91 protein-coding genes (2 of these 91 only partly in view) are annotated in these 115,343 nt (G+C 64.9%); 33 read left to right on the plus strand and 58 right to left on the minus strand.

Annotated features, from left to right (window positions below; all coding sequences use genetic code 11):
- The 3 genes from secD to HCU76_RS13295 all read right to left on the minus strand — a co-directional run.
- Positions 1-1,499: the 5' portion of a protein translocase subunit SecD gene (gene secD / locus HCU76_RS13285; protein ID WP_218509563.1), read on the minus strand. It extends 376 nt beyond the left edge of the window; only the first 1,499 of its 1,875 coding nucleotides appear in the window; its start codon is at positions 1,497-1,499; its stop codon lies off the left edge, out of view.
- Positions 1,500-1,565: 66 nt separating this feature from the next.
- Positions 1,566-1,913: a preprotein translocase subunit YajC gene (yajC, locus tag HCU76_RS13290; RefSeq protein ID WP_213959386.1), complete on the minus strand. Its 348-nt coding sequence runs from the start codon at positions 1,911-1,913 to the stop codon at positions 1,566-1,568.
- 398 nt (positions 1,914-2,311) lie between these two features.
- Positions 2,312-5,917 carry an indolepyruvate ferredoxin oxidoreductase family protein gene (locus tag HCU76_RS13295; RefSeq protein ID WP_213959385.1) on the minus strand — a complete coding sequence of 1,202 codons (3,606 nt, stop codon included), beginning with the start codon at positions 5,915-5,917 and terminating at the stop codon, positions 2,312-2,314.
- A gap of 174 nt (positions 5,918-6,091) precedes the next feature.
- On the opposite strand from HCU76_RS13295, the gene HCU76_RS13300 reads away from it, so the two are divergent.
- Positions 6,092-6,577: an Lrp/AsnC family transcriptional regulator gene (locus tag HCU76_RS13300; protein ID WP_218509564.1), complete on the plus strand. Its 486-nt coding sequence runs from the start codon at positions 6,092-6,094 to the stop codon at positions 6,575-6,577.
- Between the two features lie 9 nt (positions 6,578-6,586).
- On the opposite strand, the gene HCU76_RS13305 is transcribed toward HCU76_RS13300, so the two are convergent.
- A complete protein-coding gene (locus HCU76_RS13305) occupies positions 6,587-8,440 on the minus strand; it encodes a CotH kinase family protein (protein WP_218509565.1) in 1,854 nt (617 codons plus the stop codon).
- A 226-nt stretch (positions 8,441-8,666) separates the two neighbouring features.
- Here HCU76_RS13305 and HCU76_RS13310 point away from each other — a divergent pair, with 226 nt between their 5' ends.
- Together HCU76_RS13310 and HCU76_RS13315 are read left to right on the plus strand one after the other, a co-directional pair.
- Positions 8,667-9,425 (plus strand): basic amino acid ABC transporter substrate-binding protein, encoded by a 759-nt coding sequence (locus HCU76_RS13310; RefSeq protein ID WP_213959382.1) that lies wholly within the window; start codon positions 8,667-8,669, stop codon positions 9,423-9,425.
- 5 nt (positions 9,426-9,430) lie between these two features.
- Positions 9,431-10,198, plus strand: coding sequence for an amino acid ABC transporter permease (locus HCU76_RS13315; RefSeq protein ID WP_213959381.1), 768 nt, complete (start codon positions 9,431-9,433; stop codon positions 10,196-10,198).
- Positions 10,199-10,202: 4 nt separating this feature from the next.
- Here the strand turns inward: HCU76_RS13315 and HCU76_RS13320 are convergent, their stop codons facing one another.
- The 4 genes from HCU76_RS13320 to HCU76_RS13335 form a co-directional block, all read right to left on the minus strand.
- On the minus strand, positions 10,203-11,666 hold the full coding sequence (locus HCU76_RS13320) for a class I SAM-dependent DNA methyltransferase (protein WP_218509566.1): 1,464 nt from the start codon (positions 11,664-11,666) through the stop codon (positions 10,203-10,205).
- A 118-nt stretch (positions 11,667-11,784) separates the two neighbouring features.
- Positions 11,785-13,743 carry an RNA-binding domain-containing protein gene (locus HCU76_RS13325; RefSeq protein WP_218509567.1) on the minus strand — a complete coding sequence of 653 codons (1,959 nt, stop codon included), beginning with the start codon at positions 13,741-13,743 and terminating at the stop codon, positions 11,785-11,787.
- Positions 13,740-15,299: a restriction endonuclease subunit S gene (locus HCU76_RS13330; protein ID WP_218509568.1), complete on the minus strand. Its 1,560-nt coding sequence runs from the start codon at positions 15,297-15,299 to the stop codon at positions 13,740-13,742. The genes HCU76_RS13325 and HCU76_RS13330 overlap by 4 nt, the downstream gene beginning before the upstream one ends.
- A 91-nt stretch (positions 15,300-15,390) precedes the next feature.
- Positions 15,391-18,192 (minus strand): DEAD/DEAH box helicase family protein, encoded by a 2,802-nt coding sequence (locus tag HCU76_RS13335; RefSeq protein ID WP_218509569.1) that lies wholly within the window; start codon positions 18,190-18,192, stop codon positions 15,391-15,393.
- Between the two features lie 71 nt (positions 18,193-18,263).
- Here HCU76_RS13335 and HCU76_RS13340 point away from each other — a divergent pair, with 71 nt between their 5' ends.
- On the plus strand, positions 18,264-19,886 hold the full coding sequence (locus HCU76_RS13340; protein ID WP_213959377.1) for an MFS transporter: 1,623 nt from the start codon (positions 18,264-18,266) through the stop codon (positions 19,884-19,886).
- Positions 19,887-19,926: 40 nt separating this feature from the next.
- On the opposite strand, the gene ltnD is transcribed toward HCU76_RS13340, so the two are convergent.
- Positions 19,927-20,832 (minus strand): L-threonate dehydrogenase, encoded by a 906-nt coding sequence (gene ltnD, locus HCU76_RS13345; RefSeq protein ID WP_218509570.1) that lies wholly within the window; start codon positions 20,830-20,832, stop codon positions 19,927-19,929.
- 121 nt (positions 20,833-20,953) lie between these two features.
- Entirely contained in the window at positions 20,954-23,071 is a 2,118-nt protein-coding gene (gene acpA, locus HCU76_RS13350) for an acid phosphatase (protein ID WP_218509571.1), read from the minus strand.
- Between the two features lie 307 nt (positions 23,072-23,378).
- On the opposite strand from acpA, the gene HCU76_RS13355 reads away from it, so the two are divergent.
- Both HCU76_RS13355 and HCU76_RS13360 read left to right on the plus strand, forming a co-directional pair.
- The gene (locus HCU76_RS13355) at positions 23,379-24,614 is read left to right on the plus strand and encodes a cytochrome-c peroxidase (protein WP_213959419.1); all 1,236 of its coding nucleotides are present in this window, start codon (positions 23,379-23,381) and stop codon (positions 24,612-24,614) included.
- A gap of 51 nt (positions 24,615-24,665) precedes the next feature.
- Complete coding sequence (locus tag HCU76_RS13360) at positions 24,666-27,062, plus strand: PhoX family phosphatase (protein ID WP_218509572.1); 2,397 nt, start codon at positions 24,666-24,668, stop codon at positions 27,060-27,062.
- On the opposite strand, the gene HCU76_RS13365 is transcribed toward HCU76_RS13360, so the two are convergent.
- Positions 27,063-28,211, minus strand: coding sequence for a murein transglycosylase A (locus HCU76_RS13365; RefSeq protein WP_218509573.1), 1,149 nt, complete (start codon positions 28,209-28,211; stop codon positions 27,063-27,065).
- Between HCU76_RS13365 and HCU76_RS13370 the strand changes: the two genes are divergently transcribed.
- The 3 genes from HCU76_RS13370 to HCU76_RS13380 all read left to right on the plus strand — a co-directional run bounded on the left by HCU76_RS13370 (position 28,210) and on the right by HCU76_RS13380 (position 29,850).
- Positions 28,210-28,365: a hypothetical protein gene (locus HCU76_RS13370; protein WP_213959372.1), complete on the plus strand. Its 156-nt coding sequence runs from the start codon at positions 28,210-28,212 to the stop codon at positions 28,363-28,365. The two genes, HCU76_RS13365 and HCU76_RS13370, sit on opposite strands and share 2 nt — an antisense overlap.
- A gap of 199 nt (positions 28,366-28,564) precedes the next feature.
- Positions 28,565-29,221 (plus strand): OmpA family protein, encoded by a 657-nt coding sequence (locus HCU76_RS13375; protein ID WP_213959371.1) that lies wholly within the window; start codon positions 28,565-28,567, stop codon positions 29,219-29,221.
- A gap of 68 nt (positions 29,222-29,289) precedes the next feature.
- Entirely contained in the window at positions 29,290-29,850 is a 561-nt protein-coding gene (locus tag HCU76_RS13380; protein ID WP_218509574.1) for an OmpA family protein, read from the plus strand.
- A gap of 166 nt (positions 29,851-30,016) precedes the next feature.
- On the opposite strand, the gene HCU76_RS13385 is transcribed toward HCU76_RS13380, so the two are convergent.
- The 9 genes from HCU76_RS13385 to HCU76_RS13425 form a co-directional block, all read right to left on the minus strand.
- Entirely contained in the window at positions 30,017-30,334 is a 318-nt protein-coding gene (locus HCU76_RS13385; RefSeq protein WP_256354160.1) for a PAAR domain-containing protein, read from the minus strand.
- Positions 30,331-30,546: a hypothetical protein gene (locus tag HCU76_RS13390; protein WP_218509575.1), complete on the minus strand. Its 216-nt coding sequence runs from the start codon at positions 30,544-30,546 to the stop codon at positions 30,331-30,333. Before HCU76_RS13390 ends, HCU76_RS13385 begins: the two co-directional genes overlap by 4 nt.
- Before the next feature lie 7 nt (positions 30,547-30,553).
- Entirely contained in the window at positions 30,554-32,248 is a 1,695-nt protein-coding gene (locus tag HCU76_RS13395) for a DUF2875 family protein (RefSeq protein ID WP_218509576.1), read from the minus strand.
- The gene (locus tag HCU76_RS13400; protein ID WP_218509577.1) at positions 32,245-34,668 is read right to left on the minus strand and encodes a DUF3274 domain-containing protein; all 2,424 of its coding nucleotides are present in this window, start codon (positions 34,666-34,668) and stop codon (positions 32,245-32,247) included. Before HCU76_RS13400 ends, HCU76_RS13395 begins: the two co-directional genes overlap by 4 nt.
- 53 nt (positions 34,669-34,721) lie before the next feature.
- Positions 34,722-37,433, minus strand: a complete 2,712-nt coding sequence (locus tag HCU76_RS13405) for a type VI secretion system Vgr family protein (protein ID WP_218509578.1) — start codon at positions 37,431-37,433, stop codon at positions 34,722-34,724.
- A gap of 124 nt (positions 37,434-37,557) precedes the next feature.
- Positions 37,558-38,193: a response regulator transcription factor gene (locus HCU76_RS13410; RefSeq protein ID WP_218509579.1), complete on the minus strand. Its 636-nt coding sequence runs from the start codon at positions 38,191-38,193 to the stop codon at positions 37,558-37,560.
- 3 nt (positions 38,194-38,196) lie between these two features.
- Positions 38,197-40,263, minus strand: coding sequence for a nitrogen regulation protein NR(II) (locus HCU76_RS13415; protein ID WP_256354161.1), 2,067 nt, complete (start codon positions 40,261-40,263; stop codon positions 38,197-38,199).
- A gap of 53 nt (positions 40,264-40,316) precedes the next feature.
- Complete coding sequence (locus HCU76_RS13420) at positions 40,317-41,141, minus strand: carbon-nitrogen hydrolase family protein (RefSeq protein ID WP_218509581.1); 825 nt, start codon at positions 41,139-41,141, stop codon at positions 40,317-40,319.
- A 74-nt stretch (positions 41,142-41,215) separates the two neighbouring features.
- Positions 41,216-45,301: a YhdP family protein gene (locus HCU76_RS13425; RefSeq protein ID WP_218509582.1), complete on the minus strand. Its 4,086-nt coding sequence runs from the start codon at positions 45,299-45,301 to the stop codon at positions 41,216-41,218.
- A gap of 27 nt (positions 45,302-45,328) precedes the next feature.
- Between HCU76_RS13425 and glnE the strand changes: the two genes are divergently transcribed.
- Positions 45,329-48,115, plus strand: coding sequence for a bifunctional [glutamate--ammonia ligase]-adenylyl-L-tyrosine phosphorylase/[glutamate--ammonia-ligase] adenylyltransferase (gene glnE / locus HCU76_RS13430; protein ID WP_218509583.1), 2,787 nt, complete (start codon positions 45,329-45,331; stop codon positions 48,113-48,115).
- A 7-nt stretch (positions 48,116-48,122) separates the two neighbouring features.
- A complete protein-coding gene (locus HCU76_RS13435; RefSeq protein ID WP_213957166.1) occupies positions 48,123-49,151 on the plus strand; it encodes a septal ring lytic transglycosylase RlpA family protein in 1,029 nt (342 codons plus the stop codon).
- Between the two features lie 58 nt (positions 49,152-49,209).
- Here the strand turns inward: HCU76_RS13435 and HCU76_RS13440 are convergent, their stop codons facing one another.
- Positions 49,210-50,067: a ferritin-like domain-containing protein gene (locus tag HCU76_RS13440; RefSeq protein WP_213957167.1), complete on the minus strand. Its 858-nt coding sequence runs from the start codon at positions 50,065-50,067 to the stop codon at positions 49,210-49,212.
- Between the two features lie 122 nt (positions 50,068-50,189).
- On the opposite strand from HCU76_RS13440, the gene HCU76_RS13445 reads away from it, so the two are divergent.
- Positions 50,190-50,753 (plus strand): glutathione peroxidase, encoded by a 564-nt coding sequence (locus HCU76_RS13445; RefSeq protein WP_213957168.1) that lies wholly within the window; start codon positions 50,190-50,192, stop codon positions 50,751-50,753.
- 299 nt (positions 50,754-51,052) lie between these two features.
- Here HCU76_RS13445 and HCU76_RS13450 read toward each other — a convergent pair whose 3' ends face one another.
- Positions 51,053-51,667, minus strand: coding sequence for a glutathione S-transferase N-terminal domain-containing protein (locus HCU76_RS13450; protein WP_213957169.1), 615 nt, complete (start codon positions 51,665-51,667; stop codon positions 51,053-51,055).
- A gap of 125 nt (positions 51,668-51,792) precedes the next feature.
- Here HCU76_RS13450 and purB point away from each other — a divergent pair, with 125 nt between their 5' ends.
- Positions 51,793-53,172 carry an adenylosuccinate lyase gene (gene purB, locus HCU76_RS13455; RefSeq protein ID WP_213957170.1) on the plus strand — a complete coding sequence of 460 codons (1,380 nt, stop codon included), beginning with the start codon at positions 51,793-51,795 and terminating at the stop codon, positions 53,170-53,172.
- Positions 53,173-53,227: 55 nt separating this feature from the next.
- Entirely contained in the window at positions 53,228-53,788 is a 561-nt protein-coding gene (locus HCU76_RS13460) for a YaeQ family protein (RefSeq protein WP_213957171.1), read from the plus strand.
- 109 nt (positions 53,789-53,897) lie between these two features.
- Here the strand turns inward: HCU76_RS13460 and HCU76_RS13465 are convergent, their stop codons facing one another.
- Complete coding sequence (locus HCU76_RS13465) at positions 53,898-54,626, minus strand: sulfite exporter TauE/SafE family protein (RefSeq protein ID WP_213957172.1); 729 nt, start codon at positions 54,624-54,626, stop codon at positions 53,898-53,900.
- Positions 54,627-54,632: 6 nt separating this feature from the next.
- Complete coding sequence (locus HCU76_RS13470; RefSeq protein WP_218509584.1) at positions 54,633-55,094, minus strand: DUF3717 domain-containing protein; 462 nt, start codon at positions 55,092-55,094, stop codon at positions 54,633-54,635.
- A gap of 432 nt (positions 55,095-55,526) precedes the next feature.
- Between HCU76_RS13470 and HCU76_RS13475 the strand changes: the two genes are divergently transcribed.
- The 3 genes from HCU76_RS13475 to HCU76_RS13485 all read left to right on the plus strand — a co-directional run bounded on the left by HCU76_RS13475 (position 55,527) and on the right by HCU76_RS13485 (position 57,204).
- Positions 55,527-56,258, plus strand: coding sequence for a TerC family protein (locus HCU76_RS13475; RefSeq protein WP_218509585.1), 732 nt, complete (start codon positions 55,527-55,529; stop codon positions 56,256-56,258).
- 57 nt (positions 56,259-56,315) lie between these two features.
- A complete protein-coding gene (locus HCU76_RS13480) occupies positions 56,316-56,786 on the plus strand; it encodes a hypothetical protein (RefSeq protein ID WP_213957175.1) in 471 nt (156 codons plus the stop codon).
- A 79-nt stretch (positions 56,787-56,865) separates the two neighbouring features.
- Positions 56,866-57,204 carry a phage holin family protein gene (locus tag HCU76_RS13485; RefSeq protein ID WP_213957176.1) on the plus strand — a complete coding sequence of 113 codons (339 nt, stop codon included), beginning with the start codon at positions 56,866-56,868 and terminating at the stop codon, positions 57,202-57,204.
- Between the two features lie 122 nt (positions 57,205-57,326).
- On the opposite strand, the gene HCU76_RS13490 is transcribed toward HCU76_RS13485, so the two are convergent.
- The gene (locus HCU76_RS13490) at positions 57,327-62,567 is read right to left on the minus strand and encodes an amino acid adenylation domain-containing protein (RefSeq protein ID WP_371319815.1); all 5,241 of its coding nucleotides are present in this window, start codon (positions 62,565-62,567) and stop codon (positions 57,327-57,329) included.
- An 89-nt stretch (positions 62,568-62,656) separates the two neighbouring features.
- Positions 62,657-64,141 carry a M48 family metalloprotease gene (locus tag HCU76_RS13495; protein WP_256354183.1) on the minus strand — a complete coding sequence of 495 codons (1,485 nt, stop codon included), beginning with the start codon at positions 64,139-64,141 and terminating at the stop codon, positions 62,657-62,659.
- Between the two features lie 150 nt (positions 64,142-64,291).
- Here HCU76_RS13495 and moaC point away from each other — a divergent pair, with 150 nt between their 5' ends.
- The 8 genes from moaC (at position 64,292) to HCU76_RS13535 (ending at position 73,460) form a co-directional block, all read left to right on the plus strand.
- Positions 64,292-64,795 carry a cyclic pyranopterin monophosphate synthase MoaC gene (gene moaC / locus HCU76_RS13500; RefSeq protein ID WP_218509587.1) on the plus strand — a complete coding sequence of 168 codons (504 nt, stop codon included), beginning with the start codon at positions 64,292-64,294 and terminating at the stop codon, positions 64,793-64,795.
- A 225-nt stretch (positions 64,796-65,020) separates the two neighbouring features.
- The gene (locus HCU76_RS13505) at positions 65,021-65,470 is read left to right on the plus strand and encodes a type IV pilin protein (protein WP_345944729.1); all 450 of its coding nucleotides are present in this window, start codon (positions 65,021-65,023) and stop codon (positions 65,468-65,470) included.
- Positions 65,470-66,108, plus strand: coding sequence for a GspH/FimT family pseudopilin (locus HCU76_RS13510; RefSeq protein WP_213957179.1), 639 nt, complete (start codon positions 65,470-65,472; stop codon positions 66,106-66,108). Before HCU76_RS13505 ends, HCU76_RS13510 begins: the two co-directional genes overlap by 1 nt.
- 12 nt (positions 66,109-66,120) lie before the next feature.
- The gene (gene pilV, locus HCU76_RS13515; RefSeq protein WP_213957180.1) at positions 66,121-66,591 is read left to right on the plus strand and encodes a type IV pilus modification protein PilV; all 471 of its coding nucleotides are present in this window, start codon (positions 66,121-66,123) and stop codon (positions 66,589-66,591) included.
- A 17-nt stretch (positions 66,592-66,608) separates the two neighbouring features.
- Positions 66,609-67,778, plus strand: a complete 1,170-nt coding sequence (locus tag HCU76_RS13520) for a PilW family protein (protein WP_218509588.1) — start codon at positions 66,609-66,611, stop codon at positions 67,776-67,778.
- Positions 67,772-68,449 carry a hypothetical protein gene (locus HCU76_RS13525; protein WP_218509589.1) on the plus strand — a complete coding sequence of 226 codons (678 nt, stop codon included), beginning with the start codon at positions 67,772-67,774 and terminating at the stop codon, positions 68,447-68,449. Before HCU76_RS13520 ends, HCU76_RS13525 begins: the two co-directional genes overlap by 7 nt.
- Complete coding sequence (locus HCU76_RS13530) at positions 68,332-72,702, plus strand: pilus assembly protein (protein ID WP_218509590.1); 4,371 nt, start codon at positions 68,332-68,334, stop codon at positions 72,700-72,702. Before HCU76_RS13525 ends, HCU76_RS13530 begins: the two co-directional genes overlap by 118 nt.
- A gap of 119 nt (positions 72,703-72,821) precedes the next feature.
- Positions 72,822-73,460, plus strand: a complete 639-nt coding sequence (locus HCU76_RS13535) for a GNAT family N-acetyltransferase (RefSeq protein ID WP_218509591.1) — start codon at positions 72,822-72,824, stop codon at positions 73,458-73,460.
- A 44-nt stretch (positions 73,461-73,504) separates the two neighbouring features.
- On the opposite strand, the gene HCU76_RS13540 is transcribed toward HCU76_RS13535, so the two are convergent.
- The 6 genes from HCU76_RS13540 to HCU76_RS13565 are packed head-to-tail and all read right to left on the minus strand — an operon-like array spanning position 73,505 to position 81,329.
- Positions 73,505-73,963 carry a type IV pilin protein gene (locus HCU76_RS13540; RefSeq protein ID WP_218509592.1) on the minus strand — a complete coding sequence of 153 codons (459 nt, stop codon included), beginning with the start codon at positions 73,961-73,963 and terminating at the stop codon, positions 73,505-73,507.
- Positions 73,964-73,971: 8 nt separating this feature from the next.
- Positions 73,972-78,612, minus strand: a complete 4,641-nt coding sequence (locus HCU76_RS13545) for a pilus assembly protein (protein WP_218509593.1) — start codon at positions 78,610-78,612, stop codon at positions 73,972-73,974.
- Positions 78,609-79,160 (minus strand): PilX N-terminal domain-containing pilus assembly protein, encoded by a 552-nt coding sequence (locus HCU76_RS13550; protein ID WP_218509594.1) that lies wholly within the window; start codon positions 79,158-79,160, stop codon positions 78,609-78,611. The genes HCU76_RS13545 and HCU76_RS13550 overlap by 4 nt, the downstream gene beginning before the upstream one ends.
- 28 nt (positions 79,161-79,188) lie before the next feature.
- Positions 79,189-80,091 (minus strand): PilW family protein, encoded by a 903-nt coding sequence (locus tag HCU76_RS13555; protein WP_218509703.1) that lies wholly within the window; start codon positions 80,089-80,091, stop codon positions 79,189-79,191.
- A 20-nt stretch (positions 80,092-80,111) separates the two neighbouring features.
- Positions 80,112-80,723: a type IV pilus modification protein PilV gene (gene pilV / locus HCU76_RS13560; RefSeq protein ID WP_218509595.1), complete on the minus strand. Its 612-nt coding sequence runs from the start codon at positions 80,721-80,723 to the stop codon at positions 80,112-80,114.
- 15 nt (positions 80,724-80,738) lie between these two features.
- Positions 80,739-81,329 (minus strand): GspH/FimT family pseudopilin, encoded by a 591-nt coding sequence (locus tag HCU76_RS13565; protein WP_371319816.1) that lies wholly within the window; start codon positions 81,327-81,329, stop codon positions 80,739-80,741.
- 167 nt (positions 81,330-81,496) lie between these two features.
- Here HCU76_RS13565 and galE point away from each other — a divergent pair, with 167 nt between their 5' ends.
- Complete coding sequence (gene galE, locus HCU76_RS13570) at positions 81,497-82,528, plus strand: UDP-glucose 4-epimerase GalE (RefSeq protein ID WP_218509597.1); 1,032 nt, start codon at positions 81,497-81,499, stop codon at positions 82,526-82,528.
- 769 nt (positions 82,529-83,297) lie between these two features.
- Here galE and HCU76_RS13575 read toward each other — a convergent pair.
- The 5 genes from HCU76_RS13575 to HCU76_RS13595 all read right to left on the minus strand — a co-directional run bounded on the left by HCU76_RS13575 (position 83,298) and on the right by HCU76_RS13595 (position 87,870).
- Entirely contained in the window at positions 83,298-84,212 is a 915-nt protein-coding gene (locus HCU76_RS13575; RefSeq protein ID WP_218509598.1) for a hypothetical protein, read from the minus strand.
- Between the two features lie 253 nt (positions 84,213-84,465).
- A complete protein-coding gene (locus HCU76_RS13580; protein ID WP_218509599.1) occupies positions 84,466-85,572 on the minus strand; it encodes a glycosyltransferase family 1 protein in 1,107 nt (368 codons plus the stop codon).
- Positions 85,569-86,282, minus strand: coding sequence for an FkbM family methyltransferase (locus tag HCU76_RS13585; RefSeq protein WP_218509600.1), 714 nt, complete (start codon positions 86,280-86,282; stop codon positions 85,569-85,571). Before HCU76_RS13585 ends, HCU76_RS13580 begins: the two co-directional genes overlap by 4 nt.
- A complete protein-coding gene (locus tag HCU76_RS13590; RefSeq protein WP_218509601.1) occupies positions 86,276-86,473 on the minus strand; it encodes a hypothetical protein in 198 nt (65 codons plus the stop codon). Before HCU76_RS13590 ends, HCU76_RS13585 begins: the two co-directional genes overlap by 7 nt.
- Positions 86,470-87,870, minus strand: a complete 1,401-nt coding sequence (locus tag HCU76_RS13595; protein WP_218509716.1) for a lipopolysaccharide biosynthesis protein — start codon at positions 87,868-87,870, stop codon at positions 86,470-86,472. The genes HCU76_RS13590 and HCU76_RS13595 overlap by 4 nt, the downstream gene beginning before the upstream one ends.
- Positions 87,871-87,920: 50 nt before the next feature.
- Here HCU76_RS13595 and HCU76_RS37190 point away from each other — a divergent pair, with 50 nt between their 5' ends.
- Entirely contained in the window at positions 87,921-88,136 is a 216-nt protein-coding gene (locus HCU76_RS37190; RefSeq protein WP_371319817.1) for a hypothetical protein, read from the plus strand.
- On the opposite strand, the gene HCU76_RS13605 is transcribed toward HCU76_RS37190, so the two are convergent.
- From HCU76_RS13605 to sucC, 14 genes are all read right to left on the minus strand, one after another.
- Positions 88,055-88,798 carry a glycosyltransferase gene (locus tag HCU76_RS13605; protein WP_218509602.1) on the minus strand — a complete coding sequence of 248 codons (744 nt, stop codon included), beginning with the start codon at positions 88,796-88,798 and terminating at the stop codon, positions 88,055-88,057. The genes HCU76_RS37190 and HCU76_RS13605 overlap by 82 nt on opposite strands.
- Before the next feature lie 157 nt (positions 88,799-88,955).
- The gene (locus tag HCU76_RS37195) at positions 88,956-89,063 is read right to left on the minus strand and encodes an FkbM family methyltransferase (RefSeq protein WP_371319818.1); all 108 of its coding nucleotides are present in this window, start codon (positions 89,061-89,063) and stop codon (positions 88,956-88,958) included.
- Between the two features lie 45 nt (positions 89,064-89,108).
- Entirely contained in the window at positions 89,109-89,510 is a 402-nt protein-coding gene (locus HCU76_RS13610) for a hypothetical protein (RefSeq protein ID WP_218509603.1), read from the minus strand.
- Positions 89,511-89,543: 33 nt separating this feature from the next.
- Positions 89,544-90,539, minus strand: a complete 996-nt coding sequence (locus HCU76_RS13615; protein ID WP_371319819.1) for a glycosyltransferase family 2 protein — start codon at positions 90,537-90,539, stop codon at positions 89,544-89,546.
- Between the two features lie 5 nt (positions 90,540-90,544).
- Complete coding sequence (locus HCU76_RS13620; protein ID WP_218509605.1) at positions 90,545-91,792, minus strand: glycosyltransferase family 2 protein; 1,248 nt, start codon at positions 91,790-91,792, stop codon at positions 90,545-90,547.
- Positions 91,770-93,836 carry a glycosyltransferase 87 family protein gene (locus HCU76_RS13625; protein WP_218509607.1) on the minus strand — a complete coding sequence of 689 codons (2,067 nt, stop codon included), beginning with the start codon at positions 93,834-93,836 and terminating at the stop codon, positions 91,770-91,772. Before HCU76_RS13625 ends, HCU76_RS13620 begins: the two co-directional genes overlap by 23 nt.
- A gap of 68 nt (positions 93,837-93,904) precedes the next feature.
- Positions 93,905-94,348, minus strand: a complete 444-nt coding sequence (locus HCU76_RS13630) for a pilin (RefSeq protein WP_218509609.1) — start codon at positions 94,346-94,348, stop codon at positions 93,905-93,907.
- A gap of 216 nt (positions 94,349-94,564) precedes the next feature.
- Positions 94,565-95,371 (minus strand): 3',5'-cyclic-nucleotide phosphodiesterase, encoded by an 807-nt coding sequence (locus HCU76_RS13635; protein WP_213957194.1) that lies wholly within the window; start codon positions 95,369-95,371, stop codon positions 94,565-94,567.
- A gap of 26 nt (positions 95,372-95,397) precedes the next feature.
- Complete coding sequence (locus tag HCU76_RS13640) at positions 95,398-97,671, minus strand: CHASE2 domain-containing protein (protein ID WP_218509610.1); 2,274 nt, start codon at positions 97,669-97,671, stop codon at positions 95,398-95,400.
- A 12-nt stretch (positions 97,672-97,683) separates the two neighbouring features.
- Positions 97,684-98,328 carry an FHA domain-containing protein gene (locus HCU76_RS13645; RefSeq protein ID WP_213957196.1) on the minus strand — a complete coding sequence of 215 codons (645 nt, stop codon included), beginning with the start codon at positions 98,326-98,328 and terminating at the stop codon, positions 97,684-97,686.
- Positions 98,329-98,408: 80 nt separating this feature from the next.
- Positions 98,409-99,218: a Stp1/IreP family PP2C-type Ser/Thr phosphatase gene (locus tag HCU76_RS13650; RefSeq protein WP_213957197.1), complete on the minus strand. Its 810-nt coding sequence runs from the start codon at positions 99,216-99,218 to the stop codon at positions 98,409-98,411.
- 17 nt (positions 99,219-99,235) lie between these two features.
- Entirely contained in the window at positions 99,236-99,916 is a 681-nt protein-coding gene (locus HCU76_RS13655) for a TerC family protein (protein WP_218509704.1), read from the minus strand.
- 103 nt (positions 99,917-100,019) lie between these two features.
- Positions 100,020-100,913 (minus strand): succinate--CoA ligase subunit alpha, encoded by an 894-nt coding sequence (gene sucD / locus HCU76_RS13660; RefSeq protein WP_218509612.1) that lies wholly within the window; start codon positions 100,911-100,913, stop codon positions 100,020-100,022.
- Between the two features lie 9 nt (positions 100,914-100,922).
- Positions 100,923-102,092 (minus strand): ADP-forming succinate--CoA ligase subunit beta, encoded by a 1,170-nt coding sequence (sucC, locus tag HCU76_RS13665; RefSeq protein WP_218509613.1) that lies wholly within the window; start codon positions 102,090-102,092, stop codon positions 100,923-100,925.
- 174 nt (positions 102,093-102,266) lie between these two features.
- On the opposite strand from sucC, the gene argC reads away from it, so the two are divergent.
- Positions 102,267-103,190 (plus strand): N-acetyl-gamma-glutamyl-phosphate reductase, encoded by a 924-nt coding sequence (gene argC / locus HCU76_RS13670; RefSeq protein ID WP_218509615.1) that lies wholly within the window; start codon positions 102,267-102,269, stop codon positions 103,188-103,190.
- Positions 103,191-103,430: 240 nt separating this feature from the next.
- On the plus strand, positions 103,431-103,868 hold the full coding sequence (gene yiaA, locus HCU76_RS13675) for an inner membrane protein YiaA (RefSeq protein ID WP_218509618.1): 438 nt from the start codon (positions 103,431-103,433) through the stop codon (positions 103,866-103,868).
- Between the two features lie 36 nt (positions 103,869-103,904).
- On the opposite strand, the gene HCU76_RS13680 is transcribed toward yiaA, so the two are convergent.
- From HCU76_RS13680 to recA, 3 genes are all read right to left on the minus strand, one after another.
- Complete coding sequence (locus HCU76_RS13680) at positions 103,905-104,630, minus strand: hypothetical protein (RefSeq protein WP_218509620.1); 726 nt, start codon at positions 104,628-104,630, stop codon at positions 103,905-103,907.
- A gap of 71 nt (positions 104,631-104,701) precedes the next feature.
- Entirely contained in the window at positions 104,702-105,154 is a 453-nt protein-coding gene (gene recX, locus HCU76_RS13685) for a recombination regulator RecX (protein WP_218509623.1), read from the minus strand.
- A 15-nt stretch (positions 105,155-105,169) separates the two neighbouring features.
- Complete coding sequence (gene recA, locus HCU76_RS13690; RefSeq protein WP_218509625.1) at positions 105,170-106,279, minus strand: recombinase RecA; 1,110 nt, start codon at positions 106,277-106,279, stop codon at positions 105,170-105,172.
- A gap of 143 nt (positions 106,280-106,422) precedes the next feature.
- Between recA and HCU76_RS13695 the strand changes: the two genes are divergently transcribed.
- Both HCU76_RS13695 and HCU76_RS13700 read left to right on the plus strand, forming a co-directional pair.
- Positions 106,423-106,893 (plus strand): MarR family winged helix-turn-helix transcriptional regulator, encoded by a 471-nt coding sequence (locus tag HCU76_RS13695; RefSeq protein WP_218509627.1) that lies wholly within the window; start codon positions 106,423-106,425, stop codon positions 106,891-106,893.
- Positions 106,894-106,976: 83 nt separating this feature from the next.
- Positions 106,977-107,651 carry a response regulator transcription factor gene (locus HCU76_RS13700; RefSeq protein WP_213957207.1) on the plus strand — a complete coding sequence of 225 codons (675 nt, stop codon included), beginning with the start codon at positions 106,977-106,979 and terminating at the stop codon, positions 107,649-107,651.
- A 13-nt stretch (positions 107,652-107,664) separates the two neighbouring features.
- Here the strand turns inward: HCU76_RS13700 and HCU76_RS13705 are convergent, their stop codons facing one another.
- Positions 107,665-108,657: a hypothetical protein gene (locus HCU76_RS13705; RefSeq protein WP_218509628.1), complete on the minus strand. Its 993-nt coding sequence runs from the start codon at positions 108,655-108,657 to the stop codon at positions 107,665-107,667.
- A gap of 330 nt (positions 108,658-108,987) precedes the next feature.
- Here HCU76_RS13705 and HCU76_RS13710 point away from each other — a divergent pair, with 330 nt between their 5' ends.
- A complete protein-coding gene (locus tag HCU76_RS13710) occupies positions 108,988-110,370 on the plus strand; it encodes a sensor histidine kinase N-terminal domain-containing protein (RefSeq protein WP_371319825.1) in 1,383 nt (460 codons plus the stop codon).
- Positions 110,371-110,535: 165 nt separating this feature from the next.
- On the opposite strand, the gene HCU76_RS36620 is transcribed toward HCU76_RS13710, so the two are convergent.
- The 3 genes from HCU76_RS36620 to HCU76_RS13725 are packed head-to-tail and all read right to left on the minus strand — an operon-like array spanning position 110,536 to position 112,300.
- Positions 110,536-110,826, minus strand: a complete 291-nt coding sequence (locus HCU76_RS36620; protein WP_256354164.1) for a hypothetical protein — start codon at positions 110,824-110,826, stop codon at positions 110,536-110,538.
- A complete protein-coding gene (locus HCU76_RS13720) occupies positions 110,823-111,635 on the minus strand; it encodes a biotin--[acetyl-CoA-carboxylase] ligase (protein WP_218509629.1) in 813 nt (270 codons plus the stop codon). The genes HCU76_RS36620 and HCU76_RS13720 overlap by 4 nt, the downstream gene beginning before the upstream one ends.
- Complete coding sequence (locus HCU76_RS13725) at positions 111,632-112,300, minus strand: SET domain-containing protein (protein WP_218509630.1); 669 nt, start codon at positions 112,298-112,300, stop codon at positions 111,632-111,634. The genes HCU76_RS13720 and HCU76_RS13725 overlap by 4 nt, the downstream gene beginning before the upstream one ends.
- Positions 112,301-112,389: 89 nt before the next feature.
- On the opposite strand from HCU76_RS13725, the gene HCU76_RS13730 reads away from it, so the two are divergent.
- Positions 112,390-115,343: the 5' portion of a DNA topoisomerase III gene (locus HCU76_RS13730; protein ID WP_218509631.1), read on the plus strand. It continues 4 nt past the right edge of the window; the window shows 2,954 of its 2,958 coding nt (coding positions 1-2,954); the start codon lies at positions 112,390-112,392; its stop codon lies beyond the right edge, outside the window.

Genomic DNA, 115,343 nt, shown 5'->3' on the forward strand with positions numbered 1-115,343 from the left:
ATGCCGGGCAGGGTAAGCGTGGCCTGCAGGATGGAGAGCACGGCCACCAACAACAGCAGGTTGACCGCCAGCGCGATCGACGAGAACACGCCGAACAACGCGTAGTAGATGCACATGAAGACCATGATCGCGGCAAAGCCGTACATCACGCTGTCGAAGCCCTTGGCGATGTTGTCGGCGCCCAGGCTTGGGCCGATGGTGCGCTCCTGGATGATCTCCATGGGCGCGGCCAGCGAACCGGCGCGCAGCAGCAGCGCCAGGTTGTTGGCATCGACGCTGCTCATCGCGCCCGAGATGCTGAAGTGCGTGCCCAGCTCGCCGCGGATGGTGGCGACCGAAATCGCCTGCCCCTTGCCCTTCTCGAACAGCAGGATGGCCATCAGCTTGCCGATGTTCTCGCGGCTGGTGTCGCGCATGATGCGGCCGCCCTTGGCGTCCAGGTCGAGCGACACGTTGGGCAGGTTCTGCTGCTGGTCGAGGCCGGCGCGCGCGTCGGTGAGGTTTTCGCCGGTGACGAGCACTTGCTTCTTGACGATCACCGGCTGGCCGCTGACGTCGGGAAATTTCTCGGAGCCGAAGGGCACCGGGCCGCCGGTCTTGGCAGCGCGTGCCTCGGCGCTCTCGTCGACCATGCGCATTTCTAGCGTGGCAGTGCGACCGAGGATGTCCTTGGCGCGCGTCGGGTCCTGCACGCCGGGCAACTGCACCACGATGCGGTCGATGCCCTGTTGCTGGATCACGGGTTCGGCCACGCCGAGTTCATTGATCCGGTTGTGCAGCGTGGTGACGTTCTGCTTGAGCGCCTCGCCCTGGATGCGGACGGCGGCCTCGGGCCGGAAAGTGGCGGCCAGCAGGTAGTCGTCGCCCTCGCGCCTGTCGGTGGTGACGAGGTCGGGGTACTGGTCCTGGATCAGGCGCCTGGCGGCTTCCAGTGCGGTCGTGTCGCGGGCGCGCACCTCCACGCTCTGGCCATTGCGGCTGACCGCCGCGCCACGCACGCTCTTGTCGCGCAACGCGGAACGAACGTCGCCGGAGATGGTCTCGGCGCGCTTGTCGAGCACGCCCTTCATGTCCACCTGCAGCAGGAAGTCCACGCCACCGCGCAGGTCCAGGCCGAGGTACATCGGGTAGGCATGCAGCGCCGTGAGCCAACCCGGCGAGCGCGACACCAGGTTCAACGCGACCACGTAGGACGGGTCTTCCGCATTGGGCACGAAGGCATGCTGCAGGGCGTCACGCGCCTTCAGCTGGTCATCGGTGCTGGCGAAACGCACGCGCACGGCGGAGGCGTCGATCGTGAGCAGGTCGGGCTTGAGGCCGGCCGTCTTGAGCGCCTCCTCGACACGGGCCTGGGTCGACGCATCGATCCTGGCGGTCGACTTGGCGGGCGACACCTGCACGGCTGGCGCCTCGCCGAAGAAATTGGGAAGTGCGTAGATCAGCCCCAACAGGAGCACGATGACGATGATGGTGTACTTCCAGACCGGATATCGATTCATGGCGGGAGGTTGAGCGTTGGAAGTTCGGCGTGGCGCAGGGGTTGCCGGGCGGTCCCCGGCCGGCGATTACTTGATCGCGCCTTTGGGCAGCACCTGGACCACGGCGCTGCGCTGGATCTTGATCTCGACGCCATTGGCGACTTCGAGACCAAGGTACTGGTCGTTGATCGACGTGATCTTGCCGAGCACGCCGCCGCCGGTGACGACTTCATCGCCCTTGGCCAGCGCCTCGATCATGGCGCGGGCTTCCTTCTGGCGCTTCTGCTGCGGGCGGATGATGACGAAGTAGAAGACGGCAAAGATTGCAATCATCATGGGCAATTGAAGGCCGCCGAACGCAGACAACATATCGCCGCCGGTAGAAGCAGGTGCGGGAGCAGCAGCGGTCTGGGCAAAGGCAGAGGAAATGAACAAGGGAGTCTCCAGCAGAGGGATGTCAGGAACGCAGGCGCGATGCCCGCAGCAAGTCGCGGCGACCGCGGGGTGCGGCCCTGCGGCGCAGGCCCATGCCCGCGCGCAAGCACCGGGCATTGTATTCGTGGGTGCAACCGCTGCCGCCGGCTAATCCGGCGCTGGGAACGGGGCTTTGAAAGTGGCGCGCGGGGCCGTTGCGCTGCTACTCAGGCGATGGCGGGCAATGCCTGTTCGTGGGCACGCGCGGAACCGGCTTTGACGGGCCGCTGGATGCGCTCCCTCAGGTGCTGAGGGACGCGACTGCAAGCCAGCCGGCGCCAGCTCGGACGGCCCGCAAGAGCAGTTGCCTCTGGCGGGCGCCCGTAGCGCGGCAGATGCATCCGCGGCTGGGCTTCGTTTCAGGCCGCGGCGCGGGACGCCTGCGGCTGGCGCCACTGGGTCATCAGCGCCGCCCAGCGCGTGCGGGCCGCGGCCAGGTTGCGGTCCTTCACATGGCCGTAGCCGCGGATCTGCTCCGGCAGCGCGGCGATGTCAAGCGCCGTGGCGTGGTTGGCGGCGGTCAGGCCGGACATCACTTCCTCGATGCTCGCCTTGTATTCGCCGATCAGCGCACGCTCGGTCTTGCGCTCCTCGGTACGGCCGAAGATGTCGAGCGCCGTGCCGCGCAGGCTCTTCAATTTGGCCAGCAACTTGAAGCCGGTCAGCATGCCGGGGCCGAATTTCTGCTTCTGCAGTTCGCCCTTCGAGTTCTTCTTCGCAATGAGCGGCGGCGCCAAGTGGTAGTTGAGCTTGAAGTCGCCCTCGAACATGCCTTCGACACGATCGAGGAAGCTGCGGTCGGTGTGCAGGCGGGCGACCTCGTACTCGTCCTTGTAAGCCATCAGCTTGAAGAGGTAGCGCGCCACGGCTTCGGTCAGGGTGTTCTTGCCGACCCGCGCGGTCTCGACCTGCTGCACCCGGCCGACGAAGGCCTTGTATTGCTCCGCATAAGCAGCGTTCTGGTAGGCCGTCAGGAACTCGACGCGGCGCTTCACCAGGCTTTCGACCGTTTCTCGCTTCTTGAACTCAATCACCTGGCCAGGCGTCACGAGCTTTTGCACGGCGACAGGGCTGTGCGCGGCGCGGCGACCCCATTCGAAAGCGGTCTTGTTGTTCTCGACCGCCACCGCGTTCAACTCGATCGCCCGCATCAGCGATTCATGCTCCAGCGGCACCCAGCCCTTTTGCCAGGCGAAGCCGAGCAGCATCGGGTTGGCATAAAGGCTGTCGCCCATCAGCGCCACGGCGGTGGCGTCGGCATCGAAGCTGGCGACGCCCTCGGCGCCGACCGCGCGCGCGATTTCGTTGGCGCAATCGTCCTGCGGGTTCTGCCAGTTGGCGTTGCGCACGAATGCCGCCGTCGGCGCGCTGTGGCTGTTGAGCGCGACATGCGTGCGTCCTTCGCGCATGCGGGCCAGCGTCTCGCCGTTGACGGCCACCAGCGGATCGGCCGCCAGGATGAGGTCGGCCGCGGCCGTGCCCACGCGCGTCGTGCGGATCGCGTCCTGCGATTCACCGATCAACACATGGCTCCAAGTCGCGCCGCCCTTCTGCGCCAGGCCCGCGGCATCCTGCGTGACGATGCCCTTGCCTTCGATGTGCGTCGCCATGCCGAGCAGCTGGCCGATGGTGATGACGCCGGTACCGCCGACGCCGGCCACCACCACGCCCCACACCTGGTCGCGCGCCAGCGTCGGGACCGCGGGCTCGGGCATCTCGCCCATTTCGAATGGCGAGTTGGCCTTGCCCTTCGACTTCTTCTTGAGCTGGCCGCCTTCGACGGTGACGAAGCTCGGGCAGAAGCCCTTGAGGCAGCTCATGTCCTTGTTGCAGGTGCTCTGGTTGATGGTGCGCTTGCGGCCGAACTCGGTCTCCAGCGGCTCCACGCTGAGGCAATTGCTCTGCACGCTGCAGTCGCCGCACCCTTCGCAGACCAGCTCGTTGATGACGACGCGCTTGGCCGGGTCGACAGCCGTGCCCCGCTTGCGGCGGCGGCGCTTCTCGGTGGCGCAGGTCTGGTCGTAGATGATGACCGTGGTGCCCTTCATCTCGCGGAACTCGCGCTGGATGTCGTCGAGCAGGTCGCGATGCTTGATCTCGACGTGGTCGCCAGGCACGCTCACGCCCTGGTACTTCTCGGGTTCGTCGGTGACGATGACGACCTTCTTCGCGCCCTCGGCATGCATGCTCTCGGCGATCTGCAGCACCGAATGGCCCTCGGGTCGTTCTCCCACCTGCTGGCCGCCGGTCATGGCGACGGCGTCGTTGTAGAGGATCTTGTAGGTGATGTTCACGCCGGCCGCGATGCTCTGGCGGATGGCGAGCAGGCCGCTGTGGAAGTAGGTGCCGTCGCCCAGGTTGGCGAAGATGTGCTGGTCGGTCGTGAAGGGCTGCTGGCCGACCCATGGCACGCCCTCGCCGCCCATCTGCGTGAAGCCGATGGTGGAGCGGTCCATCCAGGTGGCCATGAAGTGGCAGCCGATGCCGCCCATGGCGCGCGAGCCCTCAGGCACGACGGTGCTGGTGTTGTGGGGGCAGCCCGAGCAGAACCAGGGCTGGCGGCCATCCTTCACACCGCCGACCTGCAGCACGTCCATCGAGCGCTCTTTCGCCTCGAGGATCGCGAGCTGCGCGTCGATGCGCGCGACCATGTCGGCGCCTGCCTTCGCGAGCAGGCCGGTCTTCTTCAGGCGCTGCGCGATCGCCTTGGCGATCATTGCGGGGTTCAGGTCGGCATTGGCGCGCAGCAGCGTGTGCGCGGTGGGATTGGGCATCGACCATTCGCCGCCCGAATAGCCCTCGGCCGCATGCACTTCGCCCTCGTCGAACTTGCCGACCACGTTGGGGCGCACGTCCGAGCGCCAGTTGTAGAGCTCTTCCTTGAGTTGGTACTCGATCACCTGGCGCTTCTCCTCGACCACCAGGATCTCCTGCAGGCCGGTCGCGAAGTCGCGCGTGAGTTGCGCCTCCAGCGGCCACACGACGGCGACCTTGTGCAGGCGGATGCCGAGCTGGCGGCAGGCGGCGTCATCGAGGCCGAGGTCGATCAGCGCCTGGCGCGTGTCGTTGAAGGCCTTGCCGCTGGCCATGATGCCGAAGCGGTCGTTCGGCCCCTGGATGACGTTGTGGTTGAGCCGGTTGGCGCGGATGTAGGCCAGCGCGGCGTACCACTTGTAGTGCATCAGGCGCGCTTCCTGCTCCAGCGCGTGATCAGGCCAGCGGATGTGCAGGCCGCCGGGCGGCATCTGGAAATCGGTGGGCGTGATGATCTCGACGCGCTCCGGGTCGATCATCGCTGTGGCGCTGGACTCGACGATTTCCTGGATCGTCTTCATGCCCGACCACACGCCCGAGAAGCGGCTCAGCGCGAAGGCGTGGATGCCGAGGTCGAGGATCTCCTGCACGTTGGTCGGGAAGAACACCGGCGTGCCGCAGGCCTTGAAGATGTGGTCGCTCTGGTGCGCGGCCGTGCTGCTCTTGGAGATGTGGTCGTCGCCCGCCACCGCGATCACGCCGCCGAATTCGGTGGTGCCGGCCATGTTGGCGTGCTTGAACACGTCGGAGCAGCGGTCCACGCCGGGGCCCTTGCCATACCAGATGCCGAAGACGCCGTCGAACTTGTTGGTGCCCTGGGGGGAGAAGCCCAGTTGCTGCGTGCCCCACAACGCCGTGGCCGCCAACTCCTCGTTCACGCCGGGCTGGAAGACGATGTTCTGCGCCTTCAGGTACTTGCTGGCCTTCCACAGGGCCTGGTCATAGCCGCCGAGCGGAGATCCGCGGTAGCCGCTGATGAAGCCGGCTGTGTTCTTGCCGTTCTGCTGGTCGCGCAGGCGCTGCAGCATCGGCAGCTTGACCAGGGCCTGGACGCCGCTCATGAAGGCGCGGCCGTAATCCAAAGAATATTTGTCGTCGAGCGTGACGGTCTCGAGAGCCTTGCGGATGTGCTCTGGCAGCGGGGCGTTCATGTGTCGGTCTCCGGTGGCTTTGCCTTGTGGGCGTGGCTGAAAAGGTGTTTTGAACCCTGGTAGGGCGCTCCCCAATAGTGACGCAAAGTGTATGCCTGCGCCTCTGACAGGTGTTTGCGTTCTTTGCCTCGAAAACCCGCGTCCCAGAAAGGATCTTTCTTAAAATGCCAGTCTATGGAAAGCATTGACAAGTTTGACCTTGCGATACTGCAAGAACTGCAGGCCGATGGACGGCTCACCAATGCCGAGCTGGCATTGCGCGTCGGCCTGTCCGCTGCGCCGTGCTGGCGCCGCGTGCGGGCGCTGGAGGAGGCCGGTTTCATCAAGGGCTATCACGCCGAGATCGACCGCCACATGATCGGGCTGGGCGTGCTCGCTTTCGTGCGCGTCGACGCCGAACGGGTGCAGGGCGACGCGACCCGCAAGCTGGAGGAGGCGATCCGCAAGTTGCCCGAAGTGGTGTCCTGCCACTACATCAGCGGCACCGGCACCTTCGAGTTGCAAGTGGTGGCGCAAGACCTCGACACCTTCTCGACCTTCGCGCGCGAGCATTTGATGAACCTGCCGAACGTGAAAGACCTGCACACCAGTTTCTCGCTCGGCGAGGTGAAGGCCAGCAGCGCCTTGCCGCTGGCGCACCTGGCGCCGCCGCGTCGGTGAAGAAAGCGACTACGGCGCGTTGTCGAGCTGGACGTTCATCCATCCGGCGCGGCCACCGAGCCAATCGACCAGGTATTTGAGTTCACGGGCATAGGAGCCCTTCACCACGGCGTTGGGCCAGACCCAGGTGTCGAGGATGGGCCAACGTGTGAAATTGCGGGCTTGCGGCTCGGCCAGTGTGGCGGCCGTCGCGAAGGCGAAGCCCCCAAGGTCCGGCAGCCGCCCGGCGAGATAGCGCCAACGGACCTGCATGTGGCGCCGGAACTGCTCGTCCTGCAGCAGTCGCTGGAAATAGGGGTTCTGATAGCGCGTCCACCAGCCTTCGATGGCGTCGTTTCCGTTGTAGTTGACGTTGCCTGCCGCGATGTCGAAGTCCCACACGGGGCCGAACTGCAGCCGCCCGCCGCGCGGACGATAGGCAAAGGTGCTGGAGTTGAAGCCGTCGTTGTTGCGGAAGAGTTCGTTGATCAGGTACAGGTCGATGAGCGAGTCGGCATCGAGGTGGGCGTCATAGCCGGCCTGCGGATCCTTGAAGCTGGTGCTGTACAACTCCCCCTCCATGCGGTCGACGAAGGACACGAGGTTCGGCATCTGCGCAGGGGTCATGTCGGACTTCACGGTGTACGGCACGCCGGCCTGGCTGTAGTACCAGAGGACTTCATCGAGCCGCCCATCGATCTCGAGCAGGAAGCCCATGCCGGGGTCGACCGCCTCGGTGGCGGGCTCGCCGATGTTGACCCGCTTGTCGGCCACCTCGACCAGTTCGCTCAATTGGTAGACGCCCACGTAGTCACCGTTGAGGGTCAGCTCCACGTAGCGTTGCCCCGGCGTGTAGTCCATGCCGAGCATGCGGCTGAGGCAGGCGGCGAGGGCGTTGCGCATCAGCGTCTTGTCCGCGTAGTTGGCAAGCAGCGCCCAGTTCTTGCTGGCCGGCAGGCCGAGCAGCGCCGCCTTCTTGCCCAGCTTGAGGCGATAGGGCTTCTTGGGCATCAATTCCCAGGTGCTGTTGCCGCGGCCGCGGATGTCGGTGGCGACCGCCGTGTCGGCTCCCTCGATCTGCAGGGTGGCGGGAACGTAGGTCACCTTCGAGTCGATCGGGGCAGCGTCCCGGGTCCGGATGCTGATCGGCGTCACCGGCTGCGCGGCGCAGGTTTCAGGCTGGACCTGGTGCAGCGTCTCGACACGCAGCGTCCTCGGCGCCACGGTGTGCAGCAGGTTGCCAGTGGCGGGGTCGATGTAGGCCGCCAGAACTTGCCGGGCGGCGCGGGCAGCCCCGGCGGTGGCGGCCTGGATGTTCATCGGGGCCGACCCGGTCATCAGCCTTGTCGTGGCGCTTGCCAACGCGGGCAGGACGGCCATGCCGATTCGACGGGCCGTCACATCGTCCGGGTCATGGATGTCGATCGTCGATGCCAGGCCGAGCCATGGCGTGGGCATGGGCGGAACCGCGCCGCCTGTCGGCGCGCGCAGGGCGTCGAGGGTCGTCAAGGCACTGATGACAGTGACCGGCATCGGACGCGACGCCAGCCGGTACGCCTCCTGCATCGCGCCGGTCGCATCGAAGCCGGCCGGAATCCTGGCCACGAGAAGCGGAGGAGGCGAGGTGAGCGCGGTGCGGGCCGCCAGCGTCAGCGAGAAGTTGCCGGCGGCATCGGTGGTGATGGCGGGCTCCGCCGCGCTACAGTCGAAATCGCCATCCACATCGAGGCAGACCTGGATACCCGCAGCCGGTATGGCAACATCGACCCGGCCCGAAAAGTTCCGGATCGCCTCGACGGATTCACCAAGCTTCGCGGTGCGAACGGCCTGACCTGCGTCCACCGCCACCGGCGCCGCGCTTGCCGCATGCGGAAGGCCGCCCATGCTGGCGCTCCCCCCTCCGTTGCCGCCACCACCGCACGAGGCCAGCACAGTGCACCCCAATGCCAAAACAATCACGTGAAATCGTGACATATTCGATCTTCTCCCTGAATAATTTTTGGTACGGCAGGGATTAGACATGATCGTTCCAGGACCGGCGATGCGTTTTCCAGCGTTTTGCCTGCCCTCACGCAATTTCCAAGCACCAACATTTCAATCGGGAGACGAAATGAACCCCCTTCGCCGCGCACTCGCGCTGGGCCTCGCAGCCGCCACCCTGGCTTTCGGCGCGCAAGCGCAGAACCGCGAACTCACCGTGGCCTCCAGCGCCACCTACGCACCGTTCGCGTTCGAGAACAAGGACAAGCAGATCGTCGGCTTCGACGTCGACATCATCAATGCCATCGCCAGGAACCAGGGCCTGAAGATCAAGCTGGTCAACACGCCCTGGAGCGGCATCTTCGCGGCGCTCAACAACGGCGATGTCGACCTGATCATCTCGGGCGTGACCATCAACGAGAAGCGCAAGCAAAGCTACGATTTCTCGCCCTCGTACTTCGCGGCCAAGCAGTTGATCGCGGTGCCCAAGGCCAGCACCGTGGCGTCGCTGAAGGACCTGGCCGGCAAGAAGATTGCCGTGGTCAACGCCTCGACGGCCGATGACGTGGTCTCGCGCGAGTTCGGCAAGACCAATGCGAACATCCGCCGCTTCGAGAGCACGCCGCTGATCATCTCGGAACTGGCCGGCGGCGGCGTCGATGCGGCCGTGGGGGACAACGGCGTGATCGCCTACCGCGTGGCGCAGAACGCGGACCTCAAGACCGTCGACGACAAGTCCTTCCCCGAGGAAGGCTTCGGCATCGTCGTGAAGAAGGGCGACAAGGCGCTGCAGGACAAGCTGGCCGCGGGACTGGCCGCGATTCGCGCGGACGGCAGCTACAACACGATCTACAAGAAGTGGTTCAACAAGGACCCTAACGCCCGCTGACCGCCATGGAACCCATCGTCTGGTTCGGCTGGTTCCGGGTCGACATCCTCCTGGAATACAAGGACCTGTTTATCCAGGGCGCATGGATGACGCTGCGCATGACCGTGGTCTGCGTGCTGCTGGGTTCGAGCTGGGGCTTGTGCCTGGCCATTGCGCGCCTCGCGAATGCCCGGCATGCGCCGTGGACCTGGGTCACGCGCTACTTCCTGCGCTGGCCGTCGACGGTGTACGTGAGCTTCTTCCGGGGGACGCCGCTGTTCGTGCAGATCCTGCTGATCCACTTCGCGGTGATGCCGGTGTTCATCCATCCGACCAGCGGCTTGCTGATCACCGGCGAGCTGGCGCGCGAACTCAAGCAGGAGCACGGCGCGCTGATCTCCGGCATCGTGGCGCTCACGTTGAACTCGGCGGCCTACATCTCGGAAGTGTTCCGTGCGGGCATCCAGTCGATCTCGAAGGGGCAGGTGGACGCAGGCCGTTCGATCGGCTTCACGCCGGCACAGGTGATGCGCTACGTGGTGCTGCCGCAAGCCTTCCGGCGCATGTTGCCGCCGCTGGGCAACAACGCGATCTCGCTGCTGAAGGACACGTCGCTGGTGTCTGCGATCGGACTGGCGGAGTTGGCCTATGCGGCGCGCACGGTGGCCGGGGCATATGCGCGCTACTGGGAACCTTACCTGGCGATCTCGCTGATCTACTGGTTGATGACGCTGGCGCTGGCGACGATGCTGCGGCGGCTGGAGCATCGGCTAGCGCGCAGCGACCGGGGTTAGGTGTTCAAGAGCGCGCCAGCCCCGCCGCCACATCCCTGAACGAGGCCAGCGCCGCTTCGAGGTGATCGATGATTTCCTGTTGCAGCACGTCAGGCGGCGGCAGGTCATCAAGGTTGTCGAGGCTGTCGTCCTTGAGCCAGAAGATGTCGAGACTGGCCTTGTCGCGCGCCACCAGGTCGGCGTAGCTGAAGTACTTGAAGCGCTCCGACTCGACCCGCTCATGGCGGTTGTCGGGGCGATAGCTTGCGATGAAGTCGCTGAGATCGGCGGTGGCCAGCGGCCTGGTCTTGAGCGTGAAGTGCTTGTTGGTGCGCAGGTCGTAGATCCACACGCCTTGGGTATGCACCTTGCCGTCGGCCGGCTTCTTGTCGAAGAACAGCACGTTGGCCTTCACGCCCTGCGCGTAGAAAATGCCCGTGGGCAGGCGCAGCAGCGTGTGAACGTCGCAGGTTTCCAGCAGCTTCTTGCGGATCTTCTCGCCGGCACCGCCTTCGAACAGCACGTTGTCGGGCAACACCACCGCCGCTTGTCCGGTCGTCTTGAGGATGGTGACGATGTGCTGCAAAAAGTTGAGCTGCTTGTTCGACGTGGTCTGCCAGAAGTCCTGCCGCTCGTAGGTCAACGCGTCGCGGTCTTCCTCGCCTTCCGCGTTGGTGATCGTCATGCTGCTCTTCTTGCCGAAGGGCGGATTGGCCAGCACGTAGTCGAAGCGCTTCTCCGGCGCCGAGATCAACGCGTCGGCGCGGTCTACGGCCGGCTCGCCGTCCAGTTCACCGACGTTGTGCAGGAACAGGTTCATCAGGCACAGCCGGCGCGTGGCTGCGACGATCTCGTTGCCGAAGAAGGTCTGGTTGTGCAGGAACTCCATCTGCCGAAGGTTGAGCTTGTGGCCGCTCTTGCTCGCCAGCCAGTCGTACGCGCCGAGGAAGAACCCGCCCGTCCCGCAGGCCGGGTCGGCAATGGTCTTCATCGGCTGCGGCCGCACGCAGGCCACCATCGCCTCGATCAGCACGCGCGGCGTGAAGTACTGGCCGGCGCCGCTCTTGGTGTCTTCGGCATTCTTCTGCAGCAGGCCTTCGTACAGGTCGCCCTTGGTGTCGGCATCGAGGCTGATCCAGTTCTCCGCGTCGATCAGCTGCACCAGGCGCGACAGCTTGGCCGGGTCCTGGATCTTGTTCTGCGCCTTGAAGAAGATCGCGCCGAGCATTCCCGGCTTGGTGGCCAGTTCGTGCAGGAGCGCGAGGTAGTGCGCTTCCAGCGGTTCGCCGGTCTTGCTCTTGAGGCTGGGCCAGTCGAAGCCCTTGGGGATGTGGGTGGGGCGCTCATAGGGCGGCTGCGCGTATTCGTGCGCCAGCTTGAGGAACAGCAGGTAGGTGAGTTGCTCGAGGTAGTCGCCGTAGCCCACCCCGTCGTCGCGCAGGGTGTGGCAGAAGTTCCAGATTTTCTGGACGAGAGAGGATGCGTTCATCAAATACCCATCAAATACGGCATCGCCGCATAAATCTTTGATTTATATGGATTTTCTTGGTGGCAGATGGCCTCTGAAAGGCACCGTGCCAAATACCCGTCAAACAAATGGGCCGCGTTCATCCGTCGGTCTGCGCTTCCGAAGCGCTGGAAGCCGCTGTGTATGCCTGTCTCGGATCGCGCGGATTTGCGTAGGTCGTGCGCAGAACGCCTTCTCTGACCATCGGCGTGAGCGAGCGCTTGCGCAGATCGTCCGGATCACGTTCCAGCGCGTGGGCCAAGACCCGCAGCCCCAGATGGCGGCCAGAGCAAAGGGCAACAATGCTCGCGCGCAGTGTTGATGGCGCCACGCGTCCGCGCCGTGCCACCGGTCGCCCCAGGTCTGTCAGTTGGGCCTGAATCGCAGGCGAGAGGGTCGCCCAGTCGAGCAGAGGCTGAACGGGAGCTTTCGCCAAAGCAGGCTCCGGTGATAGCGCCACTAGCTCCGGTGATTGCCCTGCTGGCTCCGGTGTTACGGCGCCAAGCTCCGGGGGTGCGACTGCTTCATCGGCGATATCGAAGACTGTCGCCGTCAAACGCCTTTGCCAAGGCAGGAAGTAAACCGTGCCTCTGCCTGCGCCGTCCGGCGAAAGCAACCCGTCACGCACCAAGCCGCCCAGCATCTTGGTGAGATCAGCGGGATGGTCCGTGCAAATCTGCTTGAGCCGGTCGTGGCTCACCACCCCTTCCACTTGCGCAGTGATCAATGCCAGCCGGGCGCTGTCCGGCAGAAAACTGAATCGCGTGCCCAAGCGTTCCTCCAGTTGCGCCACCGCATCCGCCGGCACCAGGCTGCTCATCCGCAGTTCCATCAGCGTCTGCTCGGGCTCGGGCAGTTCATACAGAACAGGGCGGCGCCAATGCTGACCTGCCCAGTTCGTGTAAATCTTGGGGAGCCCCGAACCCGCGTGGTCGCCATAGCCCACAAGTTGGAACATGGTCTGCAGACGCCGATTGCGGCAGTCGCTGTTGCCACCGTGAATCGCCAGCTCCGGCGGAATGCGCATGCGACCCGGATTGCGAAAGCCGTACATGTCGGGCCGCTTCACCACAAGCACCGACACACGACCTGAATAGTCCGCGTGGATCAAGGTGTTGGCGAGCGCCTCGCGCAGCGCCTCATGCACCGGAGTGTCGTCTACTCGTTGCCCGTCCCGCAACTGGAACGGAACCTTCAAGCCAGCAGTGAGCTTTTGATAGACCTTCCGAAAAAAGTCGTAGAGATTGCCGGACCACGTGCCATCGGGCACGAGCCGGTCGATCCAGCGTCGTTCCGTGCGGGCTTCCGGGCGCTCCTGGAAGTCCACCATGTAGTGCGGCAACGCGTCCCGGATGACCTCCGCGCGCCCGAACATGAGCAGCCCGGCGACACGCAAACCCGAAATACCCTTCTCGCGGTTCTTGCCCCATGCGCCGATCCGCTCAAGAAATTCCGGCGCCGGCAACTCGGTCCACACATGGCCCGGGCGAACCGCTGCGAATCGATTGCGGTAGGCCGCCACCGATTCCATGTCCAGATCCGCAAAGTCAAAGCCTTCCAGCACACGCTCGTCGCGCGAGTCCTCCACGCGTTCGGCCAGCATGCGCCGCACGGCTTCATCATCGGCGGCGTAGTCGCCTTCGTAGCGCCGCAGCCATGTGCCGCCGAAAGGGTTGGCGCCCAAATGAACCGGTCGTTGCTGCCGCGTGGCGCGGGGCACGCGCACCTGGAGCACCGATTCCCCGTCCACCCGAATGGGCTGAACATCCGGTTCACCGAGCAGGTTCGAGCTGATCTGCTTGCGGTTGTGCAGATTGTCCCAAAGTGCCTTTCGCACCTTCTCCAGATCCGCCAAGCCGACGGCCTTGAATTGACCCCGAGGCTTCTCCTGCACACCCAAAAGGATCAGGCCGCCGTCGGAGTTGGCCATCGCGCTGTAGCTGCGCCAGAAATCGTCGGGAAGCTCGCCGCGTCCGTCACGCCCCTGTGCAGCCTTGCACTCCAGATCAGCGCTCTCGCCGAGTGCGATCAGTTCTTCTGTTGTGAGATCGTGGTTCATGACATGTTTGCGGCGTGGCGTCCGCGCCGGGCTTTCGTTGCGCCAGATGCCGCGCGCTCGGCGCGGATGCGCTCCAGCAACCTGCTTGCCGGTTCGTCGTTCGGGTCTTGGGGGACGAGTTGGCCGGAGAAGGCGGCTTGGAGGATGTTTTTGCGTTGGGCGGTGGCTTGGCGGAGGGCCTTTTGAATATAGGACGCCATTAGCAGTTGCGCAGCCAATGCGTCTGTCAAAGCGCCAACGGCACTCGCCTGTTCGTTCAAGGGCGGCAACGGCACCGGAACCTTGCAGAGTTTGCTCACGCTAAGCGTGTACAACCCACTCGTAGTAGCAGCGAGCTTCATCAAGATTTCAACCCCTCCCAACGAGTTCAGCCACGCTTCGAGGAACTCACTGAACATCACGATCGGCCGGGCGCGAATCAAATGGTTCTGATGAACCGCGTTTTCTATTGAACCATCCCACCGCGCACACCGCCCAATCTCGGTGAGGCTGCCGTTGCCCTCGACTATCAATATGTCACCGCGCTCAAGCGCCAAGCGCTCCAACTCCCCGTCAAACAGTTCGATTTCATGAACTTCATCGAGCTTCAGTAGGCCGCGCGCGACGTTAGCAACGCGCAAGAACGGATATCTATTTTGTACAGGCGCTCGGGATGGCTGCTTCTGAACGCCGCCTTGAACTTCAGCGAGCATGTCCAAACTCGCCCAGACCCAGCCTGGCGGCAACTCTGCAAGACCTGCCGGCTCCAAGGCCGCCGGTACCGGGTACCTGTCTCTCCAGCCCTTCGGCGGTGCCTTCCCCTGCGCCTCGAACTTGGCGAGCTGCTTGGCCTCCCATCGCTCCCGCCGCTCGCGCAGGATGCGATCCAGCAGTTGCGCGCCACTTTCCTCGGGTTCGCCGAGCTGCTCGCGCCAAGCCTGCGTGAGCCGGCCCTCCATGGCGGCCTTGAGCAGCGACTGGCGGTATTGCGCGAGCTTCCTTTGCGCGGCCTTGAGTTCGGCCACGCCGGCATCGAGGTCGGACAGCAGTTCTTCGAGCTTGTCGGCGATGCGGGTTTGCTCTGCAGCCGGCGCTAGCGGAAAAGGGATGAGTGCGGCTTTGGCACCCGAGATTTCCAAAAAGGTAGTGCCGCTCGCAAGTTTTTCGGCTATTGGCTTAGCGCTCGTAAGCCAGTAATACATGAAGTCCGAGCCCAATCCAAGCACTGGAACAAAGCTCTTGAACCCTTGATTGGTGGTAACTGGCTTGGCGGCCACTGCGACATATCCGATAGGTGCGCGCGAGCTGAAAAGTACAGCCCCCTTGGGCAGCCAACGAGCGCCGGAGTCTGCCAATCCCTTTTCAGAGATGAACCGTGTACCTCCGGCGATCTGCTTTCCGACATGGCGGGACATGTCGGCGGGCGTGATCCAAGGTACATCTCCGCCAAAGTTAGCGGGATCAGTCGTGCTTGGCGTGCCGCCCCCAACCACTTCTGCGATATCCCCGATCGGCACCCACTTCCACGAGTCAGGCAGCGACCACAAGTCGTCGCTCAATTCGGTCACGTTGTCCACACCAAGTTCATTTCAGCTTGCATTCGTCGTTTTCTGCGAATTATTGAATCTCAGATAAAACCTGATAAATCGATTCTTGGTCGCATCACGGCTATGCCACCAACTCCATATTCATCTCATCCATCAACGGATCCAGTTGTTCCCCAAACACCCCCCAGGCCTTCTGCAACCCACCCTTGGCCGCAAACGCCGCGTAGTTGAAATGGCCCCGCTCGATCGCGCAGCTTGCCGCGATGTGGTCTTTCATCAGCCGCAGCCAGTCCATCTGCTCGGGCGTGAAGGCGGTGGCGCGCTGCGCGTTATGGCGGAACACCCAGTCGGCAAAACGCTTGTCGACTTCATCGGCAAAGGGCCTCAGTTCAGCCTGTTCGGCCTGCTCGCCCCCGGCCGCACTCATGCCTGAGGCAAAGCGAACCAGCGAGATCAGGTCGGTGAGCTGGCGCTTCTGGTCCGCACCTTTCACCCGGCTCGCGTGAACACGCGCATAGGCGCTCCAGAGCCGCTCGGTGGTCAGCATCAGCGGCGGGCGGCTCAGGTGGTCGTGCAGTTCCTCGATCATCTCGAAAGTCACGGCGCGGCGCTGGTAGGGCTGCTGGTAGAAGAAGCCCAGCGCCGCGATCTCGTCGCGTTGCGCGGCAAGGTAGTCGCTGAAAGTCTGGATCACCTTGCGCGCCTCGTCTTCGGCCTGCGCGCTGTAGCCCGCGAAAGTCACCTGGTCGAGGTTGACGTGGTCGATGAGTTGCTCGCGCTCGCGCCGGGCGCCTTCGATCTGGTCGCGCAGTTCAGGCGCATCGAAGGGCAGGCAGGCGGCGGCGACGCGCTGGTTGCGCGCTTCCTGCAATTCGCCTTCGGTCAGCGTGCCTTCGATGCGCGTGATGCCGCGCGACTGCGCCGTGGCCAGCGCGGTGGCGACGATGCGGTCGGGGTCCAGCGCCACCAGCAACGCCTTGCCGAGTTCACCGACCGGCACGCCGCCGGAGGTCTTCTCGATGCGCTTGTGCGCCTTCTCGTCGAGTTGCTTGGCCAGGCGCACCAGCCGGTTTGCCAGGCTCAGCACGGTGTCGTCGTCGCGGTGGCCCATGGCCACGCCTTGCAGCAGGTCCTTGAGCGGCATGCCGGGCTTCTTCTCTAGCGGGCGGCTTTCGGTCTTGAGCGACTTCTCCACGCCGACCGCATCGATGAGCACGAAGCGGGTCTTGGCGCTGTCGGCGCTGTTGCTCACGCGTTGCAGGTCGTCGAAGCCCAGGCTGCGCACGCCCCGGCCCTTCATCTGCTCGTAGTAGCCCTTGCTGCGCACGTCGCGCATGAAAAGAAGCACTTCGAGCGGCTTGACGTCGGTGCCGGTGGCGATCATGTCGACCGTGACGGCGATGCGCGGGTTGTAGTCGTTGCGAAAGTTGCTGAGGATGGTGTCCGCGTCTTCCTCGGCCTTGTAGGTCACCTTCTTGCAGAAGGCGTTGCCCTGTCCGTAGACCTCGCGCACGATCTGGATGATGTCGTCGGCGTGGCTGTCGGTCTTGGCGAAGATCAGGGTCTTGGGCACTTCCTTGCGGGTGGGGAAGATGGTGGTTTCCAAGGCCGTCTTCATGGCCTGGATGACCTGCCGGATCTGGCTGGGGTTGACGACGGAGCGGTCGAGCTCCTTGCCCGTGTAGGCGCTGTCTTCCTCGGTCTCGGCCCAGCGGCGCTTTCGGGTCTGGCGGTCGCGGTGGTCGACCCACTCCCTGGCGGCGAGCAGCGCGCCCTTCTTCGTCACCTCGGTTTCGATCTCGAACACGTCATAGCCCACGTTCACGCCATCGGCCACCGATTGCTCATAGGTGTACTCGGCGACGATGTTTTCTTTGAAGAAGCCGAAGGTGCGCTTGTCGGGCGTGGCCGTCAGGCCGATGAGGAAGGCGTCGAAGTAGTCGAGCACCTGCATCCACAGGTTGTAAATGCTGCGATGGCACTCGTCGATGACGATGAAGTCGAAGGTCTCCACCGGGAGGTCGGGGTTGTAGCGCACGAGCTTGGCCTGCCTGGGCGACTGCTGCACCTCGTTGAGCGACACGTCTTCGGCCGATTCGTCGATGGGCTCGCCCGACAGCACCGAATACATGCGCTGGATGGTGCTGATGACGACCTGCGCGTGCGGGTCGATGGTGCTGGAGGCAAGGCGCTGCACGTTGTACAGCTCGGTGAACTTGCGGCCGTCGTCGGGCGGCGTGTAGGCCATGAATTCCTGATGGGCCTGCTTGCCGAGGTTGCGGGTGTCGACCAGGAACAGCACCCGCCTGGCACCGCCGAACTTCAACAGGCGATACACCGAAGTGATGGCGGTGAATGTCTTGCCGGCGCCCGTCGCCATGTGGACGAGGGCACGCGGCTTGTTGAGGGCGAGGGATTTTTCAAGTCCGGTGACGGCACTGACCTGGCAATCGCGCAGGTTGCGCTCAGGCAACGCAGGCATCCGGGCGACGAGGCGGCCACGCAAGGTGTCCGGCTGCGACAGCATTTCTGCCAGGTGCTCAGGGCGAAAGAAGTGAAAGAGTTCGCGCGAGCGCGGGGCCGGATCCCGCCCATCCGTGAAGCGGATGACCTGGCCAGTGCTTTCGAACAGGAAGGGCAGTGGTTCCGCCTGCATCCGCCATTTCAGTGCGCCGAAGGCGTAGCGGGCGGTCTGGTCCTCGACGAAGGTGAGGATCGTGTGGTCCGGTTTCGCCTCGATCACGCCGATGGCCTTGCGGTCGAGAAACAACGCGTAGTCGGCCGGGCCCGTGTCGGTGGGGTACTCCCGCACTGCCACGCCAAGGCCGGCGCCCAGGTTGAGTTGCTTCATGTCCTGCAGCACCCATCCGGCGGCAACCAGCTTCTGGTCGATCTGTTCGCGGGCTTTGGCTTCTGGCGTCATGGGGCCGAATTGTCGACGAGGCGGCAGCACCCATCACGGCCCACAGGATCGAGCGGATAACAATAGCCCCCATGCCACCCATCTCCATCGAGGACGCACCGCCGCAACCGCTGCGCCCGGCGCCTGCGCGCATCGGCGCCCTCACGCCGCTCAAGCTCCCCGTGTTCCGCATGCTGTGGAGCACCTGGCTCATCGCCAACATCTCCATGTGGATGAACGACGTGGCGGCGGCCTGGATGATGACCACGTTGACCAGCACGCCGATCTGGGTGGCGCTGGTGCAATCCGCCTCGACGCTGCCGGTGTTCCTGCTCGGCCTGCCGAGCGGCGCGCTGGCCGACATCCTCGACCGGCGCCGCTGGCTGATGGCCACGCAGTTCTGGCTCGCCTTCGTGGCGATCGTGCTGTGCGCCGCGGTGGCGATGGGCTGGATGACGGCGCCGCTGCTGCTGGCGCTGACCTTTGCCAACGGCATCGGGCTGGCACTGCGCTGGCCAGTCTTCTCTGCGATCGTGCCGGAACTGGTGCCGCGCACGTACCTGCCCGCCGCGCTGGGGCTCAACGGCATCGCGATGAATGCCTCGCGCATCATTGGTCCGCTGGTGGCGGGCGCGCTGATCGCGAGCTTCGGCTCCTTGTGGGTCTTCGTGCTGAACGCGGTGATGTCGGTGGCCTCGGGCTTCATCGTGCTGCGCTGGCGGCGCGAGCACACGCCCAACCCACTGGGCCGCGAGAAGCTCATCAGCGCGATGCGCGTGGGCGTGCAGTTCGTCTGGCAGTCGCAGCGCATGCGCGCCGTGCTGACGCGCATCGCGATCTTCTTCCTGCACTCGACCGCCCTGCTTGCGCTGCTGCCGTTGCTGGCGCGCGGACTGAAGGGCGGCGATGCCGGCACCTTCACACTGCTGCTGGCGGCGATGGGTGCGGGCGCGATCATCGCGGTGCTGTTCCTGCCCAGGCTGCGGCAGGGCTACGAGCGGGACCAGCTGGTGCTGATAGGTACGGTGGTGCAGTCGATTGCAACGGGCATCATGGCCATTGCGCCCAACGTGTGGGTCGCGGTGCCGGCCATGATGTTCGGCGGCGCGGCGTGGATCACGGTGGCCAATTCGCTGTCCGTCTCTGCGCAGCTCGCGTTGCCGGACTGGGTGCGCGCACGCGGCATGTCGACCTACCAGATGGCGATCATGGGCGCGACCGCCATCGGCGCCGCGTTCTGGGGCCAGATCGCCACCGTGTCCACCTTGCAATTGAGCCTGTGCATCGCGGCCGGGAGCGGCACGCTGGTGATGCTGGTGGCGCTGCGACTGGTGCGCGACCATGGCACGGACGACGACGTGAGCCCCGCCCAGCCCGGCTGGAGCAAGGCGCCCGCGCATCCTGCGCCCGGCGAAGGCCGCGTGGTGATCAACGTCGAGTACATCATCGACCCCGCACGCGCGGCTTCCTTCCTCATCGTGATGCACCAGACGCGCCGCACGCGGCTGAGCGAAGGCGCGATCGACTGGGACCTGCTGCACGACATCGCGCAACCCGGGCGCTACGTGGAGCAGATCGTCGACGAGTCATGGACTGAGCACCTGCGCCGCTTCAACCGCGCCACCGCCGCCGACCTGGCGCTGCGTGAACGGCGGCTCGCGTTCCACCACGGCGAGGACCCGCCGGTGGTGACGCGGTACGTGGTCCAGAGATAGCGCCCGCCCCAGAGCTCCGCGGCACTGAGTAAGTGCGTCGCTACGACGCCTTCTTCGGCAGCTCGATCCCGGGGAAGATCTTGATGACCGCGCTGTCGTCTTCCTTCGCGAAGCCCGCCGTCGAGGCCTGCATGAACATCTGGTGTGCGGTCGACGACAGCGGCAGCGGAAACTTGGTGGCGCGCGCCATGTCGAGCACGATACCCAGGTCCTTCACGAAGATGTCGACGGCCGACAGCGGCGTGTAGTCGGCCGCCAGCACGTGGGCCATGCGGTTCTCGAACATCCAGCTGTTGCCGGCGCTGTGCGTGATGACCTCGTAGAGCGCCGCCGCATCCACGCCTTCGCGCAGGCCGAGCGCCATGGCTTCGGCGGCTGCCGCGATGTGCACGCCTGCGAGCAACTGGTTGATGACCTTGACCTTGCTGCCGGCGCCCGCCCTGTCGCCGAGCCGGTAGACCTTCGCGGCCATGGCGTCGAGCACCGCGCCTGCCTTGGCATAGGCCTCGGGCGTGGCGGCGGTCATCATGGTCATGTCGCCGCTGGCGGCCTTGGCAGCGCCGCCGGAGATCGGCGCGTCGATGTAGAGCAGGCCCTTCCCGGCCAGCCTCGACTCGAAGGCGATCGACACGTTCGGATCCACCGTCGAGCACATCACGAACACGCTGCCGGGCTTCATGCTGGCCGCGACGCCGCTGTTGCCATCCGCGCCGAACAGCACGCTTTCGGTCTGCGCCGCATTGACGACGACCGACACCACGATGTCGCAACCCGCGCCGAGTTCGGCCAGGGTGGCGCAGGCATGGCCGCCGTCCTTCGCGAAGGCTTCTGCCACGCCAGGGCGCACGTCGAATACATGGAGGGCATGGCCGGCGCGGCGCAGCGATTGCGCCATGCCGCCGCCCATGGCGCCGAGGCCGATCAATCCGGTGGTGAGGGTCGTCATTGGTCTGTGTCTCCTGGAGGGACACAGATGATGACGCATGAAACCGGATCCAGCGCGAGCAAGAGAAGCCGCTCCGCAGGTATCCGCGGAACCCGCTTCTTGGCGCAGTCGGGAGGGGGTTCTAGGCGCCGAAGTCCAATGCGCCGGTCAAGTCGCCCATCGGCCGGCCACCGTTCTTCAACAGCGCGTTGTCGCGTTCCACCAGCCCCGGCAGCAGCGGCAGCGACCAGCGATGGGTGATGAAGCGCAGCGTCGACGCGGTGTCGTACTGCGTCTTGTCGACGAAGCCCTTTCTTGCGAAGGGCGAGATGACGATGGCCGGAATGCGCGTGCCCGGCCCCCAGCGGTCGCCGCGGGGCACGGTGGCATGGTCGTAGAAGCCGCCGTTCTCGTCGTAGGTGACGACGATGAGCATGTTCTTCCATTGCGGGCTCGCCTGCAGCTTGCCGACAAGCTCGGCAATGTGGGCATCGCCATCCGAGACATTGGCATAGCCTGGATGCTGGTTGAGGTTGCCCTGCGGCTTGTAGAAGCTCACGGCGGGCAGCGTGCCGGCCGCCATGTCCTTGAGGAAATCGGCGTCGAAGTCCTTGAGGTGCGCGGCACGTTCCTCGGGATGCACGGCCGGATCGAAGCGGGCGTAGTAGTTGAAGGGCTGGTGGTGGAACTGGAAGTTGGGCGACGGCGCGGCTGGCGCCGCAGCGGTGTTCCGGAAGGCCCGATCGCCTGTCGCGATGGCCGTGGTGCTGGCCCATGCGCCGCCGTACCAGGCCCAACCGAGGCCCTTGGCGCTGAGCAGGTCGCCGATGGTGGCCTGCGTCTGCGGCGGCAGGGTGGTGGCCTTGGACGGGTCGGCGAAGAGCTTGCGGCTGTCGCTGGCAGCCGGCGCGTTGCTGCTCGGCTGGTAGGGCGGCTGCATGGTGTTGACCGCGTGGAACATGCCGCTCGCATCCTTGGGCGTCAGCGTGCTGTCGTGCTTGAAGACCGGCGGCCCGTTCAGCACCGAGGCCGGCGACGAGGCCGCAGGCGTCAGGCGCAGGAAGTTGCCGTTGCCATCGACATCGACCGCCGTGACCAGGCCCTTGGCGGGCGAGTTGTCCGCATCGGCGTTCGGATAGGTCGGCACGCAGGCGCACACCAGGTATTGGTGATTGAGGTAGGAGCCGCCGAACGCGCCCATGAAGAAGTTGTCGGCCAGCGTGAATCGGCGCGCCAGCTGCCAGAGCTTCATGTGGCTGCCGTCGAGGTAGCCCATGCTCAGGGCTCCGACATCGGAGTAGGCCGCGAACTTGTCGTTCCTGCCACCGTTGATCTGCATCTGGTTGACGTAGAAGCGGTGCGTCAGGTCGCGGGTGATGGACTGGTGCGTGAGCATGGCGCCGGTGTTGAAGAAGCCGGCCGGATCATCGATGCGGTACATCCTGTTGGGCATGCCGACGGTCTGCGCCTGAGTGACCACCACGGGCTGGCCGGCGGCCGTCATGCCGCCCCAGGCGGGCGGCAGCGCCGGCAGCACCGCGCCGTCGAAGTCCTTCTGCGGCTCGGCGCCGGTGGACGAGGGGTTGACGCCGGGCACGCCGTTGGCGCCGGGAAACAGGCCGTAGAGATTGTCGAAGGCGCGGTTCTCGGCATAGATGATGACGACGGTCTTGATCGGATCGAGCGCGAAGCGGTTGCGCAGGGCGCGCGGGATGTCGCCGTTCCTGCCCGCCTCGGCGACGGCTTCTGCGATGCGTTGCAAGGACTGGGCGCTTTCTCTCTGCAGCGTCGCCCTGTCCTTGGGGTCGGCCAGCTTGACGGGGTCCGCCATGAGTCGCGCCTCGCTGACGCCGAGCCGCGCCGCGAGCGCAGCGCGTGCAGCGGCCATGTCGCCGCCGTTGGCGGCGGCCAGCGCCACCAGTTGGGTGCTGATGGCGCTCAGCACGCCGTTGGCATCGGCCGGCGCGCGAAACACCAGCGGCTGCGTGACGGCGGCCTCCGCACCGGTCACGGGGTCGATGCGCTTGCTCGACGTGCCGATCTCGGCCACCAGCGCACCCCGGCTGCCGACGGTGAAGGCGCCGTTGGCATCGGTCATGGTGCTGGCTTCACCGGCATCGCAGCGACCGTTGGCATTGGCGTCGACGCAGACCTTCGCGTTGCGGTAGTAGCCGCCGTCCGTAACGATGCCGCTCGTCGACGCACCGCTGGCGCCGCCAACACCGCCGGAACTGCTGCAGGCGGCGAGCAATCCGGCCATTGCGGCGGCGCCGTATCGGAGGCCGAACCGGAGAACAGAACGCGGAACGCGCGCGCGAGATGGATTGGATGGAGGAATCATCGGTGCATGGCGTGGTTTTTGCGGCGACGGAGTGCGACGGCTCTCAAAATGCCCCGATGGTCGGGCGCCGGAATGACAGCGTCGTGGCAGACGCGCAATCAGGGCCTGGAACATCGACCGCGCCCTCCCTCTGCAACGCGATGCTGCTACTGTAGCGGGACGCCACCGCAACGCGCCACCCTTGCAATCCTTCTCGACTCCCCGCAGCCTCGCTTCGATCTGCACCATGGGGCTTGCAGCACTCGTCGCGGTTTGCAACGCCGGTGCGCCCCCTGTTGAAGCCCCCGCGCACGTCGGCGCCGCCTACGCACCCGCCGCGGCCGGCAAGCCGCAACCCGGCGCCGCGCAACTCGCCGCACTCGGCCGCCTGATGTTCTCCGATGCCTCGTTGTCCGCATCAGGCCGCATGTCGTGCGCGAGCTGCCACGATCCCCGCCATGCCTACGGCCCGCCGAATGCCCTGTCGGTGCAACCTGGCGGCCCCGGGCTGCGCACCACGGGCGTGCGCGCGACGCCCTCGCTGCGCTACCTGCAGACGTTGCCGCCGTTCACCGAACACCATCACGACAACGACGGCGACGACAGCATCGACGCCGGCCCCACCGGCGGCCGCATGTGGGACGGCCGCGCCGGCTCGGCACACGAACAGGCCGGCCTGCCGCTGCTCTCGGCCACCGAGATGGCCAATGGATCGATCGAAGCCATCGCACGCAAGCTGGCGCGCGCACCTTACGCCGACAAGGTGCGCGCCGCATTCGGCGATGACGTGTTCGCCGACCCGGCCAGCGCGTTCCGCGCCGCGTCGATGGCGCTCGAGGTGTTCCAGCAATCGCCCACCGACTTCTATCCCTTCACGAGCAAGTACGACGCCTGGCTGCGCGGCCAGCAGAAGCTGAACGCGGCCGAGACGCGCGGCCTCAGGGTGTTCAACGACCCCGACAAGGGCAACTGCGCGTCGTGCCACATCAGCGCGGTCACCGCCGATGGCGCCTTTCCGCTGTTCACCGACTTCGGCCTGATCGCCATCGGCGTTCCGCGCAACCGCCGGCTGCCGGCCAATGCCGACCCGGCCTTCCACGACTTGGGCCTGTGCGGGCCGCTGCGCACCGACTTCAGGGACCGCGCCGACTACTGCGGCCTGTTCCGCACGCCCTCCCTGCGCAACGTGGCGGTGCGCCAGAGCTTCTTTCACAACGGCGTGTTTCACTCGCTCGAAGAGGCAGTGCGCTTCTACGCGCAGCGCGACACGCATCCATCCCGCTGGTACCCGCGTGGCAAGGACGGCCGGGTGCGCAAGTTCGACGACCTGGCACCCGCGTACCACGACAACCTGAACACCGACCCGCCATTCGACAGGCAACCGGGCGACCGGCCGGCATTGAGCGATGCAGAAGTGCGGGACGTGGTGGCCTTCCTGCGCACCCTGACCGATGCCGACCAGCGGACTGCCCGGGTGCCATGAAACCTACATATGCGGTCGTTATGGTCAGGCTTCCGTCAGCCTTGAACCACGATGACACACCCCACCGAAACGTATTCGCACGTCGATCCCGACGATCTCGACAACAACCCCAGCGCGAACACCGCCCTGCATGAACTCATCGCGACGCGCATGCACCGTCGCCATGTGCTGCGCGGCGGCGTCGGCGCCCTGGCAGCCGCCACCCTCGGACCGCTGGCGCTGAGCGCTTGCGGTGGCGGGGGCAGCAAAGGCTTTCCGATCCTGCCAGCCGCACCGGCGCCCGCTCCTTCGCCGGCACCCGCCCCGACACCCGCTCCCGCACCCGCCGCCGGCCCCACGCTCGGCTTCAATGCCGTCGGCAAGAGCCTCGCCGACACCCTCGTCGTCCCCGCCGGCTACACCGCCACCGTGATCTACGCGACCGGCGACTCGATCGACCCCGCCGTCGGCGACTACAGGAACGACGGCACCGACGCCGACTTCGCCCGCCGCAGCGGCGACCAGCACGACGGCATGCACTTCTTCGGCCTCACCCCCGACGGCAAGCCTTCCGTGTCGAGCACCGAACGCGCCCTCATGTGCATCAACCACGAGGCCATCAACGGCACCGTGGCCTTCATGCATCCGAACGGCCAGACCAACGCGTCTTCCGGCGCACGCCCCGAGGCCGAAGCCCTCAAGGAAGTGGAGGCGCACGGCGCCTCGGTGGTCGAACTCGCACGCAGCGCAGGCAAGCTGGCCGTCGTCAAGAACACCACCTTCAACCGCCGCGTCACGCCACGCACGCCGATGGTCTTCGGCGGCCCGGCCAAGGGTTCCGCGCTGCTCAAGACCCTCTACTCGCCAGACGGCACCGCCACGCGCGGCATGATCGGCAACTGCGCGAGCGGCTACACGCCTTGGGGCACCTACCTCACTTGCGAGGAGAACTTCGCCGGCTTCTTCACCCGCTCCGCCACCGACGACGCGGCGCGCAGTGCCAAGGAACTCACCGCCTTCAAGCGCATCGGCCTGAAGCAGAACGTGACCGGCGGCCAGCGCTGGTCGACCGTGGTACCCGCCGACGCCACCAACACCGAATACCAGCGCTGGAACGCCAGCAAGACCGGCACATCCGCCGACGGCATCGACGACTTCCGCAACACCCACAACACCTTCGGCTGCGTGGTGGAGATCGATCCCTACGACCCGGCCTCGACACCGGTCAAGCACACCGCGCTGGGCCGCTTCGCGCACGAGGGCGCATGGCCAAGCAACCCGGTCGTCGGCAAGCCGCTGGCCTTCTACATGGGCGACGATTCGCGCAGCGAGTACGTCTACAAGTACGTGTCCAAGGCGACCTGGAACGCCGCCGACGCCAACCCGGCGGACCGCCTCGCCACCGGTGCCAAGTACCTCGACGACGGCACCCTCTACGCCGCCAAGTTCAATGCCGATGGCACCGGAACCTGGCTGCCGCTCGACCTCGGCAACAGCGCCGTGTCGGGCAACGCCGCCTACGCCTTCGCCGACCTGGCCGACGTGCTGGTCAACGCGCGCCTGGCCGCCGACGCCGCCGGCGCCACCAGGTGCGACCGCCCCGAATGGACCGCCGTGAACCCGCAGAACGGCGAGATCTACGTCACCATGACCGAGAACCCCGACCGTGGCAATGTCGGCAGCCTGAGCAGCAACAACGTGCCCAACCCCGACGTGGAACCAGCCTTCCCGCGCTACTGGCTCGACAACAAGGGCATCACCGCGCAAAACGCGGCCACGCAGGCCAACAAGGGCGACGTCAACGGCCAGGTCATGCGCATCCGCGAGACCGGCAACGACGCCTCGGCCACCACGTTCAACTGGGACATCTACCTGTTCGGCAGCCAGGCCAGGGCCGATGCTGGCCTGGACGATGCCAACTACCAGCAGAACGTGAACCTGTCGGGCCTGTCGGACTTCAACGACCTCTCCAAGCCCGACGGCTGCTGGTTCTCGCGCGCCAGCGGCATCCTCTGGATCGAGACCGATGACAACGCCTACTACGACGTCACCAACTGCATGCTGCTGGCCGCCGTGCCGGGCACATACGGCGACGGCGGCAAGCTCGACGTGGTCAACCAGGCCAACGGCAAGCCCGGCGCCGCCGGCACTGGCCCGGTGACGGTCTCGACGTATGCCGGCAAGAAGATGAACGACACCATCTTCAAGCGCTTCCTGACCGCGCCGAAAGGCTCCGAAGTCACGGGCCTTGCCGAGTCACCGGACGGCAAGGCGCTGTTCATCAACATCCAGCACCCCGGCGAGAACACCGCCGCCGCCGACATCGCCGACGCCAGCAAGTACGAGAGCCACTGGCCCGGCAACGGCGCCGGCATCGCGGCGCCCTACGGCCCCGGCGGCGCGACGGCAAGGCCGCGCTCGGCGACCGTGATGATCACCAGGGACGACGGCGGCGTGATCGGTCTCTGATCAGGGTGCAGGCGCCTTTGGCCACAACGCCCAGAGGCGCAAGGGCTGGTTCATGCCCGCGGCCAGCCGGCCCGCCTCCGGCCCGGTGCCGGCGAAGTAGTCGGCGCGCACGGCACCGGTGATGGCCTTGCCGGTGTCCTGCGCCACCACCAGCTTCTGCAGTTGCGCGGCCGGCCCGCTCGAGGCGAGCCAGACCGGCGTGCCGTAGGGAATGCTGTCGCGATCGACCGCGATCGAGCGCCCGGCCGTGAGCGGCACGCCCTGGGCGCCGCGCGGACCGGCCGAAGCCTCCAGCTCGCTCATCTCCTCCTCGCGGAAGAACACGTAGCGCGGGTTGCTCCACAGCAGCTGCGGCACGCGCTGCGGATTCTGCGCGGCCCAATCCTTGGTGTCGTCCGGCCACTTGCCGGCGCGCACGCCCTGGTTCGTCAGCCACTGCTGGATGCTCTTGTAGGGCTGGTCGTTGGTGGCGGCGAAGGCCACGCGCACCACGCGCTGCGAGCCGTCGGCCTCGGTGAGGCGCAGGCGGCCGGTGCCCTGGATGTGCAGCATCATCGCGTCGATCGGGTCGGCCAGCCAGGCGATCTCGCGGCCGCGCAAGGCGGCCTGCGCCTCGGGCAGCGTCTCGATCTGCTGGCGCGTGTACCAGGGCTTGCGGATGGCGATATCGCCGGGCGCGCGGTAGAGCGGCACGCTGAACTGCGCACTGGGCCGGCGCGCGGCGTCGTACACGGGCTCGTAGTAGCTGGTGAGCTGGCCGTCGCTCTGGCCGCTGAGCGACTCGACGCGGTAGGGCTGCAGCCGCTCGGTGATCCATTGCCGCTGCGTGGGTGCGTCGGCAATCGCCAGCCGGCGCACGTCCTGGCACAGCGGCGCGATGGCCGCATTAGGCCGGGTGCAGTTCGAGACCAGGGCCACCCAGCCTTCATGCAGCGGGTCGTCGCCGAAGCCGGGCAGGTCCGTCCAGGCCACCGGCACCCAGCGACTCTTGGGATGGGCCAGCGAGCCGGTGAGCGGCGGCAAGGACGGCGGCGGCGTGACGCTCGGCGTCACGGCGACATCGGGCGTGCGCGGGCCGAACGAGCACCCCGCCATCAATGCCACTACCATCGCGGGCCCACCCAATCGCCACAGGAGTCCTTTTTTCATGGGCCTGATTCTGCTCGAAGCCTTTCTCGCGGGCGCCGTGTTCGTCCTGATCGTCTGGTGGACGATGTTCTCGGGACGCAAGGGCGGCGAGATCGACCATGGCGACGACGCGCCCCCTGCGGCCGAGGACGCCAAGGCGTCGAAGCGTGATTGATTTGTTGTAGTAGTCGGTCCTGTCAGCGCGTACTCAAGCACGCTGGATGCTATCGACTTGATAGCACGCAATGGCTTGGCCATGGGCCATTCCGCTGCTTTTTCCATGCCGCCCTGTTTACATGCGGACACAAAAACACCCCGTAGACGTTCCCCATAATCGTCGGCTCCTCCTTGCCACTCTCTCCGAAAGGGAAACCATGAAAAAACTCGTTCTCAGCACTTGTGCCCTGGCCGTCCTGCTGACCGGCTGCGCCGGCATGTCCGACACGCAGAAGACCACAGGCACCGGCGCGGGCATTGGCGCGCTCGCCGGCGCGGCCATCGGCTCCGCCACCGGCGGCAACCGCCAGGCCATCGCCGGCGGCGCGGCTCTCGGCGCGGCGGCAGGCGCGCTCGGCGGCTACCTCTGGTCGCAACGGATGGAAAACCAGAAGAAGGAAATGGAACAGGCCACCCAGGGCACCGGCATTGCGGTGTCGCAGACCGCCAACAACGAACTCAAGCTCGCCATTCCGAGCGATGCTTCCTTCGACACCGGCCGCGCTGCGATCAAACCCAACTTCGCGCGCGTGCTCGACCAGTTCGCCACCGGCCTGCGCAACAACGCCAATGCCGAGGTCAAAATCATCGGCCATACCGACAGCACCGGCACCGACGCCATCAACAACCCGCTGTCGGTCGAGCGCGCTGCCAGCACGCGCGACTACCTGATCTCGCGCGGCGTGCGTTCCAACGCCTTCAACATCGACGGCCGCGGATCGCGTGAACCGATTGCAGACAATTCCACGGATGCCGGTCGCGCACAGAACCGCCGCGTCGAGATCTACGTGGGCGAGCGTCCGCCGCAAGGCTGATAATCGCCAGGCGCCGCGGCCTCGACGCCGCGGCGCCTTTGCAAATAGTCATCAGGGAGAGCATTCAAATGCAGAAAAAAGTCCTTCTGGGCACGACGCTCGGCGCGTTGCTGTTCATCGCCGGTTGCACCACACCACCGCCCCCACCCAAGCCGGAACCGGCGCCGGTCGTCCAGACCTACAGCTGGACCACCCAGCTCGAAGCGCTCAAGAAGGCCCTGGAGGAGTCCACGCGCGGCAGCAGCATCAAGATCGTCAAGACCGCCGACAACCGCCTGCAGGTGACCTTGCCGGCCGACACCTCGTTCGACGTGGGCCGCTCCGTCGTCAAGCTGAAGCTGGCGCCGGTTCTCGACCAGATCGCGGCCGGCCTGCAGAAGAACCCGGCCATCGCCGTGTACGTGGTCGGCCATACCGACAGCACCGGCGGCGCCAGCACCAACGAGAAACTCTCCGTCGCGCGCGCCACCTCGGTGCGCGACTACCTGGGCACCCGCGGGCTCGCCGTCAACCAGATCACCGTCGAAGGCAAGGGTTCGCAAGACCCGATCGCCGAGAACACCAGCGCGGCCGGGCGTGCGCAGAACCGGCGCGTGGAAATCTTCGTGGGTGAGCGGACGAAGCACTGACTCGCAGGCGCAGCAGTACCTCGCTCGATTGCAGACGGCGCTCGCTTGGCGAGCGCCGTTCGTGTGTTCGAGGGCTGTTCCGCCTCGGCCAATCGCTCCCCGAGCATCAGCGCAGGCTTGATGAACAAGACCTTGCGCAGCGCCGCGTGTTGCCCCAAGGGTGCTTTCATGCGGCCTGCCCGGTCCGGCTTGTCAGGATGGTCGAGGGATCGAGGCAGAACCGCTTCTGCGATGCAATCAGGAGCGCGCCGCAAGTCGTCTTCATCGATTCAGTGGCGATCGGGATGCCATGAACGACCGTGCGAGCGGAGCCTTCCGCAATTTGATGCACGCCGAAGCATCGAGGGCACACGACTTTGTGGCCGACGCCGGAAACAGGGACGCCATCGATCTTGAAATCATCGATGCCTTCGATGACGAAGCCGCCGTGGGTCGTCTTGTCGCCGACCATGATGACCGGCAGGCCTGAACCGCCCGAGCTCAATTGACTCTCCCGCTCGGCGGGGGGCAGATCATGCACACGATGAGCACGATCGGAACGTTGATGAATCCGACGCAGACGGCAATAAAGCCCGGCAACGTGAATAGCAGCGCAATGCCAGTGTGCGTGGTAACGGTGAGCAGTGCCACGACAAACAACGCGACGCTTCCGACGACATAGCGTTCTGTCCACTTGCTGGGTGGGTCTTGACTCATATCGATCTCAATTCTTGTAGTTGCCCGGATCGATCGCCGGCGTTACGTTGCTGCGGAACACGTTGCCTCCATCGCTGGACTGCTGCGCCTTGCGCTTGTCTGGCGGGGGAGGCGTGACGAAGACGATGCTGGCTTCGCCGGGGTCGCGCATGTTGATGGCCGCGCTCGCGCCGCCTTCGAGGTAGCTCCCCATCGTGCCGATGGCCATTTGAACGAACCAGGTCGCGGCGCCCGTGTTGCCGAGGCGCGCATCGGTGTTGATCCAGCGGTCGGGCTTGGCCGCGTCGATTTCAGGGCCACCCTTGGCGGTCCAGCCGCTGATCAGGCTGGCCAGCTCGATGGTCTGTTCCGGGTTGCCTCCTGTGGCCGTCACAACACGTGCGGGCGAGGCTTTGCGCTCTCCCTCCGGCAGCGTTTGCAGGGCTTGCTGCCAGCCGGTGGCGAGTGCTGCTTCTCGCTCGTCACGGCGCGTCAAGGGTTTGCCTTCCGCATCGGCCATCTTGACGAAGACCGGGCGATGCAGATAGCCCAGGGTGGGCAAGCGATCGAAAGCCGCGAACTGGTACCTGCTCCAGGGGATCGGGAACCAAGGCGTGGGCTTGAAGTCGCGCGGCAGGCGGGTGGACCATGGGTTGACTTCGTTGACCAGGGCGGACGCGCCCTTTGGGTAGATGTCGGGGCGCTGGGCGAAGGCTGCGGTTTCCTTGAGCCAATCTGCGACGCTCACGGAGCGCCTCAGCTCGTTGTAGCGCAGGAAGAGGCGACGCCCGAAGCCGCGGCGATTGATCTCGTCGATGTCGAAGTCGTTTTCATTGATGTCTTCGAAGGCGAAAGGACGCAGCGCGTCGAGTCGCTCTCGGCGCGCGAGAACGAACACGGCAGTGGCGTCGGGTCGCTCAAGTACGTAATAGCCGTCGCGGACGAGATCCGGCGTGCCGGGTGCGCGATAAGTGTCTCGCGATCCCATGTCGTCATTGGCTGATACAACCACAAAGGGCACTTCAGGGTGCTCATCGAAGAACGCAAAAACCCTTTCCAGCAAACGGTCCGGGCGTTCAGACAACTCCCAAGGCGCCGTGACGAAAAGCATGCCCCCCATACCGACGGAGCCTGCGCCCGCAACCAATCCCGCCCAAGGTCGAGGATCACCGGAATGATCTGGCGCACCGGCAGAGAAGGAGGGCACGCCCCAGTAATCGGGTATCCCTTTTGCGCCATTTTCCAGCGCGTCATAGGCCCGCCCACCGGATGTGCCGATTTTGTCGGTGCCGCTCCAGTCATACTTCCGCGGATCCAGCTCCCGGGTTGTGGCAAATGGATGCCCTTGCTTCAGCACATCCCATAGCGCACCTTGGCGGAATTTGTCGAGAGTCACACCCATGCCGATGATTTCGAGAACACAGTCGGATGAGGCCGCCTTGGCAGGCCCGGCAGTGGGTTGCGGAGCGCTCTGCCCTGGCTCCATGTTTGCGATAGCCGAAGGGCCCAACCAGCGCCAACCTGCAAATACTGCCAACGCAACCACCGGCACAATCAACCACGCCCACATCTTGTTTGTCATTGCACGCTCCGGATACGGAAAAAGTTCTGGTTGAAGTAGCCAGATGCCACCGAGTGCCCACAGCGGAAACACAATTGCTAAGGCCAATAGGGTCGCCAGCGCCGGGCGCCAGTGTTTCGATTCAACTAGAGCTGACTTCATGTCAACGCTCTCCCCTCATCCTCGTCGGCCTGCGCGACCTTTTTCGCCCCTTGTGTCACCTGCTTGCCATTCATGGTTTCGCACACCACTAGCGAAGGCAGACCATCAGGCAACACCGGCAAAATTTCCGGTAGTTTTCCGTTGCTGTAGTACTCGCAGTTGCCTCGGATGAGTTCCTGTCGCCATCCGGCCTCGCCAGCGAAAAAGCAACCGTAGAGGCTCATGAATCTCCCCCACTGCATGATGCCCGGCCGCGAAATCCATCCGTGTGGCATCAGCGTCAAATCCTGCAACCGCCAATCGGCGACCGCACACAAATATTGGTAGAACAGCGGATCACTCGGCGCCTTCCCTTGCCCTATCGCCACGTCATAAGCCGTTACGTTCCGGTGGTTCGCCCGGCTGCCGAAGATCGCGCCATGGAATGAACGACCCGACGCCGAGTTCTGCCAGCGCAGGCGCATTTCATCGGGCGATTCCAGGCGCTTGATCAGCAACTGGCCGATAGGCCTGCTGGGTCCAGAGTTGCCTTCCATGCAGAGATACGCTTCCGCCACTACGCATGACTGCGTGTTCGGCTTGCCCGCGTTGAGCACCATCTCCACGTGCGCGCGCATCCAGTCCACGCGTGCAACCCTGTACGGGTAGGTCGCCTCATTGGGGCTTTGTTGTATTTCACCGCGCGTCATCAGTTGTTTGGCGTCAGCGTCCGGATTGCGCATGACCTGCCAGATGTAGTGATCTTCATTGCCTTGCAGCACGTGATCGCCGGCTTTGCCGTAGGCACTCGTAGCAGCGATGGAAGCATCGATGGGGTCAACCTCCTCATACGCGCCGACTGGCGCATTTCTGGCGACATCGAGGGGAAGGTCACTGGTCTGCAGCGCGCCAGCGTAGAGGTCCGCTGTGACCTTTTTTTGCAGGGGCTCGCCGTTGATGGTGCGCCAACCCTTTCGCGCGACGGCTTCTGTATCGAGTCCGGAACCTGCCGGGGCTGGTATGGGCTTGCCGGCGCTGTCGGCGTTCGCCTGTTCCAGCTTCTGGCGCGCGGTACGAGCCATGCCGGTCATTCCGGCCGCGTGGTCGAACCCGCTTTCTCCCTTCACGAGCAAGGCGAAATCGTGGACCTTGTCCTGCCCGATAAGCACGGACTGACCGGCGCCTGGGTCAGGGCGCTTCTTGGCGGTGAATACACGCTGGAAGAATCCGCTCCCCAGTTCCTTGAAGGGCTCTCTGAGGTGTTGCACCGGCCCTGGAAGGGGTGTGCTGGAGCGCGGTTCAATCTTCACACCGAGCTTCGTCCCGCGTTGGAAATCAGGCACGCCTTGCCAGCCAATGCCCTGCATGCTTTGCAAAGCCACCGTCATGTCTTCCGGGCAGAAGTAGAGGTAGACCTTGCCGCGGTTGTCCCGGTCCTTGCCGGGCTCCCATTTGCTGCCGACCACGCCCCGGCACTTTGCATCGCCCAGTGCGGTGAACTGCGGCTCCTGATGCTTGCTGGCGTGCACGTGCTTCACGATGTTGGCCAAGGTTTCCGCCCGGGCACGCAAGGTCTGGCCGTCCTGCAGGTACTTGTATCCGCCCTTCATTGCATCGTCCCCGTCCGCGCTTGCCAGGTCCACGGCGTCGGCCATCCATGACACATCGTCGACCAAGCTGTAGGGTGGATGGGTGATCACCACGGTGTCGGCGGGGGGTAGCCCCTTTTGCTGCAGGAATGCCTGCGCCAGCAGGCTGATGAGGCATCCTTGACTGTGCGCCACGATGGACACCGACTCATCCGCGTCGTAGTCGCGAATCATTGAAATCAGCGCAGCCATTCGTTGGGCCGCCAGGATCATGTACATGCGCCCTGGGTTGCCGAGAACAGGCCGCAGTGGGTCGCCAGCGGCCATGTTCAGCAGACCCAGTGCACCCCACTTTCCGCGACCCCACATGTCGGGAATGGTCGCGGTCGCGTTGGCAAACGGGCCACCGCCCTTGCTCAAGTCCTTGTCCAGGCGGTTGCCGAAACGATCGACGGCTTGCCCGTGTTTGGTCTGACTTCCTGGCCTGGCCTTGGCATCAAGCTCGCGGAATCCCCAGTAAAACGGAATGAGCGGGCTCCGCGTGCTGTCGTCGATCTTGCGCTTGAAGAAAACGGCATCCGGATCGACGACGAGTTTCCCCTTGTCGTCCTTGGCCGGCATCCGATAGACACCTGACGTGAAGGGCCGACCCAGTCGATCGGCGAGTCCGTCACACAAACCGCCTTCGACGGAATCGAAGGACGTTCCCACATCGTTGACGCCGTGAATGACGATGACCGTGCCCGGCAAGTCCGGCGGGACAGCCACCTTCTTGTCCGCCACGCGATCCACCTGCAAGCAACTTGTATCGCTGGCGACGGCCTGCTTGGATTTCTCGTAAATGCTGCCCATGAATTCCGCTCCCTGTCTGCTGTATGTTTTTTTCGTGGCGCTTTTGCCGGCGCTCAGTCGTGAAAGATCTGGATCGCCGCTATCTGCATGGCCTCGCTCTTCAGAAGCTCGGTCAGGCCGCCTCCATCGCTGGTCCCGGCCTTGACGCTGCCATCCGCCATCCGGATCTCGTAGCGGCGGTTGGCCGCGGGGCTGGACTTGTCGCCGTCAGCACCTTCGTAATGCAGGCGAAACTTCTGGTCAGGCGTGCCTTTTTCGAACTGCGGCAGGTCCGTGCTTTTGGTTGCCGGCCCCGTGCTGTTGACGCTGGCAGACTTGAAAATGATGCCGCCCTTGGTGCCCAGCACGATGTCATCGCTGATCTCGATGAAGGCGCCACCCTCCGTGATGAAGGTGAACTTCTTGGCCATGCCGACGATATTGCCGTCAGTGGCGGTCCACTTGATATTCTTGGCGGCGTTGACCTCGAAGTCGTCGTGCTGGCTCTGCAGCAGGAACTTGCCCTGGTTGGCAATCGCCTTGATGCCGCCGCTGTGCGCGAACAGGCCAATGCCTTGGCCTGCGTTGACGTTGAAACGCTGGCCAGCGGTGTACTGCATGTGCTTCTGCGCTACGGCGTCAGCATTGATTCCGGCATAGCTCACGAAGGACTTCGACGTGGCAACGCTGATGCCCCCTGGCGCGGTGATGGCCACCACAGGCGCGCCGCCGTCCATGCCGTTTTCGTCGGTGTTGGACCCAGCCTCCCAGTTCTTGACGCTGTCCTTGAGTTCGGCCTGCGGCTTGTCGTCGATGGCCATCCCCTCATGTTCGCTGGCGTATTGACCCAGTGCCTTGAAGAGGTCGAGGCAATCCTGCATCAGGCCAAGGTACTCCGACCGAGCCAGTTGCTTGTCGTTGGCGTTCAACTGCTTCCAGGCTGAGATCAACAGGGCCTTGGCAGAGCGGATCGCCACGCTTTCATCGCTGCGCAACTCCGCGCCTTCCCCGCGCGGCGTGGCTCGGCCGTCGGTTCGTGGATGGGTGAGAAAGCCTGCGTTGAGTTGCGTGTTCGCGTGCGTGGTGCCGACCTGCACGCTGACCTGGCCCGGGCTGTCGTCGTAGCGTGTCTGGCTGAAGCCGCTGCCGTGAATCTCCTTGGTCTTGACACCGGAGAGATAGCGATTGCCGGGCAACCGGCCGGCGTTGCTGAAGGTGGGCGGCGGGTTGCGGCCGTTGTAGACAAGGCCCACGATCACGGGCTTGTCCGGGTCGCCGCCCAGGAAGTTCACGATGACTTCCATGCCCTCGCGCAGTGGATAGAACTCGCCAAAGTTCGCGCCGGCCATCGCAAAGCCCGCGCGTACCCAGCCACTGTCGCGGTCGGTTCCACTCGTGCCGGCGCCACTGGAATGCGCGTGGTCTTCCGGGTTGTAGCCCTGGAACTGGATCTTGAAGCGTCCCTGCTCGTCACACCAGACTTCCTCGCCCGGGGGTGCCACGACGAGGGCGGTCAGCGGGTACACCGGCGGCAAGTCTTCGCCCGGATTCCACGCTGGAACGATCGGCGTATCGCGCCGGACCGCCTTGAATTGATTTCGGTAGCGCCTCTCTTCGTCCAGGGTGTGCTCGCTCCTACCGATCAACAGATTGATGCGAGCGTCGAGTTCCTTGGGAAGGTTGTTCTCGCCGAGGTGCCGGATTTCGACAATCACGTATTCACGCTCGTGCGCTGGGTGCGCATCAATCGTCGGATGCCCGTTGATATGGATGTATTGCCCCACCGGCAGGTCACGCACACCGCTTTCGCCATGCAGGGTCTTCGATGCAAGGGCATGTCTGTTCGCGCGCAGCCTTGTGCGGCGCATGTGGTCTGCGGAGTCGTCGGCCGCATGAGGCATTTCGATCTGGCCGTCTTGCAATAACCGGCTGAATGCATCCCCGCCTTTTCCCTGATCCACGCCCGTCGACTCGGTGGCTTCGGTCATCTGGACGGTCTTGTAGTCCCAACTGCGACGCGACACACCTGCAGGCGAAAGCTCGCGCTCGAAGACGAGGCCGGTGATGGCATCGCGCCGCTCGGTAGCGGCGTCCCGGTGGAACTGGACGATCCCGCCAGGGTAGGCGTCCAACCGGTAAGCATCGTCGAACAACACGAGCTCATGTACCGGTGTGCCCTTGCTGTTTTCAGCGGGACGGAAGAACCACGCGATGCCGGAGCGCTTCCACAGACGACCCAGGAAGGCTGCGTCGCTTTCATTGCATTGATGCACGAACTCGCGCTGCGGATAGCGGGCAGGGTCGATGTGCTTGATGTCGTACTCGAAAGCCCACGCCAGCGCCGTGCTGCGCTGGCGCCATTCGATCAGGACGGTCTCCGTGATCTCCAAGTCGCTCTTGCCGCGAAATATCCTGGAGTTCCTTCTGCCGCGCATGATCTGGACGGCATCGGTGGCGGTGAGTTCGTAGACCGTGAGCGCACCATCGGACTGGCCGAGCTTCGCGCCAGTGACAATCGCGCAGATGCTGCGCAAGCCACCTGTGTCCGTGACGAATTGAACCTCGACCGGTTGGCCGATGAAGGTCTTGAGGGGGAGGTCTGCGCGTGTGCTCAGGCAGGTGAGAAGGGCGTCAATGCCCTCGCATATCGCTTCACGTATGTCTATACGCTGCAGGAGAAGAACATCGCCGAGGGCATTTGATCTCCCAAGCTTGAGCCGAAGCGCTCGATCGGATTGAGACAAGCCCTGACCCGCGAACAACTCGCGCAACTCGGCAACGTTCATGACCTTCACTCCCTAAAAGCTATTTTTTTTGATTGACCCGAAAGTCTACATGCCCGGGCCATTGGCGGGCCGGGCAGGCGCGCTCGCAGAAGCCGTCCTCGCCGGCTTCACCTGACTCGTACCCCTACATCGCCCGCAGCAAGTTGGCCAGCTCCACGGCCGACTTGACATCCATCTTCTCGAAAATCCGCGCGCGGTGGACCTCCACCGTGCGCACGCTGATCGCGAGCTGGTCGGCGATCAGCTTGTTCGGCAGGCCTTCCACCACCCTTTGCATGACGTCGCGCTCGCGCTCGGTCAGTTCGCCCATGCGCGCCGACAGGCGCGAGCGCTCCTTCTGACGCTCGACTGCACGCAGGGACGCGCCCAGCGCCTGCTCGATGCGGTCGACCAGCGCGTTGTCGGAGAAGGGCTTCTCGCAGAAGTCGAAGGCGCCGCGCTTGACCAGGTCCACCGCGGTCGGCACGTCGGCATGGCCCGTGAGAAAGATCACCGGCATGGTGTCGATCAGGCCGCGCTCCGCGAGTCGCTCGAACAGCACCAGGCCGCTGGTGCCGGGCATGCGCACGTCGAGCAGCAGGCAGCGCGGCTGTGTCGGGGCGGAGAGCCCGGGGTCACCGGCCAGCCGGTCCTCGAAAGCCTCGGCGCTGGCGAAGTGCTCGCTCATGAGCCGTCGCGAGCGCAGCAGCCAGGCGAGTGCCTCGCGTACGCTGGCGTCGTCGTCGACGATGAAGATCAGGGCATCGATCGGAGGTTGCATGGGTCAGGCGTCGGCGGCAAGGGCAGGGGCGGGAAGTTCGAAGGGCGCGATCACGATCGCCGGCAATGTAAATCGAAACACGGTCCCGCGCGGTCGGTTCGGCTCGAACAGCAGCGCGCCGCCATGTTGCTCGACCACGGTGCGGCACAGGCTGAGGCCCAGGCCCATGCCGTCCGTGCGGGTGGTGAAGAAGGGCGTGAACAGGCGTCGCGCCACCGCGTCGTCGATACCGCTGCCGATATCGGCCACCGCAAATTCGAGCCAGCGCCGCGCTTCGGGCGCCGGATCCGCGCGGCCGGGCACGGACGCCACCCGCAGCAGCAGAACGCGCTCGGTGATGGTGGGCTGGTCCATCGCCTGCATGGCATTGCGGGTGAGGTTCAGCAGCACCTGCTCGACCAGCGTGCGGTCGCACAACACCTGCGGCAAGGCGGGCTCCAGCACGATGTCGATGCGCACGCCGAGCTTTTGCGCCTGCAACCTCACCAGCGGCATTACCGCGTCGAGCAGCACCTGCGGCGCGACCGGCTCGCGCGTGCGGTCGCGGCGGCGCACGAAGTCATGCACGCTGCGGATCACCTGGCCGGCGCGCTCGGCCTGCTCGCCGATGCGCCGCATGGCCATGGAAAGTTCGGCCGAGGCGCCGTCGGTCTGGCCGCCGAGCAGGTTGAGCGAACCGGTGGCATAGCTGGCGATGGCGGCCAGCGGCTGTGTCAGCTCATGGCTCAGCAGCGACGCCATTTCGCCGACGGTGGCCAGGCGTGCGCTGGCCTGCAGGCGCTCCTGGCTGGCGCGCGAGATTTCCTCGATGCGGCGCTGTTCGCTGAGATCGACGAAGGCGCTCATCCAGCCGGTCTGCAGACCCTGCGCATTGATCAGCGGCGCCTCGAAGATCAGCACCGGAAAGCGCGCGCCGTCCTTGCGCATGTAGACCGATTCGAAGCCGTTGCGCGGGGGCACGCTGCCGCCGATCCGCATGTCCTGCCGCTGCTGGTATTCGTGCGCCAGCTCGGTCGGCCAGTAGGGCGCCTCCACGGTGCCGATCAGCTCCTCGGGGGTGAAGCCGACCATCGCGCAGAAGGCCGGGTTGACGTAGGTGATGCGGCCCTGCAGGTCGCGCGCGCGCAACCCGGTGATGACCGAGTCTTCCATCGCCTTGCGAAAGGCGAGCGTGTCGGCCAGCTCGCGTTCGGCCTTGAGGCGCCGCCGCGTGTCGCGCGCCAGCAGCACCAGCACCGACACCAGCGCGATCGACACCGCCGTGACCAGCGCCGTCAGCAGGTTCGGGAACAGGTCCGGCTCGGAGCGCCAGCCATCGACCCGAAACATCAACGTGACGCCGGGCAGGTCCAGCAATTGCTGCGATGTGAAGACGCGGTTGCCGGTGCGGCGCGCCACGCCCACGGAGGCGAGACGGGTGCCGTCGGGCTCGGAGAAGATGACCTCCTGCCCGCGCCGCAGCGTCGGCCCGACCAATTCGGTCAAGGTGTCGCGCAGCGAATAGGTCGCGACCAGGTAGCCGCCCGCTTCGGAGGGCAGGCAGATCTCCAGCACCTCCAACCCGTTGCCGGCGCTGTTCGAGACGTAGTGGCTGGGCGAATAGGCCGGCGCCGACAGCTTGCTCGCGGCGGTGCAGGCCAGCGCGATGTCGGACTGCATGGCCCCGCGCGCGTCCTGCTCGAAAAGGCGCATGCGATAGGGCGTATCGGTGGCGGCGAGCAGGCGCAACTGCGCGTCGCGCCACTCAAGGCGCAACCATTCGCGGTGCGCGCGCAACTGGCTCGTGGCTTCCATCTCGGGCCAGCGCTTGGCGTTGGCGGTTTCGGTCAGCAACGCGTTCAGGCTCTGCGCGTTGCGCTGGAGGCCACCTCGGAGTTCGGACAGCGCGTCGGCGGTGTCGTGGTCGAGTACGACCTGCATCTGCTCGGCCTCGTGCCGCCCGGCCAGCCACACCACGGTCGCGAGCAGCACCAGCACCAGCATCGCCAGCAACAACCACAGGAACCAGCGCTGCCACAACGAACGCAGCCGCGCGAAGGCCTGCCCTGCCGGCGCGACGGATGAGTGCATCGGCTCGTGCATTCAGTGCCCCGGGGTAGCGCAGGCGCTTCGGGGGTGCTTCATCACCCGGCGATGACGCGGTGCGCAAGCGCCGGCAACTGCTGCCGCGCCGCCATCACCCGGGCGATGTCGATGTCGCAGCTCACCACGCCCTCGCCCGTCGGGCGCTGCGCAGCGATCGTGCCCCAGGGGTCCACCACCAGCGACTGGCCCCAGGTGCGCCGCCCGTTCTCGTGCGTGCCACCCTGGGCCGGGGCCATCGCCCAGGCCAGGTTCTCGATGGCGCGGGCGCGCAACAGCACCTCCCAGTGCGCGGAGCCGGTGGTGTGCGTGAAGGCGCTGGGCACCAGCAGCAACTCCGCGCCCCGCGCCGCCAGCGCGCGGTACAGCTCCGGAAAACGCAGGTCGTAGCAGACGCTCATGCCGACGCGCCAGACATGCCCGTCGCGCGAAGGCAGCTCGAACAGCACCGGCTGAGTGCCGGGCGTGATGACGCGTCGCTCGTCGTAGCGTTCGGTGCCGTTGTCATAGTGGAAGAGATGGATCTTGTCGTAGCGCGCCACGCAGTCGCCGGCCGGCGAGAACGCGAGCGAAGTGTTGAGCACGTGGAGATCGTCCTCCGGGCTCACGAGTGGCAAGGTGCCGCCCACGATCCAGAGGCCGAACTCGCGCGCCGCATCGGCCAGGAAGCGCTGCACCGGGCCATCGCCGGGCTGCTCGCGCAGTGCGAGCTTGTCGGTGTCGCGCCGGCCCATGACGCAGAAGTATTCGGGCAGCACCGCGAGTTCGGCGCCGGCGGCGGCCGCCTCGCCCAGCAGCGCACGGGCGCGGGCAAGGTTGGCCTCGCGTTCGACCGACGAGACCATCTGGATCGCTGCAACTTTCATGTGTTCTCCATGCCTGTGTTGTGCCCCTGCGCCCGGCGCTTCGTGTCCTCGCTGCCCCCCAAAGGAGGCGGCGCTCAAGGCTTCGCCTCCTGCGCCACCCGGCGCGCGACCTTGGTGATCTTCGGATCGGCCCAGGTGCCGTCGATCAGGAATTCCTGCGTCGCCGCGGCGCTCAGCGGCTTGCTCAGCGCGTATTGGGCGAGGAAGGCGGCGAGTCCGATGGCGGGGTTGATGACGGTCGCCGCCAACGCCGCGGTGCCAGCCGATATCTCGGGCACCACCACCACGCGCAGCGACTGGGTTTCACGCGTGATGTTGGCCGTGCCCTCCATCAGCACGGCCGCGTTCACGCCCTTCATCTGCAGGTTGTTGGTGCTGGCGGTGCCGTCGCTGATCTTGGCGTCGCCGCGGATGAAGTCGAACTGGAAGCCCTGGCTGAAGATGTCCCGGAAATCCAGCGTCAGCCGACGCGGCAGCGCCTGCAGGCTCAGCACCCCGAGCAGCTTGGCCAGCCCCGGGTCGGCCTTCAGGAACTGGCCGGACTCCACGTCGATGTGAAGCTTGCCGCCCAGGCTCGGATAGTCGAGCGAGAACGGTGAGCCGCGCCACTCGACTGCTCCGTCAAGCCGCCCATGGCCGCGCCGCACCACGTCCTTCATGTTGAAGCGGTTGAGCAGCAGGCCCACATCCGTGATGTCCAGCGTGAACTGCATGCTGGTGCGCCGTGCATCGCTTCGCGGGCCGGGCGCCGCGGTCGCCGGCAGTGCGCTCCAGCTGCCCTCGGCCACGAAGCTGGCCTCGGGGGTGCTGAGACCCAGCTTGTTCAGCCGCCATTCGTGGCTGGCGCCGCCCAGGTTGACCGCGTTGATCTCCGCCCGGCCCAGCCGCCGGTTGAACAGCTCGAAATCGTCGACCACGATGTCGAGCGCCGGCAGCGTGCCGGGTTGCTCGTCGAGCAGCGACTCGACCTCCGTGGCCTCGCTGGGCGCGATGCGCAGCCGCGCCAGCCGCGCGTACAGGCGGCCATCCTGCGACTGCCGGTATTCGGCGTAGCCGTTGAGATCGTTGGCGTCGATATTGGCGCGCCAGACCTGCCCGTCCCGGCTGCCGCCCAGCACGACGTTCTGGAGCTTCCGCCGCGACATCACCAACTCCTGCGCGCGTACGGCGATCACCGTGGGCAGGTAGCCCGAGGCCTCCTCCTCCGTCGCCGCCGCTGCGCCGAGCGCTTCCGGCGGGCTGCCCGTGGCCTCGCCGAACACCGATTTCCAGGCATCCACATCAAAGCGCGCGAGCCGGATGTTGGCCAGCACGCCCCGCGCCGGCGAGGCGGCCGACTCGCCGGCCTCGAGCCCCACGCCGATCGCGCCGTTGATGACCTTCGGTTCGTTGCCGGAGATGTCGCGCTGGTAGCGGATCGACGCGAGCCGGCCGAGGTCCAACTGCAGTTCGTCGCGTGCCGCCGCCGTCGCCGATGCGCGGGGCAGGAGCTTCTTCTCGAGGCGCAACGGCAGGGCATCGGCCGCCGGCTTGGCCAGCGGAGCGGGCAGGTCGAGCGCCAGGCCCTGCAGGCTGCTGGCGAGGCTGAATTCGGCGACGCCGTCGCGCACCGACAGCGTGCCTGCATAGGGCGTGCTGCCGCTGGCGCGCTTGGCCAACCGGCTCAGCCAGCTCACCTCGCGCAGGCCGCGCAGACCCTCGGCAGTGGCCGTGCCCTGGGCCTTGTAGACCATCTCGCTGCCGCTGCCGGCGTAGCGTCCCTGCCCTTCCAGCTTGACGTCGCCGCCGGCCACGCGGGCCTGCACGCCGGCCAGCGAGAAGCCGCTTTCGGTGAACGTGAGCATGCCGCGCGCCTGCGTGAAAGCGGGCGCCTCCGGCATCGGCTGCACCTCGTTGTCGGCCAGCGTGACGCTGGTCTGGAGCTTGAACTTGTCCATGGCCTCGAGCGGGAGTTCGAGGCGCACCTTGTAGTCCGCATTGCCGGTGGCACGGGCGCGCGCGATGGCTTCGCCCGGCGCGCCGCCCACGATGGGCGCAGCCGCCTTGATCAGCGAGAACAGCGGTCCCTTGGCAAGGCCATCCACCTTGAGCAACGGGGCGGCATGCGCCATGTCGGCAATCTCGGCATCGGCCTTGGCCACCTCGATGCCCTGCACGCCGGCGAAATGGCCGCGCGCGTTGTGCACCTGCATGCCGGCGCGCTCGAAGATCAACTCGCCCGAGAGGCCGGTCAAGGCCGGCCACGCACCCGCGGCCGGCGGCGCACCGGGCGCGGGCGGCGGCACGTAGGCGTAAGTCACGTCGTTCACCTTGGCCACGATGCGGAAGTCGCCCTGCTTCGGATCGTTGAAGGGCATGTCGTGCAGGTCGCCGCGCACCTTGAAATCGACCGTAGACGCAGTGCCCTTGTTCACGCTGTCGCGCACATAGTCGCGCGTGGACTTGGGTATGACCAGCGGCAGGTAGCGAAACACCCGGGTGCCGTCGGCCTTGGTGAGCTGGCCTTGCAGGTCGAGCACGCCCGGATAGCGCCCGCGCGAGCTGGCGGGGTCGCTGGTGCGCCAGTCGGCCCTGGCCTCGCCTTGCGTATCGGCATTGGAAAAGCGCAGGCCCGTCACCTGGACCTGCGTGGCGGGCCCGTCGAGCTTCCAGGCGACCTTGCCCGTGAGCTGGTCGATCGGCACCACCGGCTCCTCGAAGACGCCGGGGAAGTCGAGCGCGCCGTTCGCGATCGCGATGTCTGCAGTGCCGCCGGCCTGGGTCGCGTCGAAGGCGACGGTGGCCCCGCGCAGGCCGGGCGTGCCGGTCGGCACGGCGGCGGGCACGTTGGTTCCGCGTGCCGCGGGCGGCCTGGCCGGCGCCGGCTCGCCGGGTTGCGAGGCGACGGCCAGGTCGCTGACACGGCCGCGCGCCTGGTACTTGTCGGGTGCGCCCAACGGCCCTTGCCAGCTCGCATCGATGCGCTCGAGCAGCCCGCGCAAGTCATGGGTCGAGAGCGCGCGATGGGTGGGCTCGTCGAGCGGCAGCCGGCTGGCGATCTGCGTGAGCGCCCCGAGGTCGAGCCGGTCGGCCTTGAACACACCGCGTTCGGATCCGGTGCGCCCCTTCGCGGGAATGCGCTCGAAGCTCAGGTTGCCGCCGGGCCAGCGCGTGCCGTCGGCGGTGTCGAACTGCAGGTCGGTGGTCGAGAAGGTCAAGTGCTCGTCGTTCATGTCGCCGGCCAGCCGCCCGGTGACGCGACTCAACACCAGCGGCTCCAGCTTCTCGCTCAGCACCGCGTCGACGTGAAGGAGGGCCAGGTCGAGCGCGCCGCCATGGACCTCGCCGTCGTTCACATCCGCCCACAGCCGCAGCGCGCCGTTGGCTTCGCGGATGCGCGCGTCGAGCGAAACATAGGCGCCCAGGCGCGCGACATCCATGTGGGGAAACTCGGCATAGATCTGCCCGTCCCAGGTCAGCCACTTGCCGGCGTGCGTGGTCAGGAAAGGTTGCCGGAACTGGCCGCGCAAGGTGAAACGCTGGCCCCAGCCTTCGGGCGGCGTGGCATCGAGGCGCATGGCATGGCGGCGCGTGCTGTTGCGCACGACCAGGCTCACGTCGGTCAGCAACAGCGGCTCGGCGTGGCGCGTCTCGTCCGTCCAGCGCACGGTGCCGCCCCGCACGGCGAATTCGCGCTGCGAGAAGAACCAGTCGGCCGCGCGGGTGTCGCCGCTGGTGTCCGCGTGCATGTCGAGACCGGCAACGTGCAGCTTGCCCATGGCGTCGCGCCGCACCTCAACCTCGGGGTTCTCGATGTAGATCTGCTCGAAATTGAAGCGCCACAGTGAACGCGGCGACACGCTGGCCACCACGCGCGCCAGCTTCAGAGCCTGGCGGTCCAGGCTGTCGTGGAGCACCACGTCATGCAGCTCGAAGGTCGGGAAAAGGCCTTCGGAAACGGCGGTGATCGCGCCGATTCTCACGGGCACCCCGATGGCCTTCGTGGCCTGCGCCTCCAGCACGCCGCGGTACTCGCCGATTCGCGGCACAATCCATCCGTGTAGGACAACGACCGACAGTGCGAACAACAACCAGGCGGCGATCAGGAGTCCAAGCATCCAGCGCGCCGTGACAGCGGTGACCTGGAGCAGACGTGAGGGGGATGACGTCGTGTCGTTCATTAAGGATCGCGCGCTGTGTCAGGAATTATGACCGCCAGCATTCAGACCAGTTCCAATCCGGACGCGCATGGCCATGGTGCCACCGCGGCGCCCGCCGTGCAGCTTTCATCGCATTCCCGATTCGTGCAACGGCTGCGACGCCGCTATGCCGCCGACCTGGCGCTGCTGCCGCCCGGCGCACCCGTGCGCGGCCATTTCACGCAGGCCTACGAAGCCTTGCGCGCGCGCGGCTCCTCGGTGGCGGACGCCTTGCGCATCGTTCGCAATCTGGTGATGGAGCGCCTCGTCACGCTCGACTGCGAGGCGCAGGCGTCCCTGGAGGTCGTGACCACTGCGGTGACGCAGCTTGCCGAGTTCGCGCTCGACACGTCCTGCCACGAAGCCCGGCGCGAGCTGGTCCTGGTGCACGGCCAACCGCTCGGCCCGGACGGCCAGCCGGCCAGCCTCTGGGTCGTCGGCATGGGCAAGCTGGGCGCACGCGAACTCAACGTCTCCAGCGACATCGACCTGATCTACCTCTACGACGCCGATGGCGAGACCGCCGGCGATGCGACAGGCCGCGGCAGGCTCGCCAACCAGGACTTCTTCGGGCGCATGGTCAAGCGCATCTACGCGCTCGTCGGCGACACCACCGAGCACGGCTTCGTGTTCCGCGTCGACCTCGCCTTGCGGCCCAACGGCAACTCGGGGCCGAACGCGGTCTCGCTTGACGCACTCGAAGAATATTTCCAGGTGCAGGGCCGCGAATGGGAGCGCTTCGCCTGGCTCAAGAGCCGGGTTGTGGCGCCCTTCGACTGCATCGCGGATGCCTCCGCGCAGGCGCTGCGCACCGTGGTGCTGCCCTTCGTCTTCCGCCGCTACCTCGACTACAACGTGTTCGACTCGCTGCGCGTGCTGCACCGGCAGATCCGCGAGCAGGCTGCGCGCCGCAGCGCAGGCCGTCCATCGCGCGCCAACGACGTGAAGCTGTCGCGTGGCGGCATCCGCGAGATCGAATTCACCGTGCAACTGCTGCAGGTGGTGCGCGGCGGCCAATACCCCGAGCTGCGCACCCGCCCCACGCTCGACGCCTTGCAGCGCCTCGCCCGCGCCGGACTGATGGAGCAGGCGACCGCCGACGCGCTGGCCGAGGCCTATGTCTTCCTGCGCCGCGTCGAGCACCGCATCCAGTATCTCGACGACCAGCAGACCCACGCACTGCCCGTCAACGACGACGACCTGCGCTGGATCGCGCAGACGCTCGGCTACGCGGATTGCTGCGAATTCCTGACCCAGCTCGACGCGCATCGCGAGCTGGTGGCGCAGGAGTTCGACAAGCTGCTGGGCGGCGAGCCGAAGCCGTGCAACGGCAAATGCAACGGCAAGTCGGGCCAGGCCACGCCGGCGGACATCACCGGACTGCTCGACGAACTGCCCCCCGCCTTCGCCGAGCGCGTCAAGCGCTGGGTCGACCATCCGCGCGTGCTGGCCCTGCGCGAGGAAGCCCAGGGGCGCCTGCGTCAGCTCGTGCAGCGCACCGGCCAATGGATGCGAGACGAAGCGGACGGCGACGGCGCCGGCGAGGTCGCCGACCACCTGCAGGCCGCGTTGCGCTGGGCCGACTGGATCGAACCGCTGCTGCGCCGCGAAAGCTACCTCGCGCTGCTGGTCGAACGGCCCGCCGTGCAGCGCCGCCTGCTGCGGCTGCTGGGCGCGGCCAAGTGGCCCGCCCGCTACCTGCTGAAACACCCAGGTGTGATCGACGAACTGGCCGACGACCACATGCTGACCAGCCGCTTCGACGCCAAGGTGTTCGAGCAGGAGCTGGAAGAACGCCGCGGCGCCCTGCGCAGCACCGGCGAGGCGGACGAAGAAGCCATGCTCAACCTGCTGCGGCGTGCCCATCACGCCGAGGTGTTCCGCACTCTGGCGCGCGACGTCGAAGGCCGCATCACCGTCGAGCAGGTCGCCGACGACCTCAGCGCGCTGGCCGACACCGTGCTGCGCGTGACGGCCCGCTGGTGCTGGCCACTGGTGCGCAACCACCATCGCCCGCAACCGCAGTTCGCCATCGTCGGCTACGGCAAGCTCGGCGGTAAGGAACTGGGCTACGGCAGCGACCTCGACATCGTCTTCCTCTACGAAGACGACGACGAGCGGGCCGCCGAGGTCTACGCCGCCTACGTGCGCAAGCTCATCAACTGGCTCACCGTCAAGACGGCCGAGGGCGACCTGTTCGAGATCGACACGGCCCTGCGTCCCAACGGCAACTCCGGCCTGCTGACCATCAGCTTCGACGCCTACGAGAAGTACCAGCTCGGCCGCGGCAGCAACACCGCGTGGACCTGGGAGCACCAGGCCATGACCCGCGCTCGCTTCGTGCTCGGCGACCCGGAACTCGGCCGGCGTTTCGACGCCGTGCGCGAGGCCACGATCACCTCGATCCGCGACCTCGATGCGCTCAAGGTGCAGATCGTCGCGATGCGCGACAAGGTGCGTTCGGCGCACCCGGTCAAGGCCGATCGGTTCGACGTCAAGCACAGCCCCGGCGGCATGGTCGATGCCGAGTTCGTGGTGCAGTACATGGTGCTGTCGGCCAGCGCACGTTTTCCGACGCTGCTGCCGAATGTCGGCAACATCGCGCTGCTGCAGCGCGCCGAAGACGCCGGCCTGCTGCCACCCGGCGTGGGCCGCGACGCGGGCGTGGCCTATCGTGAGCTGCGCCGCGTGCAGCACGTGGCCCGCCTCAACGAAGATCCGACCCAGGTGCCGCTGACCTCGCTGGTGGCCGAGCGCACGGCGATGCTCGCCTTGTGGAATGCGGCCTTTGGCTGAGCGCGGCATGCCGGGGGCAACACGCGAGGCGCTGACGCCGTTCACCTGCGCCGCACCGGTGCTGGTGGCCGCGGCACTGGCCGCTGCACTCGCCGGCTGCGCCAGCGGTCCGCGCAGCGGCAGCGATGGCGCCGAAGCCAGCGTACCCGCCAACCTCGACCGCGTGCCCGATGCGGAGCCGCGCGTCGAAAGCATCCGCGCCAGCGGCAGCACCAGCAAGCCCTATGTCGCGCTGGGCCAGACCTATGTGCCCATGGTCGACGATCGACCGTTCCGCGAGAGCGGCCTGGCCTCCTGGTATGGCCGCAAGTTCCACAGTGGCTCGACCGCGAGCGGCGAACCCTACGACATGTACGCCATGACGGCCGCGCACAAGACGCTGCCGCTGCCCAGCTACGCGCGCGTGCGCAACCCGGCCAACGGGCGCGAGGTGATCGTGCGGGTGAACGACCGCGGCCCCTTCGTCGATGGCCGCGTCATCGACCTGAGCTACACGGCGGCACTGAAGCTCGACCTGCTGCGTGGCGTGGCGCCGGTGGAGATCGAGCGCATCACCAACCAGGACATCCGCACGGGCGCGTGGCGACGTCCAGGCGACGCCGCCGTGGCGCAAGATACGTCGGCGCGACTGCCGCCATCGGACGCAGTCGCCGTGCCGGTCGGCCTGACAACGGAAGTCTCCGCGCCGCCGCCGCGTGGCGCCATGGGCACGGACCTGGCGCCCATGAGCCCCATCCCGTTGCCGCGCGCCACCGCGAATCCCCCGCCCGGCACCGCGACAGGCGCCGCGGAGAAGCCTGCGCCCGCAACCGGCTTCTGGGTGCAATTGGGCGCCTTCAGCCAGCGCGAGGGCGCAGCCGCCTTCCAGGAGAAGGTGTCGAAGCAGATGCCGGCGCTGAAGATGATGGTGTTCAGCGAGAACGGCATGCACCGCCTGCAGGCCGGCCCCTACGCCACGCGCGAATCGGCCCAGACGGCTGGCGAGCAGGTCCGCAACGGCCTGAACCTGGCGCCGGTCATCGTCGAGCGGCGCTGAAGGACCCCTGCCGCAGGCCCGCGACCGGTGGCCGTGGCAGAAAGATGCCTGCCTTCGGTCAGGCGCCCTGGTATTCGGGCTTGGGCCCCAGACTCGCTGCGAGCTCCTTGCGGTAGCGATTGAGTTCCTGCACCGTCTTGAAGCTGCGGTTCATCAGCAGGCTCATGTTGTGCAGGATGCGCTCGCCGACCTTGGTTTCCCAGACGGCGTCGAACTTGATCTGCTTGTCGAGCCAGTGCTCGAGCCAGTCCGGGTCGGGCATGCGGCTCTGGATGGTGTCGTTTGGAAACAGCGCCTTGTTCACGTGCAGGTTGGTCGGATGCAGCGCCTGTGCTGTGCGGCGCGCGCTGGCCATCAGCACGCCGACCTTGGTGAAGGCGGCACGGGCCTCGTCGCCGAACTTTTCCATCGCGCGCTTCATGTAGCGCAGGTACGCGCCGCCGTGGCGGGCCTCGTCCTGGCTCAGCGTGGTGTAGATGTGCTTGATGACCGGTTCGGTGTGCCATTCGGCCGCGCGGCGATACCAGTGATTGAGCCGGATCTCGCCGCAGAAATGCAGCATCAGCGTCTCCAGCGGCGGCGCCGGATCGAAGTCGAAGCGGACTTCATGCAGTTCCTGCTCGGTCGGGGCATGTTCGGGGCTGAAGCGCTTGAGATATTCCATCAGCACCAGCGAATGCTTCTGCTCCTCGAAGAACCAGATCGACATGAACGCCGAAAAATCGCTGTCGTGCCGGTTGTCGCGCAGGAACATCTCCGTGGCCGGGAGGGCCGACCATTCGGTGATGGCATTCATCTTGATGGTTTGCGCCTGCTCTGCCGACAGCTTGGTCGCATCGAAGGACTGCCACGGAATGTCCCGGTCCATGTCCCAACGGACGGATTCGAGTTGTCTGAAAAGTTCCGGGTAGAGCATCGATGTCTTTCTTAAGCCGAGGGATTTTAGTCGGCAGGGTTTGGCACGGCCGTGACAAGCGCGCGATGATGCGGAACACGCGCATCGCCGAATTGGATGCGCCATGCCGCTGGAGATACCCGATGCACTTACGCTCCCTGCTTTTCACGTCATTGACGGCCGCCGCGTTGGCCCCCGCCGCAGCGCTGGCCCAGCCGGAGGCCGCCTGCCCTCCGATCCTGCACCACACCTTCCCACGTTTGCAAGACGAAAAACCCCAATCTCTTTGCCAGTATTCCGGCAAGGTGGTGCTGATCGTCAACACCGCGAGCTTCTGCGGCTTCACGCCGCAGTACAAGGGTCTGGAGGCGCTCGACAGCAAATACCGTGGGCGCGGCCTCGCGGTGCTGGGCTTCCCGTCGAACGATTTCGCCCAGGAAACTGGCTCCAACAAGGAGATTGCCGATTTTTGCGAGAGCACTTTCGGCGTGAAATTCCCGATGTTCGCCAAGTCGTCGGTGCGCGGCCCGGAGGCCAATCCGCTGTTCAAGGAACTCGCCCAGATCTCGGGCACGACGCCCAAGTGGAACTTCTACAAGTACCTGATCGGCCGCGATGGAAAGGTGGTCGACAGCTATTCGAGCATGACGACGCCCGACAGCAAGGATTTCGTCCGCGAGCTTGAAAAGCAGCTGGCCGCGAAGTGAGTGACGGCGAATCGAAAACGGTATCGACAGCTTCCGGCATCTGCTTCACAAATGTTTACCTTCGGGGCGGGAACCTCGACGCAGCGGCTTTCCTCCTAAACCCACAGGCGATGAGCGCCTGATTGGTTTTCATGCTGCGAGGTCTTCCGGGCATTCATGTCCGGCTGAAATCCCGAGGCGATTCTTCTCCTCCTCCCTCCCTCCCTCTTCGCACGGGGCGCCTCGCAGCATTTTTGTATTGGAAGGACCGGCGGGCTCCGTGAGGGCCCAACGGGAACGCGCCAGGAAAAGCGCCGGGTTCAGGCCGGCAGCGTGTCCGCGAAGCTCGGCCGCAAGTGCAGCTTGTCGGACAGCTTGGCCAGGTTGGCATGCTCGCCGCGCCAGTCAATGTCGGGAAAGCGGAAGCTGACCCAGCCCAGCGCACAGCCGACCGCAATGTCGGACAGACTCAGGTGGATACCGCTGCAGAAGGGCTTGTCGCCGAGTCCCTTGGACATGGCGGCAATGCCGCCTTCGACCTTGGCGCGCTGGCGATCCATCCAGGCCTGGCTGCGCTCGCCGTCGGCGCGCTTGGGCCAAGTGGCTTCCAGGCGCCAGAGGATGCCCGCGTCCATCACGCCATCGGCCAGCGCTTCCCAGGTCTTGACCTCGGCGCGCTCGCGGCTTTGCTGGGGAATGAGCTTGCCGACAGGAGAGAGGGTGTCGAGGTATTCGACGATGACGCGCGAATCGAACATCGCCTCACTGCCGTCCATGATCAGGCACGGCACCTTGCCCAGCGGGTTGGACTGGCTGATGGTGGTGTCATCGGCCCAGACATCTTCCTTGATGAACTGGTAATCCAGCCGCTTCTCGGCCATGACCACGCGCACCTTGCGCACATAAGGACTGGCGGCGGATCCGATCAATTTCATGCGGGCTCTTCCCTCAGGGTGACATTCGTTGTAGCTTTTTGATTCTAGGGGAACCTCCCCGCGGGGAACTGACCGTCGGCGGAGAGCGAGGGGGAAACGCCACAGCCGGCACCTAAAATTGAAGGATGACCTTCTCCACTGTTTCCGCCCTGTCTCCCCTCGACGGCCGTTATGCCGGCAAACTCGGCGCGCTGCGGCCGCTGATGAGCGAGCAGGGCTACATGCACCGGCGCGTCCAGGTCGAGGTGGCATGGTTCATCGCGCTGTCGGACGCCGGGTTCGCCGAATTCAAGCCGCTCAGCGGCGGCGCCCGCAAGTACCTCATGGGGCTGGTATCCAACTTTTCCGAGGCCGACGCCCTGGCCATCAAGGACATCGAGAAAACCACCAACCACGACGTCAAGGCCGTGGAGTACTGGATCAAGTCGAAGTTCGAGGCCCGGCCTGAATTGCTCGCCGCCTCCGAGTTCGTCCATTTCGCCTGCACCAGCGAAGACATCAACAACACCAGCCACGCCCTGCAGATCCAGGTCGCACGCGACAAGGTGATGCTGCCCGCGCTCGACGGCATCATTGCCACCCTGCGCGACATGGCCGGCAAGTTCGCCGAAGTGCCGATGCTGAGCCGCACCCACGGCCAGACCGCCAGCCCGACCACGGTCGGCAAGGAGATCGCCAACGTGGCGGTGCGGCTGGCCAAGGCCCGCGGGCAGATCGCATCGGTGGCCCTGCTCGGCAAGATGAACGGCGCCGTGGGCAACTACAACGCGCACATCGCGGCCTGGCCGGAGTTCGACTGGGAAGGCTTCAGCCGCAAGGTCGTCGAGACGCCGGCGCCCCAGGGCCTGGGCCTGGGTTTCCAGCCCTACAGCATCCAGATCGAGCCGCACGACTACATGGCCGAGCTGTTTGACGCGTTCGCGCGCACCAACACGATCCTGATCGACTTCGCGCGCGACATCTGGGGCTACGTGAGCCTGGGTTACTTCAAGCAGCGCCTGAAGAAGGGCGAGATCGGCTCGTCGACGATGCCGCACAAGGTCAACCCGATCGACTTCGAGAACGCCGAAGGCAACCTCGGCCTGGCCAACGCGGTGCTGCGCCACCTGAGCGAGAAGCTGCCGATCAGTCGCTGGCAACGCGACCTGACCGACAGCACGGTGCTGCGCAACATCGGCGTGGGCTTCGGCTACACGGCGCTGGCGTATGCGAGCCTGGCCACGGGACTCGGCAAGCTGGAGCTCAACGAGCAGGCGCTGGCGGACGACCTCGACGCCTCGTGGGAAGTGCTGGCCGAGCCGATCCAGACCGTCATGCGCCGTTTTGGCGTGCAGGGTGCCTACGAGCAACTGAAGGAAGTCACGCGCGGCAAGACCGTGACGGCCGAGGCCTTGCATGGGCTGATCCGCTCGCTGGAGATTCCGCAACCGGAGAAGGACCGCTTGCTGGCCATGACGCCCGGCTCGTATACGGGCAAGGCCGCCGAACTCGCGAAGCGCGCATGAGCGAAAACACTCTTCCTCCCTGCCCCCCAAGGGGGCTGATTCGTCGGCGAACCTGATGGCCCTCAAATCCACCATCTTCAAGGCGAACGTCGCCGTTGCCGACATCGACCACAACTACTACGCCGACCATGCGCTGACGCTGGCTCGGCATCCAAGCGAGAACGACGAGCGGATGATGATCCGGCTCGTCGCGCTCGCGCTCAATGCGTACAAGCTGCAGGACGTGGTCCAGGGCGATGGCACGCTGACCTTCGGCGCGGGGCTGTCGAACGTCGATGAACCGGACGTCTGGCTGCGCGACTTCACCGGCGAGGTGAAGCTATGGATAGAAGTCGGCCAGCCTGAAGAGAAGCCCATCATCAAGGCCTGCGGCAAGGCCGACCAGGTGATCGTCTATTGCTTCAGCCATGCGGCGGGCATCTGGTGGAAGGGCATCGAGAACAAGCTGACGCGCCCGCAGAACCTGCAGGTATGGCGGGTGCCGAGCGAGACTTCGCAGGCCGTCGCCAGGCTTGCGGAGCGCAGCATGCAACTGCAGGCCACGGTGCACGAGAACACGTTGACGCTCGGCAATGGCGCCGAAAGCATCGACATCGAGCTGGTCCGTCTGAAGTAGCGCCTCACACGACTTTGAAATCAAGCGCAGAACAAGGCGAAGCGCCGCAGACAGTGCTGTAGCACGGCAATGCGATCCGACGCAGTGATGCGTTGATTGCGAAGTCGTATCAGTGCTGCGTGGCGGCCAGCAGCAACGCCACGCCCGATCCCAGCAACAAGGCGTCAAGCATGTACTGGAAGGCGCGCGGGCTGAGTCGCAGCACCATCGCCTTGCCCGCAAAGGTGCCGGCCATCAGCGACGACCCGACGACCAGCCCCTGTACCAGCACCTCCGCCGGCATGGCGCCCAGCCCCCGGAAGGTCAGCACCTTGCTGACGTACAGCACCAGCGAACTGGCCGCCTCGGTCGAGAGGAACGCGCCCTTGACCAGGCCATAGGCCGCGAACACCGGCACGCTCAGCGGCCCGGTGGACAGCACCACCCCCGTGAGAAAGCCGATGGCCCCGCCCGCAACGGCCATCTGCCACAGCCGGACCTTGAAGGCGCGCCGTTGCACCCAATGGCGAAACGGCACCATCGAAATGAAGAAGATGCCCAGCAACACGTCGATGAGCGTGGCCGGCAGCTGCAGCAGGGTGCGCGCACCCAGCGCCGCGGCCGGGGCGCCGGTCACCGAATAGGCTGCGAAGGCACGCCAGTCGACCTCGCGCCACCATGCCATCACGCGCGAGAGGTTGGCCATGATCGCGGCGACGGCCATCACCGGCACCGCCTGCTTGGGCCCGAAGGCGTAGACGAGCACCGGCAGCAACATGATCGAGGAGCCCGTGCCGATGACGCCGCTCACGGCGCCCGCCACCAGCCCCACGAGCAGCACGAACGCGTAGGCAGCCAAGCCGCGTCAGTCGCCGACGGTTGACGGAATGTCGGGGGCGGACTCGTCAGGCCAGACGTGCTCCGCTTCGCGCGCACGCTCGGCGTACTTGTTGAAGCGCCAGGCCGAGTCCTCCATGGTGATTCGGCGCCAGGTGCCGCGCTTCTCGGCGGGCGTCATCGCGGGCCAGTGCTGCACTTCGTCGAAGCTGCGGCCGCAGCCCTTGCACTGGTCGTCGCCCTGGCTCGTGGAGCAGATGGCGATGCAGGGTGTGTCGGGCGTGGTGCGATACCACTCCAGCCACGCGGCCCAGGCCTTGGCCGGGAAGCCGACCTCGCTGACCTCGTCCTCGCGGTGGTAGACCATCAGCGCATAGACCTCTGCCAGCGCGCGCAATTCGGGCGCCAGCGTGATGCCGTCGGGCGACGGGTTCCTGTCGCGCCAGTAATTGATGGCGGCCTCGATGTCGGTGATGTGAATGGCGGCCATGGACGGGGCGGAAGCGGCGGACGCGCATCATAGACCGGGCAAGCCCCGAGCGCTCTAAAGGTCTTTGTGCTATTGAATTCATAGCAACAGACTCCCTCAGGATAGGCGTAGTGGGCCTTTTTTCCATGTGAAACGCCGCATTCGAGGTTGCGGCGCGGGTAGCCGCGATGCTTTAATCCACCTTCCGAAGGGGAGTAGCTCCCGTCCATCGCACCTTGCAATGGATATCGTCAGGCCGTCAATACGAAGCACAACACTTCCGGTCTGTCGGGCATCGCGCCTCTGGCGCGCTGTTGAGCAAGACCTTCGATTTGAACCCGTCAAAGGTTTGGTCGAAGCGCTCTAGAGATCTCCGGAACACCCGGCCCCGATCCTCCAGTCGACTCTTCCCCACCTGCGGAATGAATCGAAACGTACTGGAGTGACTTGCACATGGAGCTTTTTTCCGCCCCCTGGTTTTCGGCCTTGCTGGCCATCATCCTGATCGATCTCGTCCTCGCGGGCGACAACGCAATCGTCATCGCGTTGGCCGCGCGCAGCCTGCCCAGGGAACATCAACGAAAGGCCATCGTCTGGGGCACGGTGGGCGCGATCGTCGTGCGCTCGGCCATGACAGTCGGCGTGGTCTGGCTGCTGAAGATTCCGGGCTTGATGCTCGTGGGCGGACTGGGCCTGCTCTACATCGCCTACAAGCTGCTGGCCGACACGCATGACGGCGACGATGAACACGCCAGCGCCGGCGTGACCACCTTCTGGGGCGCGATGAAGACCATCGTGATCGCCGACGCACTGATGGGCATCGACAACGTGCTGGGCGTGGCCGGCGCTGCGCATGGCGACTTCGTGCTGGTGATCCTGGGCTTGCTGATCAGCGTGCCGATCGTCGTGTTCGGAAGCACCCTGGTGTTGAAGCTGGTGCAACGCTTCCCCGTGATCATCCAGCTGGGCGCCGCAGTGCTTGCCTTCACGGCCGGCAAGATGATCGTGAACGAGAAGATGCTTGCCACCTGGTTCGGCGGCTCGAGCACCAGCAACCAGATCGCCTACTGGGGCGTGTGCGCCCTGTGCATCGTGGGCGTCCTGGCCGCCGGCTGGCTGAAGACGCGTCGTCGCGCGCGGACCCCGGAAGAAGGCCGCGCGGGCAACGACAAGGTTGCCGCGTAAGACTTGTCGAGCGGCCGCATCCCGCTCGGGTCCCACCCTTCACAACAGGAGCACATCATGGAAAAGATCATCGTGTACGTGGACGACGCGGCCTATGCGCGCGATCACATGGCCCGGTTGGTGGCGCCGGCAACCGATGCCGCCGGAGGCGCGCGCCACTGGATCCTGGTGGCTTGCGCGCCGCGCATGACGCACCGGATCAGCAAATGGGTGAGTCACAGCGCACGCGAGAACTGGCGCGCCAAATGGTTCGCCAAGACGGTGGCCGAGGTCACGCCGGTGCTCTGCGGTCCCGGCGACCAGATCACCCCCTCGCTTGCAACGGGCCGCCTGGCCGACATGACGCAGCAATTGCGGCTGGCGCACGGCGCGTCGAAGGTGATCGACGCACGCCGGCCCAAGCTGGGCGTGGACCTGGAGCCGGTGGCGCCCGATGTGCCGGCTGCCGGCCACTCGGGCTGGGCGTTGCCGGGCGCGGTGGTGGGCATGGGCGCCTTGCTGGTGCTGGCCAACGAACTGGGGGAGTAAGGGCCGTTCCCGCTGGCCGGTGTGAACTGGTCCCCGGCGGCCCTCGCCGCGCTTCGTCGCGCCGCGTTATCCTGAGAACATGCGACTGATCCTCAAATGGCTGCTGAGCGCCTTTGCGCTGCTGACCGTGGCCTACTTCTATCACCAGGTGCAGGTGAGCAGCTTCGGCTCGGCCCTGATCGCGGCCGCCGTGATCGGCTTCCTGAATACGATCGTGCGGCCCGTGCTGGTGCTGCTGACCTTGCCGGTCACCATCGTCACGCTGGGGCTGTTCCTCTTCGTGATCAACGCCTTGATGTTCTGGGCTGCGTCGGGCTTGCTGGATGGCTTCCACGTGACCGATTTCAGCGCGGCGCTCATCGGCTCGGTGCTCTATTCCCTGCTGGGCATCGTCATCGAGGCGGCCCTCGGGAAATGACCCACCCCCGAAGCGCCTGCGGCGCCACCCCCTCCAGGGGGCGCACCCGGCGGCCCGGCAAGGCCGGTTCCGCGGGTGCCCACGAATGAACTTCGAGTTGCTCGCCGCAAGCGTGCTCGCCGTCAATTCACCGACAGGTTTTCCTTGCGGGCGATCTGGCCCAGCGTTTCATAGATGAGCCGGTCGGGCGCGACGTTCCAGCCCAGGCGCTCGCGGATGTTGAGCACGGCGCGCATGGCCAGCAGCGAATGGCCGCCCAGGTCGAAGAAGTTGTCGACTGGCGAGATGTCGTCCGCGCCCAGCAGCGCGGACCAGATCTGCGCAATGGCGATTTCCTCGGGCGTGGCGAGGCGCGCCGCGCGTTGCCGGGGTTCGCGCAGGACCTCGCCGACCGGCCGCGGCAGCGCCCTGCGGTCGATCTTGCCGTTGGGCAGCAAGGGCAGCACCTCCAGTCGCACGATGTGCTGCGGCAGCATGTACTCCGGCAGGCGCGCGCGCAGGTGCTCCCGCAGCGCCGCCGGATCGAGCAGCTGCGTGCGGGCGACGCAGTAGGCCACGAGGCGGACGTCGTCCTCGCCCTCGGTGTGCGTGACGACCACGTTGTCGGCCACCGAGGCATGCTCGGACAGGGCACTCTCGATCTCGCCCAGTTCGATCCGATAGCCGCGCACCTTGACCTGGTGATCCAGCCGGCCGAGGTGTTCGAGCAGGCCGTCATGCCGCCAGCGGGCCAGGTCGCCGGTGCGGTACAGGCGCGCGGCGGGCTCGTCGCTCCACCGATCCGGCACGAAACGGCTCGCTGTCAGTTCGTCGCGCCGGTGATAGCCGAGCGCCACGCCCAGGCCGCCGATGCAGGCCTCTCCGGGCACGCCCGGGGGGCACGCATGACCGTGCGGATCCAGCACCCATACCGTGGTGTTGGCGATCGGCCGGCCGATCGCGATGCCCTGGCCCGGCGCCTGCACCTGCCAGCAGGTCGACCACACGGTGGTTTCGGTCGGGCCGTACATGTTCCAGAGTGCGGTGCAACGCTCCATGAGCTGCTCGGCCAGCGCAGGCTGGAGCGACTCGCCGCCGATGAGCGCACGGAAACCGGGCCCGCCCGCCCAGCCCGCGTCGATCAGCGCGCGCCAGGCCGATGGCGTGGCCTGCATCACGGTGGCTTCGTGGCGATCCAGCAGTTCGCGCAATTGCGTCGGATCCCCGACCTGCTCGCGGCTGGCCACGATGACCTGGGCGCCGAGGGCCAGCGGCAGCAGCAGTTCGAGCACGGCGATGTCGAATGACAAGGTGGTGACCGCCACCAGGCGATCGCTCGCAAGCAGCCCCGGCGCCTGCGCCATCGCCGTGAGGAAATTGACCACCGCCCGGTGCGGCAACGTGACGCCCTTGGGCTGGCCGGTGGAACCGGAGGTGTAGATGATGTAGGCGGCGTCCAGCGGGCCGGCGTCCAGCTCGGGGTCGGCGGGCAGCGCGGCTTCCGATGCGCCTGCGACCAGGCCGGGATCCCGCGGGTCGAGCAGCGGCACATCGACGCCGCGCAAGGGCGCGGTCAGCTCCGGCGGCGTCAGGATGGCGGACAGCTCCGCATCGGCGGCCATGTAGGCCAGCCGGCTGACCGGGAAGGCGGGATCCAGCGGGACGTAGGCCGCGCCGGACTTCAGCACCGCGAGCAGCGCCACCAGCATGCCCGCGTCGCGCGGCAGGCACAGCCCGACACGATGGCCGCGGGCAATGCCGCGGCTGCGCAACGCGCGCGCCAGCGCATTGGAGCGCGCGTCCAGCTCCGCATAGCGCAAGCGCAGGTCCGATGCGTCCACGACGGCGACGGCATCCCGCAATGTCGCGCTGTCCGTGCGCAGATGGCGGTGCACCAGCAATTGGGCCGGCAGGGCCAGTTGCGTGGCATTCCACTGCTTGTGCAGCAACGCGAGTTGGGCTGGGGCGACGATCGGATAGGCCGACAGCGGCCGTTCCGGTTCGAGCAGCACCTGCTCCACCAGCGCGACGTAGTTCTCCAGCATGCGCTCGGCCGTCACCGCGGCATACAGGTCGGTGGAGTATTCGAGGTGGATGCGGTGTGCGAATTCGGTGTCGATGTGCAGCGAGAAATCGAACTGCGACGCGGTGCGCTCGAGCGGGTATTCCTCGTAGGCGAAGGGCACCGGCTCCAGCCGTCCGAGCGGCGCATTGAGCACGTTGAACAGCACGCGCACGAGGCCATCGGGCTGCGCGACGCCGCCCTGCCCCAGCGCCTCGACCAGTTCGTCGAAGGGCGCGTCCTGGTGCGCATAGGCGCCCAGCGCGGTCTCGCGCACGCGCAGCACGAGTTGCGAGAACGCGGGGTCGCCCGAGAGGTCGGTGCGCATCACCAGCGTGTTGACCAGCGTGCCGACCAGTTGCTCGGTGGCGAGGTGGTGGCGGTTGGCGATGGGCGTTCCGACCGCGATGTCGGCGCTGCCGGCCTGGCGCGAGAGCATGAGCTTGAACGCCGCCAGCAGGACCATGAACGGCGTCGCCGCATGACGCGCGCAAAAGCTGCGCAGGGCCTCGCTCAACCGTGCAGGCAGGCTCGCCGTGACCTTGGCCCCGTGAAAGCCGGCGAATGCGGGCCGCGAGAAGTCGGTCGGCAACTGCATGGGCTGCAAGCCGCGCAGGCGCTCGATCCAGTACACCATCTGGTGCTGGCGCTGACGCACCGTTTCCGGCGCACGCTGCCAGGCGGCATAGTCGGCATATTCGACGGGCAAAGCCGGGAGGCGCGCCTCGCGCCCGCCGAGCCAGGCGGAATAGAGCGCCAGCACTTCGCGCATCAGGACCGCCATCGACCAGTTGTCGGTGATGGCATGGTGCATGAGCCACAGGAAGAGATGGTCGTCGTCATCCAGGCCCACGAGCGTGGCGCGGTGCAACGGCGGCTGCGCCAGGTCGAAGGGCGTGGACGCGCGATCGCGCAGCAGGGCGCGCCCCTTGTGCATCCGCTCGGCGGGTTGCAGGGACTGGAGCGGGATGTATTCGATGTCACGCTGCAGGCTTGCCGCGATCAGCTGGACGGGCTCCGGCCCCTGCATCTCGAAATGCGTGCGCAAGCCTTCGTGGCGCTCGACCAGATGGTCGATCACGCGCTGCAGCAGGCCGCGGTCGAGCGGACCCCGCAGCCGCAGCGAGACCGCCACGTTGTAGGCCACGGAAGCCGGATTGAACTGCTGGATGACCCACATGCGCCGTTGCGACAGCGATGCAGGCAGCGGCTGGCCACGCGGCACCGGCAGGATCGGCGTTTCCGGCGCGCGCGGCGGGTCGTCGCGCAAGGCCTCGGCCACCCGTCCCGCCAGCGCGGCGACCGTGGGCTGCTCGAACAGCGCCTGCAGCGGAAGCACCACGCCCAGGCGATCCTGCAGGCGCGATGCGACCTGCGACATCGTCAGCGAGGTGCCGCCCAATTCGGCAAAGTGATCGTGGACGCCGAACGCGCGGGTGCCGAGCACTTCCTGCCAGATGTCCCACACGGCCTGTTCGGCTGCATCGCGCGGCGGCACTTGCCGTGCATCCGGCGCTTGCGCCTCGCGCGCCAGGAGCTCGAGTTCACCGGCGAGGTACGCGCTGCGGCATGCATGGCGCTGGATCTTGCCGCTGGAGGTGCGCGGCAGGGCGCCCGCCCGGACCAATGCCACGGCCTCGACGGGCACGTCGTGCGCCTGCGCGACGGCGCGGCGCACCGTGCGCGCGATGGCGGCGGAGGCGTCCGGGTCCGCGCGGCGCTCCATCTCGAGCAGCAGCACCACGGCTTCGCCCTGGCCGTCGTCGACACCGAAGGCCGCGGTGAAGCCAGCACGCAGACCGGGATGCGTTTGTTCCGCGGTTTGTTCGAGATCCTGCGGGTAGTGGTTCTCGCCGTGGACGATGATCAGGTCCTTGTGGCGGCCGGTGACGAACAGCTCGCCGCCTTCGACAAAGCCGAAGTCGCCGGTGCGCAACCAGGGGCCCGAGCCGTCCGCCAGGGTGGCCCCGAAAGTGGCACTCGACAACGCGTCCTGGCGCCAGTAGCCCGAGCCGACGCTCGGCGAGCGCACCCAGATTTCGCCGACGCCATCGCTGGCGCAGCGCGAGCGCGTGTCGATGTCGACGATGGCCAATCCGGTGTCCTGCAGTGGCGGCCCGCAACTGACGAGCGCCTGGCTGGCAGGATGGTCGATGGCCTGGGGCAGGACGAGATGGGAGCGCAAGGCCGCCGCATTGACGCCCAGCAGGCGCGGTGGCTGGTCGGGCTTGCTGATCGTCACCGCGAGCACCGCCTCGGCAAGGCCGAAGGCCGCTGAAAACGCCTGAGGCCGCAGGCCCGCGGGGGCGCAGGCTTCCAGGAAACCTTGCACGGTGGCGACACGCACCGGCTCTGCGCCGCAGCTGAACGACACCATCCTTGAAAGATCGCCGGCATAGGGCTGGCCCGCCAACTGGCGCAGGCATGCGGCGTAGGCGGAATCGGGCGCGCCGCTGTGCGTGATGCCGAACGCGCTGATGGCATCGAGCCAACGCAGCGGCCGACGCAGGAAGGTCAGGGGGGACATCAACCAGCTGCTGGCGCCGGCCATCATTGGCGCGAGCAAGCCGGTCATCAGGCCGAAGTCGTGGAAATGCGGCAGCCAGGTGAGCGGCCGGCTGTCCCGCTGCACACCGGCCGCCGTGGCCAGCGAACGCGCATTGGCCAGCGCGTTGGCATGGCTGAGGCACACGCCGCGCGGCGCCGAGGTCGAGCCCGAGGTGTACTGGAGGTAGGCCAGCGTTCCAGGCTCCACGACCGGATCGCCAAGCGCGGCCGGATCGGGCTCGATGGCCTGGAGTTCAGCGGGCGTCAACCAGCGCGAGCCGGTGCCGACGTGCGCGCCGGCCAGGTCGGCTGCGGCCTGGCGCATGGATTCGGCGATCAGGACCAGGCTGGCGCCGGCATCCTCGACGATGCCGCGCAGCCGCGGGGCGGCCCGGCGCCAGCGGATCGGGTCCGGGGCCGGCACCGGCACGGCCACACGGCCCGACAGCATGCATGCCCAGAATGCGCAGGCGAAATCCAGGCCGGTGGGCAGCGCGAGCAATATGCGGTCGCCAGGGCGCGTGACCTGGGCCAGGTGTCGTGCCAGGTCGCGGCATCGCACCCCGAGTTCGGCAAAGCTCACGCTTTCGGCCAATGTCAGGTCGTCGCGCACCACGGCATACGCCACGCGGTCGCCTCCCTCGGCGCATCGCGATTCGAAAAGTGCCGCAAGTGTGCGGTGAGTGACCGCGATTTGCGCGGCCCTCCCTGGATAGATGGCTTGGGTCAAAACAGGGAAACTTGGTCCGCCCGCGCTGCGGATAGCGGCGGGCAAGGCTGGGGGTAACAGGAAGTACTAGCGCTGATAGTAGCGGCGTACCTCGCCCTGCCGATACCGATGATTCCCCCGAATCGTGACGCAGGTCACCGCTGGCCCTTCTTCTCCTCGATCATTTGCTCCCGCAACAACCGGTCGACCTCGCGCGCCCGGGTATCGATGATGGAAGCCTCGTAATGGTCCACCGGACCGGCGCCGGGCTGGCGGGCCAGGTCCTGGGCCGCCTTGAAGCGGTCCCGCGCGGCGACGTAGTCGAGGATGGCGACGTTGGCTTCCGCGTCGGCGCGGATCGCGCGCAGCGGTTCGTCCTGGGCGTTGTAGAGAAGGCTGAGGGTGCGCCAGGCGGTCGCGTCGCGCGGATGGGTGGCGACCCAGTCGCGCAGCGGCGGGATCATGGGCGCCGGGTTGCGCGTGGCGACGCCGGCTTGCGCGGACAGCAGCATCTCGGGCCGGTCGCGGGCCTTGGCGTCGAGCAGGGCGGCGGCGCGCGCGGGCTGGCCGGCGGAGAGTTCGATCTCGGCGGCAAGCAGTCGTGCCAGCCGGGCCGCCGGCGCGTTGCCGGCCGTGCGTTCGCGCAGGCGTGCGACCAGGTCGCGCGCGGCGCCGAAATCCTTCAGCTCATTGGCCGACAGGGCCGCAGCGTAGAGCATGCCGGCTTGCTGCGCCGGCGGGCTCCTGGCGAATTCACCGGTGGCCACGGACTGGATCCAGACCCGCAGGATGTCGACGCCGGGGCGCGACATAACCCGCGCGCGCGACGAGATCATGGCGTGGTCCATCACCAGCGGCATGACGACGTCGGCGCCCGGCTTGAACTGGGCGCGGCCCTGCATGTCGGCGATGCGCTCGGTGGTCAGCGGGTGGCTGCGCAGGTAGGGATAGGAGCCGTTGTCGTTGAGGCGGGAGGCGTATTGCAGCTTCTCGAACATCGCGGCCGCGCCCTGGGGCGCATAGCCGGCCTGCGTCATCACGCCGAAGCCGATGCGGTCGGCCTCGCGCTCCATGTCGCGCGAGAAGTTGAGCTGCCCCTGCATGGCCGCCGCCTGGCCGCCCATCGCCACGGCCTGGCCGATGTCGGCGCCGCTGCGGCTGCCGCTCTTGGCTGCGGCGAGCATGCCCAGCACCATGGCCGCGAGCATCACCGGCATGTTGCGGGCGTCGCGGCTGAGCATCCGCGAGATGTGCCGCTGCGTGATGTGCGACAGCTCGTGGCCGAGCACGGTGGCCATCTCGTCGCGGCTGCCGACAACGGCGATCAGGCCGGTGTTCACGCCCATGTAGCCGCCCGGCAGGGCGAAGGCATTGATGTCGCGGTCACGGCCGAGCAGGATCGTCCAGGCGAAGCGCTCGTCGAGTTCCGGCGTGAGTTCGCCGCGCACGCGGGCGGCGGCCAGCAGCTTCTGCCAGATGTCGTTGATGTACTCGACCAGCACCGGGTCGTCGAGGTAGTCGTTGTCTCGGTAGATCTGGCGTGCGACGGTGTCGCCCAGCTGGCGTTCGGCGCTGGCGGTCATTTCGCCGTCGCCCATGCCGGGCAAGCCCTGCATCTGGGCGGCCGCGAGCGGCGGCATCACGATCTGGCACGCGATCAGGACGGTGGCGCAAAGCGCCCGCAGGGCGGGCACGACACCCGTTTTTGGCCTGGAAATTGAAGTCAACCGCAGCTTTCCTGGTTGTTGAGTCGGCCTCGTATGATGCGCGACCGCACCGAATGTTCACTCATGAGTTCCCTTACACACTTTGACCGCGAGGGGCAGGCCCACATGGTCGACGTGGCCGGCAAGGCCGCCACGCACCGTGTCGCCATCGCCACCGGCCGCATCGAGATGCTGGCGAGCACGCTGGCGCTGATCGAGTCGGGGAGCGCGAAGAAGGGCGATGTGCTGGGCGTGGCACGGATTGCGGGGATCCAGGCGGCGAAGAAGACCAGCGATCTGATTCCGCTGTGCCATCCGCTGGCGCTGACGCGCGTGGCCGTGGGATTCACCACGCACGCCGCCGAGGCCGGGCTGCCGCCGCATGTGGTCTGCAGCGCGACGGTGGAGACCGTCGGGCCGACCGGCGTGGAGATGGAGGCGCTGACCGCCGTGCAGGTGGCGCTGCTGACGATCTACGACATGTGCAAGGCGGTGGACCGGGGGATGACGATCAGCGGCGTGCGGGTGCTGGAGAAGCACGGGGGGAAGTCGGGGAGTTTCACGGCGGGTTCAATCTCGCCGCCGTGACCCTTCGCGGCCGGCCCACGTCATACATACTGTTGCAACGCAGCAACGGACTTGTCTCACACGTAGAAGTTTGTATTCACTCGCCCAGAAGCCCGCGAAATAGTACACACCTGCGCCGCTTCGCTCAGACGAAAGGCGCGTCCGGCTAGACGAGCGGCCACTCTGCACTCTCACATCGTGTGACACTTTGTCACCATTGAACGATTGAGATACAAAGGTTTTAAAGTGCCAAACGACGCCGCGACCCCACTGCGCTCCCGGGGCTTCACGCTTATCGAAATGATGATCGTCGTGGCGATTGTCGCGATCCTCGCCTCCATCGCACTGCCTGCCTACAAGAACTACGTAATCCGCGGCCGCATCCCCGAGGCGACATCGGCGCTGGCTTCGCAGCAGGTGAAGATGGAACAGTTCTACCAGGACAACTTGACTTATGTCGGCGCGACCTGCACGAACACCGCCACGGCCGTCACGGGCAAGTACTTCGGATTCACCTGCTCAGGCGCGTCGACCACTGCCTATACGCTGACCGCGACTGGCACTGGGGGCATGACAGGCTTCAAGTACACGGTCGATCAGGGGGGCAGCAAGACGACAACGGTGACGTCGGTCTCGGGCTGGGCAAGCCCTTCGCCCAACAACTGCTGGGTCACGAACACGGGCGGGTCGTGCTGATGCGCAAGTTTGCTTCGACCGCGTCGGTGCGCGGCATGACGCTGATCGAATTGATGGTTTCCATCACGATCTTCGCCATCGCGCTGACGCTGAGCATCCCTTCTTTCGGCGAGTGGCTCCAGAACTCGCAACTGCGGAGCACCGCCGAGTCGATGCAGAACGGCATCCAGTTTGCGCGCGCGGAAGCCGTGCGGCGCAACAATCCAACCCAGTTCCAGTTCGTCAGCACGACGGACAACACTTGCGCCCTGGCCACCGCCGGGCCGTACTGGGTCGTCAACATGCCGACCACGGCGGCAGCCACGCCAGTAGGAGCGTGCGGCGCAACGCCGAGCGACGCAACGTCGCCCTACATCCTGCAATTCAGCCCCGTTGTCTCCACCAGGGCATTGACCTCGATGACGGTGGCGGCGTCGCAGAAGGTCATCAGCTTCGACGGGCTGGGCCGGCAGACGGCATCCGTCAATCCGGCAACGCCGGCCGCTCAGTTCTCCGTCGACATCACGCCCGTCAATACCAGTTCCTGTGTCGCCAACGGCGGCACGCTGCGCTGCCTGCGCGTCACCGTGTCGACGATGGGCCAGGTGCGCATGTGCGACCCGAGCCTTACCGCCGGCTCGACCCCGACAGCCTGCTGAATTCCCGCCACCATGAGCAAGTGCCAATCTGCCAACCGTTGCCGCGCTTCGTCGCAAGCAGGCTTCATGCTGCTGGAAGTACTCGTAGCGATATTGATCTTTGCCGTCGGCGTGGTGGGCCTGCTCGGCTTGCAGACCGCTTCGATCCGGCAGGCGGCCGCCGCCGAATACCGCTCGACGGCGCAACTCGCAGCGAACGACCTCATCAGCCGCATGTGGATCACCGATCGCACCTACGCGACGCTCAGCACCAGCTTCGCAGGCGGGGCGACCCCCGGGGCCGGTTATGCGGCCTGGTGGGCGGCCTGGTCAAAATTCCTTCCGGGTACGTCGTCGACGGTTCTGACGCCCACTGTCACTGTCACCTCCGTTCCGGGCGGTGGCGCCACGTCGACGCCAAGCAGCCTCGTGGCGATCACGATTCAGTGGAAAGCATCGGACGCGACAACGCACAACTACAACGTCGAAGCGGCACTCAAGTGACCGGAGCCGTGCAACACATGTTCCTTCACCAACGCATCGGCAAATCGCGCCAGTCCGGCTTCTCACTGGTTGAAATCATGGTCGGGATCGTGATCGGCATGCTGGCGGTCATCATCATCATGCAGGTCTTCTCCACCTCTGAAGCCAACAAGCGCAACATGACCGGCGGAGGCGATGCCCAGATGAACGGCGGCCTCGCCCTCTACGGCATCGAACGCGACGTGCGGGCGGCTGGCTACGGCGTGAACGCCTTCAACCTGCTGGGCTGCAGCCTTAGCTACAAGCCGAAAAACGATGCCGCCGTCACGCTCAATGGCAGCGGCATCGGGCCGGTCACCATCAATCCCCCTGCAGCGCTGGTGCCGGCCGGCGATGCAAAGACCGACACGCTCCTGGTGATGTACGGCAACTCGAACAGCCCGGCCGAAGGCGACCCCACCCTCGCCGTGTCGACCTCCACGGTCTACCGGGTCTCGACGCCGGCATCGTTTGCTGCCAACGACTACATCCTCGCCGAGGCCTCGACGCGTCCTTCGCCCTGCGCGCTAACCCTCGACCAGGTCACGTCCGTGAACGCTTCGACGTCCACTCTCAATGTGAAGACCGGCGCCGCCGGGATGGCCGCCAACAGCGTGATCTTCAATTTGGGCCAGACGCTCACGGTCCGCGCCTACGCGGTGCGCAACGGCAATCTGACGGTGTGCGACTACACCGCCTACGACTGCGGCAAGGCTTCCTACGCCAGCCCGTTGAATTCGACCGTGTGGGTGCCCGCCAACGGCAACATCGTCAGCCTGCGCGCGCAGTATGGCCGCGACACCTCCGGCATGGCAGCCTCGCCTGCGCAGATGTCCGGCGTCGTGGACACCTTCGACCAGACGACGCCTGGCAGCACTGCCGACACCAGCGGCTTGCCACCTTATTGCAGCTGGGCCCGCGCCCTGGCCGTGCGCCTGGTGCTTGTGGCCCGCAGCCCGGCCTTCGACAAGGCGGCTCCGACCAGTGCGTCGCCGACCTGGACCGGCACCGCCGCCAACTCGACGGCGTCGCCCGGCTATCCGCTCAACACGGCGACGCCCATCGACCTCTCCGGCCAGACCAACTGGCAGAACTACCGATACAAAACCAACCAGACCACCGTGCCGTTGCGCAACGTTGTCTGGCAAGGCTCGCAAAGCGGATGCTGATCCACAAAATCCACCCCAAGCCAGCGTTTCACCGGCGCGGCACCGGCCGGCAGGACGGCATCGTCGTGGTCCTCGCGCTCATCGTTCTTGTCGCGCTCACACTGGCGGCCGTCGCCTTGACGCGATCGGTCACCACCAGCAACACCATTGCCGGCAACCTAGCGTTCCAGCAGGCCTCGACACACTCCGCCGACCTGGGTGTAGAGGCCGCCATCGCCTGGCTGGAGAACAACAACGGGCAGACCGCCTCGGCAACGGCCACCACCTGCGGCACAGGCAGCTCGGTGCTGGCTTGCGACCAGACTGCCCGCGGCTATATTGCCCATCGCCAGGATCCGGACTTGGCTGCGACGCCGCCGACCACCTGGCCGGCGTTCTGGGCCAGCATGAAAGGCGAGGGAAAAACCTACACGCTGCCGACCGTAGACAACGGCAACACCGTGTCGTACTTCATCCAGCGCATGTGCACCACGGCCGGCGATTCGACGCTCACCACCAACTCCTGTTCGTATCCGCCTATCGCGTTGGCCGGTAGCTGCGCGGGAGGCAGCAGTTGCAACGCCGGCAGCAACAACCTCAATGCGGCCAGCCAGGTGTATTACCGCATCACCGTCCAGGTCACCGGGCCGCGCAATACACAAAGCATGGTCCAGACCATCGTGGCGCTTTGAACGCACCACGGCACTCGCCCCCGCCGCCACCTCGAACAACACGAAACCCAGCCGACACGCGAGGGACTCCCATGCTCAATACTTTCAAAGTCAAAGTCGCCCTTCGAACCTTGCTGTGCGGCTTTGTGCTCCTGGCCGCCGTCAGCGAGTCTCCCGCGGCTGTGACCGTCCTTGCCACTGCGCCACTGCAAACATCTTCGGCAACATTGGTGAAGCCGAACATCTTCTACGTGCTCGACGATTCGGGCAGTATGTCGTGGGACTTCTTGCCCGACACGGTAGGGACCGACATCAAGAACTCCTCGTTGACCAATTACGCCACCGGCGTCGTTCCGCCGATTCGCAACAGCCGATACAACGGCATCTACTACGACCCCGCCACCACCTACTCGCCGCCGATGAAGTACGACGGCAGCAGCTATCCGTCGCAGACCTCGGCCAATACTTCTTCCTGGAAAGCCGTGCCATATGACGGATTCAACGGCGTGCAGAAGGCAGGCGATCCGCCGAATCCGGGCAACCTCTTTACCGATTCATCTTCCGGCACCACCCAGGACCTCACCGCAACCGGCGTGGCCGTCTACAGCACCTTCGTTCCAGGCGAGTATTGCGCCGAATCCGCGCGGCGCAATTGCCAGAGCCAGTCGGCGCCAACGACCGCGTATCCGTTTGCCGCCTACGTCCGCTGGTGCACTGACAGCACGCTGACCACATGCCAGGCATCGCGCATCGACACACCCATTAACGGGGTGACTTACACCTATGCTCGCTACCCCTACCAACTCGCTGATGCGCAAGGTTCAACGACGACATTGACCGTGAGTGGCAGCGGCAGTTCGACCGTGAACAACATCAAGGTCAATGGTGTGGAACTCTTGACTGGCGGCAGTACCAAATCGTCGAAAACCACCAGCACGGTGGCATCGTACATTGCCGACGGCATCAACGCAGGTAGCACAGGCTACACCGCGAATTCGAACGGCAACGTCGTAACCATCGTTTCGCCGTATTCGGCGGGTGCGATTACCTACACGCCGATCCCGTCGATCAGTGGGGGGATGTCCATCAGCAGTGCCAAATTCTCGGGATTCGTCGCGGGCACGATCCGGATACCCGGACAGAACATCCAGGTGACGATCCAGAGTTCGACCACCAGCTATCCCTACCCCAACACGACGGCGAAGGCCTCGACCCGCACCGACTGCGCGGGCACGACCTGCAACTTCGCCGAGGAGATGACCAATTTCGCGAACTGGTGGGCCTACTACCGCACGCGGATGCAGATGACGAAGAGCGCCGTCACCATCGCTTTTGCCACGCTGTCGACGAACTACCGCCTCGGCTACATGAGCATCGACAACAACACGAAGAGCGACTTCCTGAACGTGTCCGACATCACCACGGGCAGCGGGGGCCAGAAAGACCTGTGGTATCGGAAGTTCACTGCGGCGCGGCCCAGCGGGGGTACGCCGTTGCGCGGTGCGCTGTCGATCGCGGGGCGCTACTACGCCAACCAGCTCACCCTGATCAACGGGCAAACGACCACCGATCCAATGCAGTACGCCTGCCAGCGCAACTACACCATTGCGTCGACCGATGGATACTGGAACAAGGGTACCGACGACGACAACCTGCAAATCGGCGGCTCGAGCCAGATTGGCGACCAGGACGGCACGAGCAGCGGGCTATCGAGGCCGTACCTTGACGGAAATTCGACTTCGAACACGCTCGCGGACGTCGCGGCCTACTACTACAACACCGACCTGCGCACGACGGCCCTGGGCAACAACAGCGGCATGCTTGGCACCGACGTTGCCAGCAACAACATCGCGGACGCGCAACAGCGCATGTACACGTCGACCATCGGGTTGGGTGTCTCCGGGCAGATGCAGTACCAGTCGAACTACAGCAGTGCCACCAGCGGCGACTACTACAGCGTGGCGCAGGGTAACCTGGCGACCAGCACCAGTTGCCTGTGGCAGGGCACGGGTACGACGTGCACTTGGCCGACACCGGTGGGTGACACGCAGACCACGATCGACGACCTCTGGCACGCTGCCGTGAATGGCCACGGCACGTACTACAGCGCCGGCAACCCGGCTGCGTTGAAAACGGGCCTCAGCAACTTCATCCAGAGCGTCAACTCCGCCACGTCGAGCGGCGCCGCGCTGTCGACCACGAGTGCCAACCTGACCCAGACCGGCAACTACATCTTTGCGTCGACTTTCCGGTCTGGCCAATGGTATGGCGAGTTGGCGCGCTACAGCGTCGACAACGCGACCGGGACCATCTCGCCGAACGCGGACTGGTCCGAATCGGGAACGGCTTTCTCGAACGCCGCGGCGCAGACGTCCACGGCGCCGTTGCTCGACCAACTCGCGTACACCTCGCGCAACATCCTGACGTATGACCCGAGCAACGGGGGCCTGATCCCGTTCCAGTGGTCGTCGATGTCGACGGCCATGAAGAATTTCTTCCAGCTCGCGGCCATCGGCGCTTCATCGACCAGTCCGCTGTCGCAGATGTGCGCCTCCGGCACAACCTGCCTCGACAGTTCCGTGCAGGTGGACAGCACGACCTCCGGCACGGCCACCACGGCGGGCGCCGGCGGCATCAACCTTGTGAATTACCTGCGCGGCGATCGCACCAACGAAGGCCCGGATTCCAGCACCTACTACTTCCAGCGCACGCACGTGCTTGGAGACATCGTCGATTCGCAGGCGGCTTACGTGCAGGCGCCGGGCTATGCATACATTGACAGCGGTTATGCCACCTTCAAGTCAACCAACGCCTCGCGCCAGGGCATGGTCTACGTCGGTGCCAACGATGGCATGTTGCATGCGTTCAACTCCAGCACCGGCGCCGAGTCGTGGGCATATATCCCCTCGATGGTCCTGCCCAACCTCTACAAGCTGGCAGACAAGAACTACGCGTCGAACCACCAGTTCTATGTGGACGGTTCGCCCCAGGTGGCGGATGTGCAGTTCAACGATGGCTGGCACACCATCCTGGTCGGTGGACTCGCAGCGGGCGGGCGCGGCTACTACGCCCTCGACGTGACCAATCCCGCATCCCCATCGGTCCTGTGGGAGTTCACCAACGACACGTCCAAAGCAGCGCCCTACATCAGGGATGCGGACCTCGGCTACAGCTACGGCGCACCGGTCATGACCAAGCTGTCGGACGGTACCTGGGTGGCACTTGTCACTTCCGGCTATGACAACGTCACTTATCCGGTATCGGGGGGGACCGGCGCGGGTACCGGCCACGGCATCCTGTGGGTACTGAATGCGCAGACAGGCGCCATCATCAAGAAGATCGACACCGGGGTCGGCAGTTCGGCGACCGGCGCCGCCGTCACCGGCTGCTCTGCCTCACCATGTCCGAGCGGCCTGGCAAAGATCGCGGCCTTCCAGGGCACTGCTGCAAACAACACGTCGCCACGTGTCTATGGCGGTGACCTGTTTGGCAACCTCTGGCGTTTCGACATCAGTGCACTCAAGGGCGACGGCACGGGCACGGCCAGTGTGCAACTGCTTGCGACCCTGGCAGATTCGAGCGGCAACCGGCAACCGATCACGTCCACCCCGCAGTTGGGCATGAGCGGCGCCAACGCCCTGGTCTTCGTAGGCACGGGCAGCTACCTGAGCCTGCCCGACGTCACCAGCACGCAGGTGCAAACGCTTTATGCCATCAAGGATCCGCTGACGACCAGCACGGCGACCACGGGCATTTACGGCAGTCCGCGCTCAAAGACTTGCAACAACACGTCGGTGACCAACTGCTTCGTGAAGCAAACCCTGACTGACAGCACCGCCAACGTACGGACGGTCGCGTCGACGATCAGCGCCGCGACCAACCTGACCGCGATGTACGGCTGGTATGAAGATATGCCCGAGACCGGCGAACGCATCAACACCGATCTGCAACTGCAGCTCGGAACTTTGGTATTCACGTCCAACATCCCGAACAACTCCAGCGCCTGCAACATCGGCGGTGTCAGCTATCTCAACTACGTCGACTACGCCAGCGGACTCACGGTAGCGGGCGCCAGCAATGCCGGCGGCATGCTGTCGTATGGCGGCACGACTGCATTGGCCAGCACCCCGATCCTCGGTAGATCGACAACGGGCAAGACCTTCAGCTGGACCAATTTGTCGAATGGCAAGCAGCATCAAGATCCGATACCCACAAGAAGCAGCAGCCAAGGCACGCGCCGCGTGTCGTGGCGGGAGTTGGTGAACGGACAGTAGCGCGCGTGGCTCTGTCGCATCGACAACACGCCAGGGTATTGATCTCTGGGCCAAGTTCACCGCGGTGATCGCTTGTCTGCGAATTGAAAAAATGGAGTTCGTCGAGGGGTTGGGTTCGCATGAAAGTTAAAGACAAGAAATCCGCGGTGGGTGTTGCGTCTCGAGCAGCCACGCTTCTGGATGTTCCCCTCCTGTTCGAGTTGATGATGGACGGTAGCGAGAACGGTGCGTTCACCGACCGGTTCCTGACAGGTACGGGGATGTTTCGCTTGATGCTGCTGATCGTCGTTGGTGTTTTTCGATCCCGATGGTGGCTTGGCTCGCGTGGCCTGACGGCATGGACGATGCTCGATGCACAGGGCGAAACCATTGGATTCATGAACACCAAAAGCGGCGTGGATGGCAAGGGCGCTGCAACGACAGTGCTCGTGCACCTTGCATTCAAACCTGAGTACAGGAACATGGGGTTCGGCGCCGCCGCTGTGAAGGCGTTCCTGGCAGCCCAACCCGATGGCGCGATCGTGACTGTCTACTGCACCAAGTACGCCCGCGCCATGCAGCACCTCCTGAAGACCTTGCGTTTCAAGCGGCACATTGGCGGCACGCCGATGCCGTTCGCATTGGAGACCTATCTCTTTGCCGTGGATCGCGCCGCTGGTCCAGAACCTGCGCATGCGCCGGTGGTGGGGCTGCGGGATCGGAGCCGGACACGGGACGTGCTGGAAGGGGCGGATGAAGGGTTTTCCACTGCTCGCTGAGTCTCTATGTCACGTAGCCTTGCATCTGATTCCGGCGCGCCCCATCACTTCATGCATTTCGCCGGGTCATCCGTCGCCGAGGCAAGCGGCGTGGTGTTGGTCTTGGTATAGACCCCGCAATAGTCCCCCGCCATCCCGCCAGCCGGCGTCGCGGTCATCGTGTATCTCACGGCATCCGCGTAGTCCAGCTTGATGTTGTAAAGCACGGGACCGCTCGTGGGCACCGCGCCGAACATGCCGTCGAACACGGTGTTGCTGGTGCCCCCCGTCGTACTGCTGTAGCGGTTGTTCTCGGTGAAGTACCGCTCGAGCCAGCCCTCGCCCTTGAGCACCTCGGCCCGCGCCTGCGCCCGGTTGGAGCGCTTGATGTACTGCGAATACGCCGGCAGCGCGATGGCCGCGAGGATGGCCACGACCGCCACCACGATCATCAGTTCGATCAGGGTGAAGCCGGCCTTGCGCCTGGCGCGTGCTGCTGGATGCGGATGCGGAAGTGCGTGCATGGTGTTCATCAGCGGTTGCGGAAGATCTCGCGCCAGGTGATGCGGCCGTCGGTGCAGGCGCCGCAGCGGTTGACCGTCTTCAGCGTGCCGTCGCCGGCGGAAATGATCGAGCGGAACAGGCACTGGCCCGCGCAGGCACCGGGCGTACCGGGGCTGCCGTCGGGGTTGGGCGGCGGCGTCGCGGGAATCCTGAACTGGCCGCCGCTCGCGCCTTCGAAGTAGTTGAGGTTGGTGATGCCGACGGCGCCCGCGGTGGTCACGCCCGGCACGGCGCCCGGAATGGCAACGCCGTTGATGGGGTCGAGCGCCATGTCGAAGGAGTTGCCATCGAAGCGGCAGCCGTTGGACGTTGCCGCGGGCGCCAGGGAGCGGATGTTGACGCGGTTGGTGTCCTCGCCGAAGGGGTTGAACACCACGCCTTCCGAACTCACCGGCAGGTCGGCGTACCAGCCCAGCTTGCCGCCTGTGTAGTTGACCGTGGCAGAGGTGATGTACCGGATGCCCGACACGTCGGTCAGCGTCTGCTGCACCAGGTCGGTCTTGCCGGTGGTCAGCGTGCCGGTGGTGCCCGGCTTGTCGTAGATGCCGTACATGCTGTTGGTGTACGGCACGGTCATCGGGTAGTCGTTCGACTCGAGTGCCTTGCCGGTGGCGAACACAAGCTGGTAGCCGCCTTGCGGATTCGGGAAGGTGATGATCGGCGTGGTGATGGGTTGCGGCGTGATGACCGTACCGACCAGCGTGGTGGCCTTGTACAGCGGCACCGGGTTGTTCGACCCGTCGACGTTCGCGATCTTCCAGTTGGCCGGGTTCGCACTGCTCACGTCGAACTTCCAGACGTTGCCCTTCAGGTCGCCGGCATAGATGCGGTCGATGATCCCGTCGTTGTTGATGTCGACGGCCGTGGGCGACGCGAGGCCGTTGTCGGCGCCGTCGCCCGCGACCACGGGCGTCACGATCTTGATGAACTCGGTGCCCGCGGCCCAGCCCGTCGCGCCCGCTGTCGCCGGTCCGTCGGCGAACAGGATGTAGAGCGCGGCCCTGCCGGTGGCGCTGTTGTAGCCGTTGCCGTAGATGGCCGCCCACTTGCCGTTGGCCATGTAGCCGGACTGGAAGGGCTGTCCGTTCGAGCGGATGTTGGTGCGGCCGGTGATGTAGCCCATGTCGCTTGGCGCGGCCTCCGAGGCGTCCGTGAACTCCCACTTCACGAGGTTGGCGCCCGAGGTTTCCGTGATGGTGTGCGGCTTGGTCACGTCCAGCGCATAGACGCCCTTGGCGCCGCGGCCAAAAGCGCCGAAGAGGTAGGTCGACCAGGTGGTGCCGATCTTGACGTCGGCGGCCATGACGCTGCCGTCCATGGTGAGCCGATCGGTCGACTCGCCGAGGTAGAAGTCCTTGGCGGTGAGGGCCGTCAGCTTCGAATACGGCGGGGCCGAGGTGGTGGTGTAGAAGGCGCGGGGCACGTAGGCGAAGAGCTCGTGCCCGTCGGCCCCGTCGAATGCGTGCAGCATGCCGTCGTTGGCGCCGACGAAGACCGCCGCCCGCTGCTTGTTGCCGTTGGCCGCCACGATGCCGGTGCGGAAGGCGCCATAGCCGCCGCCATATTGCGCGTTGGTGTAGCCGGCGGCAGGTGCACCCACGTACCAGGGCGTGGAGTTGATGATGGCGCCGAGCCTGGCCGTGCGGATGCGGTAGCCGGTGTCGGATTCATTCGATGCGTCGCCGCGCAGCCAGTTGAGGCGGCTGGGGCCATTGGCATCGACTACGCCGTTGGCTGGATTGGTGTTCAGCGCGGTCTGCTGCGTCGTGGACAGGCTGTCCCACCGAAATGATGTCGGGCCTGTGTCCCGCAAGGTCAGCACGGTCCGGTTGCCGTTCCATCCGAGGCCGCTGAGCGCGGTCGTGAGCAGCGCGCCAGCGTTCCAGTCGCTGGTGAGCTGGACGACGCCGTTCGCGTCGAAGCTGTAGCGTGAGAACTCGCCGCTGTTGTCTGCGTCGATGGGGCTGCCCACCGTCTTGGGCTTGACGCTGTAGGTGCTGGCGTAGACGTAGCCGCCGGTCTGCGTTCTCGATGTCGTTGCGGCCGCCGGCGCCGCGCCGCCTGCAGCAAACACCGAGTTGAACACGCTGGCCAGCGAGCGCTCCAGTTGCGCGGGATCGATCGCGTAGAAGTACTTGTCGGGGATGCCGTCGCTGCCGGGGCTACCGTCGGCCTTCTTCGAGTCCCAGGCATTGGTGGGCAGCACGGAGCCGGAGGCGTAGTTGGCTACCACGCCGCGGTCGAAGCCGCCGTACTTGGCTGCGTACCACATCGGGTCGCGCAGCGCGTCGCCGGAGACGCCGGTCATGGTGAAGACGGCCGCCGTGGCGGTCTGCTGGATGTAGCAGCCGTTGCAACCGCCGTTGCTGAGGTTGGTGGCCGGCGTGACCGTCACCGGCGGATTCGGGTCTGCGTAGACCGCGCCGTTGATGCCCGAGTGCATGTGCACGCCGTCCCTGTCGGTGCCCCCGATGGCATAGCCGAAGCCCATCGCATACGGCGTCGAGTTGAAGGCCGCATAGGTCGTGACGGTGATCTTGCCGGTGGCCGCGTTCACGCTGTACTCCAGCGTGCCCCACATGTCCTGGTCGTAGTCGCCGCCCTGTTCCGAGTCTTCCCACTGCACCACGAACTTGCCGTTCGTGGGCGTCTGGCTGACGACGCGGAAGTCGACCAGCGCGCCCGCGCCGCCGGTGCCGGAAAACAGGCGCATGGCCGGCTGGATCACGACGAACTTGCCGGCCTGGTTGGGCACCGGTATCTGGATGCGCGGCGTGGAAGTGGCCAGCGCGACGCCGTAGGTATCGACCTTGAACGCGTCCGTGAAGATCGTGCCCAGCGGCGGCGTGGTGTCCCGGATACGGTTGGTGTGCGCATATTGCGCGGCGCCCGCCATGAGGAAGCCGCCGTAGCCGGTCGGCGCCTCCGGGCAGATGCCGACGCTGTCGGCGAGGGCGGTGATGGTCTTGTCGCTGCACAGGTTGTTGGTGTCGCCGGTGGTGCGGCCGACCGTCCACTTCTTGCCCGTCGCGTAGAGGCCCTCGGCCGCGCCGATGTCGTTGGTGAGCGTGGAGACCATGCCTTCGGTCAGCCCCTTCACGCCGGTCGCGCTGCTCCATTGGTCGTTGTCGTAGGAGCTGACGCTGGCATTGAAGTTGACCACGCTGGAGCGCCTGCAACTCACCGCGCCGAAGGTGGCGACGGTGCTGTCCGCGAACGGGTCGGTCCAGGTGGCGACCGTCAGGCCCAGGGCAGCATCCTTGCCGCCGCTGGTGTTGAAGGCGCCCGTGGGCGCCGCGCCCGCCATGTAGCGCAGCGACTCCAGGTACATCTCGCCGATCGGGTTGCCCCAGCTTCCGCAGCGCCCCTCCACCAGCCCGATCATTCCATAGTCGCACTGGTCGGCGCTGAGGTAGTAGCCTTGATCGTAGTCGTAGCCATAGATGCGCAGCTTGTCGAGCGTTGAGACGATGCCGTCGACGCCGGTGAAATTGCCGGAGGGAAGGTCCACTTCCGGCGCGAATGGCGCGATGTTCTTGCGCAGCACGCCGCCCGAAATGTTCTTTTGATAGCTGCCGGTCATCAGGCCGAATCCGGCCTCGTTGCGCTCACCGTACTTCTGCAGCAGCCCGACCGGCTTGTAGTTGCCATTGGGGTAGAGCTTGCAGCGGTTCTTTTCGTCGTCGGTGAAAGTCCACGAGTCGGGCTTGGTCGGATCGGTCAGGTCCAGCCCGGTCTTGCAGACCTGCACCCTGACCGTGTAGGTACCCGCGCCGAGCCCGTTGCCGCCCGGCCCCAGGCCATTGCTGGTCCGCGACGGGTTGCTGCCGCTCGCGCTCAGCCCGGTGACGCTCGGGTTGTTGCCGTTGCTGGCGCCCTTGTCTTCGGACCAGTAGCACTGCCAGCGCTCGTTGGAGTTCCAGAGGGAGTAGTTGCCTTTGGCCACCAGCATGGCCGGCGGGCCGGGCAGGTCATGCGAATACTGCAGGGTGCCGTTGCGGAACGTCGCATTGCAGATGGTGATCTCGCTGGTGCCTGAGTAGGGCGTGAGCTTCGCGATATCGTTGTTGTTGTAGTACTTGGCGAAGGCATGCGCGTCGGTCGGCAGGTGCGCCCGCTCCAGGATGGTCGTCGACGCGGCGCCGTTGGAACGCATGCCGCCATAAAGGATGCGGCGGATCACGTCCATCCGCGTCATGGTGGCCCAATTGAGGAAGTTGCCGCTCCACTCGTTGGCGAGGGCGCCGCCGTAGTTGCAATAGTTGGTGGCATCGACCTTGCGGGTCGGCACGTAGTAGTTGTTGGCCGTGTCGTAGGTGTAGCAGCGCTGGTTGTCGAAGTAGCCGTAGTACTTGTAGGTGTGGCTGTACTGGGTCTCGATGACGCCATCGCCGTCGAGGTCGGAGAACTCGTTGTAGGCCTTGTAGGAGAGCTGGTGGTCCCGCGACAGGTTCAGCATCACCATAGGCGAGCCCTTGGTCTCCGTGAGATACGGGGGCAGGGGCGTGAGGTTGACGGCGGAGGCCGAGGTCGCGAAGAGGCCCGCGGCCAGCAGCACCATCGCGCCGATCGCACGCATGAGCCATCGGTTCAGGATGCGTGCGTTCATTTCAGGGCCTTCACGGTGGTTTGCAGCAGGACATGCGTCGTCGGGTTGTTGCTGGGGCCGATGGCGCCATAGCCGGTGGCCGAGACGCGGTAGACGAAGGACTCGCCGAGCTTGAAGTACTCGATGAGGTACTTCGGCTGTTGGGCCACGGCGGGCAACGCCTTTGCGCCCGTGTAGGCGCCATAGAGGGCGGCGCGGCCATCGATGGTCCAGTTGTCTTTCAGCTCCCAGACGGGCGTCGTGGCATCGGGCAGGCACAGGCCCAGCGCGCAGGTGGAGTCGAACTGATCAGCAGTCTCCGGGGCGATGGGCGTCGAGCGGCAGGCGGGCGCGACGCAGGCGCCCTTGATGTCCTTCTCCGCATCGCGCAGCGCCGACTCGGCCGCCTGGAAGGCCAGCGTGCGATCGGCCTCGTTGCCGGCGATGCGGGCCGAGAGCGACGAGCTCTGGATGGCGGTGATGCCGAGGATGCTCAGGATGATGAGGAACATCATCACCAGGAACAGCGAGATGCCGCGCTGGCGTCGCTGCGCGCTGCTGCGGGGCATGGCCCCGTGGGTCGGACTTGCATGTCGTTCATGGAGCGGCCGTGTTGCGCAGCGCCACCGTGGCGCGATAGGTGCGATAGCTCTCGGAGGGGCCGGGCGTGATGGCCGTGCCGTAGCAATCCGTGTAGCTGGTGCCGGTGTCGTTGCCCGAGGCCTGGATGGTGCGGGCCAGCACGCAGACGTCGACGGCGGCGATGTTTTGCCAGTCCGGCGCGCTGGCCGGGATGGGCACCACCTTGCCCGCCGTCGAGATGTAGTTGAAGGCCAGTTGCTCGATGCCCGGCACCATCGGCTGGCTGCGCAGCACAAGGCCGACCGGCACGCCGTTGAGCACCGGCGTGGCGTCGGACGCACAGCCGAGCTGGCCCATCGACCGGGTGCCGCTCGGTGTCTGCACGTTGACCTGCGAGACGAAGAAGTAGGAGCGGACTTCATAGGTCTGCACGCCGCCCGGGAGCTGCTTGCTTGCGGCTGCGCCGCTGGTGCAATCGAAGCCCTGTTGCTTACCGCCGCCGGAGGCGGGCGTGTCGGTTTCATAGCGCGTGAAGATCGTCGCCGAGGGTCGCTGGCCTGCGGGCGTGGAGGTTCGGCATGCCAGGTCGGCCATCGTCAAGGTGGCACTCGAACTGGCGTTCACATAGCCGAAGTCGCAGCCTTCGAGCTTGTCGCCGAGCGGCAGCGTGGGGCCGGGTGCGGTCGGGTCGACCATTGCGAAACCGGCGCTCTGGATCGACTTGGTCAGCAGGTTGATCGCGAAGCGGCCGTTCTCCTCCATCTGCGAGTTCTCGGAGACGGCGTTGTACGACTGCTTGGAATAGAGGTAGACGGCCGACGCGATGATGACCAGGATCAGGCCGATGGTCAGGCCGACCATCAGTTCGACCAGGGTCACGCCGCGTTGTTGCTTGAGGGCGAGGGGGTGAGAGTACATGGCTGGCTTCGCTGCTGCGTTCACGGGACGATCGTGAAGTTGCGGCAGCGCACGCCCGCAGGGGCTGCCGCCGCAGCGGGACAGCAATTGCGCACGTCGATGCCGGTGGTGGTGGCGGTGCAGGTCGCGGTCTGGTCGAGGGTGCCGGCAGTGGTCAGGAAGTCCTTGTCCATGTACATCGACGTGACCACGAAGCCGCCTGCCACCGTGCCCGTGATCTGCATGGAGCCCTGCGGCAGCAGCGTCTGTGCTTTCAGCAGCAGATCGGCGAGGTCGTCCGCAGCGGTCTGCGCGGCGGTGCACGCGCCGGTAGTGCGGCAGTTGAGCTTGGTCAGCGTCGCGGCCTTGCCGGTCGCATAGCTGGACGTGTACTGGTAATCCGCATCCATTGCCTTCGGGTTGGCGCGAATGCGCTCGCCAATGTCGCTGGTGATGTCGGTCACACGATGCATGGACCAGGCGGCCTTCTGGAAGGTGAGGCCGCTGGCTTGCAGGCCGGCCAGGCCGAGCAGGCCGAAGGACATGACCAGCAGGGACACCAGGGCTTCGATCAGGGTGGCGCCCTTGAGCTGGCATTTGTGCTGCCTGCGCGCGTATCGCTGTGTGCTGCGGTGGGGAGTTGCCTTGCTCATTTCCGCGTCTCCGGTTCAGAAGTCGGGGCAGGTGGTCAGCGTGTAGTCGGCCACGCGGATGCGGCCCACCTTGCTGACGCAGATCATTCGGCCGTAGCGGGCCTGGTAGGCGGTGTCGGACGAGATCGCGTAGACCTTGAAGTACTGGGCTTCGCGGGCGTAACCGGCGCTGCCGAAGGTCAGGACGCCGGCGGCGGAGCGGTCCATGCCCATCTGGGTGTTGGCCGGGTCGACCGCTGCTTGCGTCTTGAGCAGGATGTCGCCGGCGCTGAAGGTGCCGTCGCCATCGACGTCCACGAAGGCCTGGATGTCATGGGTGTTCCACGCGGTGGTGGAGACGCAGGCGTTGCTGCCGCCGTTCTTGGGGCAGATGACCACGTCCTGATTGCGGACGATGGCTTCGCTGCGTGCGAGATTGGCGAGGCCGATGAAGCCGTTGACGCTGGAGGAGAGGCGGTTGCTGACCAGGAAGTCGCGCATGCTGGGCATGGCGAGGGCGACGATGACGCTGAGGACGATGACGGTGACGAGCAGTTCCAGGAGCGTCACGCCGCGGGCTCTGGCGGGGCTTGACGGGGGATGAAAGGCTGCGCGTTTGTCACACATGTGTCTGATTGTCACCAGACCGCAGCAAAGGTGTTACCGTTTAGACCCCAAAATGGTGCCGCTTGTCGAAAAACAGTGACTACTAACGTATTACAAGGGATTGGATTCCGGGATGCCGCAGTCACGCAGAATGATCTCTTTCGAAACGATGCATTGCAGCGAGCGATATGGACAATCTCATCTTGGTGACCGGCGGCGCTGGCTTCATCGGAAGCCACACCTGCGTTGCCCTATCGGCGGCCGGATACAGGCCGCTGATCCTCGACAATCTCAACAACAGCGACGTGCGCGTACTCGAACGGCTCGCCAAGATTACAGGTCGTCCCCCCAGCTTCATCAAAGGCGACGTGCGCGACCGAACGCTGCTCGATCGCATTTTTCGCGAGCACAACATCTCTGGCGTGATGCATTTCGCGGGCCTCAAGGCCGTAGGCGATTCGGTTACTGACCCGATCCTGTACTACGGAAACAACGTGACCGGCGCGCTGGTGCTCGCCGAAGCGATGCAGGCAGCTGCCGTCAAGACGCTGATTTTTTCGTCCTCGGCCACCGTATATGGCACCCCCGAACGTTCGCCGATTCCTGAAAGCGCGCCGTGTCGGCCCGCCAATCCATATGGGCGTTCAAAACGGATGGTGGAGCAGATGCTGGCCGACCTCCAGCATTCGCAACCCGATTGGCGGATCTCGCTGCTGCGCTACTTCAACCCGGTGGGCGCACACCAAAGTGGACTGATCGGCGAGCACCCGCTAGGCAATCCGAATAACCTGATGCCCCTTGTGTCGCAGGTTGCGGTGGGCGTGCGGGACCAGTTGGCGGTGCACGGCAACGACTACCCCACTCATGATGGCACCGGCATTCGCGACTACGTCCACGTGATGGACTTGGCCGAGGGGCACGTTGCCGCGCTACGACATGCGGCTAGCGGGCCGGGCCTTGTGACGCTGAATTTGAGTACCGGCCAAGGCGCGTCGGTGCTGGACGTGGTCAAGGCTTTCGAGCGCGCCAGCGGGCAGCGTATCGCGTATGAGGTTGGCCCACGCCGGCCCGGCGATGTGGCCGCCTACTGGGGCGATCCCTCGCTCGCACAGGTAACCCTCGGCTGGCGCGCCCGCCGGGGAATGGACCAGATGTGTGCCGACACTTGGCGCTGGCAGCAGCAAAATCCGCAAGGCTATGAAAGTGATGGCGCTCTCTGATTCGATCGTCAGCGCCCGAAGGCGGCGGACGATTCCTTTGAGACACGGTATGCGCCCAAAGCAACTTACCCCTAGCAGCTTAGTGAAGCTAGTGCATGCCGTGTCTGCCTGGACCAACACTCACGTCTTGTCGCGGCGACCGCGCCGGCAAAATAAAATTCATCACTGCCTGCCAATTATGGAGATGGCCGGCTATTGACCAATCGTTCGGCCAGCCAGTACAGGTCTTTAACCTTCCAACGACCAACCGCTGCGCCCGCGAATAGGTCCGACCCCAATTGAAGCTCATTGAGCGCGGCCGGAAGTTGAGCTCCGCGCGATGGGTCTATGTTACGCGTCTCAATAAATAGCGCTCAACTGATTCAATGATTACGAATCGCCCTTTGAATCCATTCTCGTTCAGCCAAGTTTGGAAGTTGGAGCCACACCCTACACATTTTCCCATCTCGTAGTGGGGACCTTCACCCCTGCCTTTTGGAGAATGGACTGCCATACAATCGTGCTCGAAAAGCCGCCCCCAATTACAAGGACATCCGCCTTGTCGATTGGATAGGTGGCGCGGTAAGAATCTTCGATGATCGGCTGGACACGTGTCCATCCAAACAGATCCTCGGATCCGACCGATCCGCGTCAAGTCACCGTACGGCGCGGGGGCAAAAGCAGGACCAGCAAAGGAGAGTGTCCCTAGAGGTTAAGCCGCCGGCGCGCCGTAGCGGCGCAGCCGCGGAGGTGTGCCGGTCGCCTTGAACCGCCTGTTGGGCAGCGACCCTCAGAACGCTTCGATCTCATCCGTTAATATATTATGAACGGGCATCCCCCGTATAAGGGCCGTCCGGTTGTAGCCAGATACAAACGTGAGGTCGCCAACTTCGTTTCTACTCTCTCGAAATTTGCAAGCGACGTATCCATTTTTCAGAGCCCTCTCGCCGACAACGCCATTAAGCTTATCTTTTCGAACGAAGTAGGCATTGTTGCCAGCGCTGTTACAGCCTATGAAAGAATATCCTTTCCGCTCCGCCAAGTTGTGTACGGCAGATAGAGATGCTCCGAAATACAGGTTGCTGTGGTGTTTCTCAGTTCTTTGGAAGCCTTTGTCGTATGGAACCGTAATGGCTCTATCCGCCCCGAAAATGCTGTTGAATTCAATGATAACAATCACAGGGGAAATTATAGTAAGCTCTTTCCATATCCAGTAGTCATTGCCATCTAAATCAATGTGAAGTAGGCCGACCTCCTTATCAAATGAAGATAAAGACACTAATTCGTTTACATTGTTGCGGTCAATAAATGCGCATTTTGCAGCGAGGTCGTATTTCCAAAAGTAATCAGCGTTAACTATATCAACAATGTTGCGCTCTGATCCGTCCATTACAAACCCGGACCAATTATTGTTCATCATCAAAAATCTAGTGTTGGATTCGCGGTAATTTTCCACACCAAACTCAATAAATGTTTTATGTGGAATATCAAGGTGGTGAATCAACCACTGAATGATTCCATCATCTCCGAACTGAGAAAAAATCTTGAACTCAACATCTGCCAGCGAGTCAAGCTGGCCTGCTCGATAGCAGGCCCAAGATAGCTGCTTCCCTATCGCCAGCAACTGTAGTTCGCGCATTTCCAATTGACGCCTCATCACGTCACTCAAACGAGCCAAGCCCTTTAGCTTATTGAAAAATCTCATGTTGCTCTCTCTGTGAATTGATGCACAACGGACGAGGTGAGCCGACGCCGTAGGCGGTCGGCTCGACCGCTGAGTTAGGCGCGAACCAGGCAGTACTGCGCAACATCCTGGGCACGCCGATCGGCTGATGTCGACCGGAATTCGCAGCGCCGCGCGCGTTCCAGTGCAACGCCCGCGTCGCGGAACGGTGATCACGGAAACAACGGTGTCGTGCATGGCCGCGCGCACCAGAAGCGCTGACTGTTCGAGATCATTACCTATGGGCCAGCGCGACCTCATAAGCAGCCGACGTTTCCCGTGCGCACTGGTCCCAAGAGAAAAACTGCAGCCGCCGGAGTCCAACCTGTACAAGTTGGCGTTGCCGATCCTGGTCTGACAACACGGTGTCGACCGCGTGCGCGATCGAGTCCGGGTCGTTCGGATCGAAGAATTCAGCAGCATCACCGATGACTTCGGGTAGTGAAGCAGCGTTGCTTGAGATGACAGGGCACTCGCACGACATCGCTTCCAAGGGAGGAAGACCGAAACCTTCGTAAAGTGAGGGGTAGACGAAGGCTGCCGCAGAACGGTAGCACGCTGCCAGCACCGCGTCGTTGCCACCCAGATGGTGCAGACCATCCACGCGCACGCCCGCGTCGACGGCTGCTTGCCTTTCCTCTCTACCGAAGGGCCGGCCACCGAAGGCCAGGATGTCATACGCTGACCGCAGTGCCGGACGGGAGCCGACAGCGCGCAATAGGCCTCGGAAATTCTTGTAGCCATGGCGCTGCCCCACATACAACAGGAACGGCCGGCCCTTCTCCGTCGCAACGGTGCTAGTCGGGTACGGCAGTGGGTCGAAGCCGAGGTAAACGACGCTCACCTTGTCCGGCGACACGTCGAACAGGTCGCACAGATCATTCTTCGCTGACTTCGAAATCGCGATCAGGTGATCGGCCCTGCGGATCGAACTTTTCTTACGTCGTGTGGTCCCGTCCTGCGGACGGAAGCACTCGGGCATCCGTTCATGGATCATGTCGTACACAGTGACCACCACCTTGGTGCCGCCCAAGTTCACGGGGCGATCTGTGTAGTAGGTCTCGTGCACGAGGTCGGGTCGCCAAGTTTGGCGGTTCCGCAGTTTGAGTATTGTTCGATTTGTCGCAAGCAGCAAAGGGGCTGCTTCAGGCGGAAAAAACGGCAGGCGGATGCTGCCGCGCTGGGCAGCAAAATCATCCAGAAACTGGTTGATGTGCAATGGAGCGAAGATCCTCGCGTCGTGGCCGTGTTGTCCCAGATGCTCCGCCAGACGGACGGCATAGCGGGAAACGCCTCCGAACGACTGAATGCTGAAGATCTGGTGATCAAAGGCGATCTTCATGACGCCCTGATCCCCTCACGTTCATGCTGGATCAGAGCTTGGAAAATGTCCGCGTCTGCGACCGAGAAGCAGCAGAGGTCGAAGTAGATTGCCCCGCCACCTGCGCCGTGGCGTTGCATCACATTGGCGACCAAGTCTTGCGCCAGGCCGCGCGTGAGGTCAGTACCCATCAGATAGTTGCCATTGTTGTCATATACAACGACCGAGCGATAACCGATACCACCCAAGCCTTCGACTGCTGCGACGGCGTCCGAGGGGTTCGAATTCCCGATGAGAGGGTCAAATTCGAAGAACAGGATCGGCATGTCCAGGGCCAAGCTGTCCAGCGCCCCGAGCAAGATGGCAAAGTCGAAACCGTCCGTGTCTGTCTTGATGAGTTTGACGGGCCCAAGATCGGCATTCTTCGTCAATATTTCCTGCACCGTGGTCGTGCGACTGGCGCCCTGTTCACCCATACCCGTCCCCATCCGCCTTGGCATCAGATTCGCCGTGCCTCCCGTGGTTAGTACTTCGAAATCCACGTCGTCGGCCCCCGACGGACGGATGAAAGTTGGAATCACTCGGTTCGTGCCGGGCAACGGTAAAAGGTTGGCCTGCAGATATGGCAGGAACGCCGAATTGCCTCCCACGCACAGGATGGGGCCGCTTACGATCGATCGGATTGCGATGGCCGAATCGCCAATGTTGGCGCCGATATCCCGTGTCACCATGCCTGAATACTGCTGTCGACCCAGTCTGCAATGACGAGCAGTTTTAGATCGTAGTTGAGAAACGCCTGCTGGTATTCGTCCAGCCGGTGCCCAGGTGGCAGCGTGATACGGTGTGTCCCAACGACATAATAGCGATGTTGCCGTTTTGCGAGCCAGCGCTTGGCGAACTTCAGAGGAATCCAGATGTTCATTTGCGGTCGATTTTCGAGAAGGAGAGTCCTAACTGCTTCTCGATCTGGGGGCGATACAAGATCCCATACAGTGTGCCAAGTGTGATGGCAAAGAATGCGGTGAATACATAGACCATAGCGTCGATTCCCACCGTTCGGACCATAAGAAATTTCAAGGGAACGCCGACAGCAACGATGATTAGAACTGCAACGGCCTGCGGCCGGAGTATTCCCATGCCATTCATAAACATCGCAAAGCAATTAGCCATTGCCACTGCAATGGTCCACGTACCAAGGGCATAGACAAGACTGGCCGATGGGACGACCTGACCGTCCGTCCAATACCGCAGCAAGGGAGCGCTCAAAAAGGCCAAGACCACCACCGACGAGGCGGAATACGCGAGTGTCAACTGGGCTGCCGAGCTCAGCGTCTTGCGAATGAACGCCCGGTCATTTCGTGCATTGGCATCTGCGTATGCGGGCCACAATGGGCTATTCAAGATGACTATTGGCTGGGCAGCGAACAGATACATATGCTGAACCAGCGTGAAGGCGGCAACGGCGGACGCGCCCAGCGTGCTGGAGATGATCAAGCTGTCAAGTCCCCACCCAAACGCAGTGCCGATCTGCAGGATGAAGAAAAGCAGACTGACGCGTAGCAACTTCGGTTTCTCAATTTTGGTTGAATGCACCCAGCCGGCAAGGCGAAATAATCCTTTGCGCCCCAGTTGAATCCACAGCCAGACTCCGGGCAACATGCCCCCCACCATGCTACATAGGAGCAGCACTAGCATGCCAGCGTGGTATCGCGTCGCGATGTACAAAAGCAGAAGCCCAACAAAGGTGCAGGGCACGCTGGTGGCGAAGACCTCAAAGCCACGCTGCAGGCCATGGTAGACCCGCAGCACGCCATTGGTGAAGATGGATGCGGCAAACAAACCTGCAAACATCAATACAGTGATGCGGATTTCGTCGACCAGTGCGTCCGAGGTTGTCTTGATCAACACCTGCCACGGCAGCAACCATGCAGCGGCGCCCAGCAATAGCAACAGCGCGAAGGCCAGAATAGCCAGCACTCCAAGTCCGCCACTGACGGCCTGCGAAAGCTCATTGATCCCAGGCTCGGACGCAGCACGCGCGATGCGGTTGGTCAGGCCATTACCGACCCCCAGGTCGAGGAAGCTCAACACAGCGGCCAAGCTGGCAATAGTCATCCATGCGCCAAAACGCTCTGCGCCGAGATAAGGGACTGTCCAACTAATGGATAGCACCAAGGCGAGCATGCTGGCGGCACTGCTTGCTGCGTGCGCCAACATGGTCCACGAGGCTCGCCGGTAGCGCTCGGCCGCCCGGCCTTCCTCGGTGTCGGCAGGGAAAGACTTTATCCGCAGATGGCGCGCGACGACGACAAGATTCACGGTTATCGCCTAGCTCGCTCATCCAGATAAGCCACCTGAGCGACGACGCTGTGCTGGTGCATATCAAGGCCATTCATGCCGAGACACGCGGCGGCTACGACTGGCCACGCATCTGGAAGATATTGCTCGCGTGCGGCATCCGTGTAGGCAAGGACAGGGCGCAAAGGCGCGTGTTGGAGGCGCATCAATTGCCCCTATGCCATCGAAGCCGAAACCATTTAAAAACCCGCCAGAGACACGCGGGCACGGGACCGATGAATCGCTGAATGATTGCCGGCTGAACGCGAACGAAATTCGCATCAAACGTTCTGGATGAAATGCCGGTGCCGGAATACAAGGCAATCGGGCGCGGCATGTAAATCATGCGTTGGCGTATGCCCTCATCCCAGAATAACCGAATATTCAGTAGCTGATCGGCGTGCATTCGGAATCGACGAATATATGGTCCGTGCACAGCGAAGGACTCGCGCGAATAGATAATACCCTGATGGCAGGCATTCACGAAAAGAATCTGCCATCGAGAAGTACGTCCCTTGCGAAGTCCCCGGGTTCCCCAGTACACATCGGCGAATAAAGCAGAAGGCGATACTGAGGCCACCAATTTCAAGACCTCACACATTGAGGGTAAAAGAATGTCATCTTTTCCGAGAAAATACAGATAACGGCCAGTACTCGCCGCTGCACCGTCGTTCATTGCCGCATACACGCTGGGGCGCGATTCAACAATGATACGCGCCCTGGGATACAACGCAGTGGCTTCGGAAAACGCAGTGGCTCCGGAAGTTCCTTTTGGCAGCACCAGTACGAGCTCCCATAGCGTAAAATCGGGAATCGTTAACTCGACCGAATCAATGCAGCGGCGCAACTCAAGGTCAACACTGAGGGTCGGAACAATGATACTTAAAAGCGGCGTCATAAACTGTTTCATTCGCGGTGGAATATGCCATCGACCTGCAGCAATTGATCCGTTCTGGCATTGCCGAAATTGCTCTCCACTCCCACCAAGCCATACTCCCTCTGACGAAGATCCGAGTACAGAGCATCGATCAGCGCTTGTCCAGCGTAAAGTGGCGCCAGCGACGTCTCTATCTGAATCGTCTTATTGCGATCCAGGCTTCGCCGCCCCCTCTCAGGACTTGTGCTTCGAAACCTTGAGTATCAATTTTCAGATAGATATTTTTGCGTTGGAGCAAACCTGCTCAAAGAGAGCGTCCAGCGTTTCAACCTGAATAACCTCCTCACCGGCGTAAAGCGAGTTGGGCGCTGCCTCGACACGCAATGGCATCATCTCCAAAATTTAACTGCTTTCCGAATTGGACCCGACATGGATGGTTTGCGTGCTTTGCGTATCTCCCAGTGCACAGCACCTTCCAGCTTGCATCGCCACGCGCTGCTTGCCGCAACTCTGCGTAGGCCGCACGCAGGGGCTCGAATGACACAATATGACCGCGATATTCAAGCTGGCGCCGCAACTCAAGTCCAAATTGATCGGCGTTTGCGCCGACATCCAGCACGGTGTCGATACAATAATTTTCGATAAGGCGTTGCCGCCGGGCGACAGGATGCTCGCCTGAGTTGTAATGGAAGATGTCGAAGCCAAAGCGACGGGCCCAAAGTTGGGCGAATCTTAAAATATCCATGGCTTTATTTATTTTTTCAACCGATCAGTGTCATCAACCTGGGCCGCGCAAAAGACCCAGCTTATACAGCGCAAGCATGCACCGTAAAATCAGCTCGTCTTTTAGCAATTGGCGCCATCTGACCAAACTGAATATCAAGCTCCAGCGAGGCGTAGTTTGTTTTTGCTGCTTGTAGAAGTATCGCGCGACGCGCATTTTGTCCTCAGGTGACAGCAAGTCACCGTAATTCCCCAGAAACGCGTGAATTTGCCGGAACAGACTGCCCAACCAGTCGTTGCGGATAATCACTTTCCAAGCCCGCCGAAAGCCTGCCACCCGGCCGGGATGTCGACCAATGACGTTTGCATCATGCTGGCGGTACAACAGCGTAGCTTCCTCGTCGTATGTCACTACACCCAAAGCGCTTACAACAAGGTAAATCCACCAGTCATGAAAGCGAAGGCCCGGCGGAATGCCTGCTCGCTGCAAAATCTTCACTGCGGGGCGATTGATTGCCGTCGTACATCCCACGATGATGTTTTCTGTCAATGCGTTCGTAAATGACGGGCCTCGCGGCGGTCTCCATGACGTCTTCAAAGGACGGAGGTCTTGGTCAGCAAGCATTTGCGCGCTGCCGTACAACGCAGGCACGTCGCCAAGGGCACTGAGTTGTTGCCAAGCTCGCTCTATCTTCCCGGGAAGCCAGACGTCGTCTTGATCCGCAAACATGACCATGTCTACATCAACAGGTGCCCGTGCCAACAAAGTGAGAAAGCTCTGGCCGAATCCCAAATTCGGACCCTGCACGACATTGACGCGCAGGTCAGCCAACGCAGCGATCTTTGCCACTGTCTCGTCAGAAGAACCGTCGTCACGCACAATAACCGTCCCTTGAGCGGGAAGCTGAGCCAACACCGACTGCAATTGCTCGGTTATGTACCGCGCGCCTTGATAGGTCGACATGAGCACCGCCACCCGCGGCGAAGTGAACGCTACGACCGGAGACACGTCGGGCAACAGGGAAACCTGGGGAATCGGAAGAGGCTTCACTGACTTTAAGCCAACCGAGACGCGACTAACCGTGCCGGCCCGCGCGAATCAAAGGCGCTGCGCAGTGCAGCAAAGAAGGCGGAAGCCAGCACAGACTGCGTTCCCATCAGCAGTAGGGCGATGCCAGGAATGATCTGGCGCATGGCGGCTTCAGGATCTAGAGAGCCGAATCCGCTGCTTCCCCATTCCCAAGTGAGGCTCGCACACAACCCCAGACCCGCCAGCGTGGCCAGCCCCCCGCCGACAGGCAGCAAGGATCCACCAGCAACATGAAGCGCCCATCGTTCGCGCGGGTGAATAGTGTTCAATCGCGCGCAATGCCGCGCCAGCACCGCGCCCATCGCGAAGAGCATGGTCTGATAGCCCAGCACCATGCCAGCGGAGGCCAGCAACTGGGTGTGAATGCCGACCGGCCACCGACCCCAACCACCAGGATGGAACTGCGCGAGCACCAGCTGGGTGAAACCCAACAGAGCGAGCGCGGCACCCGGGTAGAGAAACAGCCATCGTGGCGTGAACAGCAATAGAAAGCGCAGATGGCGCCAACCATCACGCCATGTGCGCAAGTGCGGCGGCCGATCGCGCCCGTCGGGAGACAAAGTGGTCGGAACCTCGGCAATGCGTAAGTGGCTCAAGGTTGCCTTGACGACCATCTCGCTGGCGAACTCCATCCCATCACAGCACAGCCGCAATTGCAGGATCGCTTGCCGTTCAAAGCCGCGCAGACCACAGTGAAAGTCACCAATTGGCGATTTGAAGAACAACCGTCCGACAAAACTGAGCACCGGATTGCCGAGGTAACGATGCAGCGGCGGCATGGCACCGGGCAAGATCTTGCCGCGAAAGCGGTTGCCCATCACCAGCTGACTGCCGCTGCGGAGTGCAGCGACGAAGCCGTCAAGCTCGCCGAAGTCGTAACTTTGGTCGGCATCGCCCATGATGACATATTGCCCTTTTGCAGCTTCAATGCCGGCGATCAACGCCGCGCCGTAGCCACGCACGGGCACAGAGACGACGCGCGCCCCGCATGCCATGGCCAAGGTTTGCGAGCCGTCGCTCGATCCGTTATCCGAGACGAGGACTTCACCTCGAACGCCGCTGCGAGTCAGGAAGTCTTGAGCCTTGGCGATGCAGGCCGGCAACGTGCGTGCCTCGTTCAGGCATGGCATCAGAATGGTCAATTCGACCTTGCCGTCCTGCTCGTTTGGCGTCCCGACCTGCGCCCGCTTTTCAGAAATCATTTCGTTCAACATGGAGCCGTCCTCCTTCACGCCAACACTTCAACGGGCGTGGCGATTTGATCCACTCATTCGCGGTGCCCAAGCCCGAGATATCGCCGCCGCCCCGAAAAAGATCTGCAAACCGCACGAAGCCATCATCGTTCACCCAGGTTGCGAAATCTGGATAACTGCGGCGCCAGATGGAGCCGTTGCGCACGGCGGTGGCGTGTCGCGAGCGGAAAAAATCAGGACAGGCGCTCTCAACGCGATCGAGCACCTGATCAGCCAAGCGCTTGCTCGCCAATTCGGCCTCGGTCAGCCCACCTCCGGGCAGCAAGCGGCAGGTGTAGACATAAATCTGATCGCGCGAGCCAGACTTGGGCCCGGCCTGCTCAAGCGCATCGGAGTTGCCACGGTAACGGATGTATTCGCAGTCACTGACATCGACGCGCAGGCCGAGCCGCCGAAGCGGATAGTCAAACGTGGCAGCGGCCGGGGCAATTGGCCGGCCATCCAGTTCCACTCGCCGCACTGAGGTAAGCATCCGCAGTTGAGGCGAGTGGGTTTTGATCAGGGCGCGGATGCGCTGGCCGTCGCGGCTCTCAGGGTCGACGTCGACCCCCATCCCTACAAATGCCGAACCCGGTGCCAGGGACGGCACCAGGAAAGACTGCGACTGTGAATCCATCGAGAGATACAGAAATGGCTGCGACTGGAGATTTGTGGACACAGTAGGCTGAGTCCAGGAGCCGTCCCAAGGTTGGGCGTCCCATCGTAATTCTGCGGCTTCGCAGAGCAAGAGCGCCTGTACGCTCAACAACATCGCCACGGCGAAACCCTGGACGTGGGGCATGCCGGTCAGGACGCGATGCACGCCAGCCACCAAGATCACAGCCGCGATGCAGGCCATGGGAAGAAAATATCGGCTGTTACCGCTGACGAGCAGCCAGAGCACCCAGCCAAGAACAAAGGAAATTGCCAGGCTGGCCCAGGAGCGCTGGCTCCGTGGATAGGCAGCAGACGGCGCCGACTTCGACCGGCGCCACAGAGCAACGACCAGCCACAGCACGGGCAAGCACATCAGCGCCGCATAGCGCATATCAGCCGCCATCGTCTCCGTGTGGATCCCGCGCCGAGCGGCCAGCATGTCGAATGGGCGCATGAGCGCCTCGGCCAGCGATGAGGGAAGGAAGCGCGGGTCGCGCATGACATCCATCGCCCCCAGCAATCTGAACAGTAGCGACGCCGGCTCCGCGGCGACTGCAACCGCACCACCCACGGGTGTAGTCGGGTTGAACAGACCGTCCAGCATTGGAAACACCGGATTGCCGAATGTCGTCCAGAGCGTGTAGCCCCATGCCCCGCCGATCAGAACCAGCGCGCCTGCTGCACATGCGGCAAACAGCAGCAGGCCCCGCCAGCGCGTGCGCCAGTTCTGCGTCGTGCCCAGCACCAGCGGCAAGGCGGGAATCAAGGCGAAGACGGCGTTCGACATCTTGAGGGCCGCAGCAGCGCCAAGCAAAACACCTGCAAGGGCTAACCGATGAACACGGTGACCATGAAAGGTATTGACCAGGGCCACATAGCCCCCCAGGGCCAATGCGCCTGTAGTGATGTCGGTAAAGGACGAGCCCAGGGCCTGCAACAGAACCGGGTTGGCCAAGGCCAAGGCAACTGAACCCCAGACCACCAGTGCCCGACTGCGGCCTTCTGCATCCCGGCTGACTGCACGGGCCAACTCCCAAGTCAGCCACAACGCGGTGGAATGCAAACACGCGAACGCAATGCCAATAGCCAGCGACGGCCAGCCGGCGGCCACCATCAGCGACAGCGGAGCGTGCGCGTAGGGAACAAAATAGGTCTGGGAGCTGGCCGGGAAATAGTCAACGGCCACTCTGTCGTGAAAAACGCTGTAGCCAGCGTACAGGTGATAGTGCAGCGCGTCCCACGGCACATCCTTACCGGCAAATAAGGTCCATGCAATTGCGAGGACGGTGCACAACGCGTATGCCCCAAGGCGTTCAGCCCACATAGATCTTCCCGCAGCGGCGTAGCAAGTCAGCAGCGATGCGAGCATGTGGCGTCCAACCCGTTGTCCGGCGCACAAAAAACCGCCCGAAGGCGGCTTTTGCAAAGCTAGCCAGCTTAGGGGCGGCATTCCGAAGGCAGGTACTTCGGAGCAATACTAGATGCGCAGGTCCACTTCAGTTGGCCGGTGTTGGTGCCCACCGTGGCTGGGGTCAACGTGACAGTGCCGGTGGCATTGGGGACAGTGGAGGTAATCGTGACAATACCGCTTCCGTCGGTGATTACGACATTTGAAACGTACTTGGTCGCGCCAGGGAAGCTGTAACCGCTATTGGCTGCAGTGACCGAAGACAGCAAGCCCAACGACGAAGTTGTTTCAGCGACGGCGAGCTTCGCAGGCGCCCCCATGATCAATACTTCCGTCATCTTGGAGCGGGTCGTGTAGTCCTGATAAGCCGGCAGCGCAACGGCGGCCAAGATACCAATGATCGCCACAACGATCATCAATTCGATAAGGGTAAAGCCGGCTTGAGCGCGGCGGGCGATGGAACGACGGTTCATTCACAAACTCCAGGTTGATTGAGAGAGCCCGGGAACCTACCCGGAGCGATGGTGTTCCGCAGCATCTGTGCCAGATGATGTATCCATCTTGGCAGCCAGCCGGTTCGCGGATTTGTTCACATTCTGCTTACTGCAAATGACATAACTTGTCGGCGCGACTTGCAGTTCAAGTGACAATTTTTGTCAATTGACCCAATTGCGTCGTTCCAGCCCGCGTCACAGCGTCAGCACCGCAGCCGCCTTCAACCACCGGATGTCCCGCGCCTCCACCCCCTCCGCCTTCCACCCTTCGGCAAGCGCCCCGATCTGGCTCATGATCTCTTCCGTCTCGGCCGGCTTGGTGTGGGTGATGTAGATCGGGTAGTTCTTCCCGGCGCCGATCTGCGCCAGTTCATGCGCGAGCGTCGCAGGCGACAGGTGCAAGCTGCGCCGCGCCAATGCCTGCTCGCGATTGCTGAACGCCGTTTCAATCACCAGCACGCCCACGTCAAGCTCGTTCACGCGACGCCAGAAGGGCTCGTTGCGTTCGGTGTCCCCACTGAAAACCCAATGGCTCGTCCCATTGGCGCAGCGCACCGCGTAGCCGCAGGCAGGCACGGTATGCACGGCCGGCAAGACCTCGATGTGCTTCGGCAGGCTGGTACCCAGTTGCAAGGTCTGCCCGATCGTCACGGGGTGAAAGGTGACGAAGGGCGATTCGGTACTGGGGATGCTGGCGAAGTCGGGCCAGATCACGTTGTTGAATACATGGGCGCGCAGCGCCTCGATGGTCGCGCGCAGCGCATGCACCCGTAGCGGCTTGGTGCGCAGGCTCGCCACGGTGTCGAGCATCAGGGGCAGGGAGGCAATGTGGTCGAGGTGCGAATGCGTCAGCACCACGTCGTCGATGCTCGCCATTTCCTCGAGGGAGAGGTCGCCCACACCGGTGCCGGCGTCGACCAGCAGGTCGTTGTCGATCAGGAACGAGGTCGTCCGGCAGTCCTTGGCAATGGCGCCTGAGCACCCCAAAACTCGCACCTGCATGTTGCAGCCGCCTCTTCTCTTGATCGCTACTTGGAATCGAACCGGGTTGCGCCGTCCCACTCCGGGTCAAAGGGCCGCAACTTCATTGAGGCTAAACGCTCCGCATACAACCGGTAAAGGACTTTTTTGGCATCCCGTGCCAACAGCGCGTCCAGCGCAGTCTGCGCTTCTTCGGGCTGCTGCGTTTGGTACGCCGCCAGCATCCTGGTCCACAGCCGGAGTTGGCTGGCTTCCTCCGCGCCCAAGTCCGTCGCTCGGCCGACCGGCGCGTAGATGGTGACGGCCTGCTGCCGGCCCTTGACGCGCACGCGGTCCAGTTCCTGCCATGCATAGGCAGGGGCCGACTGCATCGTGGTTTCACTGGCTACGACGGTCGCGCCGTAGGTGGCACCGAGGCCTTCGAGACGCGACGCCAGGTTCACCGCATCGCCGAGCACGGTGTAGCTGCGCCGTACGGCGGAGCCCATGTCGCCGACGCTCATCACGCCCGTGTTGATGCCGATGCCCACGCTGACTTCCGCCCGGCCGGCCTGGCGATTCTGTTCGCTGAGTTCCCGGATGGCCGCGGCCATGTCGACAGCCGCCTGCACGGCCAGCGCCGCATGGTTCGGCGCTTCCACCGGCGCACCCCAGAAGGCCATCACGCAGTCGCCCATGTATTTGTCGACCGTGCCGCCGTACCGGCTGATGACCTGGGTGAGGCGGTTGAAAACGGTGTTGAGGAACTCCTGCAGCGCCTGCGGCGGGAGCTGCTCCGAAAGATTCGTGAAGCCGCGCATGTCGCAGAACATCACGGTGAGTTCCTTGCTCTCCGCGCGCATGCTGTACTGCGCCGGGTGCTCGAGCATCTTCTCGACGAGTTCCGGCGGCACGTAGGTGCCGAACAGGTTGGCCAGCCCGCGCCGGCCGCGCTCTTCCACGAAGTAGCCCCACCCCATGTTGACCGCAAAGGCCGTGGCCATCATGAGCAGCGCCGACGCGATCGGCAGGACGAGCCCGGCCGACGCGAAGAGCCATGCGTTCAGCGCCACCACGGCCGCGAATGTGGCCAGGACAAGGCCCACCGCGCGAGACATCCGCAGCAAGGAAAGACCCACCGCGAGGATGAGCCCGGCAACAAGGACGACGACGATTTCGTAGCCCAGCGCATAGTCCGGCACGACAAGCAGCCGGCGGTCCAGCAGGGCCGACAAGACATTGGCATGCACTTCCACGCCCGGGAAGGTTGCGCTGGTCGGTGTGGCGCGCAGATCCTGCAACCCGGGCGCCGTGGTGCCCACGAGCACGATCTTGCCCCGGAGCTCAGCCGCCGGAAGCTCGCCCGCCAGCACCGCCATGGCCGGGACATACCGGAATGATCCGCCCAGCGCACCGCCGGGGCCGCGGTACGGGATCAGCATGCGTGCGCGCTGGTCGACCGGCACGCGCAACGCCTTTTGGCCGTCGCCGAGCATCAGCGTCTGCAGGGGCGGCCGGTCGGCGTCTTCGCGCAGCGGAAACGATGCAAAGGTCGGCGTCACGCTCTGCATGCCCGACGCCAGCCGGAATATCGCGAGCCCGAGCGATTCGTAGTACCCGGCCGGCGCCGCGCCGCCTTCATACCGGGCGATCAGGGGCGCGGCGCGCAGCAGGCCGTCGCTGGCCGATCCCAGGTCCGCATTGATGAAACCCGCGGTACTGGCCGCATGCGCGAGCACGTCGATATTGCCGCCATAGCCATTCCATTCCGGCGCATAGGCGCCGTGCGGCGGAAAAGCGGTCAGGGCAAGCAGCGGCGGCGGCAGCGTTCCCTTGGAGAGCGGCTTCGCGCCTTGCGTGAAGTAGTACCCGAGCGCCACCGGGCGCCCCTGGATGGCGCGCGCGAAACTGCCGTCGTAGTCCAGCGACTCTTCGAGCCGCGCCAGTTCCTTCGCCAGCGCCGCATCGTGCTGCAGCGGGCCGCGCGACAGCGCGCGCAGGTTCGCAAGCCCGGAGCTTTCGTCGACCTCCGCGAACACCACGTCGAAGCCGAGCACCGCCGCCTGTTGCCGGTCCACGATTTCATGGGTGAGGCGCGCCAGCTGGTTGCGGCTCCAGGGCCATTGCCCGATCGCCTGGATGCTGGCGTCGTCGATGTCGACGATGACGATGCGCGGGTCGAGCGTCTGCGGCATCGTGGCGCGCAGGCGCCAGTCGTAGACGAAGCTGTCGAGGCTGTCGATGAAAGGGCGCCGCGGCATCAGCACGGCATGCGTCAGCACCAGCGCCACCGGCACCAGCGTGATCAGGATGCGCTGCCAGTGTTTCAGCAGCGCAGCCATCGCGCGAGGGGATCAGGTGTGGACGAATTGCATCCGGGTGCCGCCGAGTTCGAGCACGTCGCCGTCCTGCAGCGCCACCGCATCGGTGCCGAGCGGTTCGCCATTGAGCACGGTGCCGCCGTCGATCGGCGCCACCACATAGCCCTGCAGCCGGCGCGTGACCGCGGCCACCGCGACGCCCGGCTTGCCGATGGTGGTGACGACTTTTTGCAGCGAGAGTTCGCGGCCAGCCCCGGCGCCGGAGAGCACGCGTATGACCGCGATGCCGCTCGCGGGCACGAGCGGCGCGATTTCAGTGGGTGCGGTGGACAGCGGAATGGGTGCCGACGCAACCGCGGTGCGTACCGGCATGGCGTGTTCAGACGCGGCGCTGGTGGCCAGGTACCGGATCTTGTACTTGCCGACTTCGATGACGTCGTTGTGCTCCAGCGCCTGCTTCTTGATGGCGCGGGCGTTGATGTAGGTACCGTTGGTGCTGTTGAGATCTTCAAGATAGACATCGCTGCCGATCATGTGCAGAACGGCATGCTCCCCGCTGATCGCCAGATTGTCGATCACGATATCGTTGTAGGGCCGCCGCCCGAGCGTGGTGCGGTCCTTGGCAAGCGTGACTTCCTTGATCACGACTCCGTCGATCGAAACGATCAATTTCGGCATGGCCGACTCCTGGATCTCAGTACGAACGTTTTAAGTATCAGCAAGATGCTCGCCAGCCCCGTCTCCGCACGCATTGCCATTCAAGCCGAGGCATCGGGTGCGGAAATGTTGCCGGCGCGAGCAAGAACTACAGATATGTTGTCCCGGCCGCCATTCTCGTTTGCAATTGCAACCAAAAGCGTTGCCTTTTCTGACAATTCGATATCTTGTAACAAAAGCGTGAAAAGCTGCTCTTCGAGAACCATTTCACTCAGTCCGTCCGAACATAACAGGTACAGGTCGCCGGGGCGCACACTGTGTTCGTGCATTTCCAGGTCGACGTGGCGCTCGATGCCCAGTGCGCGAGTGACCAGATTGCGGTGCGGCGACAGCGCCGCTTGCGCCGCCGTGATGGCGCCCGAGTCCATCTGTTCCTGCAGGAGAGAGTGGTCGCGCGTCAACTGTTCCAGAACGCCCGCCCGCAACCTGTAACAACGCGAGTCGCCAATGTGGCCGACGATCACGCGATGAGGCCCGAACGCGGCCACGACAAGGGTTGTCCCCATGCCCTGGAGTTGCAAATTTGCAACGCCCGCTTCCAGGATGGCGTCGTTGGCCTCGTCCACGCCGGCCTGCAACGCACGCCGGACCGCGCGCGCATGGGCGCGGGGACCGGCGTGGGCCAGCCAGCGCCCGAAGCTCGCCTGCAGCAGCGCGATGGCCATGCCGCTCGCCACCTCGCCGCCGTTGTAGCCCCCCATGCCGTCGGCCAGGATGGCCAGGCCGAGCGCGGGATCGAAGGCTATGGCGTCTTCGTTGTTCGCCCGCACCCGCCCGGAATCCGTCAGCGCCGCGAAATCCCAAGGCAAGGACACGGCTCCAGGGGAATATGCGGCGCCGGTGATTGCCATGTGCGAGGTCTTTCGTGTCAAGTCGCCGCGTGGGCGCGCTGCTGCATGGAGCGACCGATGGCCACCACGATGGCCGCCCCAGCCGCCGCAGCAGCGTAATGCAGCCACGGATTCACCGCCAGTACGTCATGCAGCGAAACATCTTGCACGATCGTCTCGCCACCCACCCAACCGATCAGCGCGGCACCCAGCATCACGATGATCGGGAAGCGCTCCATCACCTTGATCATCAACGTGCTGCCGAAGATCACCAGCGGAATGCTGATCGCCAGGCCCAGGATCAGCAACACCATGTCGCCGCTTGCCGCGGCCGCGACGGCAATGACGTTGTCGAGGCTCATCACCAGGTCGGCAATCAGAATTGTGCGGATCGCTGCGGCCAGGGTTCCGTATTCCTTGCCCTCGCCCTCGTCTTGCTCGTCGTCGCTGAGCAGTTGCACGCCGATCCAGAGCAACAGCAGGCCGCCGGCGATTTGCAGGTAGGGCAGCGCCAACAATTTGGCGGCAACGACCGTGAGCACGATGCGCAGCACCACGGCAGCCCCGGAGCCGAACATCACGGCTTTCTTTTGCTGTTGCGGCGGCAGCGAGCGCGCAGCCAGCGCGATGACCACCGCGTTGTCACCGGAAAGGATGATGTTGATCCAGACGATCTTCATCAGGCCCAACCAGAAATCAGTCGAATAAAGGAATTCCATCCATCGTGCTCCGAGCCCTATGTCTGGAACCAAAAAAGCGCCGGCAACCAACGTTGCGGGCGCCTTTTTCCAGATGCAGGCAGTTGTTTTGCCAAGCGCGAATTTACAAACGTGACTTCAGCAGTTTGCCCAATTCCGAGAAGTTGCGCGTCACGGTGAACCCGCACTCTTCCATGATCGCCAGCTTGGCGTCGGCCGTGTCGGCGCCGCCCGAGATCAGCGCGCCGGCGTGGCCCATGCGCTTGCCCGGAGGCGCGGTGACGCCAGCGATGAAGCCGACGATCGGCTTCTTCATGTTGTCCTTGCACCAGCGCGCGGCGTCGGCTTCGTCCGGGCCGCCGATTTCGCCGATCATGATGACGGCGTCGGTGTCGGGGTCGTCGTTGAAGGCCTTCATCACGTCGATGTGCTTGAGGCCGTTGATCGGGTCGCCGCCGATGCCGACCGCGGTCGATTGGCCGAGGCCGATTTCCGTCAGCTGAGCCACGGCTTCATAGGTCAGCGTGCCCGAGCGCGAGACCACGCCGATGCGGCCCTTGCGGTGGATGTGGCCGGGCATGATGCCGATCTTGATTTCGTCGGGCGTGATCAGGCCGGGGCAGTTCGGGCCCAGCAGCAGGGTCTTCTTGCCGCCAGCCGCTTCCTTGGCCTTCATCCTGTTGCGCACTTCGAGCATGTCCCGGACGGGGATGCCTTCGGTGATGCAGATCGCCATGTCCAGGTCGGCTTCGACGGCCTCCCAGATGGCGGCGGCGGCGCCCGGAGGCGGCACGTAGATCACCGACACGGTCGCGCCGGTCTGCTGGGCTGCTTCCTTCACCGAGCCGAAGATCGGGATGTTGAAGATCGACTCGCCGGCCTTCTTCGGGTTCACGCCCGCGACGAAGCAGTTCTTGCCGTTCGCGTATTCCTGGCACTTTTCCGTGTGGAACTGACCGGTCTTGCCGGTGATGCCCTGGGTGATGACCTTGGTGTCTTTGTTGATGTAGATCGACATGCTTGTTCCTTAGGCCTTGGCTTTGACTGCTGCGACGACCTTCTGGGCCGCTTCCGCCATGGTGTCGGCGCTGATGATCGGCAGGCCCGAATCGGCCAGCAGCTTCTTGCCTTCGACTTCGTTGGTGCCCTTCATGCGCACGACCAGCGGCACTTGCAGGTTCACCGCCTTGCAGGCTGCGATCACGCCGGTGGCGATGGTGTCGCACTTCATGATGCCGCCGAAGATGTTCACGAGGATGGCTTCCACGTTCTTGTTCTTCAGCATGATCTTGAAGGCTTCGGTGACCTTCTCGGGGGTGGCGCCGCCGCCCACGTCGAGGAAGTTGGCCGGCTCGCCGCCGAACAGCTTGATGGTGTCCATCGTGGCCATGGCCAGGCCGGCGCCGTTCACCAGGCAGCCGATGTTGCCGTCGAGCGAGATGTAGGCCAGGTCGAATTTGCTGGCTTCGACTTCTGCCGCATCCTCTTCGTCGAGGTCGCGCAGGGCGACGATCTCGGGGTGGCGGAACAGCGCGTTGCTGTCGAAGTTGAACTTGGCGTCGAGCGCCATGACCTTGCCCTTGCTGTCGCGGTTGAGCGGGTTGATCTCGACCAGCGAGGCGTCCGTCTCCATGTAGCAGGCATAGAGCTTCTTGAGGATGTCGACGGTCTGCGCGGTGGAGTCGGCCGGCATGCCGATGCCGTCGGCGATTTCCTTGGCTTGCGCGTCGGTCAGGCCCACCTTGGGGTCGGCCATGACGGTGATGATCTTCTCGGGCGTGTCGTGCGCGACGGCCTCGATGTCCATGCCGCCTTCGCTGGAGGCGATGAACGCGACCTTCTGCGTGGCGCGGTCGGTCACGGCCGACACGTAGTATTCCTTGTTGATGTCGGCGCCGTCCTCGATGTAGAGGCGGCGGACCTTCTGGCCTTCGGGGCCGGTCTGGTGCGTGACGAGTTGCATGCCGAGGATCTCGCCGGCCAGACGCTTGACGTCTTCGATGGTCTTGGCGACCTTGACGCCGCCGCCCTTGCCTCGGCCGCCCGCGTGGATCTGGGCCTTGACCACCCATACCGGGCCGCCGAGCTTCTGGGCGGCCTCAACCGCCTCCTGCACCGTGTATGCCGGAATGCCACGCGGCACCGGCACACCAAACTTGGCAAGAATTTCCTTGCCTTGGTATTCGTGAATCTTCATGAGGATGTCTCTCGGAAGAGGAGGTTGGGACGGGAGATGGGGATGTTGTCCGAGGGCCACGTGCGCTGCAAGACTGGCCGGCGAACAACCGGGGAATGTATCATGGTGCGCTGCACCAACCGCAGGCATCTGCTTGCGGTCAATACGTAGTTACTCCAGCGAAAAAAGAACTCCATGGTCAAGGTCTTCATCGACGGCGAAGCCGGCACCACCGGCCTGCAAATCCGCGAACGTCTCGCCACCATGCCCGGCATCGAGGTGGTGAGCATCGATCCCGCATTGCGCAAGGACGTGAACGCCAAGCGGGAGCTGATGGCCGGGGTCGACCTGGTGATCCTCTGCCTGCACGACGATGCGGCCATCGAGTCGGTGGCGTTGATCGATCAGTTGAGCGGCAAGAAGCCGAAGATCATCGATGCGTCGACGGCGCATCGTGTGAACCCAACGTGGACCTTCGGTTTCCCCGAACTGGTGGCCGGCCACTGGGAAGCGGTGGCGAAGGCCGACCGCGTGGCCAACCCGGGTTGCTACGCCACCGGCGCCATCGCCATCGTGCGTCCGCTGATCGACGCCGGACTGCTGCGCGCGGACCAGCCGATCGCCCTGCCATCGGTCAGCGGCTTCTCGGGCGGCGGCCGGACCATGATCGAGGCCTACGAATCGGGCGCGGCGCCGGCGTTCGAGACCTACGCGCTCGGGCTCAAGCACAAGCACATCCCCGAGATCATGAAGTACACGGGGCTCACGCATCGCCCCGTCTTCATCCCCTCGGTCGGCAACTTCAAACAGGGCATGCTGGTGCAGTTGCCATTGGACCTGGACCAACTGCCAGGCAAGCCGAAGGCCGGCGACCTGCACGATGCGCTCGCCGCGCACTATGCCAGGAGCAACACGCCGGCCCGATACGTGAAGGTGCTTCCGCCCACCGACAGCGGCAAGATCGATCCGTTGGCGCTCAACGACACCAACGAACTCGAGATCCGCGTGTTCCCGAACGAAGACCACCGCCACGCGGTCGTCATCGCGCGGCTCGACAACCTGGGCAAGGGCGCGAGCGGCGCGGCGGTGCAGAACCTGGAATTGATGCTGGGGCTCTGAGCCTCGTCGCTGCGCAGGCGGGGCTACAGCCTTGGCGCCTCGGGCAACGCCGAAGCAGCACGGATTCCCAGGCACGACGCGTGTGTGCGTAGCGTTTCCCTGGCTCGCAGAACCGGCTCGACCCTCCGGCCGGCGCTACACATTTGATAGCAATCCGTGCAATTGTGGCGCGCATTTCGGCAGTTCCGGGCGTGCAAATATGGCTATCATCCGGCGATCCAAACAAGAGGAGCGCTCAACATGGCCGCCAAATTCCAGAAGCCCACCGGCGCTTTCGTGGCCGCATCCTGGGCCGCACTGCTCGTCGGTGCGATCGTCTTCCTCACCGGATTGTGGAGCGCCTCGATGCAGCTCAATGAGAAAGGCTACTACTTCACCATCCTGATGTACGGCCTGTTCTCCGCCGTGTCCCTGCAGAAGTCGGTGCGCGACCGGCTCGAGGGCATTCCGGTCACCAACATCTACTACAGCCTGTGCTGGGTCTCGCTGTTGTTGTCGGTTGCGCTGTTGGCCGTGGGCCTCTTCAATGCGACGCTGGCGGGGAGCGAGAAGGGCTTCTATGGCATGGCGTTCCTGCTCGCGCTGTTCGGTGCGGTCGCCGTGCAGAAGAACGTGCGTGACATGGCTGCGCACAAGAGCGACACGCCCGGCTTGGCGGACGAGCCCGACGTGGCCTGAGCGGCCTGCGAAAGCCGGACGCCCGCTGCGCGGGTCTCAGCGCGTGAGATAGAAACCCACGGCCGCCAGCGCCGCGTGCGCGGCGACGGCAATCCACCAGATCGTGCGGGAGGGCGTGGCCGCATCCTGAAGCGCATCGCCGATGCGCTGGCCGAGCATGGTGCGCAAGGCGGGGTCCTCGGCGCCTGCCGCTGCCGCACCGAATTCACCCTGAGTTTGCTGCCAATGCGCCACCATGTCCGACAGCGGCAGCCGCGCAAGCACGAAGCCGATGGCCCTGGACAGCGCCTTGCTCTCCCCGAGGACCGGCGCGAGTTGACGGCTCAAGGTTTCCACGGTGAGCCATTCCGGTACACGCTGCAATGCGCCGTACGTGCGGGGCATGGCCTCGATGCGGCCCGCGATGGCAGAGGCCAGTCGCAGGGAGATGGTCTGGCCGTGGGCCCTGACCACCTGTTGCAGCGCTCGCGCATGGCCTTGCTTCACGCCGATCATCAGGTAGAGCGGGACGTACAGCATCAGCGACATGGCCACCAGCAAGGGTGGCGAGGCCAGCATTGCCAGCACGGCGCCGACGCCGCCGGCATGGGCTGCCGACATGCCCGGTCCATTGAAGCGGACCAGGTACCAGGCGAACGCGCCAGCGCCGAGCAGCAGCGCCAGCAGTCCGCCCACGACGACGGACCGCGCGAAGGCCGCGCCGGCCTTGAAGCCGGTGCGCGTGAGCGACGGCGAAGCCGCCGTTGATGCATTCGATGGCAAGAATTCCTCCCTGAATTGCGGTCCGCGCCGCGCCTTCGAATCATGCCAGTCCACGCACGCAATGGGTGCGTTTAATTGCTGTCTGCGTTAGTTTTCAGCGTCTTGGCGACCACGTCGGCCGAGAAGCCGCGGGCCAGCAGGAAGCGCACCTGCCGGGCGCGCTCGGCTGCGTCCGCCGGGGGCACGCCGAAGCGGCGGCGCCAGACTTCCAGGGCACGGGGCAACTCGGTGTCGCGCAGGCTGGCCACGGCCTCGGCAATGGCCTCCGGGGCAATGCCCTTGTGCGCCAGCTCCTGCCGGACGCGCGCGCCGCCGACGCGTGAGGCACGCTGGTTCAGCACGGACTGGACCACGCGCGCCTCGCTGATGAAGTCCTTCGCCGCGAGTTCATCGAGCGCCCGGCCCAGGGAGCCGGGTTCTTCCTCATGCCGCGCGAGCTTGCGTTCCAACTCCGCGCGCGAATGCTCTCGTTGGCTCAGCAGGCGCAGCGCGCGGCCTTTGAGGGAAGGGGCTCCAAATGCCATCGGCTGGCGTGTCGCTTACTTCTCGGCCTTGTCGGCCTTCTCAGCCTTCACGGGCTTGGCCACGGGCGCTTCGGGCGCATTCGCATCGGCGGCCAGCAGCGGAATGCCCAGCGATTCGCGCACCTTGTTCTCGATCTCGCGCGACAGCTCGGGGTTCTCGCGCAGGAACTCGCGGGCGTTGTCGCGGCCCTGGCCGATCTTCTCGCCGTTGTAGGCGTACCAGGCGCCGGACTTGTCGACGATCTTGGCCGTGACGCCCATGTCGATGATCTCGCCCTCGCGGCTGATGCCTTCGCCGAACAGGATGTCGAACTCGGCCGTCTTGAAGGGGGGCGAGACCTTGTTCTTCACCACCTTGACCTTGGTCTCGTTGCCGATGGCTTCGTCGCCCTTCTTGATGGTGCCGATGCGGCGAATGTCCAGCCGCACCGAGGCGTAGAACTTCAGCGCGTTGCCGCCGGTGGTGGTTTCGGGCGAGCCGAACATCACGCCGATCTTCATGCGGATCTGGTTGATGAAGATGACCATGCAGTTGGTCTTCTTGATCGTGGCGGTGAGCTTGCGCAGCGCCTGGCTCATCAAGCGGGCCTGCAGGCCGGGCAGCGAGTCGCCCATTTCGCCTTCGATTTCGGCCTTGGGCGTGAGCGCGGCGACCGAGTCGACCACGATCAGGTCCACAGCACCGGAACGCACCAGCGAGTCGACGATTTCAAGGGCTTGCTCGCCGGTGTCGGGCTGGCTGATGAGCAGGTCGGACAGGTTCACGCCGAGCTTCTGGGCGTACTGCACGTCGAGCGCATGCTCGGCATCGACGAAGGCGCAGGTGCCGGCCTGGCGCTGCATCTCGGCGATGACCTGCAGCGTGAGCGTGGTCTTGCCCGAGGATTCGGGGCCGTAGATCTCGATGACGCGGCCGCGCGGCAGACCGCCGACGCCCAGCGCGATGTCCAGGCCCAGCGAACCGGTGGAGACCACCTGGATGTCTTCCAGCGCCTCGCCCTCGCCCAGCCGCATGATCGTGCCCTTGCCGAACTGCTTTTCGATCTGGGCCAGTGCGGCCTGAAGGGCCTTGGCCTTTTCGCTGTTCGGGACCGAGATGCTGGTGCCCTTGACGAGTGCGTCCATGAAAAATCTCCTTGAATATCAACGGTTTGTGTTTGGTTTTCGCATCTGTGTTTGATAACAGGCTGGATGCTTGAACAGTAGTGTATGCGGCTGTATAAATCCGTAAAGTCGATTTTTAGTCAGTTTGCTTTACCATATGCACGATGACCACGGACCCCGAAGACGACTGGCGGCAGACCCACCTGGGCCGCCTGCTCGGCCACGCGATGCGCCGCTTCGACGAGCGCGTGCTGGCGCTGATGGCGCACGACATCGACGTGCCGCTGGCGTTGTCGAACCTCGCCGCGCGCCAGCAGGTCAGCGCCGCCCACATCCACATCACGCGGCACCTGGCGCGCAACGGCTCGCGCCTGACCGAACTGGCCGAGCGCGCCGGCATGACCAAGCAGGCGATGGGCACGCTGGTCGACCAATGCGAGGCCTGGGGCATCGTGACGCGCGGGCCCGACCCGCTCGATGCGCGGGCGCGCCGCGTCATGTTCACCACCGACGGGCTGGCCTGGCTCGATGCCTTCCGGCGCGCCGTAGCGCAGGCGGAGCAGGAGTTCCGCGCCAGCGTGGGCGACGAGGTGGCGACGGTGGTGACGATCGGGCTGGAAGCCTATGCAACCTGAGCGAAAGGGCATGGACGCACTTCTAGAATCGGCGCTCGATAGAGCTATATCGCAGGGACGCCACACCAACGGGGACACCACCCATGCGAATCCTGATTGCCGAAGATGACCAGGTCCTGGCCGATGCCCTGCTGCGCAGCTTGCGCACCTCGGGCGCGGCGGTCGACCACGTGGCCACCGGCTCGCAGGCCGATGCCGCGCTGATGACCAACAGCGAATTCGACCTGCTCATCCTCGACCTCGGCCTGCCCAACCTGCACGGCCTGGAAATCCTGAAGCGGCTGCGCGCCCGCGGCTCCTCGCTGCCGGTGTTGGTGCTGACCGCCGCCGACAGCGTGGAGGAGCGCGTCAAGGGGCTGGACTACGGCGCCGATGACTACATGGCCAAGCCGTTCTCCCTGCAGGAGCTGGAGGCGCGGGTTCGCGCGCTCACGCGCCGCGGCATGGGCGGCACCAGCAACGCGATCCGGCACGGCCCGCTGGTGTACGACCAGGCCGGCCGCGTGGCGACCATCGACGGGCGGATGATCGAGCTGTCGGCGCGCGAACTGGGCCTGCTCGAAGTGCTGCTGCAGCGCGCCGGCCGGCTGGTAAGCAAGGACCAGTTGGTGGAGCGGCTGTGCGAATGGGGCGAGGAGGTGAGCCTCAACGCGATCGAGGTCTACATCCACCGCCTGCGCAAGAAGATCGAGAAGGGCCCGATCCGCATCGCAACGGTGCGCGGGCTGGGCTACTGCCTGGAGAAGATCCAGGCGTAGCCTGGAAGCCGCCTTACTGCTGCTTGTCCAGATACATCGTCATGACGTAGCGGGGCGACTTGGCGATCATGACCAGCGAGCGGAAATAGCCATTCCCGACGTAGTCGCCGGCCCCGGTCAAGTAGATTGCGCTCGGGCCGGCGTAGTCTCCGGCGGTGTCCAGTTCGCACGCCTTCTGTGTGCCTGTCGCCGCATTGGCCGTGTTCAATGTCAGGTCGTACATGTTCTTCGCGGTCTTCGGCTCCGACTGCAGCAGCGTGCCCCAGAGCTTGCAGGTCCCGAATTCCGAGCCGCCGGTCGTCCCGGTCAGCACGCCCTTCTCGTCGATCTTGATCGAGACAGTGACATTCGATTCGCTGACGCCCCATTTGCCCGCGACGCTTTGCTGGCTCACGGCCAGCGCATTGGCGTTGCTGTACTTCAGCGGCCCCCAGGCCTGGGATGAGCGGCCGTCCCTCGCGTAGCTGCCATCCATCGAGGCCTTCGCGCTGAATGTGCCGGAGCCCTTGATGACCGGTTCGTCAATGAACCCGAGCGAGCGCGTGTCGCCGTTGAACACCCAGTTCGAGCCACCGGTGACGCTGATGGAGCCCCAGGTCCAATCGAGGAGGCCGCGGCGCACCAGCGACCCCTGCGCGCCGACCAGCGTGAAGCCCCACATGTCTTCGTAGATGCCTTCGCCATTGACGCCGACCTCGGCCGTCGAGCCGGGCTGCGGCGCGACGAGGGACGGTGCGGGCTCGCTGCCCGCCACAGGGGCATAGCGATCGGGCGCTGGAATCGTGGGTGCGGGTGCGGGTGCGGGCGCAGGAGGTGTCGGCGCCGCGGGCGCAGGTGGCACAGAGCCCGGCACAGTCGCAGGCGTGCCGGTTTGCGCTGGCGTGACCGCGAGCGCTTGCGTTGGCGTTGCGGCTGGGGTTGCGCCGTCAGGCGTTGACGTGGCCGTCGTCGGGCCCGATTGCCCTTCGGTCGAGGCGGCGGCGGGCGTCGTTGTCCCTGTGGCCATGGGGAGGAACCCGCCTCCACCCCCACCTCCACCTCCACCGCCGCAAGCGGTCATTGCGACGCACAAGGCGGCGGCGGCCGCGGCGGTGAACAAAGGCTTTGCGCGCAGGCGCGACGATTCAATATTCAATTGGATTTCTCCCTGACGTTTCGGATGGCTGAACAGAAGCACCGACGATAGTTTTCGATCCATCGCGCGGCCATCGGCGCCTTCCGCGTCGCAGGCGGAAACTTCCTCACAATTGACAATCCGTTTCATGTCTGAGGAAAACGTCACTTGAGATTCTTCAATCGCGGCCAGCGCTCGCTGTTCGGCGAGATCCTGGACTGGATGCTCACGCCGCTCCTGCTGCTGGTGCCGGTGAGCATCAGCGTGACCTGGCTGGTGGCGCAGGGCATCGCCAACCGGCCGTTCGACCGTGCGCTCGAATACAACGTCCAGACGCTGGGCACGCTGGTCACGGTGCAGGGGGAGCGCGTGCAGTTCTACCTGCCGCAGCCGTCGCGCGACATCATGCGGGCCGACGACACCGACCATGTCTACTACCAGGTGCGAGGGGCCGAAGGCGAACTGCTCGGCGGCGACGCCGACCTGCCGCCGCCGCCGGACGACGAGTCGCCATCGAGCGAGCGCGTGCTGATCCGCGAGGACCGGATGCGCGACGAGACGGTGCGCGTGGCCTACACCTGGGTCCAGCCGCGCCTGCCCGGCGCCGGCCTGGTGCTGGTGCAGGTGGCGGAGACGCGGCGCAAGCAGGAGGTGCTGGCCACGGAGATCATCAAGGGCGTGTTGCTGCCGCAGTTCGCGATCCTGCCGCTGGCGATCCTGCTGATCTGGCTGGCGCTGGTGCGCGGCATCAAGCCGCTGTCGGAGCTGGAAGACCGCATCCGCGAGCGCAAGTCCGACGACCTGAGCCCGCTCGACGACAGCGCGGTGCCGGTCGAGGTGGCGCCGCTGGTGGCCTCGGTCAACGGGCTGCTGACGCGGCTGAACGAAACCATCGCGACGCAGCGCCGCTTCCTGGCCGACGCGGCGCACCAGCTCAAGACGCCGCTGGCCGGGCTGCGCATGCAGGCCGACCTGGCGCAGCGCGAAGGCGCAAGCGCGGAAGACCTGAAGCAGTCGCTCAAGCAGATCGGCCGCTCCAGCATCCGGGCCACGCACACGGTGAACCAGCTGCTGGCGCTGGCCCGTGCCGAAGGCGGCGGCGGCGCGGTGGCCCGGCAAGGCTGCGACCTGGCGCGGATCACCATCGAGGTGGTGCGCGAAGCGGTGCCGCGTGCGATCGAGCGGCGCATCGACCTCGGCTACGACGGCGTGGAAGCCGGCACGGCGGGGGTGATGATCCACGGCAACCCGACCTTGCTGAAGGAACTGGTGCGCAACCTGATCGACAACGCCATCAACTACACGCCGTCATCGAGCGAGCGGCCCGGCGTGATCACGGCGCGGGTGCTGGCGGACCCCTTCGGGCGGGTGACGTTGCTGCAAGTGGAAGACTCGGGGCCTGGCATTGCCGTGCACGAGCGCGAGCTGGTGTTCCAGCCCTTCTACCGCGTCCTCGGCAACGAGGCCGACGGTTCGGGGCTGGGCCTGCCCATCGTGCTGGAGATCGCGCGCCAGCACAATGCCACAGTGGAGCTGGGCGATGCGCGGCCGGGCAGGCAGCCGCGCGGGGCGTTGTTCAGCGTGCGCTTTCAGACGAATTACTGAGCCCACGGGGGGCTGCGCCCGGCCCGCCCCCGAAGGGCATCAAGTCGAGATGGCAGAGCCACATCGACTTGCGAGCACAAGCCGGTCTGTCGGCGTCCGTCCAGCAGTGCCACGCTCGATTGTCTTGAAGGCGCATCCGGCCTCGCGCGGGGGAACCCGGCGGCGTCAGAGGCCTTCGTGATCGGCGCTGGATGTGGACGGCGCGTTCGGCGAAGTCGGGGGTGCTGGCGCCGGCTCGGACGGCGATGCCGCGGCGGCCGGCACGGGTGCAACGACGTCCGACTCCTTGCGAATCTGCAATGCCGCAGGCCGGACCTGCTGCGCCATTCGCTGCGGCTCGCGCTCCGACAGCGACGCCGGCGCAGCACCGAACATCGCGAGCCCGCCCTGGGTCCAGGCGAAGTACAGGAGGTTGAGCGCGACCAGCGCCATCAGCAGCAGGCGCGCCCGCTTCATCCTCGCACCTCGCCCGCCTTGGGGCGCACGCTGACCTCCGAGCTGGTGATCGACTGCAAGCCGGCCGACGTGCGCACGAGCAATTCACCGCCCGCGCCGACGCCCTCGCAGGCGCCGATGGTGCCGTCGCTCAGGCTCAGCTCTCGCCCGTGCAACGCGTCGCGCGCGGCGAAGGCCTGTGTGAAGGGCGCGAATCCCTGCGCGGCGAAGCGCAACACGTCGCGCACCAGTGGCGCCGCGATGGCGGCCAGGGCCTGCGGTGCGGTCGCATCGGCGCGGAATTCCCGAAGCCAGGCCGGCGCCGTGTTCAAGCCCTCGGCCGGGCGCGGTCCGATGTTGAGGCCGATGCCGATGACCACGAAGCGCTGCGCCTCGCCGCCGTGCGGCATGGCGGTCTCGATGAGGATGCCGCCGAGCTTGCGGTCTTGCGCCGTCCACAGGTCGTTGGGCCACTTGAGGCGAATCTGCGCGCCCTCCGGATCGAGGCTGTCGGCCACGCTTGCGCCGACGGCCAGCGACAGGCCCGACCAGTCGGCCGGCGCCAGCGGCAGTCCGAGCGAAAAAGTCAGCGATTCGTCGAGCGTGCCCGGCCCGGCATCGCTGGCGCTCTGCCAGGGCCGTCCAAGGCGGCCGCGGCCCGCGGTCTGGCGCTCGGCCACCAGCAGCACCGGCGCCGCATCGCCCGCACGTGCGCGGCGCATGAGCTCGGTGTTGGTCGAGTCGATCTCGGGCACCCACTCGACCGTCATGCCAGCCACCAGCGCGCCGAGCGCGGCGTGCAGTTCGGTGACCGGCCAGGCAGGGGTCATGGCTTGTCGGCCTTCTTGCCGGACTTCTTGTCCGACTTCCCGGCCTTCCCGTCCTGCTTCTTCGGCTTGGCGGCCTTGGCCTTCTTCTCCAGCTTCTCGACCTTGTCCGCCTTCTCGCCCTTGCCAGCCTTCGCGACCTTTTCCACCTTCTTCTTTTTCTTCTTCCGGACCGGCTCCGCCTTGGCCCCATCGTCATCGCCCTTGGGCGACAGCAGGGTGCCCCGGCAGGTCTCGGCGCCGCACCAGCACGGGTACTCGGCCAGCAGTTCGGGCGTGTACTCCTCGTCGATGATCAGGCCGTAGTCGTAGTTGAGTTCCTCGCCGGCGGCGATGTCGCGCAGCGCCTTGATGAAGATGCGGCCCTCCTGCTCGTCGGCCTCGCAGTTCGGCGCGCAGGCATGATTGATCCAGCGGGCGGCATTGCCGTTCACCTTACCGTCGATGACATGCTTGTCGTCGATATGGAAGTAAAAGGTATGGTTCGGCTGCGCCGGGTCATGCGGATGACGGCGCAGGGCTTCCTTCCAGCTGATCACCTCGCCCTTGTATTCGACGATCGTCTCGCCCTCGGCAATGTCCTGCATGGCAAAAACACCGTTGCCGTGGACTTCGGAGCGGCGCGTCTGGATGCGACGACCTGTGTTCAAAGGGGATTTGGAAGGCATCGCCGAAGTCTGTTAGTTTGAATATGCACACGTATGCGTGCGCGCGCGTACACACGCGAGAAGCGGCAGATTGTAGATAGAGAGAAAAGATGACCAAGACTCTGGTGATTGCAGAAAAACCGTCGGTGGCGCAGGACATCGTTCGCGCACTCACGCCTACGGCTGGCAAGTTCGACAAGCACGACGAGCACTTCGAGAACGAACACTACGTCGTGACCAGCGCGGTGGGCCACCTGGTCGAGATCCAGGCGCCTGAAGAGTTCGATGTGAAGCGCGGCAAATGGAGCTTTGCCAACCTGCCGGTGATTCCACCGCACTTCGACCTGAAGCCGGTCGACAAGACCAAGACCCGGCTCAACGCCGTGGTCCGGCAGGCCAAGCGCAAGGATGTGACGCAACTCATCAACGCCTGCGACGCAGGCCGCGAGGGCGAGCTGATCTTCCGCCTGATCGAGCAATACGCGGGCGGCGCCAAGCCGCTGGGCAAGCCGGTGCGGCGCCTCTGGTTGCAGTCGATGACGCCGCAGGCCATCCGCGATGGCTTCGACTCGCTGCGCACCGAAAAGCAGATGCAGGGCCTGGCCGACGCCGCGCGTTCGCGCTCCGAGGCCGACTGGCTGGTGGGCATCAACGGCACACGGGCCATGACGGCCTTCAACTCGCGCGATGGCGGCTTCTTCCTGACGACCGTGGGCCGCGTGCAGACGCCGACGCTGTCGGTGGTGGTGGAGCGCGAGGAGCAGATCCGCAAGTTCGTCTCGCGCGACTACTGGGAGATCCACGCGAGCTTCGCGGCCGAAGCCGGCCAGTACCCCGGCAAGTGGTTCGACGCCAGCTGGAAGAAGGCCAACGCACCCCTGCTCGCGAACGGCGAGCCGGATGCCGAGCAACGCGCCGACCGCGTCTGGAATGAACGCGAGGCGCGCGAGATCGCCGATGCATCGCGCGGCAAGCCCGCCACCGTCGCCGAGGAAAGCAAGCCCACGACTTCGGCTTCGCCGATGCTGTTCGACCTGACCTCGTTGCAACGCGAGGCCAACAGCCGCTTCGGCTACAGCGCCAAGACCACGCTCGCACTGGCCCAGAGCCTGTATGAACGCCACAAGGCGCTCACCTATCCGCGGACCGATTCGCGCGCGCTGCCCGAGGACTACCTGCCGGTGGTGAAGGACACCATGAAGATGCTCGCCAACAGCGGCATGAAGCATCTCGCGCCGTTCGCCAAGCAGGCGGTCGAGGGCAACTACGTCAAGCCCAACAAGCGCATCTTCGACAACGCCAAGGTGTCGGATCACTTCGCCATCATCCCCACGCTGCAGCCACCCAGCGGCCTGAGCGAAGCGGAGCAGCGGCTGTACGACTTCGTCGTGCGGCGCTTCATGTCGGTGTTCTTCCCGAGCGCCGAGTACCAGGTCACCACGCGCATCAGCACGGTCGAGACCAACGGCAAGAAGTACCCGTTCCGCAGCGACGGCAAGGTGCTGGTCAAGCCGGGCTGGCTCGCCATCTACGGCAAGGAAGCCGTGTCGGACGACGACGAGAAGGACGGCAAGAACCTGGTGCCGGTGAAGCCGGGCGAGATCGTGAAGACCGAGTCCGCCGACATGAAGGGCCTGAAAACGCGTCCGCCGGCGCGCTACTCCGAAGCCACCTTGCTCGGCGCGATGGAAGGCGCGGGCAAGCTCATCGACGACGACGAATTGCGCGAAGCGATGCAGGAGAAGGGCCTCGGCACGCCCGCCACGCGCGCGGCCACCATCGAAGGCCTGATCGCCGAGAAGTACATGCTGCGCGAGGGCCGCGAACTGATCCCGACGGCCAAGGCCTTCCAGCTCATGACGCTGCTGCGCGGCCTGGGCGTGGAGGAACTCTCGCGCGCCGAACTCACCGGCGAATGGGAGTTCAAGCTCGCGCAGATGGAGCACGGCAAGCTCAGCCGCGACTCGTTCATGCGCGAGATCGCCAAGATGACGGAGCACATCGTCAAGAAGGCGAAGGAGTACGACCGCGACACCGTCCCCGGCGACTACGCCACGCTGCAGGCGCCCTGCCCCAACTGCGGCGGCATCGTGAAGGAAAACTACCGCCGCTATGCCTGCACCGGCAAGAGCGGCACCGGCGAGGACGCCTGCGGCTTCTCCTTCGGCAAGTCGCCGGCCGGCCGCACCTTCGAAGTGGCCGAGGCCGAATCGCTGCTGCGCGACCGGCACATCGGCCCGCTGGAAGGCTTCCGCTCCAAGGCGGGCTGGCCCTTCACGTCGGAGATCATCCTCAAGTTCGACGAAGAGGCCAGCAACTGGAAGCTGGAGTTCGACTTCGGCGACGACAAGAACGAGGACAGCGGCGAGATCATCGACTTCAGCGGCCAGGCCTCGCTGGGGCCGTGCCCGATCTGCGCGGCCCGGGTGTTCGAGTCCGGCAGCAACTACGTCTGCGAGAAGTCGGTGCCGACCCTGGAGCAACCGACGCCGAGCTGCACCTTCAAGAGCGGGAAGATCATCCTGCAGCAACCGGTCGACCATGAGCAGCTCAAGAAGCTGCTGGCCACCGGCAAGACGGACCTGCTCGACAAGTTCGTGTCGATGCGCACCCGCCGCGCGTTCAAGGCCTTCCTCGCCTGGAACAAGGATGAAGGCAAGGTGACCTTCGAGTTCGAGCCGCGCGCCAGCAAGTTCCCGCCGCGCAAGACCTTCGGCAAGGCCGCGCCCGCGAAGACGACGGCCTCCGCAAAGACCGCCGCCGCGAAGAAGGCGCCTGCAGCAAAGAAGGCCGCTGCCAAGAAGGCCGCCGCGCCCAAGGCTCCGCGCAAGACCGGCGCCGGCCTCAAGCCCAGCAGCGAGCTGGCCGCCGTGATCGGCGCCGAACCGGTGGCGCGCACCGAGGTCATCAAGAAGCTCTGGGACTACATCAAGGCCAACGGCCTGCAGGATGCGGCCAACAAGCGCGCGATCAATGCCGATGCCAAGCTGAAGCCGGTGTTCGGCAAGGACCAGGTGACGATGTTCGAACTGGCCGGCATCGTCGGCAAGCACCTGTCGGCCGA

This window comes from Variovorax sp. dw_308, assembly GCF_019207085.1.
Taxonomy (GTDB): domain Bacteria; phylum Pseudomonadota; class Gammaproteobacteria; order Burkholderiales; family Burkholderiaceae_C; genus Variovorax.

Coding starts and splice junctions, on each gene's coding strand:
- HCU76_RS13365 (WP_218509573.1), bottom strand. CDS start 28,211: ATGAAAAAAGGACTCCTGTGGCGATTGGGTGGGCCCGCGATGGTAGTG.
- HCU76_RS13395 (WP_218509576.1), bottom strand. CDS start 32,248: ATGAAGTCAGCTCTAGTTGAATCGAAACACTGGCGCCCGGCGCTGGCG.
- HCU76_RS13650 (WP_213957197.1), bottom strand. CDS start 99,218: ATGGCAATCACCGGCGCCGCATATTCCCCTGGAGCCGTGTCCTTGCCT.
- HCU76_RS13435 (WP_213957166.1), top strand. CDS start 48,123: ATGCCGGGGGCAACACGCGAGGCGCTGACGCCGTTCACCTGCGCCGCA.
- HCU76_RS13535 (WP_218509591.1), top strand. CDS start 72,822: ATGAAAGTTAAAGACAAGAAATCCGCGGTGGGTGTTGCGTCTCGAGCA.
- recX (WP_218509623.1), bottom strand. CDS start 105,154: ATGGCATTTGGAGCCCCTTCCCTCAAAGGCCGCGCGCTGCGCCTGCTG.
- HCU76_RS13380 (WP_218509574.1), top strand. CDS start 29,290: ATGCAGAAAAAAGTCCTTCTGGGCACGACGCTCGGCGCGTTGCTGTTC.
- HCU76_RS13450 (WP_213957169.1), bottom strand. CDS start 51,667: ATGAAATTGATCGGATCCGCCGCCAGTCCTTATGTGCGCAAGGTGCGC.
- pilV (WP_218509595.1), bottom strand. CDS start 80,723: ATGAGCAAGGCAACTCCCCACCGCAGCACACAGCGATACGCGCGCAGG.
- HCU76_RS13415 (WP_256354161.1), bottom strand. CDS start 40,263: ATGCACTCATCCGTCGCGCCGGCAGGGCAGGCCTTCGCGCGGCTGCGT.
- HCU76_RS13565 (WP_371319816.1), bottom strand. CDS start 81,329: ATGTGTGACAAACGCGCAGCCTTTCATCCCCCGTCAAGCCCCGCCAGA.
- HCU76_RS13635 (WP_213957194.1), bottom strand. CDS start 95,371: ATGCAGGTGCGAGTTTTGGGGTGCTCAGGCGCCATTGCCAAGGACTGC.
- HCU76_RS13310 (WP_213959382.1), top strand. CDS start 8,667: ATGAACCCCCTTCGCCGCGCACTCGCGCTGGGCCTCGCAGCCGCCACC.
- HCU76_RS13520 (WP_218509588.1), top strand. CDS start 66,609: ATGTTCCTTCACCAACGCATCGGCAAATCGCGCCAGTCCGGCTTCTCA.
- acpA (WP_218509571.1), bottom strand. CDS start 23,071: ATGGCCGGATTGCTCGCCGCCTGCAGCAGTTCCGGCGGTGTTGGCGGC.
- HCU76_RS13630 (WP_218509609.1), bottom strand. CDS start 94,348: ATGAACCGTCGTTCCATCGCCCGCCGCGCTCAAGCCGGCTTTACCCTT.
- HCU76_RS13425 (WP_218509582.1), bottom strand. CDS start 45,301: ATGAACGACACGACGTCATCCCCCTCACGTCTGCTCCAGGTCACCGCT.
- recA (WP_218509625.1), bottom strand. CDS start 106,279: ATGGACGCACTCGTCAAGGGCACCAGCATCTCGGTCCCGAACAGCGAA.
- yiaA (WP_218509618.1), top strand. CDS start 103,431: ATGGCCGCCAAATTCCAGAAGCCCACCGGCGCTTTCGTGGCCGCATCC.
- HCU76_RS13655 (WP_218509704.1), bottom strand. CDS start 99,916: ATGGAATTCCTTTATTCGACTGATTTCTGGTTGGGCCTGATGAAGATC.
- HCU76_RS13575 (WP_218509598.1), bottom strand. CDS start 84,212: ATGAGATTTTTCAATAAGCTAAAGGGCTTGGCTCGTTTGAGTGACGTG.
- HCU76_RS13545 (WP_218509593.1), bottom strand. CDS start 78,612: ATGAACGCACGCATCCTGAACCGATGGCTCATGCGTGCGATCGGCGCG.
- HCU76_RS13550 (WP_218509594.1), bottom strand. CDS start 79,160: ATGCCCCGCAGCAGCGCGCAGCGACGCCAGCGCGGCATCTCGCTGTTC.
- HCU76_RS13585 (WP_218509600.1), bottom strand. CDS start 86,282: ATGGTGACACGGGATATCGGCGCCAACATTGGCGATTCGGCCATCGCA.
- HCU76_RS13315 (WP_213959381.1), top strand. CDS start 9,431: ATGGAACCCATCGTCTGGTTCGGCTGGTTCCGGGTCGACATCCTCCTG.
- HCU76_RS13720 (WP_218509629.1), bottom strand. CDS start 111,635: ATGACCCCTGCCTGGCCGGTCACCGAACTGCACGCCGCGCTCGGCGCG.
- HCU76_RS13460 (WP_213957171.1), top strand. CDS start 53,228: ATGGCCCTCAAATCCACCATCTTCAAGGCGAACGTCGCCGTTGCCGAC.
- argC (WP_218509615.1), top strand. CDS start 102,267: ATGGTCAAGGTCTTCATCGACGGCGAAGCCGGCACCACCGGCCTGCAA.
- HCU76_RS13360 (WP_218509572.1), top strand. CDS start 24,666: ATGACACACCCCACCGAAACGTATTCGCACGTCGATCCCGACGATCTC.
- HCU76_RS13410 (WP_218509579.1), bottom strand. CDS start 38,193: ATGCAACCTCCGATCGATGCCCTGATCTTCATCGTCGACGACGACGCC.
- HCU76_RS13580 (WP_218509599.1), bottom strand. CDS start 85,572: ATGAAGATCGCCTTTGATCACCAGATCTTCAGCATTCAGTCGTTCGGA.
- HCU76_RS36620 (WP_256354164.1), bottom strand. CDS start 110,826: ATGAAGCGGGCGCGCCTGCTGCTGATGGCGCTGGTCGCGCTCAACCTC.
- HCU76_RS13325 (WP_218509567.1), bottom strand. CDS start 13,743: ATGAACCACGATCTCACAACAGAAGAACTGATCGCACTCGGCGAGAGC.
- HCU76_RS13495 (WP_256354183.1), bottom strand. CDS start 64,141: ATGCCGCCGCTCGCGGCCGCCCAGATGCAGGGCTTGCCCGGCATGGGC.
- HCU76_RS13440 (WP_213957167.1), bottom strand. CDS start 50,067: ATGCTCTACCCGGAACTTTTCAGACAACTCGAATCCGTCCGTTGGGAC.
- HCU76_RS13725 (WP_218509630.1), bottom strand. CDS start 112,300: ATGCCTTCCAAATCCCCTTTGAACACAGGTCGTCGCATCCAGACGCGC.
- HCU76_RS13400 (WP_218509577.1), bottom strand. CDS start 34,668: ATGGGCAGCATTTACGAGAAATCCAAGCAGGCCGTCGCCAGCGATACA.
- HCU76_RS13695 (WP_218509627.1), top strand. CDS start 106,423: ATGACCACGGACCCCGAAGACGACTGGCGGCAGACCCACCTGGGCCGC.
- sucC (WP_218509613.1), bottom strand. CDS start 102,092: ATGAAGATTCACGAATACCAAGGCAAGGAAATTCTTGCCAAGTTTGGT.
- HCU76_RS13445 (WP_213957168.1), top strand. CDS start 50,190: ATGCACTTACGCTCCCTGCTTTTCACGTCATTGACGGCCGCCGCGTTG.
- HCU76_RS13525 (WP_218509589.1), top strand. CDS start 67,772: ATGCTGATCCACAAAATCCACCCCAAGCCAGCGTTTCACCGGCGCGGC.
- HCU76_RS13605 (WP_218509602.1), bottom strand. CDS start 88,798: ATGAAACAGTTTATGACGCCGCTTTTAAGTATCATTGTTCCGACCCTC.
- HCU76_RS13710 (WP_371319825.1), top strand. CDS start 108,988: ATGCTCACGCCGCTCCTGCTGCTGGTGCCGGTGAGCATCAGCGTGACC.
- HCU76_RS13645 (WP_213957196.1), bottom strand. CDS start 98,328: ATGCCGAAATTGATCGTTTCGATCGACGGAGTCGTGATCAAGGAAGTC.
- sucD (WP_218509612.1), bottom strand. CDS start 100,913: ATGTCGATCTACATCAACAAAGACACCAAGGTCATCACCCAGGGCATC.
- glnE (WP_218509583.1), top strand. CDS start 45,329: ATGACCGCCAGCATTCAGACCAGTTCCAATCCGGACGCGCATGGCCAT.
- HCU76_RS13405 (WP_218509578.1), bottom strand. CDS start 37,433: ATGAACGTTGCCGAGTTGCGCGAGTTGTTCGCGGGTCAGGGCTTGTCT.
- HCU76_RS13510 (WP_213957179.1), top strand. CDS start 65,470: ATGCGCAAGTTTGCTTCGACCGCGTCGGTGCGCGGCATGACGCTGATC.
- pilV (WP_213957180.1), top strand. CDS start 66,121: ATGAGCAAGTGCCAATCTGCCAACCGTTGCCGCGCTTCGTCGCAAGCA.
- HCU76_RS13335 (WP_218509569.1), bottom strand. CDS start 18,192: ATGACGCCAGAAGCCAAAGCCCGCGAACAGATCGACCAGAAGCTGGTT.
- HCU76_RS13540 (WP_218509592.1), bottom strand. CDS start 73,963: ATGCACGCACTTCCGCATCCGCATCCAGCAGCACGCGCCAGGCGCAAG.
- moaC (WP_218509587.1), top strand. CDS start 64,292: ATGAGTTCCCTTACACACTTTGACCGCGAGGGGCAGGCCCACATGGTC.
- HCU76_RS13370 (WP_213959372.1), top strand. CDS start 28,210: ATGGGCCTGATTCTGCTCGAAGCCTTTCTCGCGGGCGCCGTGTTCGTC.
- HCU76_RS13300 (WP_218509564.1), top strand. CDS start 6,092: ATGGAAAGCATTGACAAGTTTGACCTTGCGATACTGCAAGAACTGCAG.
- HCU76_RS13620 (WP_218509605.1), bottom strand. CDS start 91,792: ATGTTGAACGAAATGATTTCTGAAAAGCGGGCGCAGGTCGGGACGCCA.
- HCU76_RS13625 (WP_218509607.1), bottom strand. CDS start 93,836: ATGCTCGCATCGCTGCTGACTTGCTACGCCGCTGCGGGAAGATCTATG.
- HCU76_RS13480 (WP_213957175.1), top strand. CDS start 56,316: ATGGAAAAGATCATCGTGTACGTGGACGACGCGGCCTATGCGCGCGAT.
- HCU76_RS13640 (WP_218509610.1), bottom strand. CDS start 97,671: ATGGCTGCGCTGCTGAAACACTGGCAGCGCATCCTGATCACGCTGGTG.
- HCU76_RS13375 (WP_213959371.1), top strand. CDS start 28,565: ATGAAAAAACTCGTTCTCAGCACTTGTGCCCTGGCCGTCCTGCTGACC.
- HCU76_RS13475 (WP_218509585.1), top strand. CDS start 55,527: ATGGAGCTTTTTTCCGCCCCCTGGTTTTCGGCCTTGCTGGCCATCATC.
- HCU76_RS13555 (WP_218509703.1), bottom strand. CDS start 80,091: ATGTACTCTCACCCCCTCGCCCTCAAGCAACAACGCGGCGTGACCCTG.
- HCU76_RS13610 (WP_218509603.1), bottom strand. CDS start 89,510: ATGGATATTTTAAGATTCGCCCAACTTTGGGCCCGTCGCTTTGGCTTC.
- HCU76_RS13470 (WP_218509584.1), bottom strand. CDS start 55,094: ATGGCCGCCATTCACATCACCGACATCGAGGCCGCCATCAATTACTGG.
- HCU76_RS13320 (WP_218509566.1), bottom strand. CDS start 11,666: ATGAACGCATCCTCTCTCGTCCAGAAAATCTGGAACTTCTGCCACACC.
- HCU76_RS13590 (WP_218509601.1), bottom strand. CDS start 86,473: ATGAACATCTGGATTCCTCTGAAGTTCGCCAAGCGCTGGCTCGCAAAA.
- ltnD (WP_218509570.1), bottom strand. CDS start 20,832: ATGACGACCCTCACCACCGGATTGATCGGCCTCGGCGCCATGGGCGGC.
- HCU76_RS13340 (WP_213959377.1), top strand. CDS start 18,264: ATGCCACCCATCTCCATCGAGGACGCACCGCCGCAACCGCTGCGCCCG.
- HCU76_RS13295 (WP_213959385.1), bottom strand. CDS start 5,917: ATGAACGCCCCGCTGCCAGAGCACATCCGCAAGGCTCTCGAGACCGTC.
- HCU76_RS13355 (WP_213959419.1), top strand. CDS start 23,379: ATGGGGCTTGCAGCACTCGTCGCGGTTTGCAACGCCGGTGCGCCCCCT.
- HCU76_RS13705 (WP_218509628.1), bottom strand. CDS start 108,657: ATGGCCACAGGGACAACGACGCCCGCCGCCGCCTCGACCGAAGGGCAA.
- galE (WP_218509597.1), top strand. CDS start 81,497: ATGGACAATCTCATCTTGGTGACCGGCGGCGCTGGCTTCATCGGAAGC.
- HCU76_RS13485 (WP_213957176.1), top strand. CDS start 56,866: ATGCGACTGATCCTCAAATGGCTGCTGAGCGCCTTTGCGCTGCTGACC.
- HCU76_RS13420 (WP_218509581.1), bottom strand. CDS start 41,141: ATGAAAGTTGCAGCGATCCAGATGGTCTCGTCGGTCGAACGCGAGGCC.
- HCU76_RS13305 (WP_218509565.1), bottom strand. CDS start 8,440: ATGGGCGGCCTTCCGCATGCGGCAAGCGCGGCGCCGGTGGCGGTGGAC.
- HCU76_RS13390 (WP_218509575.1), bottom strand. CDS start 30,546: ATGAGTCAAGACCCACCCAGCAAGTGGACAGAACGCTATGTCGTCGGA.
- HCU76_RS13700 (WP_213957207.1), top strand. CDS start 106,977: ATGCGAATCCTGATTGCCGAAGATGACCAGGTCCTGGCCGATGCCCTG.
- purB (WP_213957170.1), top strand. CDS start 51,793: ATGACCTTCTCCACTGTTTCCGCCCTGTCTCCCCTCGACGGCCGTTAT.